Source organism: Rhizobium anhuiense bv. trifolii (genome assembly GCF_024346605.1).
Lineage (GTDB): Bacteria > Pseudomonadota > Alphaproteobacteria > Rhizobiales > Rhizobiaceae > Rhizobium > Rhizobium anhuiense.
Genome location: NZ_CP098801.1, coordinates 1311840 through 1426125, shown reverse-complemented (window position 1 = coordinate 1426125; position 114286 = coordinate 1311840). Strand labels below are relative to the sequence as shown.

At 62.3% G+C, this 114286-nt stretch carries 105 protein-coding genes and 3 pseudogenes (2 of these 108 only partly in view); 51 read left to right on the top strand and 57 right to left on the bottom strand.

The window, feature by feature from the left end; translation table 11 throughout:
- The 7 genes from ppk2 to NE851_RS06820 form a co-directional block, all read right to left on the bottom strand.
- Positions 1-83, bottom strand: the start of a protein-coding gene (gene ppk2 / locus NE851_RS06850) for a polyphosphate kinase 2 (RefSeq protein ID WP_028756039.1). Its footprint begins 832 nt before the window's first position; the window shows 83 of its 915 coding nt (coding positions 1-83); it begins with the start codon at positions 81-83; its stop codon lies beyond the left edge, outside the window.
- 142 nt (positions 84-225) lie between these two features.
- Positions 226-1878, bottom strand: a complete 1653-nt coding sequence (locus NE851_RS06845) for a GMC oxidoreductase (protein ID WP_254955531.1) — start codon at positions 1876-1878, stop codon at positions 226-228.
- Between the two features lie 84 nt (positions 1879-1962).
- A complete protein-coding gene (locus tag NE851_RS06840; RefSeq protein ID WP_028756033.1) occupies positions 1963-3045 on the bottom strand; it encodes an ABC transporter ATP-binding protein in 1083 nt (360 codons plus the stop codon).
- A gap of 7 nt (positions 3046-3052) precedes the next feature.
- On the bottom strand, positions 3053-3937 hold the full coding sequence (locus NE851_RS06835; protein ID WP_028756034.1) for a carbohydrate ABC transporter permease: 885 nt from the start codon (positions 3935-3937) through the stop codon (positions 3053-3055).
- Entirely contained in the window at positions 3937-4824 is an 888-nt protein-coding gene (locus tag NE851_RS06830; RefSeq protein ID WP_254955530.1) for a carbohydrate ABC transporter permease, read from the bottom strand. The genes NE851_RS06835 and NE851_RS06830 overlap by 1 nt, the downstream gene beginning before the upstream one ends.
- Before the next feature lie 102 nt (positions 4825-4926).
- Complete coding sequence (locus NE851_RS06825) at positions 4927-6159, bottom strand: ABC transporter substrate-binding protein (RefSeq protein ID WP_028758237.1); 1233 nt, start codon at positions 6157-6159, stop codon at positions 4927-4929.
- Between the two features lie 58 nt (positions 6160-6217).
- Positions 6218-7171, bottom strand: coding sequence for a sugar phosphate isomerase/epimerase family protein (locus NE851_RS06820; RefSeq protein ID WP_028756038.1), 954 nt, complete (start codon positions 7169-7171; stop codon positions 6218-6220).
- A gap of 222 nt (positions 7172-7393) precedes the next feature.
- Here NE851_RS06820 and NE851_RS06815 point away from each other — a divergent pair, with 222 nt between their 5' ends.
- From NE851_RS06815 to NE851_RS06780, 8 genes are all read left to right on the top strand, one after another.
- A complete protein-coding gene (locus tag NE851_RS06815; RefSeq protein WP_254955529.1) occupies positions 7394-8464 on the top strand; it encodes a LacI family DNA-binding transcriptional regulator in 1071 nt (356 codons plus the stop codon).
- Between the two features lie 171 nt (positions 8465-8635).
- Positions 8636-9067 (top strand): acetyl-CoA carboxylase biotin carboxyl carrier protein, encoded by a 432-nt coding sequence (locus NE851_RS06810; RefSeq protein WP_097542524.1) that lies wholly within the window; start codon positions 8636-8638, stop codon positions 9065-9067.
- Positions 9067-10452 carry an acetyl-CoA carboxylase biotin carboxylase subunit gene (locus tag NE851_RS06805; protein WP_254955528.1) on the top strand — a complete coding sequence of 462 codons (1386 nt, stop codon included), beginning with the start codon at positions 9067-9069 and terminating at the stop codon, positions 10450-10452. Before NE851_RS06810 ends, NE851_RS06805 begins: the two co-directional genes overlap by 1 nt.
- Entirely contained in the window at positions 10449-10874 is a 426-nt protein-coding gene (locus tag NE851_RS06800) for an acetyl-CoA carboxylase biotin carboxyl carrier protein (RefSeq protein ID WP_047613396.1), read from the top strand. The genes NE851_RS06805 and NE851_RS06800 overlap by 4 nt, the downstream gene beginning before the upstream one ends.
- Positions 10871-11578, top strand: coding sequence for a 5-oxoprolinase subunit PxpB (gene pxpB, locus NE851_RS06795; protein ID WP_183905649.1), 708 nt, complete (start codon positions 10871-10873; stop codon positions 11576-11578). The genes NE851_RS06800 and pxpB overlap by 4 nt, the downstream gene beginning before the upstream one ends.
- Positions 11575-12570 (top strand): 5-oxoprolinase subunit C family protein, encoded by a 996-nt coding sequence (locus NE851_RS06790; protein ID WP_254955527.1) that lies wholly within the window; start codon positions 11575-11577, stop codon positions 12568-12570. Before pxpB ends, NE851_RS06790 begins: the two co-directional genes overlap by 4 nt.
- 37 nt (positions 12571-12607) lie before the next feature.
- Positions 12608-13375, top strand: a complete 768-nt coding sequence (locus NE851_RS06785; RefSeq protein ID WP_028758231.1) for a 5-oxoprolinase subunit PxpA — start codon at positions 12608-12610, stop codon at positions 13373-13375.
- Positions 13376-13436: 61 nt separating this feature from the next.
- Complete coding sequence (locus tag NE851_RS06780; RefSeq protein WP_254955526.1) at positions 13437-14639, top strand: pyridoxal phosphate-dependent aminotransferase; 1203 nt, start codon at positions 13437-13439, stop codon at positions 14637-14639.
- Positions 14640-14650: 11 nt separating this feature from the next.
- On the opposite strand, the gene nac is transcribed toward NE851_RS06780, so the two are convergent.
- Complete coding sequence (nac, locus tag NE851_RS06775; RefSeq protein ID WP_254955525.1) at positions 14651-15610, bottom strand: nitrogen assimilation transcriptional regulator NAC; 960 nt, start codon at positions 15608-15610, stop codon at positions 14651-14653.
- Between the two features lie 182 nt (positions 15611-15792).
- Here nac and NE851_RS06770 point away from each other — a divergent pair, with 182 nt between their 5' ends.
- The 6 genes from NE851_RS06770 to NE851_RS06745 all read left to right on the top strand — a co-directional run bounded on the left by NE851_RS06770 (position 15793) and on the right by NE851_RS06745 (position 20419).
- On the top strand, positions 15793-16572 hold the full coding sequence (locus tag NE851_RS06770) for an SDR family oxidoreductase (protein ID WP_254955524.1): 780 nt from the start codon (positions 15793-15795) through the stop codon (positions 16570-16572).
- On the top strand, positions 16569-17276 hold the full coding sequence (locus tag NE851_RS06765; protein ID WP_254955523.1) for an amino acid ABC transporter permease: 708 nt from the start codon (positions 16569-16571) through the stop codon (positions 17274-17276). Before NE851_RS06770 ends, NE851_RS06765 begins: the two co-directional genes overlap by 4 nt.
- A complete protein-coding gene (locus tag NE851_RS06760; RefSeq protein ID WP_028755771.1) occupies positions 17273-18031 on the top strand; it encodes an amino acid ABC transporter permease in 759 nt (252 codons plus the stop codon). The genes NE851_RS06765 and NE851_RS06760 overlap by 4 nt, the downstream gene beginning before the upstream one ends.
- Positions 18028-18792 carry an amino acid ABC transporter ATP-binding protein gene (locus NE851_RS06755; RefSeq protein ID WP_028755772.1) on the top strand — a complete coding sequence of 255 codons (765 nt, stop codon included), beginning with the start codon at positions 18028-18030 and terminating at the stop codon, positions 18790-18792. Before NE851_RS06760 ends, NE851_RS06755 begins: the two co-directional genes overlap by 4 nt.
- A gap of 31 nt (positions 18793-18823) precedes the next feature.
- Positions 18824-19660, top strand: coding sequence for an ABC transporter substrate-binding protein (locus tag NE851_RS06750; protein WP_028755773.1), 837 nt, complete (start codon positions 18824-18826; stop codon positions 19658-19660).
- 84 nt (positions 19661-19744) lie between these two features.
- On the top strand, positions 19745-20419 hold the full coding sequence (locus NE851_RS06745; RefSeq protein WP_028755774.1) for a 4-carboxy-4-hydroxy-2-oxoadipate aldolase/oxaloacetate decarboxylase: 675 nt from the start codon (positions 19745-19747) through the stop codon (positions 20417-20419).
- An 86-nt stretch (positions 20420-20505) separates the two neighbouring features.
- Here NE851_RS06745 and NE851_RS06740 read toward each other — a convergent pair whose 3' ends face one another.
- A complete protein-coding gene (locus NE851_RS06740) occupies positions 20506-21543 on the bottom strand; it encodes a LacI family DNA-binding transcriptional regulator (protein ID WP_082849751.1) in 1038 nt (345 codons plus the stop codon).
- A 163-nt stretch (positions 21544-21706) separates the two neighbouring features.
- Here NE851_RS06740 and NE851_RS06735 point away from each other — a divergent pair, with 163 nt between their 5' ends.
- The 8 genes from NE851_RS06735 to iolD all read left to right on the top strand — a co-directional run bounded on the left by NE851_RS06735 (position 21707) and on the right by iolD (position 31791).
- Complete coding sequence (locus tag NE851_RS06735) at positions 21707-22681, top strand: substrate-binding domain-containing protein (protein WP_018449061.1); 975 nt, start codon at positions 21707-21709, stop codon at positions 22679-22681.
- A gap of 112 nt (positions 22682-22793) precedes the next feature.
- On the top strand, positions 22794-23792 hold the full coding sequence (locus tag NE851_RS06730; protein ID WP_028755777.1) for an ABC transporter permease: 999 nt from the start codon (positions 22794-22796) through the stop codon (positions 23790-23792).
- 10 nt (positions 23793-23802) lie between these two features.
- A complete protein-coding gene (locus NE851_RS06725; protein WP_028755778.1) occupies positions 23803-24615 on the top strand; it encodes an ATP-binding cassette domain-containing protein in 813 nt (270 codons plus the stop codon).
- A 92-nt stretch (positions 24616-24707) separates the two neighbouring features.
- The gene (locus NE851_RS06720) at positions 24708-25613 is read left to right on the top strand and encodes a sugar phosphate isomerase/epimerase family protein (RefSeq protein WP_028755779.1); all 906 of its coding nucleotides are present in this window, start codon (positions 24708-24710) and stop codon (positions 25611-25613) included.
- Positions 25614-25732: 119 nt separating this feature from the next.
- On the top strand, positions 25733-26905 hold the full coding sequence (locus NE851_RS06715) for a Gfo/Idh/MocA family protein (RefSeq protein WP_028755780.1): 1173 nt from the start codon (positions 25733-25735) through the stop codon (positions 26903-26905).
- Positions 26906-26983: 78 nt separating this feature from the next.
- Complete coding sequence (locus NE851_RS06710; RefSeq protein ID WP_028755781.1) at positions 26984-27925, top strand: sugar phosphate isomerase/epimerase family protein; 942 nt, start codon at positions 26984-26986, stop codon at positions 27923-27925.
- A 120-nt stretch (positions 27926-28045) separates the two neighbouring features.
- Positions 28046-29959, top strand: a complete 1914-nt coding sequence (locus NE851_RS06705; RefSeq protein WP_028755782.1) for a bifunctional 5-dehydro-2-deoxygluconokinase/5-dehydro-2-deoxyphosphogluconate aldolase — start codon at positions 28046-28048, stop codon at positions 29957-29959.
- The gene (iolD, locus tag NE851_RS06700; protein WP_028755783.1) at positions 29956-31791 is read left to right on the top strand and encodes a 3D-(3,5/4)-trihydroxycyclohexane-1,2-dione acylhydrolase (decyclizing); all 1836 of its coding nucleotides are present in this window, start codon (positions 29956-29958) and stop codon (positions 31789-31791) included. Before NE851_RS06705 ends, iolD begins: the two co-directional genes overlap by 4 nt.
- A 6-nt stretch (positions 31792-31797) precedes the next feature.
- On the opposite strand, the gene NE851_RS06695 is transcribed toward iolD, so the two are convergent.
- Complete coding sequence (locus NE851_RS06695) at positions 31798-32721, bottom strand: LysR family transcriptional regulator (protein ID WP_028755784.1); 924 nt, start codon at positions 32719-32721, stop codon at positions 31798-31800.
- Between the two features lie 130 nt (positions 32722-32851).
- Between NE851_RS06695 and NE851_RS06690 the strand changes: the two genes are divergently transcribed.
- The 4 genes from NE851_RS06690 to NE851_RS06675 all read left to right on the top strand — a co-directional run bounded on the left by NE851_RS06690 (position 32852) and on the right by NE851_RS06675 (position 35820).
- A complete protein-coding gene (locus tag NE851_RS06690; RefSeq protein WP_028755785.1) occupies positions 32852-33700 on the top strand; it encodes a DODA-type extradiol aromatic ring-opening family dioxygenase in 849 nt (282 codons plus the stop codon).
- Positions 33697-34071: a glutathione S-transferase N-terminal domain-containing protein gene (locus NE851_RS06685; RefSeq protein WP_028755786.1), complete on the top strand. Its 375-nt coding sequence runs from the start codon at positions 33697-33699 to the stop codon at positions 34069-34071. Before NE851_RS06690 ends, NE851_RS06685 begins: the two co-directional genes overlap by 4 nt.
- Positions 34072-34102: 31 nt before the next feature.
- Complete coding sequence (locus NE851_RS06680) at positions 34103-34510, top strand: DoxX family protein (protein ID WP_028755787.1); 408 nt, start codon at positions 34103-34105, stop codon at positions 34508-34510.
- A 125-nt stretch (positions 34511-34635) separates the two neighbouring features.
- Entirely contained in the window at positions 34636-35820 is a 1185-nt protein-coding gene (locus NE851_RS06675; RefSeq protein ID WP_028755788.1) for a hypothetical protein, read from the top strand.
- A gap of 15 nt (positions 35821-35835) precedes the next feature.
- Here NE851_RS06675 and NE851_RS06670 read toward each other — a convergent pair whose 3' ends face one another.
- The 8 genes from NE851_RS06670 to NE851_RS06635 are packed head-to-tail and all read right to left on the bottom strand — an operon-like array spanning position 35836 to position 44043.
- Entirely contained in the window at positions 35836-36849 is a 1014-nt protein-coding gene (locus NE851_RS06670; RefSeq protein WP_254955522.1) for a succinylglutamate desuccinylase/aspartoacylase family protein, read from the bottom strand.
- Positions 36850-36880: 31 nt separating this feature from the next.
- A complete protein-coding gene (locus NE851_RS06665; RefSeq protein ID WP_028755790.1) occupies positions 36881-37225 on the bottom strand; it encodes a RidA family protein in 345 nt (114 codons plus the stop codon).
- Between the two features lie 38 nt (positions 37226-37263).
- Entirely contained in the window at positions 37264-38574 is a 1311-nt protein-coding gene (locus NE851_RS06660; RefSeq protein ID WP_254955521.1) for an alanine racemase, read from the bottom strand.
- Entirely contained in the window at positions 38567-39520 is a 954-nt protein-coding gene (locus tag NE851_RS06655) for an amidohydrolase family protein (RefSeq protein ID WP_028755792.1), read from the bottom strand. Before NE851_RS06655 ends, NE851_RS06660 begins: the two co-directional genes overlap by 8 nt.
- Positions 39517-40458 (bottom strand): ABC transporter permease, encoded by a 942-nt coding sequence (locus tag NE851_RS06650; RefSeq protein WP_028755793.1) that lies wholly within the window; start codon positions 40456-40458, stop codon positions 39517-39519. The genes NE851_RS06655 and NE851_RS06650 overlap by 4 nt, the downstream gene beginning before the upstream one ends.
- A complete protein-coding gene (locus tag NE851_RS06645; protein ID WP_028755794.1) occupies positions 40455-41417 on the bottom strand; it encodes an ABC transporter permease in 963 nt (320 codons plus the stop codon). The genes NE851_RS06650 and NE851_RS06645 overlap by 4 nt, the downstream gene beginning before the upstream one ends.
- A complete protein-coding gene (locus NE851_RS06640; RefSeq protein WP_254955520.1) occupies positions 41414-42928 on the bottom strand; it encodes a sugar ABC transporter ATP-binding protein in 1515 nt (504 codons plus the stop codon). The genes NE851_RS06645 and NE851_RS06640 overlap by 4 nt, the downstream gene beginning before the upstream one ends.
- A gap of 47 nt (positions 42929-42975) precedes the next feature.
- The gene (locus tag NE851_RS06635) at positions 42976-44043 is read right to left on the bottom strand and encodes an ABC transporter substrate-binding protein (RefSeq protein ID WP_028755796.1); all 1068 of its coding nucleotides are present in this window, start codon (positions 44041-44043) and stop codon (positions 42976-42978) included.
- Between the two features lie 217 nt (positions 44044-44260).
- Here NE851_RS06635 and NE851_RS06630 point away from each other — a divergent pair, with 217 nt between their 5' ends.
- The 5 genes from NE851_RS06630 (at position 44261) to NE851_RS06610 (ending at position 49397) form a co-directional block, all read left to right on the top strand.
- The gene (locus NE851_RS06630) at positions 44261-45046 is read left to right on the top strand and encodes an IclR family transcriptional regulator (protein ID WP_028755797.1); all 786 of its coding nucleotides are present in this window, start codon (positions 44261-44263) and stop codon (positions 45044-45046) included.
- Between the two features lie 333 nt (positions 45047-45379).
- Positions 45380-46732: an LLM class flavin-dependent oxidoreductase gene (locus tag NE851_RS06625; RefSeq protein WP_028755798.1), complete on the top strand. Its 1353-nt coding sequence runs from the start codon at positions 45380-45382 to the stop codon at positions 46730-46732.
- Positions 46733-46741: 9 nt separating this feature from the next.
- A complete protein-coding gene (locus NE851_RS06620) occupies positions 46742-47593 on the top strand; it encodes an ABC transporter permease (protein ID WP_028755799.1) in 852 nt (283 codons plus the stop codon).
- A gap of 40 nt (positions 47594-47633) precedes the next feature.
- Positions 47634-48617 carry an ABC transporter substrate-binding protein gene (locus NE851_RS06615; RefSeq protein ID WP_028755800.1) on the top strand — a complete coding sequence of 328 codons (984 nt, stop codon included), beginning with the start codon at positions 47634-47636 and terminating at the stop codon, positions 48615-48617.
- A 9-nt stretch (positions 48618-48626) separates the two neighbouring features.
- Positions 48627-49397: an ABC transporter ATP-binding protein gene (locus NE851_RS06610; protein WP_028755801.1), complete on the top strand. Its 771-nt coding sequence runs from the start codon at positions 48627-48629 to the stop codon at positions 49395-49397.
- Positions 49398-49487: 90 nt separating this feature from the next.
- Here the strand turns inward: NE851_RS06610 and NE851_RS06605 are convergent, their stop codons facing one another.
- Positions 49488-51302, bottom strand: a complete 1815-nt coding sequence (locus NE851_RS06605) for a chloride channel protein (protein WP_028755802.1) — start codon at positions 51300-51302, stop codon at positions 49488-49490.
- Positions 51303-51499: 197 nt separating this feature from the next.
- Here NE851_RS06605 and NE851_RS06600 point away from each other — a divergent pair, with 197 nt between their 5' ends.
- Complete coding sequence (locus NE851_RS06600; RefSeq protein WP_028757039.1) at positions 51500-51934, top strand: MarR family winged helix-turn-helix transcriptional regulator; 435 nt, start codon at positions 51500-51502, stop codon at positions 51932-51934.
- Between the two features lie 30 nt (positions 51935-51964).
- Here the strand turns inward: NE851_RS06600 and NE851_RS06595 are convergent, their stop codons facing one another.
- The 5 genes from NE851_RS06595 to NE851_RS06575 all read right to left on the bottom strand — a co-directional run bounded on the left by NE851_RS06595 (position 51965) and on the right by NE851_RS06575 (position 56034).
- The gene (locus tag NE851_RS06595; protein WP_028756213.1) at positions 51965-52873 is read right to left on the bottom strand and encodes a homocysteine S-methyltransferase family protein; all 909 of its coding nucleotides are present in this window, start codon (positions 52871-52873) and stop codon (positions 51965-51967) included.
- A 120-nt stretch (positions 52874-52993) separates the two neighbouring features.
- The gene (locus NE851_RS06590; protein WP_028756212.1) at positions 52994-53683 is read right to left on the bottom strand and encodes an ABC transporter permease; all 690 of its coding nucleotides are present in this window, start codon (positions 53681-53683) and stop codon (positions 52994-52996) included.
- Between the two features lie 12 nt (positions 53684-53695).
- Positions 53696-54421, bottom strand: a complete 726-nt coding sequence (locus tag NE851_RS06585; protein ID WP_028756211.1) for an ABC transporter permease — start codon at positions 54419-54421, stop codon at positions 53696-53698.
- A gap of 12 nt (positions 54422-54433) precedes the next feature.
- Complete coding sequence (locus tag NE851_RS06580) at positions 54434-55207, bottom strand: transporter substrate-binding domain-containing protein (protein ID WP_028756210.1); 774 nt, start codon at positions 55205-55207, stop codon at positions 54434-54436.
- 47 nt (positions 55208-55254) lie between these two features.
- The gene (locus NE851_RS06575) at positions 55255-56034 is read right to left on the bottom strand and encodes an ABC transporter ATP-binding protein (protein ID WP_028756209.1); all 780 of its coding nucleotides are present in this window, start codon (positions 56032-56034) and stop codon (positions 55255-55257) included.
- A 162-nt stretch (positions 56035-56196) separates the two neighbouring features.
- Between NE851_RS06575 and NE851_RS06570 the strand changes: the two are divergent.
- The 5 genes and pseudogenes from NE851_RS06570 (at position 56197) to mctP (ending at position 60707) form a co-directional block, all read left to right on the top strand.
- A pseudogene (locus NE851_RS06570) lies at positions 56197-56656 on the top strand (Lrp/AsnC family transcriptional regulator).
- A gap of 87 nt (positions 56657-56743) precedes the next feature.
- Positions 56744-58129, top strand: a complete 1386-nt coding sequence (gene mctS / locus NE851_RS06565; protein WP_028756208.1) for a two-component system sensor histidine kinase MctS — start codon at positions 56744-56746, stop codon at positions 58127-58129.
- Complete coding sequence (gene mctR / locus NE851_RS06560; RefSeq protein WP_028756207.1) at positions 58126-58797, top strand: two-component system response regulator MctR; 672 nt, start codon at positions 58126-58128, stop codon at positions 58795-58797. The genes mctS and mctR overlap by 4 nt, the downstream gene beginning before the upstream one ends.
- A gap of 247 nt (positions 58798-59044) precedes the next feature.
- On the top strand, positions 59045-59242 hold the full coding sequence (locus tag NE851_RS06555; RefSeq protein ID WP_028756206.1) for a DUF3311 domain-containing protein: 198 nt from the start codon (positions 59045-59047) through the stop codon (positions 59240-59242).
- Positions 59232-60707 (top strand): monocarboxylate uptake permease MctP, encoded by a 1476-nt coding sequence (gene mctP / locus NE851_RS06550; RefSeq protein ID WP_028756205.1) that lies wholly within the window; start codon positions 59232-59234, stop codon positions 60705-60707. The genes NE851_RS06555 and mctP overlap by 11 nt, the downstream gene beginning before the upstream one ends.
- Positions 60708-60788: 81 nt before the next feature.
- On the opposite strand, the gene NE851_RS06545 is transcribed toward mctP, so the two are convergent.
- Positions 60789-62750, bottom strand: coding sequence for a HAMP domain-containing methyl-accepting chemotaxis protein (locus tag NE851_RS06545; RefSeq protein WP_028757171.1), 1962 nt, complete (start codon positions 62748-62750; stop codon positions 60789-60791).
- An 806-nt stretch (positions 62751-63556) separates the two neighbouring features.
- Between NE851_RS06545 and NE851_RS06540 the strand changes: the two genes are divergently transcribed.
- The gene (locus NE851_RS06540; protein WP_245433202.1) at positions 63557-63751 is read left to right on the top strand and encodes a diguanylate cyclase domain-containing protein; all 195 of its coding nucleotides are present in this window, start codon (positions 63557-63559) and stop codon (positions 63749-63751) included.
- Here NE851_RS06540 and NE851_RS06535 read toward each other — a convergent pair.
- The 12 genes from NE851_RS06535 to NE851_RS06480 all read right to left on the bottom strand — a co-directional run bounded on the left by NE851_RS06535 (position 63724) and on the right by NE851_RS06480 (position 75715).
- Positions 63724-64794, bottom strand: a complete 1071-nt coding sequence (locus NE851_RS06535; protein ID WP_028757170.1) for an LLM class flavin-dependent oxidoreductase — start codon at positions 64792-64794, stop codon at positions 63724-63726. The two genes, NE851_RS06540 and NE851_RS06535, sit on opposite strands and share 28 nt — an antisense overlap.
- Before the next feature lie 57 nt (positions 64795-64851).
- The gene (locus NE851_RS06530; protein WP_028757169.1) at positions 64852-66225 is read right to left on the bottom strand and encodes an LLM class flavin-dependent oxidoreductase; all 1374 of its coding nucleotides are present in this window, start codon (positions 66223-66225) and stop codon (positions 64852-64854) included.
- Between the two features lie 37 nt (positions 66226-66262).
- Positions 66263-67012, bottom strand: coding sequence for an ABC transporter ATP-binding protein (locus NE851_RS06525; RefSeq protein WP_028757168.1), 750 nt, complete (start codon positions 67010-67012; stop codon positions 66263-66265).
- Entirely contained in the window at positions 66988-67887 is a 900-nt protein-coding gene (locus tag NE851_RS06520) for an ABC transporter permease (protein ID WP_028757167.1), read from the bottom strand. The genes NE851_RS06525 and NE851_RS06520 overlap by 25 nt, the downstream gene beginning before the upstream one ends.
- Before the next feature lie 34 nt (positions 67888-67921).
- A complete protein-coding gene (locus NE851_RS06515) occupies positions 67922-68947 on the bottom strand; it encodes an ABC transporter substrate-binding protein (RefSeq protein WP_028757166.1) in 1026 nt (341 codons plus the stop codon).
- 309 nt (positions 68948-69256) lie between these two features.
- Positions 69257-69589 carry a hypothetical protein gene (locus NE851_RS06510; protein ID WP_097542531.1) on the bottom strand — a complete coding sequence of 111 codons (333 nt, stop codon included), beginning with the start codon at positions 69587-69589 and terminating at the stop codon, positions 69257-69259.
- A gap of 95 nt (positions 69590-69684) precedes the next feature.
- Positions 69685-70782: an ABC transporter substrate-binding protein gene (locus NE851_RS06505; protein WP_047612187.1), complete on the bottom strand. Its 1098-nt coding sequence runs from the start codon at positions 70780-70782 to the stop codon at positions 69685-69687.
- Positions 70783-70833: 51 nt separating this feature from the next.
- Positions 70834-71874: an ABC transporter permease gene (locus tag NE851_RS06500; protein WP_028757289.1), complete on the bottom strand. Its 1041-nt coding sequence runs from the start codon at positions 71872-71874 to the stop codon at positions 70834-70836.
- Positions 71875-71892: 18 nt separating this feature from the next.
- Positions 71893-73389 (bottom strand): sugar ABC transporter ATP-binding protein, encoded by a 1497-nt coding sequence (locus tag NE851_RS06495; protein ID WP_097542532.1) that lies wholly within the window; start codon positions 73387-73389, stop codon positions 71893-71895.
- 107 nt (positions 73390-73496) lie between these two features.
- Entirely contained in the window at positions 73497-74390 is an 894-nt protein-coding gene (locus NE851_RS06490; protein WP_097542533.1) for an NAD(P)-dependent oxidoreductase, read from the bottom strand.
- Position 74391: 1 nt separating this feature from the next.
- Entirely contained in the window at positions 74392-74937 is a 546-nt protein-coding gene (locus NE851_RS06485) for a gluconokinase (protein WP_127429892.1), read from the bottom strand.
- Positions 74938-74950: 13 nt separating this feature from the next.
- On the bottom strand, positions 74951-75715 hold the full coding sequence (locus tag NE851_RS06480; protein ID WP_047612176.1) for an SDR family oxidoreductase: 765 nt from the start codon (positions 75713-75715) through the stop codon (positions 74951-74953).
- Between the two features lie 134 nt (positions 75716-75849).
- On the opposite strand from NE851_RS06480, the gene NE851_RS06475 reads away from it, so the two are divergent.
- Both NE851_RS06475 and NE851_RS06470 read left to right on the top strand, forming a co-directional pair.
- Positions 75850-76791, top strand: a complete 942-nt coding sequence (locus NE851_RS06475) for a 2-hydroxyacid dehydrogenase (protein WP_254955519.1) — start codon at positions 75850-75852, stop codon at positions 76789-76791.
- A 10-nt stretch (positions 76792-76801) separates the two neighbouring features.
- A complete protein-coding gene (locus tag NE851_RS06470; protein ID WP_063475786.1) occupies positions 76802-77833 on the top strand; it encodes an L-idonate 5-dehydrogenase in 1032 nt (343 codons plus the stop codon).
- A 105-nt stretch (positions 77834-77938) separates the two neighbouring features.
- Here the strand turns inward: NE851_RS06470 and NE851_RS06465 are convergent, their stop codons facing one another.
- Positions 77939-79015, bottom strand: coding sequence for a LacI family DNA-binding transcriptional regulator (locus NE851_RS06465; RefSeq protein WP_047612170.1), 1077 nt, complete (start codon positions 79013-79015; stop codon positions 77939-77941).
- Positions 79016-79218: 203 nt separating this feature from the next.
- On the opposite strand from NE851_RS06465, the gene NE851_RS06460 reads away from it, so the two are divergent.
- Positions 79219-80145 (top strand): SMP-30/gluconolactonase/LRE family protein, encoded by a 927-nt coding sequence (locus NE851_RS06460; RefSeq protein WP_254955518.1) that lies wholly within the window; start codon positions 79219-79221, stop codon positions 80143-80145.
- 63 nt (positions 80146-80208) lie between these two features.
- On the opposite strand, the gene NE851_RS06455 is transcribed toward NE851_RS06460, so the two are convergent.
- Positions 80209-82338: a vWA domain-containing protein gene (locus tag NE851_RS06455; protein ID WP_063475784.1), complete on the bottom strand. Its 2130-nt coding sequence runs from the start codon at positions 82336-82338 to the stop codon at positions 80209-80211.
- Positions 82335-82861, bottom strand: a pseudogene (locus NE851_RS06450) (RNA polymerase sigma factor). The gene NE851_RS06455 and the pseudogene NE851_RS06450 overlap by 4 nt, the downstream one beginning before the upstream one ends.
- Positions 82862-83085: 224 nt before the next feature.
- Between NE851_RS06450 and NE851_RS06445 the strand changes: the two are divergent.
- Positions 83086-83997 carry an alpha/beta hydrolase gene (locus NE851_RS06445; protein WP_047612163.1) on the top strand — a complete coding sequence of 304 codons (912 nt, stop codon included), beginning with the start codon at positions 83086-83088 and terminating at the stop codon, positions 83995-83997.
- A gap of 3 nt (positions 83998-84000) precedes the next feature.
- Here the strand turns inward: NE851_RS06445 and NE851_RS06440 are convergent, their stop codons facing one another.
- The 10 genes from NE851_RS06440 to bcoG all read right to left on the bottom strand — a co-directional run bounded on the left by NE851_RS06440 (position 84001) and on the right by bcoG (position 97747).
- A complete protein-coding gene (locus tag NE851_RS06440) occupies positions 84001-86004 on the bottom strand; it encodes a CocE/NonD family hydrolase (protein WP_047613383.1) in 2004 nt (667 codons plus the stop codon).
- A 65-nt stretch (positions 86005-86069) separates the two neighbouring features.
- Positions 86070-87701: an ABC transporter ATP-binding protein gene (locus NE851_RS06435; RefSeq protein ID WP_063475783.1), complete on the bottom strand. Its 1632-nt coding sequence runs from the start codon at positions 87699-87701 to the stop codon at positions 86070-86072.
- Positions 87694-88521 carry an ABC transporter permease gene (locus NE851_RS06430; protein WP_047612159.1) on the bottom strand — a complete coding sequence of 276 codons (828 nt, stop codon included), beginning with the start codon at positions 88519-88521 and terminating at the stop codon, positions 87694-87696. The genes NE851_RS06435 and NE851_RS06430 overlap by 8 nt, the downstream gene beginning before the upstream one ends.
- The gene (locus tag NE851_RS06425) at positions 88518-89522 is read right to left on the bottom strand and encodes an ABC transporter permease (protein ID WP_063475782.1); all 1005 of its coding nucleotides are present in this window, start codon (positions 89520-89522) and stop codon (positions 88518-88520) included. The genes NE851_RS06430 and NE851_RS06425 overlap by 4 nt, the downstream gene beginning before the upstream one ends.
- A gap of 97 nt (positions 89523-89619) precedes the next feature.
- Positions 89620-91209: an ABC transporter substrate-binding protein gene (locus NE851_RS06420; RefSeq protein WP_047612155.1), complete on the bottom strand. Its 1590-nt coding sequence runs from the start codon at positions 91207-91209 to the stop codon at positions 89620-89622.
- Positions 91210-91327: 118 nt separating this feature from the next.
- Complete coding sequence (locus NE851_RS06415) at positions 91328-92110, bottom strand: carnitinyl-CoA dehydratase (RefSeq protein ID WP_063475781.1); 783 nt, start codon at positions 92108-92110, stop codon at positions 91328-91330.
- 6 nt (positions 92111-92116) lie between these two features.
- A complete protein-coding gene (locus NE851_RS06410) occupies positions 92117-94171 on the bottom strand; it encodes an acetate--CoA ligase family protein (protein ID WP_063475780.1) in 2055 nt (684 codons plus the stop codon).
- Between the two features lie 4 nt (positions 94172-94175).
- The gene (locus NE851_RS06405; RefSeq protein ID WP_063475779.1) at positions 94176-95336 is read right to left on the bottom strand and encodes an acyl-CoA dehydrogenase family protein; all 1161 of its coding nucleotides are present in this window, start codon (positions 95334-95336) and stop codon (positions 94176-94178) included.
- 10 nt (positions 95337-95346) lie between these two features.
- Complete coding sequence (locus NE851_RS06400) at positions 95347-96837, bottom strand: carnitine 3-dehydrogenase (protein ID WP_254955517.1); 1491 nt, start codon at positions 96835-96837, stop codon at positions 95347-95349.
- Positions 96838-96844: 7 nt separating this feature from the next.
- A complete protein-coding gene (bcoG, locus tag NE851_RS06395) occupies positions 96845-97747 on the bottom strand; it encodes a 3-dehydrocarnitine:acetyl-CoA trimethylamine transferase BcoG (RefSeq protein ID WP_063475777.1) in 903 nt (300 codons plus the stop codon).
- Positions 97748-97823: 76 nt separating this feature from the next.
- Here bcoG and NE851_RS06390 point away from each other — a divergent pair, with 76 nt between their 5' ends.
- A complete protein-coding gene (locus tag NE851_RS06390) occupies positions 97824-98834 on the top strand; it encodes a GlxA family transcriptional regulator (protein WP_245294602.1) in 1011 nt (336 codons plus the stop codon).
- Here NE851_RS06390 and NE851_RS06385 read toward each other — a convergent pair.
- Positions 98821-99684 carry a LysR substrate-binding domain-containing protein gene (locus NE851_RS06385; RefSeq protein ID WP_063475775.1) on the bottom strand — a complete coding sequence of 288 codons (864 nt, stop codon included), beginning with the start codon at positions 99682-99684 and terminating at the stop codon, positions 98821-98823. The genes NE851_RS06390 and NE851_RS06385 overlap by 14 nt on opposite strands.
- A gap of 113 nt (positions 99685-99797) precedes the next feature.
- Between NE851_RS06385 and NE851_RS06380 the strand changes: the two genes are divergently transcribed.
- Both NE851_RS06380 and fdhA read left to right on the top strand, forming a co-directional pair.
- Positions 99798-100703 carry a DMT family transporter gene (locus NE851_RS06380; RefSeq protein WP_047612141.1) on the top strand — a complete coding sequence of 302 codons (906 nt, stop codon included), beginning with the start codon at positions 99798-99800 and terminating at the stop codon, positions 100701-100703.
- Positions 100704-101275: 572 nt separating this feature from the next.
- On the top strand, positions 101276-102466 hold the full coding sequence (gene fdhA / locus NE851_RS06375; protein ID WP_028757431.1) for a formaldehyde dehydrogenase, glutathione-independent: 1191 nt from the start codon (positions 101276-101278) through the stop codon (positions 102464-102466).
- Between the two features lie 89 nt (positions 102467-102555).
- Here fdhA and NE851_RS06370 read toward each other — a convergent pair whose 3' ends face one another.
- Positions 102556-103356 carry an ABC transporter substrate-binding protein gene (locus tag NE851_RS06370; RefSeq protein WP_047612136.1) on the bottom strand — a complete coding sequence of 267 codons (801 nt, stop codon included), beginning with the start codon at positions 103354-103356 and terminating at the stop codon, positions 102556-102558.
- Positions 103357-103459: 103 nt separating this feature from the next.
- Here NE851_RS06370 and NE851_RS06365 point away from each other — a divergent pair, with 103 nt between their 5' ends.
- Both NE851_RS06365 and NE851_RS06360 read left to right on the top strand, forming a co-directional pair.
- Entirely contained in the window at positions 103460-105823 is a 2364-nt protein-coding gene (locus NE851_RS06365) for a putative bifunctional diguanylate cyclase/phosphodiesterase (RefSeq protein ID WP_028757429.1), read from the top strand.
- 74 nt (positions 105824-105897) lie between these two features.
- Positions 105898-106482 carry a cysteine hydrolase family protein gene (locus NE851_RS06360; RefSeq protein WP_028757428.1) on the top strand — a complete coding sequence of 195 codons (585 nt, stop codon included), beginning with the start codon at positions 105898-105900 and terminating at the stop codon, positions 106480-106482.
- 68 nt (positions 106483-106550) lie between these two features.
- Here the strand turns inward: NE851_RS06360 and NE851_RS06355 are convergent, their stop codons facing one another.
- Genes NE851_RS06355 through NE851_RS06335 form a run of 5 tightly spaced genes read right to left on the bottom strand, consistent with a single transcriptional unit; the run spans position 106551 to position 111104 of the window.
- On the bottom strand, positions 106551-107408 hold the full coding sequence (locus tag NE851_RS06355) for a transporter substrate-binding domain-containing protein (RefSeq protein ID WP_028757427.1): 858 nt from the start codon (positions 107406-107408) through the stop codon (positions 106551-106553).
- Positions 107409-107444: 36 nt separating this feature from the next.
- Positions 107445-108227, bottom strand: coding sequence for an ABC transporter ATP-binding protein (locus NE851_RS06350; protein ID WP_028757426.1), 783 nt, complete (start codon positions 108225-108227; stop codon positions 107445-107447).
- Positions 108224-108964 carry an ABC transporter permease gene (locus tag NE851_RS06345; protein WP_254955516.1) on the bottom strand — a complete coding sequence of 247 codons (741 nt, stop codon included), beginning with the start codon at positions 108962-108964 and terminating at the stop codon, positions 108224-108226. The genes NE851_RS06350 and NE851_RS06345 overlap by 4 nt, the downstream gene beginning before the upstream one ends.
- Positions 108964-109683 carry an ABC transporter permease gene (locus NE851_RS06340; protein ID WP_028757250.1) on the bottom strand — a complete coding sequence of 240 codons (720 nt, stop codon included), beginning with the start codon at positions 109681-109683 and terminating at the stop codon, positions 108964-108966. The genes NE851_RS06345 and NE851_RS06340 overlap by 1 nt, the downstream gene beginning before the upstream one ends.
- Positions 109680-111104 carry a M20 family metallopeptidase gene (locus tag NE851_RS06335; protein ID WP_254955515.1) on the bottom strand — a complete coding sequence of 475 codons (1425 nt, stop codon included), beginning with the start codon at positions 111102-111104 and terminating at the stop codon, positions 109680-109682. Before NE851_RS06335 ends, NE851_RS06340 begins: the two co-directional genes overlap by 4 nt.
- Positions 111105-111280: 176 nt before the next feature.
- On the opposite strand from NE851_RS06335, the gene NE851_RS06330 reads away from it, so the two are divergent.
- The 4 genes and pseudogenes from NE851_RS06330 to NE851_RS06315 all read left to right on the top strand — a co-directional run.
- The gene (locus NE851_RS06330) at positions 111281-111916 is read left to right on the top strand and encodes a GntR family transcriptional regulator (protein WP_127429880.1); all 636 of its coding nucleotides are present in this window, start codon (positions 111281-111283) and stop codon (positions 111914-111916) included.
- A gap of 291 nt (positions 111917-112207) precedes the next feature.
- Positions 112208-112924: pseudogene (cysC, locus tag NE851_RS06325) on the top strand (adenylyl-sulfate kinase); the annotation flags it as partial.
- Positions 112921-113658 (top strand): sulfotransferase, encoded by a 738-nt coding sequence (locus tag NE851_RS06320; RefSeq protein WP_127429878.1) that lies wholly within the window; start codon positions 112921-112923, stop codon positions 113656-113658. The pseudogene cysC and the gene NE851_RS06320, both read left to right, overlap by 4 nt.
- A gap of 303 nt (positions 113659-113961) precedes the next feature.
- Positions 113962-114286, top strand: the beginning of a protein-coding gene (locus NE851_RS06315; protein WP_127429877.1) for a LacI family DNA-binding transcriptional regulator. 686 nt of this gene lie beyond the right edge of the window; the window shows 325 of its 1011 coding nt (coding positions 1-325); its start codon is at positions 113962-113964; the stop codon falls past the right edge of the window.

Below are 114286 nucleotides of genomic sequence, written 5' to 3'. Positions count from 1 at the left end.
ATCTGCATTTCCAGCTCCTCATCGAAGCTGTCGGCGATTTCGGCCTTGATCCGGTTGAGCTGGTCCTGATGTGATTGCGACATGGCCTTTTCCTTTTGCTTCTTTTGACAGGAGCATGTCAGTGCGAAGCTTGTGTGACGACCACTTCGCGAAGACCAAAACGGCTACTTGCCTCTCTCGTTCCACGCACTCGACAGAAACAGGTGCCGAGTGGGATCAGTGCGTCTACAGCTGCCCTGCTCGGTACTGGTCGACAAGGTTCCGGCAGGCGCGGATCGTCAGGGCCATGACGGTGAGCGTCGTGCCGGCGATGCCGCTGCCGGGAAAGGCGCTGGCATCGGTGACGATCAGGTTCGGCGCATCCCACACCTGGTTGTAGGGATTGAGCACCGAAGCCTCCGGGGTTTCGCCCATGCGCGCGCCGCCCGTCTCATGAATGGCCGCGCCCATGCACATGGTCTTGCGGAACCATGTGCGGAACATGAAACGGCTGAAGGCATCGGCTTCGGGAAAGGCGCCTTTGCCCATCTCCTTGAGGCCGGTGGGCGAACCAATGAATTCGAGGTCGCCGCCGACCTCCTTGATCATGGCAATCAGCGTTTCTTCCTGCCTTTTGAGCAGCGCCTGCTCCTCCTCCTGCATGACGCAGCGGATATGCGGCACGGGAATGTTCCAGGCATCCCTGCGCTTGGCGTCGAGCGTGATGCGATTGTCGGCATAGGGCAGCATTCGGCCGAAACCAAAGAAGGCGAGACGCGCATCTGCGTCCGCGGAGACCGGCGCCCGGCCGACGCTTCCCTGGTAGTCGAAATCGCCGCGGGCGGCGTCGCCCTCGCCGAAGCGGGGAATGAAGATCCCGCCCGACGGATTGTAGAACGGGTCGGTCGGCGCGGACTCGTCCGTCGCCCAACCCTTGGCCTTCGAAAAGGAGCCGAACGCGAGACACGGAAGCTGATCCATGAAATAGCGGCCGAGGGCGCCCGAACCGTTGCCAAGCCCGCCCGGATGTTTCGCCGAAGCCGAATTCAACAGCAATCGCACGCTCTCTATCGGCGAGGCCGAAAGCACAACCATCGCAGCCCGCGCGGTCGATACTTCGCCCGTATTGCGATCGATGAACTCCGCGCCGGTGGCGCGGCCCGTCTTCTCATCCGTGGTGATGCGACGAACGACGGCGTCGTAGCGGACGCTCAGCTGGCCGGTCGCCTTTGCTTCGCGCAGCGGTCGCGGCATGCGGTCGGCATCGGGCGCGATATAACGCCAGGAGACGACGTTCCGCTCCGGCCAGCGGCTTTCCACCGCCTGCTTAAAGGTCTGTTCGGCCGGCGTCAGGCTGGCCGGCTTCGCATAGACGCCGTCCGGCAGTGTCGCCACATTGTCCTTGTTGCCGTAGAGCCCGAGATAGCCCTCAACCTCGTCGTAGAAAGGCGTCAGCTCTTCATAGGAGACCGGCCAGTCGATGCCCTTTCCCGTGCGCGAGCGGAGCTTGAAATCGTCGTCGGTCCAGCGCAGCAGCACCCGGCCGAAACTGTGGAGGCGCCCGCCGCCCTGGCGGCCGCGGATCCACAGGAAGGGCGCGCCCTTCGGCGTCGTATAGGGGTTCTTGCGGTCGTTGACGAAGAAATGGCTGAAACGCTCGGTGAAAAACGCCGCACGCGCCTGGATCGGCTGGCCCTTGAGAGTGGCGCGCGCGCGCTCCCAGATATTGATGCTGCTTGCCGGCGCCTTCTTGCGGGCGGGATCGAAATCCTTCGGCCCGACGGCGGGACCGGCCTCGAGCAGCAGCACCGACAGTCCTTGGGCCGTCAGTTCTTCGACCGCAAATGAACCCGCGGCGCCGGAGCCGATCACCAGCGCATCATAGACGATCTCAGCCATGTCTTTTCAAATCCTGTCCTGGAGGCAATCCTCAAAACGGCGCGAAACGCGCCCGGAATTGCGGGAAAACAAAGGGACGGCACATCACAGCCGCGATCCATCGGCGCCGAAGAGGGACGCCTTGGCGATATCGAGCCCGGGAGCCAGAGCATCACCGGGCTCAAGGGTCACGTCGCCCATCAGCCGGAGCGAGAGGCTTTGGTCTGCCCAGTCGAACCAGACAACAGCATCCGGGCCCATCGGCTCGACCACAGAAACGCGGCCGGGAATGGTGGGCAGGCCACTGGTGAACCCATCGAGCACAAGGTGTTCCGGGCGAAAGCCGAGTGTAGCCGGGCCGTCCGCCGCGACGGCACGGAAAGAATAACCGGAAAGATCGATGGTCAGCCCGTTACCCCGGAAGACCGGCGCCCCGACGCTGCGCTCGATCCGGCCCTCGATAAAATTCATCGCCGGAGCGCCGATGAAACCGGCAACGAACAGATTGGCCGGGCGGCGGTAGATCTCGGCCGGGGAGGCGAGCTGCTGGATCACGCCATCGCGCATGATGGCGATGCGGTCGGCAAGCGTCAGGGCCTCGACCTGGTCATGGGTGACATAGATCATCGTGTTGCCGAGGCGCTGATGCAGCTTCTTGATTTCGACGCGCAATTCGTTGCGCAGTTTGGCGTCGAGGTTCGACAGCGGTTCGTCGAACAGGAAAACATCGACTTCGCGCACCAGCGCCCGGCCGATGGCGACGCGCTGGCGCTGGCCGCCCGAAAGCGCGGCCGGGCGCCGGTCGAGCAGCTTGTCGAGGTGGAGAAGGGCGGCGGTGCGGGCAACACGCGCCTCGATCTCGGATTTCGGCAGGCCGGCGACGCGAAGTCCGAAGGAGAGGTTTTTGCGCACCGACATGCGGGGATAGAGCGCGTAGGACTGGAAGACCATGCCGATGCCGCGATCCTTCGGCTCCTCCCAGCTGACGTTCTTGCCGGAGATCCAGACCTCACCTGATGTAATCTCCTGAAGGCCGGCAATGGCGTTCAGAAGCGTGGACTTGCCGCAGCCGGAAGGGCCGAGCAGCACCAGGAACTCTCGTGGCGCGATGTCGATCGACATCTTCTCGATCACCGTATGGTCGCCATAGGCGATCTTCAGATCCTTGACGGAGACGGCAGATTGCATGGAAGCGTTACCCCTTGACGGCGCCGGCCGCGATGCCGCGCACGAACCAGCGGCCGGACAGGAAATAGATGGCGAGCGGAACAATGGCGGTGAGGATGGTCGCCGCCATGTTCACGTTGTAGGTGCGCTCGCCCATCGTGGTGTTGACGATATTGTTGAGCTGCACGGTCATCGGCAGGTTGTCGCGCCCGGCAAAGACGAGACCGAGCAGGAAGTCGTTCCAGATGCCGGTGAACTGCAGCATGGAGACCACGACGACCATCGGTACGGCAATCGGCAGCATGATCTCGAAAAAGATGCGCCAGAAGCCCGCGCCGTCGACGCGCGCCGCCTTGCAGAGCTCTTCCGGCACGCTGACGAAATAGTTGCGGAAGAGCAGCGTCACCAACGGCAGGCCGAAGATGACATGCACGAGGATGATACCCGCCAGCGAATTGTAGAGATCGATATTCGCCATCGCCCGGACCATCGGATAGAGGAAGATCTGGTAGGGGATGAGGCCGCCGGCCATCAGCAGACCGAAGAGCAGGTTTGCCCCGCGCGGCCGCCAAAGCGACAGCGCATAACCGTTGACGGCGCCGATGAAGACCGAGAGCGCGACGGAGGGAAGGGTGATCGCCACCGAATTCCAGAAGCCGCTGCGAATGCCGACGCAGACGGTTCCCATGCAGGCGCCCGACCAGGCGGTCATCCAGGCAGAGAAATCGAGCGTCGCCGGCAGGGAAAAGATCTGCCCGAGCCGGATTTCGTCCATGGACTTCAAGGAGGTGACGACCATGGTATAGAGCGGCAGAAGGAAGAACAGTGCGGCGACGACGAGGAAGGCATAGAGGCCGATGCGCCCGGCGGTGATCCGTGCCGGTTTCGGCCCGTTCGGATGAGGATCGGCCATCACGCGGCTCCCTTCGCTTTGTCGCGCATGTGCACGATGTAGCGGATTGGGGCGACGGCGATGATCACGCCGAGGACAAGCACCGTCGCGCCGGCTGTGGCGAGGCCGAGGTTCTGGCGTCCGAACAGATTGTCCATGATGAATTTCGCAGGCACCTCGGTCGCATTGCCGGGGCCGCCATTGGTCATGGCGACGACTATGTCATAGGTCTTGATCACGCCCATGGCGAGCAGCATGCCGGCGGCGGCCAGCGCCGGCCCGAGCTGCGGCAGGATGATCGAGACATAGATCCGCCAGACGGGAATGCCGTCGATCCGCGCCGCCTTCCACTGCTCGGCCTCGATGCCGCGCATGCCGGCGAGCGCAATGACCATGACCAGCCCCGCGCCCTGCCAGACGCCGGCAAGCACCAGCGCATAGATCGCCATGTCGCGGTTGACCACCCAGTCGAGGACGAAGCTTTCCCAGCCGAGCGAGCGCACGCTTGCCTGGATGCCGAGCGTCGGATTGAGCATCCATTGCCAGATCAGTCCCGTCACCACGAAGGACATGGCGTAGGGATAGAGGAATATGGTCCTGAAGGCGCTTTCGAAACGGATCTTGCGGTCCAGTGCTGCGGCCAGCAGGAAGCCGAGCAGCAGACAGCCTGCGACGTAAAGGACGCCGAAGATCAACACGTTTTGCAGCGATGCCAGCCATTTGGCGGAAGAGAAGAGCTTCGAATATTGGGCGAAGCCGACATAGCTCGAGGACGGAAAGAGCGTCGAATTGGTAAAGGACAGCCGGATCGACCAGGCCATGGTGCCGATGAAGACCACGACCGCAACGAACCATGTCGGCAGCAGCGCGATGGTGGCGGAAAGATTGGGCTTGCGTTTGACGGACATCGGCCAGCTCGTTGACGGAATGGAAAGCAGGGCTGGCGCCGCCGCGCGAGGCGGCGCCCGGCAGCTGTGGCGTCGGGTCAGACCGACGCCACAGTCACTATCCTACTCGAAGATGGCGAAGAAGTTTTCGGCCGCAGCGCCTGCATCGTTCGAGCCGCCGCTCCAATATTCGTCGACGAAATCGTCGAGCGCACCGACCTGCTGGGGCGTCAGCACGATCGCCTGATCCGGCACGATGGCGCCGGCGCTCATCAGCTCGACGCCCTTCTGGGCGCAGGCGTCCAGCTTCGACTTGTCGACGTCGGCGCGCATCGGAACCGAGCCCTTCTTGAGAGCAAATTCGACCTGGATGGTCGGGTCCATGACGACTTCGGCGAGCAGTTTCTGGGCCTTGTCGGTTTCGGCCTTGCCTGTTTTGGGGAACCAGAGGGCGTCGGCGATGTAGACCATGCCCTTCGACTCAGGAACGATCATGCAGCCGTAGTCCTTGCCCGGCTCCTTGCCGGCGACGGTGAATTCGCCTTTGGCCCAGTCGCCCATGAACTGCACGCCGGCTTTGGCGGTGATCAGCATGGCGGTCGCGTCGTTCCAGTTGCGGCCGGCGGCACCCGCGTCGACATAGCCGCGCAGCTTGCCGAGGATTGCAAGGGTCTTTTTCACGCCCTCGACCGATGCCGGGCTCTTGTCCTTGTCGACATAAATCTTCAGGAATCCGTCGATGCCGACCTGCGAGAGCAGGATCATGTTGAAGACCTTGGTCTGCTGCCAGGGCTGGCCGCCCCAGGCGACCGGAACCATACCGGCAGCCTTCAGCTTGTCGAGATCGGCAAAGAGCTCGTCCCAAGTCTTGGGCTCTTGCGCGATGCCGGCCTTGCCGAAGGCTTCCTTGGAATAAAAGAGCCAGCTTTCGCCATGGGCACCGGTCGGCGCAAGGTAGACCTTGCCGTCATAGGAGATGAGATCATGGATCGATTTCGGCAGGGCGTCGGCCCATTTGCCGCCGGCGGCCACGTCGTCGATCGGATTGAACAGGCCCTGGTTGATGAAATCGGCGGCAGCCAGCCCGATGACGCCCTGCTTGGCGCCGGGCGCGTCACCGGCGACGATGCGGTTCTGGAAGGCGGCATCGGCGGCGCCGAAGCCGGCGATCGAGGAATCCTTCCAGACGCCGCCGCGTTTTTCGAACTCGGTCTTGATGACGTTGAGGGCCGCCGCTTCGCCGCCCGACGTCCAGGACGACATGATCTCGATCGTCGGCTTGTCCTCGGCATGCGCCGAGGTCATGAGACCGGCGAATGCCACGCCGGCAAGAAAAAGCTTCATCATGGTCTTCATAGTTCCACCTCTTGAAAATGCCCTCTTTGCGGGGCGTTTGTTGTCGTCGGAATTGTTGTCAGCGATAGATCGGCAGGAGCGCCTGCCGGACGAGCGTGAGCCCGTTGGCGATGTCGCGGACGGGATCCGGCGCGGCATCGAGTTCGAGGATCGCCCAGCCTTCATAGGCCCGGTCGCGCAGCAGCCGGATCCAGGCCGGCCAGTCGACCCGTCCGAGGCCGAAGCTGCAGAAATAGGGCTGGTGGCGTTCATGGATATGCTTGTCGATCGGCGTGTCGGCGGGCATCGGGCCGATCGCATCCTTCCAGTGGGCGATGATCATGCGCTCGTGATGGCGATCGACGAGTTGGACGGGATCGGAGCCGGCAACGATGATGTGGGCGGTGTCCGGACACATGTGCACATAGGCCGGGTCGGTCAAAAGCATCATCAGATCGACGTCGCGCGCGGCGGCAAAGATCGAGTGCGCCTCGGTGTGCAGCGCCAGCCGTACGCCCCTGGCATGGAGGGTCGCGCCGAGCCGGTTCAGAAAATCGGCGATCACTTTGGCGCGGTCGAAATCATGGAACTGCACCGGCTGGGCGCCGAGCGTCTGGCGTAAGGGCGCGCCGATCACCATGATGTCGCTGCCGCAGGCTTTCAGGAAGTCGGCATAGCGTTCCGCCTTGTCGATCAGCGCGCGCTGGGCCGCGGGCTCGGCGAAGTCGCCGGCCGCCTCAAGTTCCGCAAAGAAACCGCTGCACAGCGTCAGACCGCGTGTTGACAGCTCGGCTGCGAAAGCATCGACGGAACCATAGGTCTTGATCGCGTCCTGCCAGTTGAAGGGAGAAAAGGTCAGCTCGACGCCGGTAACGCCGGAGGCCTGGACACTGTCGAGGATCTTGTCCCAGAAGGCCCGCGGCTCGGCGCGTGCATGGTCGACGATCGCATCGTGGCTGTCGACGCCCCAGAAGCCGGGATGGAAGAATGTCACGAGATCGACGCCGAAGCGCAGCCTATCGCCAGAAGCCATAACCTATCCATTTCTCGAGGCATGACCTACCCGCGTGCGGAAGGAGAGTTCCGCATCCAATAAGCCATGGATTTTCAACGCATTAAGAAATGGCAATCGTTTGCCATGACTAGATAATAGCCAAGCCGGTTTTTTAAGCAAGCGGTTTTTGGCAAACGTTTGCTAAAAACCGTCGCCTGTCCTAGAGTTGCAAATCGAAGCATCCGGGAGAATGAAATAAACATGAACAAAAACAAGGATGTGGTCGGAGAGGAACCATCGGGCGCTTTGATGGCCGATGTTGCCAGGCTCGCCGGTGTGGCGATATCGACGGTCAGCCGGGCGCTCGCCAATCCCGGACGGGTCAACGAGAAGACGCGCGCCAAGATCAATGCCGCAGCCAGGCAACTCGGCTACACCCCGAATGCGATGGCGCGCGGCCTCAGGGTCGGCAAATCCAACATCATCATGATCATCCTGCCGGGATCGCTCTATTACGGCGTCTCGCAGATCATTCCGCAGGTGCTGCAGAGCATCAACAAGTCGCTGATCCAGGGCGGCTATAACCTGATGATCGCCAACCTCGATCGCGACGAGATTTCCGAACGGCATATTCTCGACCTGGCATTCGGCGGCAGCGTGCGCGGCGCCATCATCCTGTCGTCGAAGCTTCCAGAGGTGGACGGGCGTTCGCTGGCGAATTCCGGCCTGCCGATCGTGTCGATGCTGCTCGACATGAGCGATGCCGGCCTGCAGAGCGTGGTCACCAACGACCGCGAGGCAGTGCGCGACGTCACGGCCGAACTGATCCGGCTGGGCCATCGACGGTTCTTCTATCTCGCCGGGCCTGAAGGCAATTATCACGATGTCGAGCGTTATGCCGGCGTGCTCGAGGCGCTCGAGGCGGCTGGCCTGTCCGACGAGCTGGTGCGCCGCTCGGGTGGTCATCTTGATTATCAACACGGCTTCGATATTGGAGTGCAGGCAGCGGACGATTTCGCGCAACTGACCGAGAAGCCGACAGCGGTGATCGCCACCAGCGACGACATGGCCATCTCATTTGTCAGCTGCATCCAGCGGGGGGGCTTGCGCATTCCCGATGATCTGTCCGTCGTCTCCTTCGACGGCTCGCCCGTCTGCGAATTCTCCTCACCGCCGCTCTCGACGATCGAGCAGCCGGTGGAAGAGATGGGACGCGCGGCGGTCGATCTGCTGCTCGACGCCATTGACCAGCGGCAAAAGACGGCGGAGGTCCGCACCGTCATCCGCAGCAGGCTTATCCTGCGGGAGAGCGTCGCCGCCCCGAAGAGCTGATGATGACGAAACCGGCCTCGCTGGCGAGATGCCCTATCGGGCGCTGATTGCACTCCATCAAAACTTCGTCTGACCCCATCAGTCTGCACGTCGTGCTACGAAAAATCACAACACCGAGCGACTTGCGATGTCAGGTCCGCGCGGTGGAATTCTGAAATTCCGAGCACGCACATGGACCTCTCGAAGATCAAGACGCTGATCGACTTTGTCGGACGATCGAACATTAGCGAGCTGACCGTGACTGAAAAGGACGTGACGGTGCGGATTTTCCGCACGTCGCCGGGTCAGGAGGCTGTTGCCGAGCCCTCGAAGGAGCCGGAATCGACGACAAATCCCGTCTCCCAAGCGCCTTCGAGCGTCAAGAAAACCTCCTATGCGGTAAAGGCGCCCGTCTTCGGCGTTCTGCACAAGGCCCCGGCGCCCGGGGAGCCGCCATTTGTCGCGATCGGTGACGCGGTGGAGGAGGGGCAGACGCTCTTCATCATCGAAGCGATGAAGGTCTTCAACACGATCGCCGCGCCGCGGTCCGGGCGCATCACGCACCTAACCCATATCGACAATGGCGAGGTCGAGACCGGCGACCTGCTTGCGGAGATTGGCTGATGCCGGAAACGCCTGAACAATCTGCGGCCGGCCGCTTCGATACCGTTCTGATCGCCAATCGCGGCGAGATCGCCGCCCGGATCCAGCGCGCCTGCCGCGAGCTCGGCCTCAAGACGGTCGCCATCTGTTCCGAGGCGGATAGGCAAGCGCCTTACGGCAGTACCGCCGACAGCTTTCTCTGCATCGGCCCGTCGAGCGCCGCCAAGAGCTATCTCAATCAGGACGCCATCCTTCTGGCGGCGCGTCTTGCCGGTGCGGGCGCCATCCATCCGGGTTACGGTTTTCTGTCGGAAAACGCCGCCTTCGCCGACGCCGTCGACAAGGCCGGGCTGATTTTCATCGGTCCGACCGCGTCATCGATTGCGATCATGGGCGATAAGATCTCGGCAAAGCGGGCGATGATGGCGGCCGGCGTACCCTGCGTTCCCGGCCCGGACACGGCGCTGCCCGACGACCCTGCCACCATCGAGCGCACAGCGCTGGAGATCGGATATCCCGTTATCATCAAGGCAGCCGGCGGTGGCGGCGGACGCGGCATGCGCGTCGTGCCAAAGGCCGATATGTTGCATGAAGCAATCGCGTTGACGCGGGAAGAGGCTCGCAAGGCCTTCGGCTCCCCCGCCCTCTACATGGAGAAATTCTTAGAGCATCCGCGCCATATCGAGATCCAGGTCATTTGCGACGATCACGGCAATGCCGTGTGGCTCGGACACCGGGATTGCTCGATGCAGCGCCGCCATCAGAAAGTGGTGGAGGAGGCGCCGGCGCCGGGGATCGCACCCGACATCATCCAGCCGGTCGGCCTGGCCTGCGTGCAGGCCTGCCTTCAGATCGGCTACCGAGGGGTCGGAACTTTCGAATTCCTCTACGAGGACGGCGCCTTCTATTTCATCGAGATGAACACCCGACTTCAGGTCGAACATCCTGTCACCGAGATGACGAGCGGTGTCGATATCGTCCAGGCTCAAATCAGCGCGGCTCAGGGTCACGTTCTGGATCTCATCCAAGGCGATGTGACATGCGAAGGCCATTCCTTCGAATGCCGCATCAACGCCGAGGATCCGGAAACCTTCCTGCCGTCGGCGGGTGTCGTCACCCGTCTGGCTTTGCCCGAGGGACCAGGCATCCGTGTCGATACGCATATTCATGCCGGCTACAAGGTTTCGCCCTATTACGATTCGCTGATCGCCAAGCTGATCGTCCATGCGCCGACGCGGACCGAAGCGATGGCAAGAATGCGCGAAGCGCTTGCCGGCACCGAGGTCGAAGGGATTTCCACCAATATCCCCTTCCTGCGCGTTTTATTCGAGGACGACGCATTCGCGCGCGGTGAGACCGACATTCACTATCTCGAACAATGGCTGAAGCTGCGGAGGGCGGCATGAGCGCGATCGATTTCAGCGATCCGGCGACCATCGCATTGCTCACCGAGGCGCTGACGGCCGCCGGCGTGGACGGCCTTGAAATCTCCCGGCCGGGCGGACAGCTTCGTATCGTCGTCGCCGGAAAAGGCGGCGCCCGTGTCAGCTCGAGCGAAGCGACGCCACGCGCTCCCGGCTCAGCATCCGCCGTCGTAAAGGCGCCGATGGCGGGCCGCTTCTGCGTCGAGCATCCGGCCGCCTCCGCCGCGCCGCAAAAACTGCCGCGCTCCGTATCCGATGCGGATATCGTCGGCTTCATTGGGGTAGGGCATATCCTGCTTCCCCTTCGCGCCGGCCGCTCCGGTGTTTTGACCAGGCTGCTCGCAGAACCCGGCGCGCCGGTCGGCTTCGGTGATCCTCTGTTCGAAATCGAGCTCCAGCCATGATCGTCACGACGAACAGACATGCATCGCAACGTGAGATCGTTCCGGCCACCAACAGCCGGGCGCGAGTTTCCTCGATCGGCGCCAGATCCTTCCTGCTCGAGGCACCAGGCGATTTCGACCTCGTTGCGCAGCGACGGATCTGGGCTCTGTCCCAGACGGTGAAGAGCTGGCCGGACCTTGCGGAAAACATTCCCGGCATGACCAACCTGCTGGTGATCTTCAAGGAGACGCCCGAAGTTCCCGATACGGTGGTCGCCCGGCTGCTGGAGGCATGGGAGAATGCGCGCAGCATCGATCTCAACGGCAAGACCATCGAGATCCCCGTCCATTACGGCGGCGAACATGCGACCGATCTTGCAGCCCTTTGCGATCTCTCGGGGCTCAGCGACCGCGAGGTCGTGCGCATCCATCATGAAGCGACCTACCGTGTCTTCGCCTTGGGCAGCGCTCCCGGTTTCGGTTATCTGCATGGCCTCGATCCGCGTATCTACATGCCGCGGAAGACCGTTCCCTCGTTGAAGATGCCGAAGGGCTGCGTGACCATCGGCGGCATGCAGACCGGCGTCGCCATGCTCACGGGTCCGAATGGCTGGAATTCCATCGGCTTTGCCACGCTTGAGATGTTCGACCCCACCTCGCCGAGCCCTGCCATGATGGCGCCGGGCGATACGGTGCGCTTCCTGCCGGCGAGGATCGAATTATGATCGAGATTTTGGAAAGCGGCCCGTTCAACACGGTGCAGGATCTTGGCCGCCCCGGCTATCGCGACATCGGCGTGTCGGCGAGCGGCGCCATGGATCCGCTGGCGGTCCGGATCGGCAACATTCTCGTCGGCAATGACGACAATGCGGCTGTGATCGAGGTGCAGACCTTTCCGTTCAGCCTGCGTTTCGAACAGCGCACGGTCTTTGCCGTGACCGGTGCCGACGGCAGTCTTCATCTCAACGGATCGGAACTGCTTGCCTGGTGCGCCTATACGGCAGAGCCCGGAGAGGTTCTCGAACTGAAACAGCCGCCGCGGCTCGCACGTGCCTATATTTCGCTCGGAGGCGGGCTGGATATTCCCGTTGTCATGGGTTCGCGCAGCACGTCGCTGCGCGGCGGTTTCGGTGGCAATGCCGGCCGGCCTCTGGCGAAGGGCGATCGGATCGCCGTCGGCGAGGATGCCGAGATCACCATGCTGCCGGCCTCGGGTCTCGCCGTCGTCGAACCGGCCGTGGCACTGCGCGATGTCTTCCCCGCACCTGTCGACGGCGCATTGCCGATCCGCGCGCTACCGGCCGGCGAGCATGATCTTTTCGCCGGAGATGGCGAAGCCTTCTGGAGCCAGACCTGGAGGATTTCCTCTCGCAGCGACCGGACGGGCTATCGCCTGTCCGGGGAACCGATCAAGCCGACGGCGTCCATCGAGATGCGCTCCCACGGCGTCGTGCCCGGCGTGATCCAGGTTCCGCCGGGTGGCGAACCGATCGTGCAGATGAGCGATGCGAACACCGCCGGCGGCTATCCGAAGATCGCCGGCGTGATCGAATGCGATCTCTGGCGGCTCGGCCAAGCCCGCATCGGGGCCCGCCTGAGCTTCGTTCGCTCGACGCATGCGGAGGCGTGCAGGGTGGAACAGGCAGTCGCCCGCTATGTCGAGGATGTCAGGCAGACATGCCGGATGGTCAAGCGCGCCCTGAAGGCGATGGCCTAATGGGTGTCTCCCAAAAGGCCGTCAAAAGGAGGAACCGATGAAGATCGATCTGAATTCCGACATGGGCGAAGGATTTGGCCCCTACCGGCTGTGCGACGACGAAGCGATGATGAAACTCGTCTCGTCGGCCAACATCGCCTGCGGTTTCCACGGCGGCGACCCCGAGATCATGGGGCGCATGGTCCGGCTCGCGAAGCTGAACGGCGTCGGCATCGGCGCGCATCCCGGCCTGCCTGATCGGCTCGGCTTCGGCCGGCGCGAAATACCGTTTCCGGCAGACGAGCTTCGCCAGCAGATGCTCTATCAGCTCGGCGCACTGATGGCGATCGCCAAAGCCGAGGGTGTCACGGTCTCCCATATCAGCTTCCACGCGGCGATGGGCAATATGGTCAATCGCGATCCTGTGCTAGCCGACCTGATGATGGATGCAATCGCCACGGTCGATGCCGGTCTCGTCGTCTTCGTCACCCATGGCAGCGAGATTCAGCGGGCGGCGAAACGCGCGCGTTTGAAGACGCTGGCGCTTTTCCTCGCCGACCGGGCCTATGACGCCGGCGGGAAACTCGTCGCGCGCGGGCTGCCTGGGGCCGTCATTAAGGATGAAGCCGCCGTACGTGCGCGTGTCCGACAATTCCTGCTCGACGGAACCGTTCAGACGATCGACGGAGCCGTAATCGCCATGCCGGCCCGCTCCATTCTCGTCCACAGCGACACGCCGGGCGCCCTGGAACTTGCCGGCATCGTGCGCGGCGAGATCGAAGCCACGGGTGCCGCGCTCGCGCCCGCCGCCGAACTCGCCGACTGACGCAATCCCGATCGCCTGCGGGCGGTCTCCCGTTCCCATCTCTCATCGAAGGACCATGTCGATGTCCGTCATCGCTGACCGCCTGAAAAACGTCTCCATCTCCGCATCCGCCGCCATGACCCAGCGCGCCAGGGAACTTGCCGCCAAGGGCATCAAGGTCGTCAGCCTGTCATCCGGCGAGCCGGATTTCCCCACCCCGGCGCACGCAATCGAAGCGGCCCATGCGGCAGCTCTTGCCGGCGATACGAAATATCCGCCGATGGACGGCACGCCGGCTCTGAAGGCCGCCATCATCCGGAAGTTCAAACGCGACAATAATCTCGACTACGATGCCAGCCAGATCGTCGTCTCCGGCGGCGGCAAGCAGGTGATCTTCAATGCCATGCTGGCCACCTGCAATCCGGGCGACGAGGTCGTTATTCCCACGCCCTCCTGGGTCAGCTATGCCGATATCGTCAAATTCGCCGGCGGCGTCCCGGTTCCGGTCCCCTGCTACGAGCAGGCCGGCTTCAAGCTGCGTCCGGAGGATCTGGAGGCGGCGATCACGCCGCGCACCAAATGGCTCTTCCTGAATTTCCCGAACAATCCCACCGGCGCGGCCTGCTCCCGGGCGGAGATGGCCGCCATCGCCGAGGTCATGCTGCGCCATCCCAACGTCTGGATCATGACCGACGACATCTACGAACACCTGGTCTATGACGACTTCCAGTTCTGCACGATCGCCGAAGTCGAGCCCAGGCTCTATCAGCGCGTTTTAACGATGAACGGCGTCTCCAAGGCTTACGCGATGACAGGCTGGCGGCTCGGCTTCTGCGCCGGGCCGAAAGACCTGATCTCCGCCGTCAGCAACGTCAACGGCCAGAATGGCGGCGGTATCGCGACGCTGACGCAGGCCGCGGCGACCGCGGCGCTTGATGGTCCTCAGGATCTCTTGAAGGAGCGTGCCGCGATCTACAAGGAAAGACGCGACTTCGTCCTCGACAGATTGTCTGAGGTGGAAGGGCTGCGGTGCCATCGGCCCGAAGGCGCCTTCTACATCTACCCCAATATCTCCGGGCTGATCGGCAAGACCAGCAAGGGCGGGCGAAAGATCGAGACCGACGTCGATTTCGTCATGGCACTCGTCGAAGAGCATCATGTCGCGACCGTGCAAGGGGCGGCTTACGGAATGAGCCCCTTCTTCCGTATTTCCTATGCGACCAGCATGGAAAAGCTCGGCGAAGGCTGCGAGCGCATAGCTCAGTTCTGCAGGGATATGCGCTGAGCGTAGCCTCCTCAGACTTTCAGCCGTGCCGTCAGCTCGAGAAGGATGTCGCGGACGGCAAGGGCCGGTTCCGACAGGGGATTCTGGTCGGAAACGCATAGCGACAGAGTTTCCTCGATCCGTGGTGAGACGAGCCGGCAGATCAGCGGCTCGCTCGATTCCGACACGATACGATCGGCAATGGCTTTAGGCATGATCGTCGCGCCGAGGCCGCTGCCGACCGCGCGGGCCAGCGTGCGGACGATTTCGACTTCGGCCACGACCTTTAGATTGGTGCGGGTGCGCGTGAAGGCGGTGTCGACGGCGCGGCGGACGAAATTATAGGCCGGCGGCAACAGCAGCGGTATTCCGTCGAGCGCATTGACCGGAACGGGTTTCGCATCCGCTTCGATGGCAAAGTCGCGATGCACGACAAGAAAAAACTCTTCGCTGAGGATCGGTTCGAACCGGACGCCCTTGATCGGTCCGGTTCCGTGGAGAAGCGCCATCTCCAGCCGGCCGTTCATGATCATCTGGCTATAGGTCTGCCCGACGCTTTCGGTCAGATGCAGCAGGATGCCGGGATGGCGTTTACGGGTCTCCGCCAGGAGGTCGACCGATAGCGTGGCGGCACTGCTGAACGGCACGAGACCGACGGAGACGCGCCCGGCAAGCGAATTGCCGGCTGCCGACGCATCCGCTTGCGCCTGCTCCATCTGCCGAAGGATGATCTGCGCATGGCGATACACCGCATGCCCCGCATCGGTCATGCTGACGCCCTGCTGGCTGCGGATCAGCAGCTTGTGGCCGAAATGTTCCTCCAGTGCCGCAAGCTGCTGGCTGAGAGCGGGTTGGGCAATGTGCAAAAGATCCGCCGCTCGCGTGATGCTGCCGCTGTCGACGATCACGATGAAAGATTTGAGGCGTCTGATGTCCATGAGGATCGGGGTACCGTTCTGATGTGCGCGGCTTACATGTTTGCAGACGCGCAATGCTTTTGCAACGCGACACGGTCGCTGACAGCCCGAGGGACCGGTGATGCCGACATCACCTGTTTCTCTTCTTCGGCAGCCGTCTCGCCTCCATAACCGTTGCTTATTGCTCCAGAGATAATCGGTCTTAGGCAAGGGGTTAAAGCTTCGCTACTGTCTCGATCAACAACAAGGGAACGACAATGCCATTCTCCGACTACAAGACCGCACTGGTGACCGGCGCATCCTCCGGTATCGGCGCAGCCGTGGTTGAGCGGCTCCGCCGGGAGAACATTGAGGTCCATGCCATTGCCCGCAGCGCCGACGCGCTGCAGCAGCTGGCCGCACGCACGGGCTGCATCGCCCATGTCATCGATGTGACCGACCGTCAGGCCATGGCCGAGCTCACCCGCCGGGTGGAGTTCGATATTCTCGTCAACAATGCCGGCGTCGATCGGCCGAAGAAGTTCCTGGAAGCCGAAGAGGGCGATATCGATCTCATCGTCGACGTCAATCTCCGCGCAGTCCTGCATCTCTGCCGCCTGATCGTGCCCGGCATGGTGGCGCGGGATCGCGGGCATGTCATCAACATCTCGTCGATCGCCGGCGCCTATAATTTCGGTGGCAACTCGTCCTATCACGCCACCAAGGCAGGGGTGAGCATGCTGTCTAACCAGCTGCGCATCGACGCCTTCGGCAAGCGGGTGCGGGTCACGGAAATCTGCCCCGGCCGGGTCGCCACGGATATTTTCAATCACGTCCACGGCGATGACCCGAGCATCCGTGAACGGTTCATCGACGGCTTCGAACTGCCGCAGGCAGCCGATATAGCAGACGCGATTGCCTTCGCCATCGCAGCCCCCGTCGCCGTCAACATCGGACATATGGAGATCACGCCGACACTGCAGGTCATGGGTGGTCTGCAGACGGCAAAGCCCCAGACTCCGGCAAAGGCGGCTCAATCCGGGGAGCCAAACCCGTGAGCGGTTTCGACCTTTCGGCAATACTGGCAAATCCGGAATATACCGCCATGCTGCTGCATGGCATCGAGATGACCTTCATCATCTATGCCGGTTCCTGGTCGATGGCGATGGTGCTGGCGCTTCTGCTGCTGGCTTTGCGTTTGTCGCCCTTTCGCTTTGGCGATCCGTTAGTCGCCGCTTACGTCTCCTATCACCGGAACGTCCCCACCCTGGTTCAGCTGATGCTGTGGTATTTCGGGATTTTCACCCTGATGCCGAGCGGGGTAGCATCGTGGCTCGCCATCCATAATGCCGAGGCCATTTTCGCGGTGATCGGGCTCGGCCTCTGCCAGGCGGCTTATTTCAGCGAGGATCTTCGGTCGGGCGTGCGCTCGGTCAGCCCCGGCCAAATGCAGGCGGCCCGCGCCCTCGGCCACGGTTATATCTCGGCGATGCGTTTCGTCATCATGCCGCAGGGCGTGCGCAACGCATTGCCGCCGCTCATCAATCACAGCGTTTCCCTGTTCAAGAACAGCAGTCTGGCCGTCGTCATCGGGGCCTCGGAACTGACGCATGCCGTCAAGGAAATCGAGAACCTCAGCTTCCGGACCTTCGAGATCTACCTGATCGGCACGGTTCTCTACCTTTTCTTCTCGCTCGTGATCATGAGCATCGGCGCCTATGTATCGATGCGCACCGATCCTGCCAGGAGTGCGCGCGCATGATCCACGACATGATCGCCATCGTCCGGGACTACTGGCTGCTGCTCTTGATCGGCCAATATCCGAACGGACCGCTCGGCGGGCTCGCCAACACGCTGATCCTGTCGGCGCTCAGCATCGCTCTCGCCTTTCCGGTCAGCATCCTCTTCGCATTGGCGCGGCTCTCCAAGTCGGCGCTGCTGCGCTGGCCGGTCACGGCACTCGTCTACTTCACCCGGGGCGTGCCGCTGTTGATGCTCATCCTGTGGAGCTATTTCCTGGTTCCGCTCATGACCGGCGCCGATGTGCCGAGCTTCGTCACGATGTTGACGACGCTGGTTGTCTATCAAAGCGCGTTCCTGAGCGAAGTCGTCCGTGCTGGCATCGTCGCGCTCGGGCCGGGGCAGATGGACGCGGGGCGCGCGCTTGGCCACAGCTATATCGGTGCGATGCGCTTCATCATCCTGCCGCAGGCGCTCTACAACATGATCCCGAGCATCATCTCCACCTTTGTCTCTACGATCAAGGACACGACGCTCGGCTATGTGATCAACGTGCCGGACCTGACCTTTGCCGCAAGCCAGGTCAACAACCAGCTGCTGACGCAGCCTTTCCAGGTCTTCCTCATCCTGGCGATCGTCTACTTCGCCATCTGCTGGACGCTCACCCACTTCGCAAATCGCCTCGAGCGGCGCATCACGCGGCGGCGTGCGGGACTTTCCGGCCTTCCCGCCGCCTCCCTGGTCGCACCGTCGAAAATCATCTCGGAGCAGCTATGACCATGACAGTCCCAGCACAGGAACAGCAGACGATCCGGCTTTCCCAGGTCTGCAAGAGCTACGGCGACTATCCGGTCCTCAAGGATATCGATGCGCAGGTGGCGCGCGGCGAGGTCGTGGTCATCTGCGGACCGTCCGGCTCGGGGAAATCGACGCTGATCCGCACGATCAATCGCCTCGAAGAGATCAACAGCGGCTCGATCACGCTCGACGGGCAAAACATTCACGCCGCCATGCGGGCAAAGGAACTCAACGCGCTGCGCAGCCGGATCGGCTTTGTGTTTCAGAACTTCAACCTGTTTCCGCATCTTTCGGTGGTCGAAAACGTGTCGATGTCGCCGATCCGGGTGAAAGGCGTGGCGCCCGACGTCGCCGAGGAGAAGGCGCTCAAGCTTCTCGATCGGGTCGGTCTTGCCGACAAGGCCCGGGCCTATCCCGGCCAGCTGTCGGGCGGCCAGCAGCAGCGGGTGGCGATCGCTCGCGCCCTTGCCATGGAACCGCCGGTCATGCTGTTCGACGAGCCGACCAGCGCACTCGATCCTGAAATGGTCGGCGAAGTGCTCGCCGTCATGAAGAGCCTGGCGTCCGAAGGCATGACCATGCTCTGCGTCACCCATGAAATGGGTTTCGCGCGCGACGTCGCGGATCGGATCTGGTTCATCGATGCCGGCCAGATCATCGAAATGGCGACACCCGAAGAATTCTTCAACAATCCACGCCATCCCCGGGCTCAGCGTTTTCTCGCTGATCTCCGGCATTGATACCAACCACCAAAAACAAAGGAGAACAGCAATGAACTGGAAATGCCTAACCCTCACCGTCGCATTTGCCGGCATGGCGGCCGCCGTGCCCGCGAAAGCCGATCAGCTCGACAACATCATCTCGGCGAAAACCCTGCGCTGCGCGACATTCGCCGACGTTCCTCCCTTCGCCTCGCCCGATCCGAAGACCCGCGAAATGGCCGGTTTCGACGTCGACCTCTGCGGCGCTATCGCCAAAGAACTGGGCGTCAAGGCTGAAATCAAGCCGGTTTCGGTCGAGGCGCGTGTGCCCGAGGTCAAGCTCGGCCGCGTCGACATCACCGTTGCCAACCTTGCCTATACGCTCAGCCGCGCCGAGCAGATCCAGTTCAGCGATCCCTATTATCTCGCCAAGGAAATGCTGATCGTGCCGGCGGACGATGCCGGCAAGACGAAGGCCGATTTCGCCGGCCAGCGCATCGCTTCGACCAAGGGCTCGACGTCGGAAATGTCGATCAAGCTCAACAAATCCGACCCGCTGACCTTCCAGGATACTGCCTCTGCCTATCTCGCTGTCCAGCAGGGCAAGGCCCGCGGCATGGTGGCCAACACCATGACGACCACCAAATTCGTCAATGAATCGAAGAGCAAGGGCAAGCCAATGCGGATGATCGAGGAGCCGATGCTCTACCAGCCGATCGGCATCGGCATGGCCAAGGATCAGCCGGCGCTGACCGCCAAGATCAACGAGATCCTCCGCAAGCTCGACACATCGGGCGAGATCAACAAGATCTGGGACAAGTGGCTCGGTCCGGATACCGAATACAAGATGAAGCGCACCGACAAGGTCGTATCGCTCTCCGAACTGAAGTTCGACCCGATCCCTTAAGACCTCGGCGTCATCAGATGACGATATCCAAACGAAATCAGACGGCGGGACATGCCCGCCGTCGGCCAACGATGGGAGGCACACATGATCCATATTAAAGATATTGCCGAACGGCCAAGCAAAGCCGATATCGACGCCGTTTCCAAATTTTCGCCCGCAACGATCCACGAAGCCCAAGGACGCCGCGGAGCCCTTTCCTCCCGCCTGAAGCCCGTCGACTACCGCATGAAACTCTGCGGTCCGGCCTTTACGGTAAAATGCGCGCCGCGTGACAACATCATGCTGCAGCTTGCCATCAACTACGCAAAGCCGGGCGATATCATCGTCGTCTCGGCGGGCGAATACGAAGAGGCCGGATCCTTCGGCGATGTCCTCGCCAACGCCTGCCTGGCAAAGGGCATCGGCGGTCTCGTGACCGACACCGGCGTGCGCGACACGCTTCAGCTGAGGGAACTTGGCTTCCCGGTCTTCTCACTCAGCGTCTGCATCAAGGGAACAGTGAAGGAAACCATCGCGGCGGTGAACGACACGATCATCGTCGGCGGCGAAATCATCCATCCCGGCGACATCATCGCCGGCGATGCCGACGGTCTGGTGATCGTGCGTCGCCAGGAAGCGCAGGAAGTCGCCAGGCTGTCACAGGCCCGCGAAGATGCCGAGGCCGGCTATATCGCGGCATATAAGCAGGGTAAATCGGTCATCGAGGTCAGCAATCTCGAACCGGTGCTGAAAGCCAAGGGCCTCGTCGTCGACATCTGACGCCACAGCGCAATAGCTATCAGCCCTGCCACCTTATAGGGCGGCTGGTCTTTTCGGCCAGCCGCCTTATGCAAAACTAGAACGGTTCAAACACTTTCGGGCGTGATTGTTTCAAAGGGAACCACGCGCTGAAGGATGGTTGTACTGTCGCGGTGTTCGAGCGCTGCGATCATCGTGCCAATCAATTCGTCTGATATCTGATCCAAGGGATGGCACAAGGCCGCCATGATCAGGCCTTCCGTCAGGCCCTTGCGCGTTTCCGGGCCGATGTCGCGGCAGACGACCCTGACCTGATCCCGTTTTTCGGCAGGGGCTTCGCGAAGAGCACGCAGCACCCCGGAAATTCCCCCTCCAACGATGAAAATGCCTCTGAGGTCATCGAGTTCGGAAAGCAGCTGGCTCACGATCCGGTAGGCTTCCTGCGGCTCCTCATGTGTCGGTCTGCTGTCATCGACCTGAAGATGGGGCGCGTGCTCGCGCATATAGGATCGAAAGCTCGCATCGGAGACATCCTGGCACTGATAACGATGATTGCCGATGAACACGGCGATCCGGCCGGGCATCGGCGTGGTCTGAGCCAGAAACCATGCAGCGGTCCGCCCGAGTTTCCAATTGTCGGTGCCGACGAAGCCGGCGCGATCTCTGGCGGACTGATCGGTTATATAGGCAACAACCGGCTTTCCCCTCTCCTTGAGGGATTGGATGGTCTGCCCGATTAACGGGTGGTCACCCGCAATGACAGCAACTGCATCACAGCGTTTTCCGAGCGCTTCGAGCCGATCTGCAATATTTTGTGGCTCGAGGACATCGACGAAATCGACCACAGCCACGATTTTCTCGTGCTGGCGTCTCGCGGCGGCTTCCGTGATCTTGGAGCCGAACAGCCGGTAAAGCTCGCGGCTCGACTGCTGGAGAAGAAAGCCGAAACGATAATTCGGCAGGAGCCGCTGCCTGCGGTCCTCGATCACGCCGCGGCCATAAAATCCAATCTCTTCCGCGGCATTTTGCACCCTCTCGATCGTTTCCGCACGCACTGCGCCGGCACCTCCGAGGATGCGGTTGACCGTGGCGATGCTGACGCCGGAGGCCTGGGCAAGATCGGCAATGGTCGGTCTCTTCATGATATATTTTGTTCCATTCTTGGATGAAACGAAATGATATATTAATTTCACAGAAACGCAATAGACATTCCATTTTCAGATGTCAGTTGATACAAATATTCCAGCGAGTTGGGAGCCTTGCTTTGAGGAATTGTTACTCTCGACCGCCTTTTTGGGAGGAAATCACATGAGTTTTTCAATGCGCGCCGTACGCGGGCTGCTGGCTGGCGCTGTTTTCGTTCTTGGCGCTTCTTCCGTCCTGGCCGCGAATATTGCTGTCGTCGGCGGCAAGACCGACGACGAATTCTGGAGCCGCATCAAGAAGGGCGTCGACGACGCCCGGCTCGTCGTCGAGAAGAACGGTGGCTCCGTCAGCTATCTGCAGCTGCAGACCTACGACAATCTCGGGCCTGACGCCGCACAGCTCGTCCGCACGGCCATCAGCCAGGGCGTGACCGGCATCGTGGTGCCCGACTGGGTGCCCGAGGCGGAAGACGAGGCCATCAAGGCTGCCGTCGCTGCGGGCATCAAAGTCATCCTCATGAATGCCGGCAACATCGACAAGGCTCGCGAGCTTGGCGCGATCAACTATGTCGGCTCGGATGAATACACGGCCGGCAAGGCAGGCGGCGAATATTTCGCGTCCAAGGGTGCGAAAAATGTCATTTGCGTCAATACGCTCCCGGGTGCGGCAAACCAGGAGGCCCGTTGCAAGGGTGTCATCGACGGCATCACCGGAAAGGGCGGCACTGGCAAGCAACTGCCGTTGCCGGCGACCAGCTTCGGCGATCAGACGGCGATCGCCGAGGCCGTCAAGGCGACACTGCTCCAGGACGACACCATCGACGGCGTCCTCAATGTTGGGGCTTCCGACGCTGATGCGGCTGCGAGCGGGATCGCTCAGGCGAACAAGGTCGGCAAGGTCGCGCATGGCACCTTCGACCTCAATGCCTCGGGCCTTGCCCGCATCAAGGACGGTTCGCAGACTTTTGCGATCGACCAGCAGCCTTACCTGCAGTCGCTGCTGGGGGTTTCGCTTCTCGCCTCGCATATCGACTACGGCACCAACCTGCCGACCGCACCGGTGCTGACCGGCCCGGGCATCGTCGATGCGGCGAACATCGACGCCACCCTGGCCGGCGTCAAGGAAGGCGCTCGCTGATCGTTCGAAACGGGCTCCGACCCGCGGAAAAATACGCGGGTCGAAGTCTATCGGGCGTGCGGACCACCGCGTCCGCACGCCTGGAGATTCACGCCCAAACTGGGATAGGCATATGAACAATCTTTCATTCGGCAACCTGTTGCGCCGTCCCGAGGCGGGTGCATTCCTCGGACTTGTCGGCGTCCTCCTGTTCTTCGTCGTGTTCGGCAGCACCAAATTCCTGGAGCCCGCCGGCGCCGCAAGTTGGCTCAACGTCGCCGCCAATCTCGGCATTATCGCTCTTCCCATCGGACTTTTGATGATCGCAGGCGATCTCGACATTTCGATCGGCGCGATGATCCCCGCCGGCTCCATGACCGTCGCGGTCCTCTCGGGCTACTACGATCTTCCCATATGGGTCGGAATGTTCGGTGCGCTTGCCTTCGGCCTCATCGTCGGGCTGGTCAACGGCTACCTCGTCGTGCACACGGCCGTGCCTTCGCTGATCGTTACGCTCGGCACCCTCTTTGCGGTACAGGGCCTGATGCTTGGCACCTCGGTTCTCGTCACCGGCACGACGAGCGTGGCACTGACGGCCGACCCTTGGGCAAAGTTCCTTTTCGGGCAATTCCTGGGCGGATCGTTTCAGGTGATCATTCTGTGGTGGGTGGCCATCACCGCGATCTTCATCTTCTTCATTCACTTCTCGCCTTACGGAAACTGGATTTTCGCGATGGGCGGCGACAAGGTCAGTGCCCGCAACGCCGGCATTCCGACGACCCGCCTGACGATGGTTCTCTTCGTCCTCTCGGCGATGAGCGCGTCCTTCGTCGGCATGTGCCAAGCCATCCTGTTCAATTCCGCGCAGGTTTCGGGCGGGATGACATTCATCTTCAACTCGATCATCTCGGTCGTCGTCGGAGGTGTGCTGCTGACCGGAGGCTTCGGGTCCGTGATCGGGATCTTCTTCGGCACGATCACCTTTGCCGTCGTCAACCAAGGCATCTATTTCACGACCTTCGACCGCAATTGGTCGAGCCTGATCATCGGCGTGATGCTGCTCGTGGCCGTCCTGATGAACAATACGTTCCGCCAGATGGCGCTGACCTATTCACCCAAGAAGAAGAAGTGAGAGCTGAGACATGGCTGGCCCAATTCTTGAACTTGAAAACGTCAACAAGTCCTTCGGCCCGATCGATGTGCTCTACGACATCACATTGAGCGTTCATCCCGGTGAAGTGCTTTGCCTGCTGGGTGACAACGGCGCGGGAAAGTCCACCCTGATCAAGACGTTTGCCGGTGTCTACAAGCCGACGAGCGGCACGGTGAAGTTCGAAGGCCGGCCGATCGTCTTCCAGAATCCGCGCGAAGCTGCAGACCTCGGCATCGCAACGGTGCATCAGTTCGGCGGCACCTTTCCGCTGATGAGCATCGGCCGTTCGTTCTTCGTGGGGCGGGAGCTGACCAAGGGCTTCGGCCCGTTCAAGATCTACGACCGCAAAGCCGCAAATGAAATCGCCGTCAAGGCCGTGCGCGAGTTCGGCATCACCCGTATCGACGATGGCGATCGCCTGATCGGCGGTCTGTCGGGCGGGGAGCGGCAATCCCTGGCAATCGCCCGAGCCGTCCACTTCGGCGCCCGAGTGCTGATCCTCGACGAGCCGACCGCGGCTCTCGGCGTCAAGGAGGCGGCGCATGTGCTGCGCATTGTCCTGGAAGCGCGCCGTCGCGGCCTCGCCGTCATTTTCATCACCCACAACGTCATTCACGCCATGACGGTGGGAGACCACTTCGCGGTGCTCATCAAGGGTGCGAAGGCGGCAGATTTCCGCAAGGGCGAAAAGACACGCGAAGAGATCACCGACCTGATGGCAGGAGGCGAGGCCATGGCCGAACTCGAAGCCGAAATCGAAGCGTATTCGACGGCGCACAGCGGACATCCCCCGCCGGTCTGAGCGACCGCCGCAACGGATGAACTCCAGAAACTCTAATGAGCTCGCCTACGCCGGCGGGATGGCCCAGCACAATCATCGGACAGGTAACAGCCATGAAGATAGCAATCGACCCCTTTATGCATCGCCACCTCTCACTCGAAGAATTGCCCTCGAAAGTGGCCGAACTCGGATACGAGTGGATAGAACTCAGCCCGCGGGCCGATTTTCTCGAGTGGTTCAAGGCGCCGCGGGTGTTTCCGGCCCGCGCCAAAGCATTCAAGAAAGCACTTTCCGACGCCAAGGTCGGCATTGCCTCGATCTTGCCGATGTACCGGTGGGCCTCGAACGATGAAAATGAGCGGCAAGCTGCCGTCAAGCACTGGAAGCGCGCCATTGAGATCAGTGTCGAACTCGGCGTCGACACGATGAATTCGGAATTCGGCCGCGGGCCCCACCCGGACAAGGGTTCGTGCTACTGCTGCCATACCGGTTCCATGATCGAGGCCTGCGAAGAAGCCTGGTGGCGTTCGATGGAAGAGTTGGTGCCGATCTTTGAAAAGGAAGGCATAAATCTGCACGTCGAACCGCACCCCGAGGATTGGTGCGAAACCCTGCAGCCAGCACTCGATATCATCAGGACGGTCAACTCGAAGAACGTCAAGTTTCTCTATTGCGCGCCGCATACCTTCTATTTCGGTGACGACACCAAGGCGATGCTCCGGGAAGCAAAGGACGTGCTCGCCCATGTCCATGTCGGCGACACCTTCAATCACAAGGCCTCCTCCGGGCTCCGCTACATCCTCAACCCTCCGGGCACGCAGGCCAGGGTGCACCAGCACCTGAACATCGGCCAGGGCGAGGTTCCCTGGGAGGATTTCTTCAGCACGCTGGCCGAGATCGGGTTCGACGGCATCATGACCGCATGTGTTTTCGCCTGGGAGGACAAGGCCGACCACTCCGGCAAGTTCATGCGCGCCGAAATGCAGCGCTTTGTCGACAAGTACTGGACCGCGAAATAACGCGCGATGCCCCTCCAGCGCTTCGCGATGCAGCCAGGTGATTGGCGCGAGCGACCGCGACCGGGGTTCTGCCCAGAACGCTCAAACATCACAGACATTCATTCCTGGAAGGACAGAAGATGATCAACGGAGAAAGAACCATCGAGCGCCCGCTGCGCTGGGGCATGGTCGGCGGCGGCCGCACCGGGCAGGTGGGCTACAAGCACAGAACCGGCGCCCAGCGCGATGGCACATACCGGCTCGTCTGCGGCGCCTTCGATCTCGACGCCGAGCGCGGGCGCGACTTCGGCACGAAGCTCGGCGTCGCCGCCGACCGGTGCTACGATGACTATAAGGAGTTGCTCGCCAAGGAGGCCGGACGCGAGGACGGTGTCGAGGTTGTCTCGATCGCCACCCCGAACTTCACCCATTACGAGATCACCAAGGCATGCCTCGAAGCCGGCCTTCATGTGATCTGCGAAAAGCCGCTGTTCTTCACCGTCGCCGAATGTGACGAGGTCGCGAGACTCGCCGAAAAGAAGGGCCTGATCGTCGGCGTCACCTACGGCTTCACCGGCCATCCGCTGGTTCATCAGATGGCGGCGATGGTCAAGAAGGGCATGCTCGGCGATATAAGAATTGTCGACATGCAATATACCCACGGCTTCAACGCGGGCGACGATATCGGCGCCGGCGAAGCCGTGAAGTGGCGCACCAATCCCAAGACCGCCGGTCCGACCTTCGTTCTCGGCGATATCGGCACGCACCTCTACTATCTCTCCGAAGTGGTGCTGCCGCATATGAAGATCGAAAAGCTGCTCTGCGACCGCAAGGCCTTCATTCCGACCCGTGCGCCGCTCGAAGACCACGCGACCGTTCTCATGCATTACGACAACGGCGCCCGGGGCCGTCTTTGGGTGTCCTCGGTGAATGCCGGCAATATGGGTTCGCAGCGCTACCGTTTCGTCGGTTCCAAGGCCTCGATCGAATGGTCCGATTCCCATCCCGATCAGCTGATTTACGAAGTGCAGGGCGAACCGAACCGCACCCTGCACCACGGCATGCCCTACCTCGAAGAGGAAAGCCTCGCCTGCGATCGCATGGGCGCGCTGCATACCGAGGGCCTCGGTGACAGCTGGGCGAACATCTACCTCTGGATCGCCCAGGCGATCGACGCAAAACGCCGCGGCGACGAGGCCTTCCTCAAGAACCATCATTATCCCGGCATCGAAGCCGGCACCGAAGGTGTGCGCTGGCTTGAAAACTGCGTCCGCTCGGCAGACGCAGGTTCGGCTTGGGTCGAGTTCAATTGATCAACCAGGGGACGTGCCGGATCTCCTCCATCCTCCTCCCAGGCGCGTCCCCAACCCCGCTTTTAGAAAGACAATGACATGAAACTATCGATCTGCACCGACGTGATGGGCGACCTTTCCTTCACCGACATGCTCGACAAATGCGTCAAACTGGGTGTCGAAGGCATCGAGATGACCGGCGGCGGCTGGTCTCGTGCGCCGCATTTCCGCGCCGACGAGCTGCTTGCCGACAAGGGTCTCTTGAAGACGAAGCTCAAGGAAATTGAAGCGCGGGGCCTGGAAATCGCTGCCCTCAATTGCTCGGCCAACCCGCTCGATCCGGGTGACATGGGCAAGCGCCACCGCAAGGAGATGGAGCAGACGATCCGTCTCGCCGGTGAAATCGGCGTGAAGACCATCGTCACCATGTCCGGACTGCCGGAAGCCGCACCCGGCGACATGGTTCCGAACTGGCTGGTCTACACGAAAAGCTGGCCGGAGGAGATGCCCGAGCGCGATCGCTACCAGTGGGAGGACCGCGCATTCCCACTCTGGCATGATCTCGTGAAGCTTGCCAAGGAAGTGGGCGTCGAGAAGTATGCGCTGGAAAACTTCTCGGCCATGCTCGTCTGGAACCCCGAGACTCTGTTCCGTCTGCGCAACGAGGTCGGCCCGACCGTCGGCATGAACCTCGACCCCAGTCACCTGTTCTGGAAGGGTGCCGACCCGATCGCCTCCGCCCGGGCGCTTGGAAACGCAATCCACCATTGCCATGGCAAGGACACGCGCATCGAACGCGGGCTTGCCGATGTCAACGGTCTCCTTGAACTCAAGGACGTCACTGATGTCGCCAACCGCACCTGGAACTACGTTGCCGTCGGTGCCGGACATGATCTGCAGTGGTGGAAGGAATTCTTCTCCGTCGTCCGCATGGTCGGTTACAACGGTTGGGTCAGCCTGGAAATGGAAGACTTCACCATGTCGACCGAGGCCGGCATCCAGTCCTCCATCGATGCGCTGCAGGCAACGATCAGCCGCTGATGGGCAGGCGCGGGCGACATTCGCCCGCGCCCCCCTGCATTCGTCGTTTGCTGCGAAGAGGCCGGCGATGCCCAAACCGATCACCAAGACAGATTTCAATAGGACTGCGAGGAAACCGACATGACCAAGACATTGGACGTGATCACGATCGGGCGAGCCGGCGTCGACCTCTATGGCGCACAGGTCGGAGGACGGCTGGAGGATATGGGATCGTTCGAAAAATATATCGGCGGCAGTCCGACCAACATCGCCTGCGGCACGGCGCGACTGGGCCTCAACTCGGCGCTGATCTCCCGGGTGGGCGATGAGCATATGGGCCGGTTCATCCGCGAGGAGCTTGCCCGACATGGTGTCGACGGTAGGGGTGTGGTGACCGATCCCGAGCGCCTGACGGCACTCGTCATCCTCGGCATCCGCGACGAGGAACGGTTCCCGCTGATATTCTACCGGGAAAACTGCGCCGACATGGCGCTTTGCGAGGAGGATATCGACGAGGCCTTCGTTGCCAGCGCCCGCTCGGTGTTGGTGACGGGAACACATCTGTCGCATCCGCGCACGGAAGCCGCCGTGCTGAAGGCGCTCGCCTTTGCTCGCAAGCATGGCGCCCGGACGGCTCTCGACATCGACTATCGTCCGAACCTTTGGGGTGTGGCCGGTCATGGCGAGGGGGAAAGCCGCTATGTGGCAAGTGGGCAGGTGACCGAAAAACTGCAGGCGACGCTTCATCTGTTCGATTTGATCGTCGGAACCGAGGAAGAATTCCACATCGCCGGCGGGACGACCGATACCGTGGCGGCGCTCAGGACCGTGCGCGCCGTCACCGCGGCGACGCTCGTCTGCAAACGCGGCGCCAAGGGGGCGGTCGCATTCGAAGATGCGATACCGGATAATCTCGACGACGGCATTTCGGGCGAGGGTTTCCCGGTCGAAGTCTTCAACGTTCTCGGCGCCGGAGACGGCTTTTTCGCCGGGCTGCTGAAAGGCTGGCTTGACGGCGAGGATTGGCCGACCGCGCTCCGATACGCCAATGCCTGCGGCGCTTTTGCCGTCTCCCGTCACGGCTGCACGCCGGCCTATCCGTCACTTCAGGAGCTGAATTTCTTCCTTAAGCGCGGCATGATGCGCCCCGACCTGCGCAATGATGCCGCACTGGAGCAGATGCACTGGTCGACCAACCGGCATGGCGACTGGTCCGAGATGCGCGTCTTCGCCTTCGATCACCGGATGCAGCTCGAAAGCATGACGGGTTACACGCCGTCGAAGGGCGGCGCCTTCAAGGAGCTCTGCCTTCAGGCCGCCCTGGCAGTGCAGAAGGGGCGATCCGGCTACGGGGTCCTCTGCGACGACCGGATCGGCCGGCGCGCGCTCCATACCGCCTCCGGCACCGGCCTGTGGATCGGCAGACCCTGCGAATGGCCGGGGTCGCGGCCTCTGACCTTGGAGCCGTCCCTCGGTCCCGATTGCGGCGGGCTGTCGGAATGGGCGCGCGAGAACGTCGTCAAGGTGCTCTGCTTCTGCCACCCTGATGACGACGATTCGACCTGGGACCGGCAACTGGCGGAAGTGCGTCGGCTTTACGTGGCGTCGCGCCGCAACAGGTTGGAATTCCTGCTCGAGGTCATCCCGTCCAAGGTCGCAAGCGTCACCACGGATACGACCGCGACACTGATCCGCCGCTTCTATGCCGAAGGCATTTATCCCGATTGGTGGAAGCTCGAGCCGCTGGACGAACCCGAAGCATGGGCGCGGGTCTGCGCCGCCATCGAGGAAAACGATCGTCATACCAGAGGGATCGTCGTCCTCGGCCTGGATGCGCCGGAGGACCTCTTGAAGGCGAGCTTCGAAGTTGCCGCGCGCTTCCCGCTCGTCAAGGGATTTGCCGTCGGCCGGACGATCTTCGGCTCGGTCGCCCGCGGCTGGTTCGAAGGCACGATCGGTGACGAAGAGGCCGTCGAGGAGATGGCGATACGATACTCCAGGCTCTGCGCGGTCTGGGACGGCGCACGGGCGCGCGTACGGGAGGCAGCAGAATGAGAACGATACGACTGACCGCGGCGCAGGCTATGGTGAAATGGCTTTCGGTGCAGATGACGGAGGATGGCGAGCGCTTCATCGAAGGCGTCTGGGCGATCTTCGGTCACGGCAACGTCGCCGGTATCGGAGAGGCCCTGCATGGGATCGGCGATGCCCTTCCCACTTGGCGCGGCCAGAACGAACAGACCATGGCGCATGCGGCGATCGCTTATTCGAAGACGCTGAAGCGCCGGCGCGCCCAGGCGGTGACGTCCTCGATCGGCCCGGGCGCCACCAATCTGATCACGGCCTGCGCGCTTGCCCATGTCAACAGACTGCCCGTGCTGTTCATACCCGGCGACATCTTTGCCAACCGCCGCCCCGAGCCGGTGCTGCAACAGATCGAGGACATGAACGACGGAACCGTCAGCGCCAATGATTGCTTCCGGCCGGTCTCGGCCTATTTCGACCGGATCGCCCGTCCCGAGCATCTCCTGACCTGCCTGCCGCGCGCCCTGGCGGTCATGACCGATCCGGGCAGTTGCGGCCCGGTCACGCTGGCATTCTGCCAGGATGTGCAGGCAGAACTCTACGACTACCCGGAAGCGTTTTTCGAACCGAAAGCTTGGCGCATCCGCCGTCCCGAACCGGACCCGCGGGAGGTCGAAGATCTTGCCGACGCCATCCGGGCCGCGCGCAGGCCGGTCATCATATCAGGCGGCGGCGTCATCTATTCTGAGGCCGAGGCCGAGCTCGCCGCATTCGCGGAGAAGCACCATATCCCCTTTGTCGAAACGCAAGCCGGGAAGGGCGCCAACAGCTGGGAGCACCCGCTGAATTTCGGGTCGCCTGGCGTGACCGGATCGGCGTCGGCCAACGCCCTTTGCGCCGAGGCGGATCTCGTGATCGGCATCGGCACGCGTTTCCAGGATTTCACCACCGGCAGCTGGGCGCTTTTCCGCAATCCCACGCGGCGGCTCGCCTCGATCAACCTTGCCGGATACGATGCCACCAAGCATTCGGCATTGCCCTGCGTCGGCGATGCCAGGATCACGCTCACGCGCCTTTCCGCAGCACTCAAGGCCTATCGCGGGCCTGAGGTCGATGCCGGGATCAGGACCGATTGGCATAGAACGGTCGAGCGCGTGACGGCGGCACCGGAAACGGACGGGCCGGGACACCTGCCCACCGACGCACAGGTCATCGGCGCCGTGCAGCGGGCGGCGACGGAAATCTCCGTGGTCATGTGCGCGGCCGGCACCATGCCGGGCGCACTGCAGGTGCTGTGGCAGTCCGCCAAGGGCGGATACCACATGGAATATGGTTTCTCCTGCATGGGTTACGAAGTGGCAGGCGCCATGGGCATCAAGCTCGCGCGCCCCGACAAGGACGTCATCTGCTTCGTCGGCGATGGTTCCTACATGATGGCCAATTCGGAACTCGCCACCGCCGTCATGCGGCGGGTGCCGTTCACCGTCGTGTTGACCGACAATTGCGGCTACGGCTGCATCAACCGTCTCCAGATCGAGTGCGGCGGCGCCGAGTTCAACAACATGTACAAGGACTGCAATGTCGATGTGCAGCCCGAGATCGACTTTGTCGCGCACGCCGCCTCGATGGGCGCCCATGCCGAAAAGATAGGGTCGATCGCCGAACTCGAGGCACGCATCGCCGCCGCGCGGGGGCGGAACATTCCGAGCGTTCTGGTGATCGACACCGATGCGGTTCCTGGAAGCGACGCAGGCGGCCATTGGTGGGATGTCGCCGTTCCGCAGGTCGGCGGCCCGGAGCGGCTCGAGCGAGCCCGCGCGCGTTACACCGAGAATGCCGCCAATCAACGCGTGTTCGATTGATGCAGGTCAGCCTGTCGGCCGGTTCTCGCCGGTCTCAGAGCAGAGGTTCTTTCGTGAAGCCAGGAAGTCGATGAAGGTGCGGACCTTGGCGGACAGATATTTCCTGCTGGGATAGACGGCGTGCAGGGTCGTGCTGAACATCACCTCTTCGGGGAGCACCACTTCCAGCCGGCCCTCGGCGATATCGGTCTGCGTCATCCACGCCGGCAGGAAGACCAGACCCATGCCCTCCAACGCGGCCAGGTGCAGCATGATCTCGTTTTCGCTCAGCATGACGGGGCGGAACTTCATCGTCGTCTGGCCCTTCGGTCCGTCGAGGGTCATGCTGCCGCTGGGATTCATGCCTTTGTAGAGCAAGATCGAATGCCCGTTGAGATCGCCGACTTTCGATGGCCGGCCGGTGCGCGTGAGATAGGCAGGGGACGCGACAAGATGAAAGGGGACGTCCATCACCGGCCGCGCGATGAGGCCGGGATCGAGCCGGTCGGGCGACGTGGCGCGGAGTGCCAGGTCAAAGCCCTCGTCGACGAGATTGACCAGCCGGCCGCTGAAATCCATGTCGAAGCACACGTCGGGATAGCGCTGATGATATTCCGCGATCACGCGGGCAATCGGCGTGTTCGCAAACCACATCGGGACACTTAGCCTCAAGGTCCCGCGCGGCGTCACCGTGACATTGCTGACGGCGTCTTCCACCTCGTCCAGGCCGTCGAGCAACAGCCTGGCCTGGTTGAAATAGAGCGTGCCGGTCTCGGTCATGCTGACAGAGCGGCTGGTACGGTTGAGCAACCGGCTTCCCAGCCGTTTCTCCAAGTGCATCACATGTTTGCTTGCCATCGCCGGCGAGAGACCGAGACGATCGGCGGCGGCCGTGAAGTTCTTCAATTCCGCCACAGTGCAGAAGACGCGCAGGCTCGTTAACGTATCCATCGATCATCAACATAGAGGAAACGTTCGCTCAATGAAAGCGTGATTGATCAATTGCTACGAAACGACGAATTTGGCTGCCGGAACCAAACTTCCTGTTCCAAGCCAGTATCGCTTCGAAAGAATGCAATCCGTGACCAGTCTTCGTCTTCCCACCTATTTCGTCAGTCATGGCGGCGGCCCCTGGCCCTATATGAGCGGCGAGTTCCGTCGCAACTTCGACAAGCTCGAGCAGTCGCTGATCGAGATGCGGGCCGAACTCGGCGATGCGCCCAAGGCGATCCTCATGGTCTCGGCGCATTGGGAGGAGCAGGGCTTTGCCGTCTCCTCCGGCGAAAGACCGGGGATGCTCTACGACTTTTACGGCTTCCCGGAATATCTGTACCACGTCAAGTACGGCGCTCCGGGCTCTCCCGAACTCGCGCGGCATGTCCGGGAATTGCTGAAGGCCGGCGGCATCGACGCCTGGCTCGATCCCGCCCGCGGCTTCGATCACGGCACCTACGGCATCATGCAGCCGCTCTACCCCGAAGAAGACATGCCCGTGGTCCAGCTCTCCATCCATGCCAGCTACGATCCCGCCGTCCACCTTAAGGTCGGGCGGGCGCTGGCGCCGTTGCGCGACGAGGGCGTGCTGATCATCGGCGGCGGTCTCAGCTATCACAATCTGAGGGCTTTCCAGGATGGCAGCGGACGCGAGCCATCCCGGCAATTCGATGCCTGGCTCCAGCAGACGCTGCTGCGTTCGCCGCCCGAAGAACGTGCCGAGCGGTTGTTGAACTGGGAGCGGGCGCCGCTCGCCCGCGCCGCGCATCCAAGAGAAGATCATCTCATCCCGCTGATGGTCGCGGTCGGCGCCGCAGGGAGCGAACCGGGCGCCGTCACCTATCACCAGACCGATTTTGCCGGCGGGCTCACCGCATCCAGCTTCCGTTTCGGCGCAACACCACGGCCCATCCTTTCCAAGGGAGACCTGCAATGACCGACAATACCCTGAAACCGATCCTCTACTTCAAGCAGAACTGCCCGTTCTGCTTCAAGGTCCGGCTGTTCCTGCTCGAAGCAGGCTTGAACGAAGACGTCGAGATCCGCGAATTTGTCTCCGGATCGCCAGCCGAGGACGACATTCGAGCCGAGCTCAGCCCGCACTTGGACAAGGTGAGTTTCCCCGCCGCCCGGCTCGAACCTGGCCGTTACATTGCCGAGTCGGATGACATCGTCGCCTTCCTAGCGGCAAAGGCCGGCCGCGAACCGGCTTCCATGCCGGCATTCACCAACTATGTCGAAGGCCCTCTGAAGCTCGTGATGAACCTCTGGAAAGAGAACATCGAGCTCAAGGCGGCGGCCGCTTGAACATCAAAACCATCATTCAGGAGAAATACCGATGCCAGACACGACCAAGTGGACGCCTTATATCCTCGCCATTTTGCGGATCGTCACCGCGCTGCTGTTCCTTGAACATGCCACGATGAAATTCTTTCAATTCCCGGCCGCCATCCCGGGCATACCGTCGCCTTTGCCCACGATGATCCTCGTCGCCGGTGCAATCGAGGTCATCACTGGCCTGCTGATGACGGTCGGCTACTACACCCGCGTCGCCGCCTTCATCGCTTCGGGCGAAATGGCCGCCGCTTACTGGATGGCGCATGCGCCGCAAAGCTTCTGGCCGGCGCTCAACATGGGCGAGTCCGCCATCTTGTTCTGCTTCGTTTTCCTTTATCTCGCCTTTGCCGGCCCTGGCCGCCTGGCAATCGACAATGCAGCGAAGCAGACGTCGCTCGCGAGAGCCTAAGCCCTCGACCTCCGCACTCCCGCTGTGCAGCGGGAGTGCCTTCAGATGACTGCGCGCAAAGATCCATCTGGACACTATTATGGACACATGTTCTATAAAGTGGACAGATTTGACGGGAGCGGGCGATGCATCTTTCCATGTGGACTTATCCCTGGGACATCCAGGATCAGGGGCTTGGTGCGTTTGCCGCCGAGCTTGACGGCCGCGCGGGCCTGAACACGGTCAGCCTGGCGACCTCCTATCATGCCGGCCGTTTCCTTCAGCCGCGCAGCCCGCAGCAGAAGGCCTATTTTCCCGAGGACGGAACGGTCTATTTCCGGCCGGATGAAAATCTCTGGCAGGACAAGCTGATCCGGCCGCTGATGGCCGGGAATGTCACTGAGCGCGGCGACATGCTGGATGCGCTCGTCAGGGCGCGCGATGCGACGGGCCTCAAGGTCTCCTGCTGGACGGTCTGCCTGCACAATAGCCGCCTCGGCATGCTGCATCCCGATCATGTGACGCGAAACGCCTTCGGCAATGCCAACTACTACAATCTCTGCCCCTCCAGCCCGGCGGCGCGGGACTATGCCGTCACCCTCGTGCGCGACATCACGACGAACTACTGGCCCGACATGGTGGAACTCGAGAGCCCGAACTTCATGGGCTTCGCGCATGAATACCACCACGAAAAAGACGGCGTCGGCCTGAATGCCGAAGACGATTTCCTGCTGTCGCTCTGCTTCTGCGACCATTGCACGGCGCGCGCCGAAAAGGCCGGCGTGCCGGTCGAAGGCGCGCGCCGCTCGGTCGCGCGCTTCATCGCCGAGCTCTGCGAAAGGGCTGTCCCGGAACCGCAGTTCCCGGACTTCCCGGCAGCCGGCATCGATGCCTTCCGCGACCATCCCGACCTGCATGCCTATCTCACCTGGCGCAGCGAGCCGGTGACCAGCCTGATCGGCGAAATCAAGGCGGCCGCCGACCCGGCGACACGCGTCGTGCTGATCGACCTGAAGGACGGCTGGCTCGGCGGCGTCGATCTCGCAGCCGCCGGCAAGCTCTGCGACGGGGCGATCCTATGCTGCTACGACATGGCGCCTGATGCCATCGGCGATGTCATCCGGACCGGCCGGGCGGCAATCGGGCCGGACAAATTTCTCGGGGTGGGCCTGCGCGTCTTCTATCCCGAGGTGAGCGCGGCTGCGGTGCTGGCAGCGCGTGCCAGGGCCGCCGTCGATGCCGGCGCTGACGGCGTGAACTTCTACAATTACGGCCTGATCCCGGCCAAACGTCTCGACTGGGTCAAGGCGGCAGTCGACGCCATCACTTGAGCAGATCGGCGCTCTTCAGGATGTGATGGGTTCGGCGACCTGGATCAGGCAGTCGCCGGCCTGGCTGTCGCAATGCAGCCTGTGGGAAATGACGATGCCGCTCTCGGCAAAACGCAACTCTTCCTCCGGCTGCTCCAGCCGTTCGAGATCATGATACCATCCGGCCAGATCGCCGGCGGCAACGGTGGCGCCGAGGGCAACAGCCGGCTCGAACCAGCCTCGGCGGTGCGCATAGATGCCTTGGCTGTGCCGCGATAGCGACAGCAACTGTAACGGCCCGGGCTCGGCGAGCGGTACGCGCGACAGGACCGGACGCTCGATAATGCCGAGTGTGACGAGCAGCCGGTCGATCGCCACCGCCGTGAAAGCCATTGTCTCAGGCGTCACGGTGCCGCCGCCGCCGAACTCGCCGGAAAGACCGACGGTTCCGGCCCTTGCCGCAGCGCCCATCGATGTCGGCGCCGTCGGCCCGTTATCGGCGACGAAGGCATGCGACGCACCCATTGCACGCATCAGCGAAACGGACCGCTCGAAGCGGGCGGCATCGGCCTGCCGCTCGATCAGCGTGCAGGGAAGGTGCGCCATGGAGGTGCCGCCCGAATGCAGGTCGAGCACGGCGTCATGACGCGGAAAGAGTTCATGTTCGAGGAAATGCGCCATCCGCGCCGTCGGCGAACCGGTTGGATCACCGGGAAAGGCCCGATTGAGGTTGCCGCCGTCGAAGGGCGAACAGCGCTTGGCCGCCATCACCGCCGGCAGGTTCGCCATCGGCAGGATGGTGACGGCGCCGCGGATTTCGGCGGCATCCAACAGCCGCATCAACCGTCCGAGCTGCAGTTCACCCTCATACTCGTCGCCATGATTGCCCGCCATCAGCAGCAAGGACGGCCCCTCGCCATTTTTGAGGCGAAGGACCGGAATGCGGATCTGATAATAGGGCGAACGGTCGACCGAATAGGGAATGGCGAGGTGACCGGCCTGCCGGCCCTCGCACGAAAAGTCGATCGGATTGACGAGGCCGCTATGCATGATCTCTCCAGTGCGGACGGTTGCGATGCCGTTACAGCGCGGCGATCGCGGTCATTTCAACACGCAGATCGGGATCGGCGAGACGAGCTTCGGTGCAGGCGCGGGCCGGCGGATTTTCGATGTCGATCCAGCTATCATAGACGCTGTTCATCGCCTCGAAATCGACGATCGCCGGCAGGAAGACGTTGACGGCGATGAGGCGCGAACGGTCGATCCCAGCCTCCTTCAACAGGGCGTCGATCTTGCCGAGCACATCGCGGGTCTGGTCCTCAATGCCCGCCTTGCGATTTTCCGCGACCTGGCCGGCAATATAGACGAGACCGCCGTAGCTGACGGCTTGGCTCATACGCGAACCTTTCTGATAACGCTGGATCATAAGCGGGTTTTCCTTTTCTTGCTTTTTGGAGGGAGAGTTCAGCCGAAGCTGGTCAGATAGGCCGCCGTCACCGAATGGTCCGGATCGAGCCCGTAAAGGATGGCATGCCGGTCAAGGCAGGTGCAGGGATGCGAGATGCCGTACTCGATGACGTCGCCGACCGAAACGTCGCTGCCATCGGCAAGTGCCACGAAGGCGTGCTGATCGTTAAGGCGAAACACTTCGGCGCCTTCGAGATCGGCAAGATGCGCACCATTGCGGTAGAGCGCCAGCGGCCGCGGCAGGCCCTGGTCCATCGCCACGTCGCGCATGCCCATGCCGCAGATTGCAAGCCGCGGCTCCGGCCGCGACAGCACCTCGGCCCAAACCCGCAGCGCCGGACGGAAACCCGCAGCCGCGGAAATCATCTCGCCGCCGATGCGCAAGCCGCCGCGTGCATCGAGGCCGGCAAGGCCGCGCTCGTAGATGCCGTGATCGTGGAAGAAGATCGCGCCGCTGCGCAGCACCAGCCGACAGGCCGGATCGGCCGCAACGGCGGCTGAAAGCCTGGCAACCACAAGGTCGAAAAACACCGAGCCGCCTGCCGTCATGAGGAGCGGCCGCTCGTCGCCGATGCAGGCGCGCAGCTTCGGCAGGAAATCGGATGTCACCGCCATCAGCGAGTCGATGCGACGCATCGTCTCTTGCGCATCGGCGGTCGCCGCCGCGCCCTCATAGGCGGCGATGCCGGTCAGCCGGAAGGTCGGAGTCTCCACGGCAAGGATCGCCTCGAGAATTGCCTCGGCGGCGTCGGCGCTTCGGGCACCGGCGCGGCCGGCGCCGAACTCCACCAGCAGGCCGAGAGGCGGCAGATCGGCACGTTCCCGCCATGCGGCGCAAAGAGCCTCGACGAGCGCCGTCGAATCCACGAAAATATGCAGTTCCGCATCGGGATATTGGCCGAGCAGGGCCGCCAGCCGTCGGGCGGCGGCAGCTCCACCGATCTCGTTGGCGAGGATCAGCCGACGCTGTCCGGCCTTGAGCAACACGGCCGCCTGACGGATATCGGCGACCGTCGTGCCCCAGGCGCCTGCGGCCAGAAGCGCCGTCGACAGCGCCGTCGACATGGGCGTCTTGGCGTGCGGGGCGATTTCGGCGCCATGGCTCTTCACATAGATCATCATCAGTTCGGCATTGTCGGAGAAAGCCTGCTGGTCGAGCGAGATCAGCGGCAGGGCCATCCTGCCGTCATAGGGCTTCCATCCTTGCTTGCCGATGGCATCCAGCGGGAGCGGCGGATTGCCTGGCGGAAAGCCGCGCACCTGCTCGTCGATCAGTAGGTTTTCGGTCGTGGTATGAAGGTCAGACATGGCAGTCCCTGATCTCGGCCGGATCGGCGATGCCGAGGCGATAGGTGTCATTGGCGGTGGCAAAGAACAAAGCGCGCTGCTCGTCGTAAGAGAGCTGCGCGGCGACCGTGCGGAAAACCTGATAGACCTCGTCGAAAGAGGCGTGCAGGCCGGCGACCGGAAAGTCGCTTGCGAACATGGCGCGTGTCGGGCCGAAACAATCGAGACAATGCTCGATCACCGGCCGCAGGCTTTCGAGCGTCCATTGGTTGTCGTAGGCGACGAGGTCGGAGATCTTCAGGCGCACGTTCGGCTCGCTGCCGAGCGCCCGCAGGCCACCGCGCCAGAGCGTCATGCCATCCGCCGTCCGGTCGGTGGGGCTACCGCCGTGATTGAGCACGAAAAGCGTTTGCGGAAAGGCGCGCACCAGGTCGAGCGCCTCGCTCATCTGCCAGGGATAGAGCATCAGGTCGAAGACCAGCCCGAGCCGCGTGGCGTGCGCCAGGCCCGCCCGCCAGGCGGGATCGCTCATGCAGTTGGCGCGCGACGCAAAACTCTTCGCCACATCGGGATGCCAGCTCAAAATATCGCGGATGCCGACGACGTTGGGATTTGCCGCTTCCGCCTCGAGCAGGCGCATGGCGTCCGGCCCGTCGAGGGGAACGCGCGCGATATAACGGTGCGCCACGCCGGAACTGCGGTCGAGGCCATCCAGCCAGCGGCTCTCTTCCAGCGGATACGCAACGGACCAGCCGGCCTCGACATGCACCGTGGCAACCACATTCTGGCGGGCAGCATCGGCGCGATAATCGTCGATGCCGTAGTTGCGCAGGATCGGCGCCAGGCTTCCGAAAACCATCTCTTCGCCTGATGCCCGCGCCTTCTGAAGCCAGGGATGACGTTCCATCCTAAGGTCCCAGAGGTGATGGTGCGCGTCGATCACCGGCCCGTGATAGAGTTCCGTCATCGGCGCGCCTCCCGGCCGGAAACCAGCAGAAGGGCGAGGATCAACGTGCCGAACATGATCGACCGCCAGCCGGGCGAGGCATTGACGACCGTGATCAGCGCCGTCGTCGTCACAAGCAGGATCGCCCCCGGAACGGTCCCGGCATAGGTGCCGCGGCCGCCGAGGATGGAGGTGCCGCCGAGCACGACGGCGGCGATCGAGGTCAAGAGATAGGGGTCGCCGATGCCGACATAGCCCTGCCGGTTCATGCCGAGGACGAGAATGCCGGCAAGACCGGCGAAAAAGCCCGACAGGGTATGGCCGACCAGCGTGTTGCGCGTGACGCTGACGCCGGAAAGCCGGGCCGCCAGCGGGTTCGCCCCAAGCGCCAGGAAACGGGCGCCGATCGGCATGCGGTGGACGAGCAGCAGGACGACGATCGAAACGACGAGCCACAGGATGATGCCCGAGGGGATGCCGAGCGGCCGCGCCTGCCCGAGCAGGATGACCGCCGGATTGCTGACAGTGACGGCGCTGCCGCCGGCGATGATGACGAGCAGGCCCTGCAGGAAGGTCGCCATGGCAAGCGTCATGATGATCGGCGGCACGCGAAGATAGGCAGCACCGGCGCCGTTCATCAGGCCGATGCCGGTGGCGATGGCAAGGGCCGCCACGATGCCGGCAAGGCCGGTCGGGTCCCAGGCCGGCGAAATCAGCGGCAGCAGGATCGCCGTGACGGTGATGACCGCTCCGACGGAGAGATCGATGCCGCCCATCAGGATGACGAGCGTCTGCCCGGCGGCGGCAATGCCGATCACCGCGGCGAGTTCGAGCAGGTAGCGCAGGTGGCCATAGGCGCCGAAACCACGCAGCGAGAGGCTTGCGACGATCCAGACGAGTGCGACCAGAAGCAGGGTCAGGAGCGGCGGATTGCGGAACGCGGATCGGATCATGTTCATCGCCTTGCCCTCCATACCCCAAGAAGTTCCGGAACAGCGACCGCCCCAACGATGATCAGCCCTTGCGCGACATATTGCGCGACCGGCGGGAAACCCAGGAAGAACATGACGTTGATCATGACCGAGAGCAGCAGGCTGCCGCAGATCGCGCCGCGCATCGTGCCCTTGCCGCCGAGGAAACCGACGCCGCCGAGCACGGCGGCGGCGATCGAGTTCAGCGTGAAGGGCGTGCCGATCACCGGATCACCCGAGCCGGTCTGCGCGGCGACGAACAAACCGGTCAGCGTTGCAAGCAGACCGGACAGCGCGAAGGCTGCGACCTTCACCCGCTCGACCGGGACGCCGGAGCGGAATGCGCCGACCGGATTGTCGCCGGCCGCGTAGATGCCGAGGCCGAGCGGGGTTGCGAGAAAGACCTTCCAGAGCACGAGGATCACGATGAGCAGCAGGAAAGCGACGGGCGTGTGGCCGGCCAGCGTGGTCGACAGCCAGTCGGGAATGAACCCGCCCGGCCGCGGCAGCAGGATGAGTGCCACACCGCCGATGATGAAGGAGCCGGCAAGCGTGACGATGATCGCCGGCAGCCTCAGATACGTGACGATGGCGCCGATGACGGCGCCGATCGAAAGACCGGCGAGCGAGACCGCGAGAATGCCGCCCGGCACGCCGAGCGCTCCTTCCATCGTCGTCGCGGCGATCACCGCTCCAAGGCTGACGAGCGGGCCGATCGCCAGCGTGATGCCGCCGTTCAGCATGAGCAGCGCCTGCGCCATGGTGACGAGCGCCAGCGGGAACCAGTTCTGCGTGAACTTGGAGAAGCCGCCGATGGAAAGGATGCCGGGAAAGAGCAGCGCATAGAGGATGAGAAAGGCGGCGACGACCAGATAGAGACCGGCAAGGCCGCGGTTGCGGCGGAGCTGGATCGAGCCGTAGAGCCGGGATGATGAAATTGTGCTCATGCCGCCTCTCCCTGCGTCGCGGTCGCGATGCCCATGGCCGCGCCGACGATCGCCCCTTCGCTGATCGCATCCTGCGACAGCACCGCCGCGACGCGCCCCTCGCGCAGAACCACGACACGGTCGCAAAGATGCACGAGCTCCGGCGTATCGGAACTGGCCAGGATGACGAGCCGCCCCTCGGCGGCGAAAGCGCGGAGCATGAGGTAAATTTCCCGCTTGGTCTCGATGTCGACGCCGCGCGTCGGATCGTTGAGCAGCAGAACGAAAGGATCGAGCGGCAGCCATTTGGCGAGCGCCACTTTCTGCTGGTTGCCGCCGGAAAGCGCCTGCACCGGGCGGGCCGTGTCGCCCTTGATCGTCAGCCTGCGCGCGAGATCGGCGACCAGGCCGTTTTCCGCCGGCCGGTCGCGTAAGCCGTTGCGAGCGAGCCGTCCGAGCGAGGGCAGGATGAGATTGGATGCGATGGAGTGGGGCAGCACCAGCCCCTCATGCTTGCGGTCGGCAGGGACATAGACGATGCCCGCCGCATTCGCCTCGCCGACATCGGCGGGCAGGGCGGGTTTGCCGGATACTTCCGCGCGAGCGGCTGAGGCTGGAATCGCGCCGTAAAGGCCGAGCAGCAGGTCTTCCTGCCCTTGTCCGACGAGCCCGCCAATGCCGACGATCTCGCCGGCGCGGGCGGAGAAGCCGACGTCACGCACCATGCCGGCGGAGAAACCTTCGACGCTGATGCGTGTTTCGCCGGACTTGGTGGCGGCGCGCGGCGGGAACAGGTCGCCGGTCTCGCGGCCGACCATGAGGCGCACCAGGCCCTCGCCGTCGATGCCGGAGAGCGACTGGTCGGCGGTGACCAGGCCGTCCTTCAGCACCGTGACATGCGAGCAGAGCGCCTGCACCTCATTGAGGCGGTGGGAAATATAAAGAAGTGCCGTGCCGCGGTCCTTGAGCGTCTCGATCAGACGGGCAAGGATGCCGGCTTCGTGGGCGGAGAGCGACGAAGTCGGCTCGTCCAGGATCAGCACGCGCGGCTTGCGGAACAGCGCCTTGGCGATCTCGACCATCTGACGGCGGCCGAGCGCGAGATCGGCGACCGGCATGTCGAGCGCTTCGGTAAGCCCGACCATGTCGCAGACATCCGACACGCCGCGATGAAGCGCTTTGTAATCGATCAGACCGAAGCGGCGCGGAAATGCACCGAGCCCGATGTTTTCGGCAATCGACAGACTGGCCGTCAGGCTCAGCTCCTGCTGAACGACGGCGATACCTGCCGCGCGCGCCGCCGCCGGGCTGAAGCGCCCGACGGGCTTGCCATCGACGAGGATGGAACCGCTGTCCGGCTGGAGAGCACCGGACAGGAGGTTGATCAATGTGGATTTGCCGGCGCCGTTTTCGCCGAGCAGGGCGTGAACCCTGCCCGGCAGAAGGGCGATATCGACGCCCTTCAAAACGGGATTGCCGAAAAATCCCCTGAACACCTGCCGGGCTTCCAGCAGGGGTCGTTCTTCCGTCATGACGGCTTTCCTCAACCCGAGTTACTTGGTCGGATTATTTGGGCGGATTACTTGGCGAGCAGCTTGTCGAAGAGCGCCTGGTCGTAATCGGAGTAGATATAGCCGTCAGCCGGGAACTTGTCGGCCCGGGCGAGGTAGCTGCCGATCGTGCTGTCGTCGATGACGGGCAGCGGCACCTTGACGAAGGCCGGGACATCCTTGCCTTGCAGCGCCTGCACGGCGGTATAGACGGAAAGCGCGCCGAGCCAGTTGGGCTGCATCGTCGCCCAGCCCTTCAGGCCCTTCTCCTTCCAGAGTTCCAGGAACTGCCGGGCGTTTTCACCGGTCGTCGGCACCTGCTCGCGGCCCTGACGCTCGAAGGCAAGGACCGAGCCGGCCGACAGCGCGCCACCGAGCGACAGCACGCCGTCGATTTCGGGATTGGCAAAGAGCAGGCTGGTCATCGCTTCCTGCGCCGGCGCGACGTTATATTCCGTATTCGTCTCGGTGATCACCTGGAGACCCGGATTGGCATCGAGGACCGGCTGGGCGCCTTTGCGGCGGTCGTCGCTCACCGAAATGCCGGCCGGGCCGTTCATGATGATGATCTTGCCCTTGCCGCCGAGCTGGCTGACCATCCACTTGGCAGCGGTCGCGCCCCATTCGTTGGAATCGGTGTTGATCTTGGCGGTCACCTTGTCGGTATTGACAAGGCTGTCGAAATTCACGACGGCGATGCCCTTGTCGCAGGCATCCGATATGACGCGGTCGAGCGCATTGGAGGAACCGGCGATCACGACGATGGCGTCGACATTGGCGTCGATCATCGACTGAATATGCTGGATCTGCGTCTGGGCGTTGCCCTGCGCGTCCGTGATCATCAGGTCCTTCACCAGGCCCGCCTTCTTCAGCTCCTCCACTTCAGCCGTGATGGTGCCTTCGGTCTGCTTCATCCAGGTCGGCACCGAATAGATGTTCGCCCAGCCGATCGTATAGGGCGCCTTCCTGTCACCTTTGATGCAATTGGCGGCGGCCGAGGCCGTGCCTGTGGAAAAGACGAGGAGGGCCGCCGCGGCGGCAGCGCCCGCAAGAAGGCGGCGCAGCGAAGCAGAAATGCTGTTTTCAAAATTCTTCATGTCGATCCCCTTTTTTGTGAGCGGCAGCGTTGACGGCTTGCCATCTTTGTCCAATATATTGTACATATGATCTATATACCGGACGAGGTGATCTTATGCTGATTTTTCTACCCCGCAAGAGGGGTGGAAAAATTTCATCCGCGATGAATGACCGGATCGATTGACAGATGCGGCAGAGGGCTTGAAAAGCTTGGCCGGACAAAAAAGGATCGAAAGAATGGATGCAGTTCAGGACGAAGCAGCCGGCAAGCGCGCCCGAGGGCTCGACCGCGCCTTCGAGATCCTCGATTTCCTGCGCCAGAAGCGGCAGGCCTTGAAGCCAAACGAAATTGCCGCGCAGATCGGCGCGCCGCGTTCATCGGTTTACGAACTCGTCAACCTGCTGCTGAGCAACGGCATTCTGGAATTCACCGGCGGCGAGGGGCGTGTCTATCTCGGCCGCAAGCTCTATTTCCTCGGCGCAGCCTATGAGAACCATTTCGATTTCACCCGCGAATGCGAGGCCGCACTGGAACAGCTTGCCGACGAGACGCGGGAAACGGCGCAGTTCTGCATGCTGGATGGAAACAGATATACGGTCGTGCGCATGCGCGAAGGCGCACGCCCCTTCCGCATTTCGACGGATGTCGGCCAATCGGTGCCGATCCCGTGGACGGCGTCAGGCCGCTTGCTCGTCGCGCATCTGTCCGATCAGGACATTCTGAACTTCATTCCGCCGCAGGATTTCCGCCTGCCGAACGGCGAATGGCTGGAGCCGCAAACCTTCATCGCCGAAGTGCGCCAAGCCGAGCGTGAAGGTCTCTTCACTTTCAACAGCATCGTCGACAGCTTCACCCATTGTTTTGCCGTGCCGGTGCGCGGCGAAGAAGGCCATGCCGCCGCAACGCTCTGCCTCGTCACCCCGCGCGACGACGGCATCGCCAACCGCGACCGCTACCTCGACTGCCTGAAGAAGGCCGCCGCCGGACTGGATCATGCTCCGACCCGGCCCAAACGAGGCTGAAGCCTGAGCAAATCAGGATATTGATATCCGGCGGCACGGACATTCGTGCGAGGGAACGCCGGATGATCTCCTTATCACCGCCCCAGGCGGCTCTTTGTCACGCCTGTAGAATGCCGCCTGTCGGCCTGCCCTATAATTCGAGGGGCGGCGGCCTCGATCGTTCAATTTCGAGTTTCAAGCCGATCCCGGAAATCTATTCACGCTTCCTCCGAAACTATGAAATTAAGTTTCTCTATAAAATTTATGGAGAACGTATCTTAGTGGTCCAACAGCGCATTTATACTTGGCCTTGGGGAAGGCCAGACTGTTGACGGCAACCGGAGAGGACGCGACATGACACGGAAAATCAGGCTTGGGGCATTTCTTCCCGGTGGCGGACAGCATGTTGCCTCATGGCGGCATCCCGACCAGCCGGCCGACGGCGCGACCAGTTTCGAGTTCCACAAACGCCTCGCTTTGACGGCCGAGCGCGGGCTCTTCGATGCCTATTTCCTCGCCGACGGACTGGCCGTCGGTTTCGGCGGGGCGCGTGAAGGCGGCAATGCCCGCGTCGCCGGCTTCGAACCGGTGACCCTGTTTTCCGCCCTTGCGCCTTTCACCACCCATCTCGGCTTTATCGCCACGTCCTCGACGACCTACGAGGAGCCTTACACGACCGCCCGCAAATTCGCCTCGCTGGATCTGATCTCGGAAGGCCGCGCCGGCTGGAACGTCGTCACCACGACGGGCGACCTGACGGCGCAGAACTTCAACCGCGACACCCAGCTTCCGCATGCCGACCGATATCGCCGTGCCGCCGAGCATGTCGACGTCGTCCGCAAACTCTGGGAAAGCTTCGAAGACGACGCCTTCATCCGGGACAAGGATACCGGCGTATTCTTCGACCCGTCGAAGCTGCACGACACCGACCACCGCGGCGAACATTTCAGCGTGCGCGGTCCGCTCAACGTCTCGCGGTCGCCGCAGGGGCATCCCGTCATCGTCCAGGCCGGCCAATCCGAAGACGGACGCGGACTCGCCGCGGCAACGGCCGAGGTCATCTTCACCGCCCACCAGCATATCGAAACCGCCCAGGAGTTCTACCGGGACATCAAGGCCCGCGCCCGCGGTCTCGGCCGAAACCCGGATCACATCCTGGTCATGCCCGGCGTATCCGCTTTCGTCGGCAGGACCGAGGCGGAGGCACGCGAGAAATACGACCGCCTGACCTCGCTCATCGTCGAAGAGGACGGGATCGGCCTCCTCAATGGCCTGACCGGCGGCACGCTCGATCTGCACGGTTATGACCTCGACGGGCCTCTGCCGCCGGCGCCGCCGACCGAAGGCATGAAGAGCCGCCAGGCGCTCATCCGCCAGATCGCCGATGAAAACAACTTCACCATTCGCCAGCTCTATCAGTGGATCGCATCCGCCCGCGGTCACTACACCATCGTCGGAACGCCCGAGCAGATCGCCGATACGCTGCAGAACTGGTTCGAGAACGAAGCCGCCGACGGCTTCAACATTCTGCCGCCCTGGCTGCCGACGGCGCTCGACGATTTCGTCGATCTGGTCATCCCGGAACTGCAGCGCCGCGGCCTGTTCCGCACCGCCTATGAGGGCAAGACGCTGCGGGAGAACCTCGGCCTGCCTTTCCCGACCAATCGGTGGACTGCAGGACATGCAGCTCTCCAGGCGGCAGAGTGAGGAGCGGCCATGACCTATGAAATCAACCAGACTCTCCCGAGAAGCTTTGGCCGCCTGAAAAACAGCGAAAGCCATATTTCCATTCTCGCCTCCCGCCTGCGCGGAGTGCTCGCATCGCTTTTGCCGCGCTACGGCCTTCTCATCGGCTTCCTCCTGTTCTGGCAGGTGTCGAGCACCAGGGGCTGGGTCAATCCCGCCGTCTTCCCGCCCTTGAACGTGATCCTGTCGGCCCTTTGGACCAATCTGGCCAACGGCGCGCTGCTCGATGACATCGCCATCAGTCTGCAGCGATCGGGAACCGCTTTTGCCTTTGCCGTCGCAATCGGCATTCCGCTCGGCCTGTTCATGGGCCAGTTTCGCTTGGTCGAACAGGCGCTCGATCCGATCCTGCAGCTCTTCCGCCAGACCTCGGCGCTGGCGCTCTACCCGGTCTTCATCCTGCTGCTCGGCCTCGGCGAAACATCGAAGATCTTCGTGATCTTCTGGGCGACGCTGTTTCCGGTCCTGCTCGCCACGATCGGCGGCGTCAAGGAAGTGGACAAGAAGCTGATCGAGATGGCGCGGACCTACGGCGCCGGGCCGCTGACCATCTTCCGCCGCGTCATCCTGCCGGCCTCGGTGCCTGCAATCTTCGTCGGCCTGCGCCTTTCGGCGACGACTGCGCTTCTGCTGTTGATTGCCGCCGAGATGATCGGCGCCAACAAGGGCATCGGTTTCCAGGTCATGAACGCCCAGTACAATTTCCAGATTCCGCTGATGTTTGCGGCGATCCTTCTGCTCGCCTTCCTCGGGCTTGCCGCCAATGCCTTGCTCGTTCTCCTGCAGCGCCGCCTCTGCCGCTGGTCTCAGCCGGGCCGTTGACTGCTTCCACCGATTTTCCTCTTCCGAAAAGGACCACCACATGACATTCCATCCCCGCAACCTCCTTCTGCCGGCCGTGATCGCTCTCGGCCTTGCCACACCGGCCGCAGCCACCGACACGGTGAAGCTGCGCTACCTCGCCAGCCAGGGCGGCCTTGCCGCCCATGAACTCGCCGCCGAGCTCGGCTATTTCGAAGGCACGGGCATCACGCTGGAAAATGTCGGCTATGCCCAGGGCGGCCCGGCCTCCCTCATCGCTCTGGCATCCGGTGACGTCGAGATTGGCAGCGCTGCAACCTCCGCCGTCCTGAACTCGATCATCGGCGGCAATGATTTCGTCGCCGCCTATCCTTCGAACGGCATCAACGACGAGGTGCAGTCGACCTTCTACGTGCTGGAAGACAGCCCGATCAAAGGCATCAAGGACATTGCCGGCAAGAGCATCGCGGTCAATACGCTCGGCGCCCATCTCGACTATACCATCCGCGAGGCCTTGCATTCCGTCGACCTGCCGACCGACGTCGCCAATCAGGTCGTCGTCCCCGGGCCGCAGCTCGAGCAGGTGCTGCGTTCCAAGCAGGTCGATATCGCCGCCTTCGGCTATTGGCAGACGACCTTCGAGGGTGCAGCGCTGAAGAACGGCGGTCTGCGGGCGATTTTCGACGATACCGACGTGCTTGGAGACATTGCCGGCGGCTTTGTGGTACTGCGCCGCGATTTCATTCAGCAGCATCCGGAGGCTTCGAAGATTTTCGTCGAGCAGTCGGCCCGCGCCCTCGACTATGCCCGCGAGCATCCTGAGGAAACCAAGAAGATCCTGGCCAAGGCGCTCAGCGAGCGTGGCGAGAACGCGGATATCGCACAGTATTTCCGCGGCTACGGCGTGCGCGCCGGCGGCCTGCCGGTCGAGCGCGACATCCAGTTCTGGATCGACGTCCTGGTTCGCGAAGGCAAGCTGAAGCAAGGCCAGCTGGCGGCCAAGGACATCCTCTTTGCCGCCGACGCCAAGCCGGCAAGCAACTGAGGAACCGTGATGAGCATCGCTGAGGACACGAGCCGCGGAGAGGTAACGATCCGTCACCTCTCCAAATCCTACAAGTTGAACGGGACACAGCTAGAGGTTCTCAAGGATATCAACCTCCACATCCGCTCCGGCGAAAGCCTCGCCATTGTCGGCGCCAGCGGCTCGGGCAAGACGACCCTGCTCAGGGTTCTGGCAGGTCTTGAGGATTCCGACACGGGAGAGGTTCTCGTCGACGGCAAGGCGGTGTGCGGCGTCGGCGCGGAGCGCGCCGTCATCTTCCAGGAACCGCGGCTGCTTCCCTGGCTTGATGTGCTCGACAATGTCTCCTTCGGGCTGGAAACAAGAGGTCTGTCACGTGAGCAGGCGAGGGCGCGGGCGCGCCATTATGTCAAGCTCGTCGGCCTGCAGCAATTCGAGGCGGCCTATCCCCGGCAGCTCTCCGGCGGCATGGCCCAACGCGTCGGGATCGCCCGGGCGCTTGCCGTCCAGCCGGAGATCCTGCTGCTCGACGAACCGCTCGGCGCGCTCGACGCAATGACCAAGATCGGCATGCAGCAGGAGCTAGCACGGATCTGGCGCGATGAGGATGTCACCACCATTCTCGTGACCCACGATCTCGAGGAAGCGATTTATCTCGCCGACCGGATCCTGATCCTGCCACGGGAAAAAGGCAGCGAGCCGCGCCTGATCGAAATCGATCTGCCCCGTCCTCGCGACCGCAGCGCCCCGGAATTCGTCCGACACCGCGAAGAGTTGCTGAACCTGTTCGGACTGCACTGACATCTTCAGTCGTCAGCGCGCGCCACATGGAACCTGTTCCATGTGGCGCGCCGCAGTAGCAGGAGCGAGGGAGAGAACATCAGCGGACCGCTATTGCGCCCTGCTCTTTGAGCCGGCGGTGAGATACGGCCGCCGATCCAGTTCCGCCGACCGGTAGGAACTGCGCAGCCGCAGGAGATCCTTGCGGGCGATCAGGCCGCACAATTTCCCTGAGGTCGGATCGACGATCGGAATGCGTCCGTCGCCGGTCGACAGCATCAGGTCGGCGATGAATGCGACCGTATCATCCGGATGCCCGACAGGAACGGACGCGTCTGTCACATTTTCCGCAAGCGTCTGTCCGGCGAGGTCCAAATTCCCCTGCCAGAGCAGGGCGTCAGCCCTCGATACGATGCCTGCCAATTTGCCTCCTGCATCGACCACCGGATAGATCCGGTGCGTTTTCTCCAGCGAGGCAAAGAAGTCGCACGCCTCTCCCACCGTCATGGTGACCGGAAGCGTATCGACATCGCTGATCATGATCTCCCTTGCCCGCGATAGCTCGAACGGATCGACGCCATATTCGCGGGTGATATGCTGGCCGCGGCGTGCGATCTTCTCGGTGAGGATCGAGCGGCGCAGCAGCAAAACCGTGACGGCATAGGCCGTAACCGTTGCGGCAAGCAGCGGAACGAGCGTGCTGATGTCGCCGGTGATCTCCATCGCGAAGAAGGTTCCCGTCAGCGGCGCGCGCATGGTTCCGCCCATCATCGCCGCCATGCCGAGCAGCGCCCAGAAGCCGGGATCGTTGCCCGGCATAACAAGCCCGACCAGCCATCCGAGAGCGCCGCCGAAAATCAGAAGCGGTGCAAGCACGCCGCCCGAGGTGCCCGACGACAGGGCAAACAGCCAGATGACCGTCTTCACCAGCAGGATCGACATCACAGCCGGCGCGAGCAGCCGGTTGTTGAGCAAGCCATCGATGATGTCGTAGCCGACGCCCATTGCTCGCGGTTCAATCAGGCCGCCGAGGCCGATGACGAGACCGCCGAGCATCGGCCACCACATCCAGTGGATCGGCAAGGCCTCGAACAGATCCTCGATCCGGTAGAGCAGTGTCGTCAGCAATCCCGATTGCAGGCCTGAGATGATGCCCATCGCCGCACAGGCGAAAATCCCCCACCAGGGCAAGTCTGGCTGAAAGTGGGTCGGGAACAGCGGACCGGTACCGAACAGCAGCGGACGCCAGCAGATCGATACGCAAGCGGCGACGGCGACCGGAATGAAGCTGCGCGGCTTCCATTCGAACAATAAGAGTTCGACCGCCAGCATGACCGCGGCGATCGGCGAGCCGAAGATCGCCGTCATGCCTGCGGCGGCACCCGCGACGAGCAGCGTCTTCCGCTCTGCGGCACTCATGTGGAAGAATTGGGCGAACAGCGAGCCGATCGCACCGCCGGTCATGATGATCGGCCCCTCGGCGCCGAACGGACCGCCGGTTCCGATGGAGATTGCCGATGACAGCGGCTTGAGGATCGCGACCTTCGGTGACATCCGGCTGCCGCCGATCAGGATGGCCTCGATCGCCTCCGGAATGCCGTGGCCGCGTATCTTCTCCGACCCGAAGCGGGCCATGAGCCCGATGACCAGTCCGCCGAGCGGCGGAACCAGAACCACCCATAGCGAGCGCGGCACCGCAGCCAGAGAGGCGGGCCGGATGCCGATCTGCCCGAACCAGATGGCATTCGTCACCAGCGCGATGAGGCTGACGAGACACCAGGCGGCAAACGCGCCTGCCGTGCCGACAATGATGGACATGCCAACCAGCAGGAGGACCCGCCGGTCGGTGGTGAAATCTCCGGCCTCACGCCGGGAAAGACCGCCGGTGAAATCGTGCGGCCGGTTGCTTGGTTGATGCTGCGCCATGGAAGCCTCTGCTACGCGGAACGGATACGCTTGAGGGGCGTCAATATATCGTGATACGATATAAATCAAGGGACGAAAACATGAAGACGATCATGTCTCATAAGATGCCTCCCTTGACCGGCTGGCGACTGCCCCTCTATTCGAGATGGCCGAATGGCTTCCAACCTGGGCAGCCGCTGCGGCAAAGGAGAATGGCTTTGAAGAAGACCGCGCCGCCGCTCAGACAGGAAGATTACCAGGCTCTCGCCGACCTCCGGTTCGCGCTTCGCCAGTTCATGGACTTCAGCGCCTCCGCCGCCCAGTCGGAAGGACTGCCGACGCAACAGCATCAGGCGCTGCTGGCGATCAAGGGACAACGCGGCGGTGCCGTAACCATCGGCATGTTGGCCGAGCGGCTGATCATCGCGCCGCATACGGCGACCGAACTTGTCGGGCGGCTGTCGGATGCCGGATTGGTCGAACGTCATGCCGATCCGGCCGACAGGCGCCGCCAGACGATTCTGCTGACCGACAAGGCGGACGCGCTGCTGACGCGGCTGAGCGCCGTCCATCTTTCAGAAATACGGGAGATGGCGCCGAAGCTGATCAAGCTCCTCCTCGAACTGCAGAAAACGGCGCCGAAAGCTGAATAACAGTCGCCGCGGCGCGGCCTACGTGCCGCGTCAACTCAAGAGCGTCTTCTTGAGCCGATGGATATGGGCGGCGCCGATCCCGCAGCAGCCGCCGATGATCGTCGCGCCGGCTTCGGCCCAGGAGCAGGCGTAACGCGAATAGGCATCGTCATTCAGATCGTTGCGGGTTTCATGCAGCCCTTCATTGGCGGCCGCTTCGCCTGTTTCCCCTTCGAAGGCGTTGGCATAGACGCCGATCTCGATGGAAGCGTCCATTGTCCGGAAGACGCGCGCCGCCGTCTCCACGGCCGCCTGCATGACCTCGGGCTTGCTGCAATTGAACAGGAAGGCTTCAGCGCCCGATGACACCGCCCAGGACGCCGCGTCAGCGACGGTTTCGCCGGAGCGAAGCTTCGGTTCGCCGCCTCCGATGGCTGCCTCGTCATCCGCCAATGTGAAGGAAATCCAGAACGGCTTGCCTGATGCCGCCACCGCGTTGCGGACGGCCTCCGCCTCGGCGATCAGGCTCAGCGTCTCGCCGAGCCATATATCGACGAAGGGGCCGAGGTTTTCGACGAGCACCTCGAGATAGTCCTGCACCCGCGACGGCTGAAAGTTCTGTGGCTCGTATGAGCCGAAGATCGGTGGCAGCGAGCCGGCGACCAGCACCTTGCGATGCGAGACGGCATCTGCCGCCTCGCGGGCTAACCGACCGGCGAGACGGATCAACGCCGGCCCTTCCTTCCAAAACCGATCCTCGCCGATGTGAAAGGGCACCAGCGCATAACTGTTCGTCGTCACGACCTCGGAGCCGGCGGCAATGAATTCCTGGTGGACCTTGCGAACGATATCAGGCGCGTTGATCAGCGCCAATGCCGACCATTCCGGCTGTTTCAGTTCGGCGCCCAGCCGCAGCAGCTCGCGGCTCATGCCGCCATCGAGAATTCGCGTCGTGCTCATGAAGAGGTCTCCATTCAGGCCGTCGCGCCGTGGCCGGCGGCGGGCTTTTCATAACAAAGTGGGCGAGATGCACGTGGTTCGTGCGCGAGGTAGTTCATGGGCCAGTCCCTTTCCGTCCGCCTAACGGCGAACCGGCACCTGCGCTTCGAGACCTCGGAAGACGCGGGCGACCACTGCGGTCAAGGCGAGATAAAAGAGGGTGACGACCAGCAGCGGTTCATAGACGAGCAGCGTGTCCTGCCGGACCTTGTTCGCCACGGCATAGAGATCCATCACTGTCACCGTAAAGGCGAGCGGCGTCGCCTTGAGCTGCATGACGATCTCTCCGGCAATGGTCGGCAGGGCGATGCGAATGGCGCGCGGCAGCCAGATGCGGCGGGTCAGCATCCAGGGCGACAGGCCGAAGGCCCGGCCGGCTTCGAGCTCACCCTTGGGAACGGCGAGCAGCGCGCCGCGCAATACCTCCGCCTCATAGGCCGCATAGTTCAGGGTGAAACTGACGGCGGCGAAGAAGAAGCCCTCGCGCAGGATCGGCCAGAACAGGCTCTGGCGGATACCGGGGATCATCGGCAGCAGCGATCCCACCCCATAGTAGAGAAGCCACAGCTGTATCAGCAGCGGCGTGCCGCGGAAGAAGGTGCAGTAGCCCCGCGCCAGTAGCCGCGTCAGCCTGCCGCCGCTGACTTGCGCGAAGGCGAGGCCGATGGCGAGGGCAAAGCCGAACACCACAGAGATCACCAGCAGGCAAATGGTCTGCCAGGCGCCCGTCAGAAGCAGCGGCCAATAGGAAGAGATCCAGGTGAAACTCATGGGGCGCTTTCTTCAGGCAAGGCGCGGCTGCCCCCGCCGTACCCGCCCCTCGATCAGTTTGAAGACGAGGTTGGAAACGAGCGTGATAGCGAGGTAGAGAAGGGCCGAAGCAAGGAAAAAGACGAAGTAGTGTTTTGTGCTTGCCCCGGCAAGACGGGTGGCGAGCGCCAATTCCTGATAGCCGACGACGGCGACCAGCGCGCTGTCCTTGGTGACCGACATCCACAGATTGGCAAGACCCGGCAGGGCGTTCGGCAAGAGCGCCGGCAGCAGGACGCGGCGAAACCGCAGCACCGGCCCCATGCCGAAGGCCTTGGCAGCTTCGATCTGGCCGACGGGAATGGCGAGGATCGCGCCGCGCAGCACCTCCGTCATGTAGGCGCCCTGCACGAAGCCCAGCACCGCAACGGCCGCGACGAAACCATTCACATTGACCGGCGGCAGGTCGAACACGGCGAGCAGCCGGTTGAGGCCGTCGGTGCCGGCATAATAGAGCCCGACGATCAGGATCAGTTCGGGAACGGCGCGGATCAGCGTGGTATAGAGATCGAGCAGCAGGCGGAGCAGGCGATTGCCCGAAAGCTTCCCCAGCGCGCCGCCCGTGCCGAGCAGGAGGCCGATCGCGAAAGCGCAAGCCGAGATGGCGACCGTGGAGACCGCACCTGCCAAGAGAACGCCGCCCCATCCCGGAGGATAGGGAGACAGCAGGTCCAGAATACCTTGTTGCGCGGTCGCCATTATCGGGATTGCTTACTTCGCGCCGTAGATGTCGAAATCGAAGTATTTCTTGGTGATGGCGTCATACTGGCCGTTGGCACGGACTGCAGCGATGGCCGCGTTCAGCTTGGCCTTCAGCTCCGTGTCTTCCTTGCGCAGGCCGCCCGAAACGCCGGCGCCGAGGATCTCCTTGTCGTCGGCGACGTCGCCCGCCTTTGCGCAGCAATCCTTGCCGCCATCGCTTTTCAGGAAAGCGTCAAGCGCCAGTGAATCGCCGAAGACATAGTCGATACGGCCGGAGGCGAGGTCCTGAAAAGCCTCGTCGAGCGTCTGGTAGGTCTTTTCCTCGGCAGCGCCGGCGAAATACTTCTTGTAATATTCCGACTGGATCGTCGACACCTGGATGCCGATGGTCTTGCCCTTCACGTCCTCGGCGGTGGCGCCCGGCTTCTGGTCCTTGGGACCGATCAGGGTGCTTGGCGTGTTGTAATATTTGTCGGTGAAGTCGATCACCTTCGAGCGTTCCGCGGTGTTCGACATCGACGACCAGATCACGTCGAACTTCTTGCTCTGGAGCGCCGGAATGAGACCGTCCCAGGAAATGTCGACGATCGAGCATTTCTCCTTCATCTCTTCGCAGACGGCATTCATCAGGTCGATTTCCCATCCCTGCCATTGGCCCGACGCGTCCTTGGCGAAGAAGGGCGGATAGGATTCGTTCATGACGCCGAAGCGGACTTCGGCCTGTGCGGTGACGGCGGAAAGCACGAGTGCCGCGCCGGCGAAAAGCGTGGGGAGCAGTTTCATTCGCAGGATTCTCCTGGTTTGTGTTGTCGATGAGAGAGCGGTCGGCATCAGTGGGCGCTGAGACCGGTGAATTCCCGGCAGCGGGCGCTGACCGGCGCCCCGAATATCTGCTCCGGCGGACCTTCCTCCTCGATCCGTCCTTGATGCAGGAAGAGAACACGGCTCGAGACATCGCGGGCAAAGCGCATTTCATGCGTGACGATCAGCATGGTCCGGCCTTCTTCCGCGAGATCGCGGATGACTTTCAGGACCTCGCCGACCAGCTCCGGATCAAGCGCCGATGTCGGTTCGTCGAACAGCATGACATCGGGATCGACGCAGAGGGCTCTGGCAATCGCCGCGCGCTGCTGCTGGCCGCCCGAGAGGAAAGCCGGATAGGCGTGACGCTTGTCGAAGAGCCCGACCTTGTGGAGCAGGGCCTCGGCTTTTTCGACGGCCTCGCGCCGGGAAATGCCCATCACGTGCACCGGCGCCTCGATGACGTTTTCCAGCACCGTCCGATGAGCCCAGAGATTGAAGCTCTGGAAGACCATTCCGAGCCCGGTCCGGAGCCGTTCGATCTGCCGCCAGCTGCGCGGCTGCAGCCGGCCGTCCCGCCCCATCTTCAGCGCGATCTCCTCGCCGTTCACGGCGATGCGGCCACGATCCGGCGTTTCCAGGAAATTAATGCATCGGAGAAAGGTGCTCTTGCCGGAGCCCGACGAGCCGATGATCGAAATCACATCAGACTTGTGGGCTTGCGCCGAAATACCCTTGAGAACCTCTTGCGAGCCGAAGCTTTTATGAAGATCTTCGACGCGAAGAGCAGGAAAGGGTTGATCCGACATGCATGGTTCCGGCTGGACTGGATTTGCGAAGGATAATGATAAAATAACGCGGTTTTTTCGCGCAATTTTTGTCTCTTCTGCATAATTTGTGCAAAATAATCTTCCTCACGCGGCGAATGCGGCAGAAACCGCGAAGTGCCGCAGCGAGAATTGGACTGAACAATGGAACAACTGGATCGTTTTGAACGTTCTCGATATCGTTCAGCGCGACTGCCAGCTGAAAGCCGAAACGATCGCCGAACGGATCGGGCTGTCGGTCTCGGCCGTGCAAAGACGGTTGAAGCGGCTGCGCGAGGAGGGGATCATCAAGGCGGAGGTGGCCGTCGTCGACCGCAAGGCGACGGGAACGGCGATGGTGTTCATCGTCGGGATGGAGATCGAGCGGGACAATTACGACGCGCTGGCGAAGTTCCGCCTGTGGGCGGAGAAGCAGGATCACATACAGCAGGTCTATTACGTCACGGGCGCGGTCGATCTGATCGCGATCGTCACCGCCCGCGACGTCGAACATTATGACGATATCGCTGCGCTGATCATGGCAGACAATCCGCAGATCCGCCGCATGCACACGAATGTCGTGCTGCGCGACGTCAAGCTCGGTCTGTTCGTGCCGCTGGAATAGCGCTGGCGCGGCCGCGCGGACAAGCCGCTGGACTCGCATTCGGCAAAGGGCATAATTCCGGGCACACATTCTCGGGAGGAATGATCGTTGACGCTACGACACCAGATCATCGCATTGGCGATCGTCCCGCTCGTCATTTCGATCCTTGCGATCACCACCTTCATCACATGGCAATCGGCAAACCTCGCCAAGAACAGCATCGATACGTTCGAGCAGAACATGCTGAAGACCAAGGAAGCCGAAATCCTCAATCTGACCAACCTTGCCCTGTCCGCCATCCAGACGATCTACGACAAGGCCGGCGCCGACGACGAGGCTGCCAAGCAGCAGGTGGCGGCGATTCTGACCTCGCTCGACTACGGCAAGGACGGATATTTCTTCGTCTACGACTATGACGGCAACAATATCGTCCATCCGCGCCAGACGTTCCGGCACGGGCACAATTGGCTCGACCTGACCGATCCGGATGGCGACAAGGTCATTGCCGAACTGATCGCCACGGCAAAAGCGGGCGGCGGCCTGCATCAGTACAAATGGCAGAAACCATCGACCGGACAGATCGCCGACAAGCTCTCCTTCGTCGTCAGTCTCGACAAGTGGCACTGGGTGGTCGGCACCGGCGTTTACCTCGACGATGTCTTTGCCCAGAGTGCCGCCGCCAATGCCGACATGCGCGCCAACATCAGACGGACCTTCATCATCGTCGCGCTGATCGCCGTGCCTTCGGTGCTCGTCGTTTTCACCACCTGCATGCTGCTGACTTTCCACGAGCGCCGCATGGCCGACAGCCGGCTCAAGGCGCTGACGCAGCGGGTCATCGACACCCAGGAAGAAGAGCGCGCGCGGCTTGCGCGCGAGCTGCATGACGGCATTTCCCAGAATCTCGTCGGCGTGCGCTATGCGATGGACCTTGCCGGCCGCAAGGTCAGGACCAATGTCGACGATGCCGCTCTTACCATCGACCGCGGCGTCGAGGCGCTGAACGGCGCCATCAAGGAGATCAGGCGGCTGTCGCACGATCTGCGGCCGCGTGTGCTCGACGATCTCGGCCTGACGGCGGCGTTAGAGGCGCTGTGTTATCATTTCGCCGAGCGGACGGGGATCGAGACGAAGATCGATGCTTCGGGCTTCACCGACACGCTGAAGGCCGAGGCGAGCACCGCGCTCTATCGCGTCGCCCAGGAAGCCTTCAACAATGTCGAACGCCACTCGGGCGCCTCCAAACTCTCGGTCAAGCTCTGGAGCGACGGCGGCCGCGCCCGCATGACCGTCACCGACAACGGCACCGGCTTCGACGGCGCCAGGGGCGACTTATCCGGCAGATCGGGTCTTGGCCTGCGCAACATGCAGGAACGGATGGCCCACTTCCGCGGTCTGTTGCTGATCAACAGCAGCGAGACCGGCACGACGCTGACGGCGATGCTGCCGAAATCGGCCAATCGTCCCGCCGATCGGCAGGCGGAAGCCGCATGACGGAACGCCTGAAAATCAGGGTGCTGTTGATCGACAACCACCCGCTGGTGCTGGACGGGTTGAAGGCAGTGCTCGAAACATTCGACCATATCGAAGTCGCCGGCACGGCGGGGCTCGCACAAACGGGGCTCGACATCGGCCGGCAGGTTCTGCCGCAGGTCGTGCTGATGGACATCAACATGCCGAAGCTGAGCGGCATCGATGCGATCGAATTGTTCCGGAACGAACTGCCCCAGGCGCGGGTGGTGATGCTCTCCATGCATGACAGCCGCGAATATATTTCCTCCTCGGTCATGCATGGCGCAGCCGGCTATATCCTGAAGGACGTTTCTACCGACGAGATCGTCTCGGCCATCGAGACCGTCGCAGGCGGTGGCACCTATTTCTCCTCCGGCGTCTTCGACGCGCTGATGGGCGAGCGGGTGGAGGAGGGGAGCGATCCCCTGACACCGCGCGAACGCGACATTCTCGGGCTGATCGTTGCCGGCAGGAGCAACCGGGAGATCGCCGAGGCGCTCGGGATAAGCTCCGCCACGGCGGAAACCCATCGCAAGAATCTCAAGAAAAAGCTCGGCATCGCAACCACGGCGGGCCTCATCCGCTATGCGCTCGACCACGGCATCGTTGCAAAAGTCGACGTGAATTCGCGCCTACCCACTTCTGGGTAGGCCCCGGCATTTCACCCTTGCACCCATCTTGTGGGGATGAAACCAGCGTCCTAGGACTCCCCTCACGGCTGGCCGAGTGCGAGCCGTTGGGAGGAATTCACATGCGTTACATCAGCTTCCGATCGACCGGAAAACCGCAAGCGACCCGAACCGGGCCTGCCGCGGCCGCCGGCTGACAGACCTGCCTTCCACGCCGACAACTGGAACATGGCGACCGCCGCCCGCGGCGCCTGAAAGGGATCCCGACATGGAAAAACCACGTAGCAAGGCAGCGCTCTGGCTGCTTGTCATTCCGTTTATAGGTCTGCTCTGGCCGCCATTCTACAATCTCCGCGAGCCGGCTCTTTTCGGCTTTCCGTTCTTCTACTGGTATCAGCTTCTCTGGGTGCCGATCACCGCGACGCTGACCTGGATCGCCTATCGGAGCACCCGCCATGACGACTGACATCAACGGCACGGCGCTTGCCGTCTTCATCTTCTTTTTCGCGCTCGTCACCGTCATGGGCTTCGTCGCCAGCCGCTGGCGCAAGCCGGAGACACTCGCCCATATCGATGAATGGGGCCTTGGCGGACGCAACTTCGGCACCTGGATCACCTGGTTCCTCGTCGGCGGTGATTTCTATACCGCCTACACCGTGATCGCCGTCCCGGCGCTGGTCTATACCGTCGGCGCCTACGGCTTCTTCGCGCTGCCCTATACCATCGTCGTCTATCCCTTCGTCTTCATGGTCATGCCGGTTTTGTGGAAACGCGCCAAGGATTTCGGTTATGTGACGGCGGCCGACGTCGTTCACGGTCAATACGGATCGCGCAGTCTCGAACTCGCGGTGGCGGCAACCGGCGTCATCGCCACCATGCCCTACATCGCCCTGCAGCTCGTCGGCATGACGGCGGTGCTGAAGGCACTCGGGCTGCATGGCGAACTGCCGCTGGCGATCGCCTTCATCGTGCTGGCGCTCTACACCTATTCAGCGGGTCTGCGCGCGCCGGCTCTGATCGCCTTCGTCAAGGACATCATGATCTATATCGTCGTGATCGCAGCCGTCGCATTGATCCCGTCGAAGCTCGGAGGCTACGCCAATGTCTTTGCCTCGGCTGACGCGGCCTTCCAGGCCAAGGGTTCCGGCAGCCTGCTGCTCGGCGGCAACCAGTATGTCGCCTATGCCACGCTCGCTTTGGGTTCGGCGCTCGCGGCTTTCATGTATCCGCATACGCTGACGGGCATCTTTGCCTCCAACAGCGGCAAGACGATCCGCAAGAATGCGATCATGCTGCCCGCCTATACGCTGCTGCTCGGCCTTCTGGCGCTGCTCGGCTATATGGGCCACGCCGCCAACCTGAAGCTCGACAGCGCCAATGACGTCGTTCCCACGCTGTTCAAGACGCTGTTTTCGGGCTGGTTCTCCGGCTTCGCCTTTGCGGCGATCGCCATCGGCGCGCTGGTGCCGGCAGCGGTGATGAGCATCGGCGCCGCCAATCTCTTCACCCGCAATTTCTGGAAAGCCTATGTCGATCCCAAAGTCAGCGATGCGGGTGAGGCCAAGGTCGCCAAGGTGACGTCGCTGGTGGTGAAGGTCGGCGCGCTTCTCGTCATCATCTTCCTGCCGACGCAATTCGCCCTCGACCTGCAGCTGCTCGGCGGCATCTGGATCCTGCAGACACTTCCGGCCCTGGTGTTCGGTCTCTATACCAACTGGTTCCGCGCACCCGGCCTGCTTGCCGGCTGGTTCGTCGGCTTCTGCGGCGGCACCTTCCTCGTCTGGGATGCCGGTTGGAAACCTCTGCACCTGATCAGCCTCGGCGGCGAACCCTTCACCGTCTACACGGGACTGCTGGCGCTTGCGGCAAACATCGGTGTTGCGGTCGTGGTCAACGCCCTGCTTCCGGCCAAGGTTCCGGCTCGGGCCTAGGATGAAAATACGAAGGGCAGCAAACGCTGCCCTTCGTAACCATTTGCTTTCCAGCACAAGCTGGAGGGGGATCAGCTCGACTTAAAACTCTTCCCAATCGCCGGCCAGCGCCGCATTGCCATTCGCCTGGAGCGACTTGCCCACCTTGGCAATCATCTGGCGCGCCGGCGAGGCCACCGGTTGAGCATGCTGTGCCACGGCGGCGGGCTGCGATATGCGCTTTGGTGCCACCGCTCCGCCGATGTTGAACTGGCCCAGCAACTGGAACAGCGCGTCGGCTTCCTTGGCGAGGCTATGGGCGGCGGCTGTCGCTTCTTCCACCATGGCGGCGTTCTGCTGGGTGCCCTGATCCATCTTGTTGACGGCGGCATTGATCTCCTTCAACCCCGTCGCCTGCTCCTGCGAAGCGCCGACGATCGCCACGACATTGCCGTCGACCTGCTGTACCTGCACTGCAATTTCCTGCAGGGCTTTTCCGGTCTCGCCAACCAGGGCGACACCGCTTTTCACATGGCCATTCGACGCGTTGATCAGTTCCTTGATTTCCTTGGCCGCCTTGGCCGAACGCTGCGCCAACTCGCGCACTTCCTGGGCGACGACGGCAAAGCCCTTGCCTGCTTCGCCGGCGCGCGCCGCTTCGACGCCGGCATTCAGCGCCAGCAGGTTCGTCTGGAAGGCGATTTCATCGATGACGCCGATGATGCTGCCGATTTCGGTGGCGGAGGATTCGATCTTGCCCATGGCGTCGACCGCATCGCGAACGACGCTGCCCGAGCGTTCCGCATTTTCCTTCGTCTTACGAACGAGCTGGCCGGCTTCCTGAGCCCGGTTGCTCGAGTCGGCGACGGTGGTGGTGATCTCCTCCAGCGCAGCCGCCGTTTCCTCGACGGATGCAGCCTGCTGTTCGGTCCGCTTGGCGAGATCATCCGAGGCGGAGCGGATCTCCTGCGCGCCGCCGGCGATGGCGCTGGCGTTCTGGGCAACCTTCTGCATGGCGGCGCGGAGCTTTTCGACCGCGGAATTGAAGTCGGCTCTGAGCTTTTCCAGAGACGGAATGAACGGCGTGTCGATCTGCTGCGTGAGGTCACCGTCGGCCAGCGCCTGCAATGCGGTGCCCAGCCGGCCGACAGCCTGGTCCGTCTGCTCGGCCAGGGTGCGGCGTTCGCCGGCATCCTGCTCGAGCCGGTGCCGTTCCGCTACCGACCTCTTGGCTTCCGCATCGGCTTCCCGTTCGGCCTTTGCCGAAATGGCGTCGCGCAAGCCGGCCACGGCCCGTGCGAGCCTGCCGATCTCGTCGCCACGCGCTTCGAGGCGACGGTCGCCGTCGAGATTGCCCTCGGCCATAGCCTTCAGCGAAAGCTGAAGTTTTGCCAGCGGGCCGACGATCGTGCGTGCGGTGATGGCAGCGGCAATGATGGACAGAACAGCCGCAATGCCGAGCGCAGTCATCGCTATCGGCTTGAAGCCGCTCGCCGCGCTGCGAACCTCGCCGCCGATCGATTTGTTCAGCGCTTCCTGATAGTCGATGAATTTGTTGATGGCGCCAAGCCAGGCAACGAAGGCCGGCCTCGCCTGTTCGAGCAGGATCTTGCGGGCTGCCTCGCCGTCGCCCTTCTCCTGCAGCGCAATGATCTGGGCGACCAGCGGATTGGTCTTCGCCTGGATGTCGGCGATTTCGCTGAGAATGGTCTTTTCCTGTTCCGTCGCACCTGCCGGCGATGCAACCATCTCCGCCATGCGCTTTTCATTCTCGGCGTAAGACGCGGCCAGCTTTTCGATCAATGCCTCGGCAGTCTTCCGCTCATCGGCAGAGGTCACCAGAGTGACGTCACGGATCGCGATCGCCCGATCGTGCACGCTGCCGCGGTAGTTGATGGCAAAGCGCTGCTTGACGCTGTTGACGTCGTTGATCGTTTCAAGATTGTCGTTGATCTCAGCGACCTTGACCGCCGAATAGATGGTCAGGCCGGCCATCAGCAGAACCAGGAAACTGAAGCCAAGGGTGAGACGCACCGCGATCCCGAAACTCTTAATGCTCTTCATTCGCACTCTCCATCGTGTGGGCGAGGTTTGTTGAAACGTGTCTGGTCGCCAGGGTCGCGCGTGATATCTCGTTCAAATGCGAGGCCCTCGATCTGTCCCCGAATGCGCCGAAAGGCGCGTTTGCGCGCCGGAACGATGCCATTTGCATGCCCTTGCGCGTTTACCCTGTGAGTGCGCGGAGCCATCGCGCCCAAGATGCGAGGCGGTGTGTCAAAGTAACAACGTCGATATTATGCGAGATTTCGGGGCCTGGTGCGCCATCATGGCATAGGTGACGATCCTGAGACCGTCGCTCCGACATCAAAAAATTTAGGCGAATATATTTTATAGAGTGTAAACGGAGCCGACAGGGCGCCATTCTGCAGCGCTTTTCGTATATTTTCGCGGAAATTTGCGCATTCGCTGGGCATATGCCCGCATCAAGAGAATATGATAAGTTGTCCGGCAGAATTTGCACAGATCTTATGTTGTAAGATTAGACCGTAGCACTTTTCTTGCGCCCGATTCGAGCGACGATCTCGGCGAATGACCAACAATAATTACGAGTCTTTCCGGTTGTATTAGGACAGCGAGTCGATGCCGATCAGCGGAGTTCGCCGGTTGTTAAGCCCAACACTTTGAGAATTGTTAGAGGTTCTCATGGACGATGCGGCGTGGAAAGAAATGGGGCGGAGGTGGCACGCCGGGCTTCTTCCGAGTCAAAGCATGACGAGAACCCGGCAGCGAGCTGGCGGGAACTGCTCGACAGCGCCGTGCGCCTGGATTGGGAATGCCGCACTCGGACTGGGTCGGTTCCAGCCTGACCCATGCCGCCCTGTTATCGGTCGACATCGACCATTTCAAAAGCATCAACGACATCTTTTCATTCCATCGGCGATATCGTTCTGCGCCACGTTGCCGGCTTGCTGGGCGATGCCGGGAGGGAAGGTAGCCTGGCAATCCGCATGGGCGGCGAGGAATTCCTGCTTCTGCCTCAGCCGCGTAGCAGCGGCAGGAGCTGATCGCCCTGCCGCCTGATCTCGGAGAGATAGGGCGTGTCGGACAGCACGAAGTGGGTGATGCCGAGATCCTGGTATTTGCGCAGCGAGCGGGCGACATCCGCCGCCGAGCCGACCAGCCAGGTGGTGCCGGCACCGCCGCCGCCGAACTTGCCCGGCGCCGTATAGAGGTTGTCGTCGAGCACGTCGCCGCGCTCATGCAGCTCGAGAAGCCGCTGCTGGCCGACGGCGAGCACACGCTGGTGATCGTGCCAGCCGGTACCTTTGTTTCTCGCCATCTCGGCGACCTTCGCCTCGGCGTCGGCCCAGGCCTGTTCCGTGGTGTCGCGGACCAGCGTAGTGATCCGCAGGCCGAATTCCAGCGGCGGGAGGTCGCGGCCCAGCTCCCGGCTCAGCGCCTTGAGCCGGTCGATCCGCTCGCGGACACCATCCAACGGCTCACCCCAGAAAAGCTGGACATCGGCCTCGGCCGCGGCCACCCGCTCGGCCGCCTCCGAGGCGCCGCCGAAATAGAACTTGGGGTGCCGACGGTCGCCACGAACCTCTATACGTGGCGCGACGGTGGATTCGGCGACCCGGAAGTGCTCGCCCGCCGAGGTGACGTTTTCTTCCGTCCACAATCGGCGGACCAGACGCATGAACTCCCTGGTCCTGCTATAACGATGCGCCTGATCGCCCTCGCTGTCGCCGTAGGCGGCTAAGTTGTCCTTGCCCGACACAATGTTGATCCGCACGCGGCCGCCTGTGAGGTGGTCCAGTGTCGCCGCCGCGGATGCGAAATTCGCCGGTCGCCAATAGCCAGGGCGGATCGCGATGAGCGGTTCGAAGGTGGTGGTCCGTGCGGCGAGCGAGGCCGCGACGGTGAACGTGTCGGGGCGGCCCCAACCGGTGCCAATGAGCGCCCCCTTCCAGCCATGCTCTTCGAGCGCCCGCGCATGGCTGGTCAGCGTATCCAGGCTGTTGTGGTTCTCGACGGCGGAATCGCCGCGATGACCGGGTCTGACGTCGTTGGGAATATACCAGAGAAATTCGGAATGATTGCTCATGCGATGCTGCAGTTCTGTCGGTGATCGGAACACGGAAACCGGGAAGCCCCCGGGAGATCATACGGCGGCCTGCGCCTTTTGCTGCTGCACCTGAAGTGCGAAGCCATTCGGCGGGCGCTGGAGGCCGAGGTTCTCCCGCAGCGTCGTGCCTTCATATTCGTGCCGGAACAGGCCGCGCTTGCGCAGGATGGGGACGACCTGATCGACGAAATCGGTCAGCGCCGTGGGCAGCACCGGCGGCATGATGTTGAAGGCGTCGGCGGCTCCGTTCTCGAACCATGTCTGCATCGCATCGGCGATCTGCTCGGGTGTTCCGACAACCGTCCGGTGGCCGCGAGCGGTGGCGACCGCCAGATAGAACTGGCGCAGTGTCAGATTGTTGCGCGACACCAGGTCGGAAACCAGCTTGAGGCGGCTTTTGTTAAGTTCGGTATTATCGGGCAGGGGCGGGGCGGGGTCGTCAAGCGAGTAGCCGGAAAGATCGACGCCCCTGTAGTGGCGGGCGAGGATATTCCAGGCAATGGAGGGATGAACCAGGGATTGGATATAGTCGTAATTCGCCTGGGCTTCGGCTTCCGTGCCGCCGAGAACGGGGAATATCCCGGGACTGATCAGCAGTTCGTCCGGCCGGCGGCCGTAGCGGGCGAGCCGGCCTTTGACGTCGGAGTAGAATTCCTGCGCATCCTCGAGAGTCTGGTTGGCGGTAAAGATCATCTCGGCCGTGCGGGCGGCAAGCTCGCGTCCCGGTTCGGATGCGCCGGCCTGCACGATGACAGGATAGCCCTGAACCGGACGGCCGACGTTGAGCGGACCGGCCACCGAGAAGAACTTGCCCTTGTGATCGACGAGATGCACCTTGTCGGGATCGAGATAGACGCCGCTCTCCTTATCGCGGATGAAGGCGTCGTCTTCATAGGAATCCCACAGGCCCTTCACCAGGTCGACGAATTCCTCGGCCCGCTCATAACGATCGGCATGGGCGGGATGGCCGGCGATCGAAAAATTCTTCGAAACATCCGCGCCCGTCGTGACGACGTTCCAGGCCGCACGGCCCTTGGAGATGTAGTCCAGCGACGCAAACCTGCGGGCGAGAAGATAGGGATCCTCATAGGTCGTCGATGCGGTCGCGACGAAGCCGATATGCTTGGTGACCTGCGAGAGGGCGGCCCAGAGGGTCAGGGGCTCGAAATGCGCGCCCTGGGCGGTGCGACGAAGCGCTTCCGGGTCCTTGGCGCGGTCCCATCCCGCAGGACTATCGGCGACGAAGACGAGATCGAACTTGCCGCGCTCGGCGGTTTGGGCGAGCTCCCGGTAGTGATCGATATTGAGGCCGGCATCGGCCTGCGCCTCCGGATGGCGCCAGGCGGCGATATGATGGCCGGTCGCCATGATGAACGCGCCAAGCCGCATTTGCCGTTTCGATGTGCTCATTGGCTTATCTCCAGATCAAATTGAGCTGCTGCCCGTTTCAGGCAGCCTTGCGGCCCGGGAGGTCGACCCCGAGCCGGCTGAGGAGGTGGGCGCGGAATTGTGCAAAGCGCGGATCGCCATGATCGCGCGGCGTCGGCAGATCGATCTTGAGATCCTCGATGAGACGGCCTTCGTCGAGGACCAGTATCCGGTCGGCCAGCGAAATCGCCTCGTCGACATCGTGGGTGACGAGCAGCACCGCAGGACGGTGCCTTGCACACAATTCCCGCAGCAGATCGTGCATCTTCAGCCGGGTCAGCGCGTCGAGCGCGCCGAACGGCTCATCGGCGAGAAGTAGGGCCGGCTCCCGCACCAGCGAACGGGCAAGGGCGACCCTCTGCTGCTCGCCGCCCGAAAGCTGGTTCGGCCACGCCGTTTCCCGCCCTTCAAGTCCCACTTCCGCCAAAGCCTTCCTTCCGGCTTCCTGACCGGTGGTGCCGGCCAGGCCGAGCGTGACGTTTTGGATCACGCTGCGCCACGGCAGCAGGCGGGCATCCTGGAAAACCACCGAAAGGCTTTCCGGCGTCTCGAGGGTGCCGGTGCCCTCGACATCGTGATCGAGACCGGCAAGAGCCCTCAAAAACGTGCTTTTGCCGGAGCCGCTTCGGCCGAGCAGGGCGACGAATTCGCCTTCCTCGATGTCGAGATCGACGCCGTCAAGGATGGTCTTTTTCGCAAACCGGCGTACGAGGTTCCGCACGTGGACGGCCTTGGTCGCGGGCTTCAGTTTGCCAGGGTGCGGCGCCATGAGAGGACCCTCCGTTCGAGCAGACGGACGAGACCGTCCGAAATGAGACCCAGCAGCACATAGACCACCAGGCCGACGAGAATGACGTCGGTCTGCCCGTAATTGCGGGCAAGATCGATCATGTAGCCGAGCCCGCTGGTGGCGTTGATCTGCTCGACCACGACGAGAGAGACCCAGCAGAGGGTAACGGCAAACCGCAGGCCTAAGAGGAAACCCGGCAAGGCGCCCGGCAGCACCACCTGAAGGATGAAGTCCTTCTGGCTCATGCGCAGCGTCTCGGCCAGTTCGACATAACGGCTGTCGATGCTGCGGAGCGCATTATGGGTGTGGATGTAAATCGGCACGATGACGGCAAGCACGATGGTGGTGACCTTCATGCCCTCGCCGATGCCGAACCACAGGATCAGCAAGGGGATCAGGGCCAGCGTCGGTATCGCGCGTTTGATCTGGACCGGACCATCGATCAGGGCTTCGCCGATCCGGGACAGGCCGGCGACAACCGCCAGGAGCGTACCGATCAGCAATCCGATGCTCAGGCCGAGCAGGGCGCGCGTCGCCGACGTCACGAAATTGTCCTGCAGGCGGCCCTGCTCTATCAGCCTTGCGAAAGCCTCGATGACCGTCCACGGCGCCGACAGGATGCGCGGGTCGATCCATCCGAGCGCCGAGCCGACGACCCAGGTCAGGACAAGCAATGCCGGCCCGATCTGCAGCCCGAAAGGGATTGCGGGTCCTGGACCCAGCCTACGACGGGCGCGAGGGCCGGCGGAGCCAGTCGAGCCGGCCGGCCTTGCCGTTCGTGAAACTCGATGCGCAACTCTCCCGCCTGATGTCAGGGATAGTTTCGCCTCATCTGCATCCCAAGTGGTTGCCATGCTTCAGGTCTCCTCTCCGAAGGGACGTCGAACGTTACTGGCTCTTGGCGAGAGCCGCGGCACCGAGCTTTTCGAAACGGTTGTCGAAAATCGTTTCCACATCGAAAGATTGGTAGCCGAGCTCGTCCGCCAGCAGGTTGATGGTTTCCTGGTGGCGCTTCTTCACTTCGCTCCAATCGGCGGGAACGATCTGTTCGCCGGTCAGCTTGACGAGAAATTCCCCATCCTCCTGGCTGAGGCCCTGCTGACCGACATAATATTCCTTGATCCAGAGGTCCGGATTGCGGTTCACCCATTCGGTGGCGCGTGCCCACAGGCCAACATATTCGGAGAGAGCTGCCGCCTTGGCGGGATCATCGAGAACCCATTGCGGCGCATAAAGATGGCTCGGATCGTCCCGCAGGCCATGCTCCACGAGGGTCGCTCCGTCCGATCCATATTGGCTGATGTACCGCCTGATATAGACACCGCCGAGCGGCGCGATATCGACTTGCTTGCTCGCCAATGCCTTCGGATAGACGTCGCCGGTGCTCGGCAGTTCCACCAGGGTGACGTCGCTGCTCTTCAGACCTGCCGCATGCAGCGCCCGAAGGACGAGCGTGCCCTGGGCCTGGCCCGGGCTGAAGGCGATGCGTTTGCCGCGGAAATCGGCCAGCGTCTTGACGGCTGCGCCGGGTGCGATACCGAAGCGGTAGATGGGATTGGCGATTGGGTCACGACGTTCGCGATAGGCGATATTGCGGACGGGCAGGTTGTTCCAGTTGGCGAAGATCGAGGGGATCTCGGCCACCGATCCGACATCAAGCGCATGGGCGCGAAAAGCTTCCGACGTCTGCGGCCCGCCGCTGATATTGGCCCATTTCACTTCAAAACTGAGCTCTTTGTCGAGGCCGGACACTTCGAGAGCTTTCTGGGTGACCGGATCGCCGATCGTCAGCACCGTGCCTGGCGGCACTTTGGCAAGCAGGGGGGCATCTGCCTGGGCCGCCGCCGGACCATGAACGGCACTGAGACCAAGCAGACTGAACAACGCAATTTTGAATGTCTTTGCCAATGTCATCGTCGATCTTCCCGTTTCGGATTGTTGTTTGCAGGAACGATGCACGGTAAAATGGCGGATAATCTACTAAATCGGTAGACTATTTAGTTTAATAAAAGCGTCGCTGGTGGAAAATTGTCCCCAAAAGTCGAGCATCCGGAACGATCGCATCCGGCACCTTCGCAGGATGATCGGGGTGAGCAGGCGTAAAAAAAGCGCCTGGGACATCGTCCGCGGCGCTTAATAGGTCTCTTCTGTTGATAAGAGCAGGCGACGGCCGGAGTAATCGACCTTCGCCCGAACCGGCGTCGACGTCAAACTCGCCTGATGTCAGGCCGGTGCGTATTCGTTGGCCGAGAATACGTGGTGATGCACCTTGCCGGTGAAGAGTTGCAGGAGTTCGCCGGTGACTTCGCGGCTCTCGGACCGCACACCGGAAAGCAGTGCCGCCTTCACCGCATCCATATCGGGATAACGAATGGCGAGCGCCATGGCATAGATCGGGGCGCCTTCGTCTCGTTCCATTCCGTCCAGTACCCGGATTTCCTCGGCGCCCGGAAACTTCGTCCAGAGAGGGACGAGCCGCTGCCGCACGAATGCGCGGAATTCCGCTTCTCTGCCGGGATGGATTTCGCCTTCAAACAAAGCATAACGAATGATCATAGGGTCTCTTTTCCAAAACTCGCCGGAGCTGGATCGATGGTGGTGTGTTGTCGGAATATCAGGGCGTATCGGTCGATACGCCCTGACTGAAAGGCTTATTTGCCCCAGATTTTCTTGTATTGATCGCGGTAACCGTTGTCGGGATCGAAGCTGTTCTTCGGTCCGCCGTCAAACTCGACGTTTGCGCTCGTTACCACATGCAGCGGCGAGACGTAGCCCGACCAGGGAGCGCCGGCAAAGGCGCGGTTCAATTCGTCGACGAGTTGCCAGCCCTGAAGGTTGAGCGGCTCGGCGACCGTGACGGCCTGAAACTGCTTGGCGCGGATCCGCTGATAGGCGCTCTCCGAACCGTCGCCGGCGGCGACGTTCACCGGTTTTCCGTCGCCTGCAATACCGGCTGAGGCGAGCGAAGGTCCCATGAAGTCGTAGTAGAGGTCGTTGATCGCCAGGGAATGCGTCCACTTCGCGCCATATTTCTGCAGAAGCGAGGTGGTGAGCTGCGGCATGCGCTGAGAGGTTTCGGCAATCGGCGTGTCGACATATTCGAGCACCGTGCCGCCGAGATCCTCGATCTCCTTCTTCATGCGATCGGCCTTGGCGATCGCGATCGCATAGGTGGAGTCGGTGAAGATGATGACGCCGGGCTTGCCGCCGGCATCGGCAAAGGCCCAATCCGCCGCGGACTTCGACACTTCCATCGCATCGGTGGTGACGTTTGCGAAGACACCGACTTCGGGAACCGGACCGACAGCCGACGCCGCATGCCAGGAAACCATCGGAATGCCGGCAGCCTTGGCCGCTTCCATCGCCGGCTTCTGCTCGACCGCGTCGAAGCCGTTGATGATGATACCATCCGGCTTCAGCGCCATGGCCTGGCCGAAGGCGGCGGTCCGCCCGCCGATCGAACCGGCGCCGTCGAGCGCCTTCACCGTCCAGCCCAGCGCGCCTGCCGCTTCCTGAACGCCATTGACCACGCCGAGGATGCCGCCGTTCTTCATATCGGCGGCAAGAATGACGATGTTCTTTCCGGTCGCGCCCTTGGGGCCGCTCGTCGGGCCATCCCAGGCGCTTACCTTGGAAGCATACTTGTCGACCACGGCCTTGGCGTCGGCCATGGAATCGGCCAATGCCGGGATGCTCAGCATAACGGCGACGGTTGCGACCGTTGCCTGCAATAACATTCTGCGCTTCATGTTCACTCCTCCATTTTGTTTGTTGTGAAATGCCGGGATGAGCCGGCATCCTCATTTGGATGCGGGTGTGATCCTCCTCACAGCTCCGCGTTTGCGCTGGGCGTAACCTGCTATGCCGATGGCAATCAGCAGGGTGACGCCGTTGAACAGCGGTTCGACGAAGAACGATCCGCCGAATTGCTGAATTCCGGAAATTCCGACCGCCAGGATGATGACGCCGATCAAGGTGCCCCAGACGTTCACCCGTCCGGGCTTGATCGTCGTCGATCCGAGAAATGCGCCAACAAGCGCCGGCAGCAGATATTCGAGGCCGACGCTTGCCTGGCCGATCCGCAGCTTCGAGGCGAGCAGGACCCCGGTCAGGGCCGCCAGCAGCCCCGAGGTGACGAAGGCGCCGATCACGAATTTGCGGACCGGAATGCCATTGAGGGCGGCGGCCTTCGGATTGGCGCCGATGGCGTAGAGATACCGGCCGATCGGCAGGTATTCGAGCACGATCCACATGCAGATGGCGATCAGCAGCACGTAGAAGCCGGTGATCGGCAGGCCGAACAGCATGGTGCCGTTCAGCGCATAGAAACCTTCCGGCAGGACGCCGACCACCTGTCGCCCACCGGTGTGCCAGAGGGCAAGCGCGTAAAGAACCGTTCCTGTGCCGAGCGTCGCGATGAAGCTGTCGATCTTCGCGACCTCCACCAGCAGGCCGTTTATGAAGCCGGTGAAGACGCCGAGTGCGAGAACGATGAGGACTGCGACCGGCCAGGGCAGGCCGTAGGCCGTCTGCAGGCTGATGGCGAGAATGTGCCAGAGCACGATGCCATAACCGACGGTGAGATCGATGCGGCCCGACGCCATCGGGATCATCGCGGCGAGCGACAGAAGCGCAATGATTGCCTTGTCGGAAACGATCGAGCGGATGTTCAACACGGTCGGGAACGTATCGGGCAGCAGGATCGAGAAGATCACGATCAGGCCGACGGTCAGGATCACCAGCCCGTAAACCGGGATCAGGCGTCCGATCTTCTGGCCTGTGGACAGGCCGGCCATTTCGCTCTTGGTCGGCTCCAACGCCGTGGATTCAATGGATTGCATGGCTGTTCTCCCGATGGCTCAAGCGGCTTCCGATGCGGATGCGGCTGTGATGACCGCCTCCGTCGTCAGGGCGCTTCCAATCAGTTCACTGACGATTTTGCCGCGCGAGAAGACCAGCGCGCGGTGGCAGATATGGGCGATTTCCTCGAAATCCGTCGACACCACGACAACCGCGAGACCGGCCTCGAGTGCCTGCGTGATCAGACGGTAGATCTCCGCACGCGCGCCGATGTCGACGCCGGCGGTCGGATCTTCGGCAATCAGCAGCTTGCGGCCGGTCGCCAGCCAGCGGCCGACGACCACCTTCTGCTGGTTGCCGCCCGACAGGGCCTCCACCGGCAAATCCGGGTCGTTCGGCCGCAGGCCGACGGAATGGCCGATCTTATGGGCAAGATCGGCTTCGCCGCGCGGCGACAGGAAGGACAAAAGCCCACGTCCGACGGCGCCCGGATTGAGATAGGTATTTTCCCGAATGGAAAGCGACAGCGCCACGGATTCCTCCGTCCGGTCACGGGCAATCAAGCCGATGCCCGACGCCATGGCCCGCAGCGGGCTCGAAAGGTCCGGGGCCTCGCCATGCAGCAGAACCGAGCCGTTGAAGGGCTCGCAACCGAACAGCGCGCGGCCGATCCTTTCCTGCCCGGCGCCACGCAATCCAGCAAGGCCCAGAAGCTCGCCCTCTCTTATATCGAAGGATATCGGGCTCGTGCCGGCGCAAACGAGATCGCGAACCTCGACGATTGCCTTGCCGGGCCTGATCTCCGTCTTGGAAAAGAGGCTGTCGCCGCTGCGGCCGATGATCATCGTCACCAGGTCGTCGGGTGTCGTCTGGCTGACGGGCTTCTGTCCCACCATACAGCCGTCGCGCAGAACGGCGACCCGATCGGCGATGCGGAAAATCTCGTCGAGCCTGTGGGAGACGTAGATCATGCCGACGCCGCGGTCCTTCAGCGGGCGGATCGCATTGAACAGCCGATCGACTTCATCGGCGGGAAGGCTCGCCGTCGGCTCGTCGAGCACCAGAACGTCGGCTTCGACGGCAAGCGCACGGGCAATGGCGACAAGCGATTTTTCGGTGCGCGACAGCGCCGAGACCCGCGTGGTGGGATCAAAATCGCAGCCGACCAGTTTCAAGGCTTCCTTGGCACGCGCCTGCGTCCTGTTCCAATCGATCAGGCCGCGACGCATCGAGAAGCCCTGCGACAGGCCCATGTTCTCGCCGACCGTCATCCACTCGATCAGACCGAGATCCTGGTGGATGAAGGCAACCGGCTGCCGCTCGTTCGGCTTCGGAGGGCGGTGATGATAGCTCTGGCCGCGAAACAGGATGTCGCCGCTATCAGGCTTGTAGATGCCGGCAAGTGTCTTGATGAGCGTCGATTTGCCGGCGCCGTTTTCTCCCAGCAGCGCGAGGATTTCGCCCTCGCGCAGGTCGATCGAGACGTCCCGCAGCGCCTGCGTGCCGCCGAAGCTCTTGGTGATCGACTGGAACTCCAGCAGTCTCTTGGCTTCCACTGTGGCTCCTCCCAAAGCTGCAGTTGTCATTGACTGTATGTTATCGATAACATTTACGGATGGTCAAGCGGAAAGATGACGATCGCGAATTTCTCGAGGAATTGACGTCAGCCGGCCTGAAATCCGTCGAGAAGCCGCATCATCTCGGCCGAGTCCTTCGGCCCGAGGCCGGCAGAGCAGAGCAGGCGGTGGATCTCGACCACCGCGCCGGTCATCGGCAATGGCGTCTTCGTCTTCAGCGCAAAGGCCTGAAGCGAATCCAAGTCCTTCAACATATTGTCTATCCTGCCTGTTGGCGAGAAATCCCGGGCGGCGAATTTCGCCATGAATTCCTGCAATATGCGACTATCCGCCCTGCCGCCGGCAAGGGCTGCCGGAATGGCAGCCGGATCGACGCCGCCGGCTTCAGCGAGCTTGACCGCCTCGGCGACGGCCTGGAACAGAACGGCGCAAAACAGCTGATTGATCAGCTTCGTGGTCTGCCCGGCGCCCGATGCGCCCATCAGCGTGTAATTGGCGGCAAGATGCCGCATCACCACGCGCGCCCGCTCGAAATCCTCGGGGCTGCCGCCGGCCATGATCGTCAGGCGTCCGCTCAGCGCACCCGGCACGCCGCCGGACAATGGGCAATCCACCCATGCCATGCCGGTTTCCCGGCGCAACCGTGTCGCCATGTCGGCCGTTTCGGCCGGGTCGATCGAGGACATGTCGATCAGCACCTTGTCGGCATTGGCAGCCGCCGAAACACCTTTTTCGCCGAAGACGACGGCCCGGACGATATTTGCGTGATTGAGGCTGAGCACACAAAACGCCGACCGTGAGACCGCATCCTCCACGGAGCCTGCCGCATAGGCACCCTTGGCCTGCAAAGCCGCGACTTTTTCGGCGTCCAGGTCGAAGACCGAGACCTTGTGCCCGGTTTCGATCAATCGGCTGACGATTGCCGTTCCCATGATGCCGGCGCCGATGACGGCGACATCTGCCCTGTGATCATCCTGCATGCTAATCTCCTCCCTTGACGGCCATGCCGCTCAATCCCTTGCAAGCCAGCGCTACAATATCATCCAAGGCATTATCGATCGCCACCGTCACCACACCAGGCTCACCGGCCGGCGGCTCCAGCGTCTGCAACTGGCTGTCGAGGAGGGACGCCGGCATGAAGTGGCCTTGACGCGCCTGCATCCGCGACAGCAGCAGATCGCGGGACCCCTCCAGGAAAACAAAGGCCAGGCGCCCGCCCGCCGCCTGCCGCAACCTGTCCCGATAGCTTCTCTTCAACGCCGAACAGGAAATCACCAATCCTTGCGATGCGTCCAGCGCGGTGCTGATTTCCGCGCCGATCCGGTCGAGCCAGGGCAGGCGGTCGTCGTCGGTCAGCGGTATGCCCTGCGCCATCTTCTCGACGTTTTGAGGCGGGTGGAGCTGGTCGCCCTCTAGAAACGCCATGCCGTTTTGGGCAGCAATGCGTTCTCCGACCGAGGATTTGCCGCAGCCGCTGACGCCCATGACGACAACGGCCAGAGGCGGTGCCATTTTCTCGCGCTTCATCGTCCCGTCTCTGTCAGAGGCAGGTCGTGATGCCGCCGTCGACATAAAGCGTGTGCCCGTTGATGAAGGACGAGCCGCGGCCCGAGAGGAAGACGGCAGCGCCGACCAGTTCCTCGACATTGCCCCATCGTCCGGCCGGCGTCCGCTTCTCGAGCCATGAAGAGAATTCCGGATTGTCGACGAGCGCCTGGTTGAGCGGCGTCTTGAAATAGCCCGGCGCAATCGCGTTGATCTGCAGGCCGTACTTGGCCCAGTCGGCGCACATGCCGCGGGTCAGATTGCGCACCGCGCCCTTGGTCGCCGTGTAGGGAGCAATGCCGGGGCGCGCCAGTTCGCTTTGCACGGAGGCAATGTTGATGATCTTGCCCTGGCCGCGGGCGATCATGGGTTTGGCCGCCGCCTGGCCGACGTAAAACACGCTCGAAATATTGGTGGTCAGCAGCAGCTCCCATTTGTCCGCCGGGAAGTCTTCCAGCGGCGTGCGAAACTGCATGCCGGCATTGTTGATCAGGATGTCGAGCGGCCCGATATCGGCTTCGATCGCATCTATGCCTTCTTTGGCGGCGTCCTTGCTGGTGACGTCGAAGATCGCAGCATGGGCCGACAGGCCTTGATCCTTGAGGCTCGCGACCGCGCGTTTGACGCTTTCGGGCGTGCGGCCGTTGATGATGACCTCGGCGCCATGCTGCGCCAGCCCTTCGGCCAGGGCATAACCGATCCCCTGGCTCGAGCCGGTGATCAGGGCAAGGCGTCCGGTAAGATCAAACAAGTTCTTCATCTCATAACTCCTCCGGTCTCGCCGCGGGCGACGGCTGACGCTGCCGCTGGCGGTGAAACTCACTTGACATCCCTTTTTCGAATTATATGTTATCGATAACATAATCAACTGTCAAAATGCGGGATGGAAACGGAATGCCTGAGATGGAAATCTTGATGGCCGGAGCTTATCCGGAATGGGACATGGTGGATCTGGAGGCGAACTACCGCATCCATCGCCTGTGGGAAGCAACCGACCGGCAGGAACTGATTGCAAGAGTCGGCAAGGATATCCGCGCCATAGCGACGCGCGGCGAACTCGGCGCGTCCGCAGAGCTGATGGCGCAATTGCCGAAGCTGGAGATCGTCTCCTGTTATGGCGTCGGCACCGACGCTATCGACCTGTCCTATGCCCGCGCCAACGGCATTCGCGTCACCAACACGCCTGACGTGCTGACCGAAGATGTCGCCGATATCGCCATCGGACTGCTGATTGCCACGGCAAGGCAGATCCCGCAGGCCGACGTTCTCGTCCGCTCCGGCCAGTGGGGCAGCGTCGCCATGCCGCTGGTGACGAGGGTCTCCGGCAAGAAAGTCGGGGTCGCCGGCATGGGGCGGATCGGCAAGGCGATCGCCAAGCGGGCCGCCGCTTTCGGCTGTGAGATCTCCTACTTCGCCCGCAACGAGCACAAGGATGTTGCCCATGCCTACCAGCCGGACTTGGTCGCACTTGCCGATTGGGCCGATTTTCTGATCGTCATCGTCCCCGGCGGGCAGGCGACCATGAAGATCATCAACGCCGATGTGCTCAAAGCGCTCGGTCCCAACGGCATGTTGATCAATGTTTCGCGCGGAACGACCGTCGACGAAGAGGCGCTGATCGCAGCCCTTCGGGATGGCACGATCAAGGCCGCCGGCCTTGATGTCTTCCTGAACGAACCGAGGATCGACGCGCGTTTCCTGACGCTCCAAAACGTGGTGTTGCAGCCCCATCATGGCTCGGGTACCGTCGAGACACGTAAGGCCATGGGCCAGTTGGTCAGAGACAATCTCGCCGCGCATTTTGCCGGCAACCCGCTTCCAACTCCCGTCGTGTGAGGGTCCCGATATGAAAGCCATCGTCATCCATGCCGCCAAGGATCTGAGGATCGAGGAGCGCGAGCCGGAGGTTGCGGGCGTCGGGCAGGTGGAGATTGCCATCGAAGCTGGCGGTATCTGCGGTTCCGACCTGCATTATTACAATCATGGCGGTTTCGGCACCGTTCGCCTGCGCGAACCGATGATCCTCGGCCATGAGATCGCCGGCACGGTCAAGGCGCTGGGCGCCGGCGTCGCCGACCTTGCCGTCGGAGACCGCGTTGCGGTTTCGCCGAGCCGGCCGTGCAACCATTGCCAATATTGCCTGAAGGGACAACAGAACCACTGCCTCAACATGCGGTTTTACGGCAGTGCCATGCCGATGCCGCATATTCAGGGCGGCTTTCGCCAGCGGCTGGTGGCGGAACGTTGGCAATGCCACAAGGTCGCCGATGGCATTTCCATCCACGAGGCCGCCTTTGCCGAACCCTTTGCCGTGACGCTGCATGCGGCAAACCGCGCCGGATCGCTGCTGGGCAAACGGGTGCTCGTCACCGGGTGCGGCCCCATCGGCATGCTGGCGATCGTTGCAGCCCGCGTTCTCGGCGCCCGCGAGATCGTCGCGACCGACGTGACCGACAGCGTACTGGCGATTGCCCGCACCAGCGGCGCCGACAGAACGATCAACGTTGCCACGCATGCCGCCGACCTCGCCGCTTATAGCGCCGACAAGGGATATTTCGACGTCATGTTCGAGGCGTCAGGCAATGAACGGGCGGTGCGCGCGGGCCTGGAGACGCTCAGGCCCCGCGCGGTTCTCGTTCAGCTCGGCCTTGGCGGCGATGTCTCGATTCCGCAGAACATGATCGTTGCGAAAGAGATCGAGATGCGCGGGACATTCCGTTTTCACGAGGAATTTGCGCTCGCCGTCGAACTGATCAACGCGCGTCGCGTCGATCTGAAGCCGCTGCTGACAGGTGTCTTCGGAATCGACGAGGCCGTCGCCGCTTTCGAATTGGCCGGCGATCGCAGCAAGTCGATGAAAGTCCAGATCGCCTTCTGAACCTGCTGGATCATTCCTTAAATCGGAATCGATTCAGAAATAGATGTTCAAAAATTCAAACTGTTGCGACGCCCCGCATCTGAAAGAGGCGCGGTGTTGTGGTGCTCAAGCTGTCGGCGTGCCGTTCCTGTCCGTGCTTTCGCGCAGGACAACCCTATAGCCGGTTAATGTGATCTCATCGCCGGTCGCCTCGCCACTTTGCAGGGCGTGCAGCAGGCGACCGGCCGCCTGGCGACCGATGCCATAACAGTCCACATTGATGGTGGTGATGCGCGGATGACAGATGGAGGAGATCTCATAATCGCCGAAACCGGCAACGGCGATGTCCCGAGGAACCTTCATTCCCCTGCGCGTGCATTCCATGATGGCGCCGAAGGCGGATAGGTCGGAAACGCAGAGAACCACTTCCGTGTCCGGCCAGCGCTCCAGCAGGCTGACGATTGCCTGGCCGCCCTGTTCCATGGTGATGGGCGGAACGCCGAAGGAAATCATCCGTCCCGGTCCGAGGCCGAGTTCTTCAACCGTCTTCTGGAAACCGCTGCGCCGCTGGCTGCCGCGCGTATCGCGCGCCGTCGTTCCGCCGATATAACCGAACTTCCGATATCCCTGGCCGGCAAGCGTCCGCACCAGCAAGGACATCGCCTCGCTGTTGGAGAAGCCGACGACCTGATTGATCGGATCTTCCGGAAGTTCCCACGTCTCGACAACGGGAATGCCGGCTTTTGCGAGCATCCGCCGTGCGCGCGCCGTGTGCGAACCACCGGTCAGGATGATGCCTTCCGGGCGGCGGCGCAGCATCGCTTCGATCAGCTCTTCTTCTTTCTCCGCCGAATAGTCGGTATAGCCGAGAAGAAGCTGAAGGCCGGTATTTTCCAGCGCATCGGTAATGCCGCGTGCGGTGTCGGAAAAATTCGAATTGTTGATCGACGGCACCAGGGCGGCGATGAAGCCGCTGCGCCGCGACGACAGGCTGCCGGCCGACAGATCGAGCACGTAGCCGAGCGCATCGACGGCTTCCATGATGCGCTTGCGGGTCTCCTCGGAAACACTCGCATCCTGGCGAAAGGCACGCGAAACGGTCATGGCGGAGACGCCGACATATTTGGCGACCTCCGCCATCGTCAGCTTTTGAGCCTCTCCCGGCTTGAGACGCTTGTCTTTCGGCACATCCTCGTTCTTCACTGGTCTCCGCTTTCACAAAGCTTCCGAGTTGGGCAATTCAACACAGGATAAAGTTATCGCTATCATCGCACAATCGATTTTATTGCAGTGATGCACCGTTCCGCAGTCGAAAAACCAGGATTCTCGGCGCATCGATACCTGTACGACAGCTTCAAAACACGACAATATGATATCGATAACAATTGATGAAACGGAGGAGCATCATGTTCGGGCAAATTGACGGTACGGGGTTCGAGGTTCTCGACCCGCGTTTCGAAAGCTGCTTCGTCGGCCACGCCCGCGTCGAGCGGCTTTGGACGGGTGGTCGCTGGCTGGAGGGACCGGCCTGGTTTGCCGCCGGGCGGTATCTGGTTTTCTCGGATATCCCCAACAACCGGATGATGCGCTACGACGATACCAGTGGGCATACGTCGGTCTTCCGCGCGCCCAGCAACAACTCGAACGGCAACACGGTCGACAATCAGGGCCGGCTCATCACCTGCGAGCACCTGACGCGCCGTGTCACCCGCACCGAATTCGACGGCAGGATTACCGTCCTGGCCGATCGGATTGCAGGCAAACGGCTGAATTCCCCGAACGACGTCGCCGTCAAATTCGATGGGACCGTCTGGTTCACCGACCCGAGCTACGGTATTCTTCACGACTACGAGGGCGACTACGGCGAGGAGGAAATCGGCGGATGCCACGTCTACCGGCATGACCCGGCAACAGGCACGACCGATCAGGTCACTTCCGATTTCGTCAAGCCGAACGGACTGGCTTTTTCCCCGGATGAGAGCGTGCTCTACGTCGCCGATACCGGGGCAACGCACCGGCCCGGCGGCCCGCGTCACATCCGGACGCTCGCAGTCTCGAATGAGGGACGACTGAGCGATCTCGGCGTTTTCGCGGAATGTACCTCAGGCCTGTTCGATGGTTTTCGCGTGGACCGGAAAGGCCGGATATGGACGAGCGCCGGCGATGGCGTCCACGCCTATGACGCGGATGGAACGTTGATCGGCAAGATCCATATTCCCGAGGGCGTCTCCAACGTCACCTTCGGCGGAGAGAAATTGAACCGTCTCTTCATCACCGCAAGCACGTCCCTTTATGCTGTCTATCTCGCTGCCAACGGGTCGAGACCGGGGTAATCACTAAGCCGAGGCCGCCCTTTTGGGACGGCCTCTCGTTTGGGACGGCATTTACGTCTTACCTCACCGCTGGCTGAGGCCGTCCGCCAGCCGGACCAGGCCGAGGAAATCCGACCTGTAGCCGAAGCTATCCGTTCCCCGCGATGCCGCGGCGAGATCGGCAATCGCCTGATAGGAATAGGAATCGAGGGCGGCGATGCGGCTCAGTTTCTGGCCGAAGGCGGCGACGGCCACGGAGAAACGGACATCCTGCGGCGCGGCATCGACGGCGGCGACCGCGTTGCTGTCATTGACAGGCGTGGTGATGAGAGCACTCTTGTCCTCGCCCGGCCTTTTGTAGCGCATCTTGACGAAGGCAAGCTCGTCTTCACGCGCGGCATCGGCGGTCTCGGCCGGCGCCTTGTCGCCATAACGCAGGTCGTCATTCATGACCGCGGGGCTTCCCTTGGGCGTAATTTCGTAAATCGCCGTGACGCTGTGGCCGGAGCCGATATCGCCGGCATCGACACGATCGTTGTTGAAATCTTCGCGATTCAGTGCCCGCGTCTCGTAGCCGATCAAGCGGTATTCGGCGATCCTTTCCGGGTTGAACTCGACCTGGAACTTGACGTCGCTGGCGATCGGAAACAGCGTCGATCCGGCCTCTTCGACCAGCGTCTTCTGTGCCTCCGCCAAGGTGTCGATATAGGCCGCACTGCCATTGCCGTTCTGGGCCAGCGTTTGCATCAGGGAATCGTTGAGATTGCCCCGCCCGAAGCCGAGAACGGTCAGGAAGATGCCGTCCTTGCGCTTCTCTTCGATGATGCGCTTCAAGTCCTCGTCGCTCGACGGGCCGACATTGAAATCGCCGTCCGTCGCCAGCATCACCCGGTTGACGCCGTCCTTGACGAAGGCCTGTTTGGCAAGGTCATAGGCGGCCTCGATACCTTCGGCGCCGCCGGTCGAGCCGCCGGGCTCCAGACCGTCGATCGCCGACAGGATCTTCGATTTCTCCGCCACCCGCGTCGGCGCCAGCACGGTGCCGGCATTGCCGGCATAGGTGACGATCGAGACGGTGTCGTCGGCCTTCAGCCGGTTGACCAGAAGACGGAAAGCGCTCTTGAGAAGCGGCAGCTTGTCCGGCTCGTCCATCGAGCCCGAGACGTCGATCAGGAAGACCAGATTGGCACGCGGCGTGGTTGCCGGTGCGATGTCATAGCCCTTGATCGCCACATGCATCAATTCCGTGTCGCGGTTCCACGGGGTCGGCATGACAGTCACCGTCGCCTTGAACGGCTGGTCGGCATTGTCGGGACCCGGCCAGTCATAGGGGAAATAATTGATCATCTCCTCGACGCGAACCGATTGCGGATCGGGCATCGCCCCACCCGTCAACGACCGGCGGACGAAGGAATAGGAGGCGCTGTCGACATCGGCGGAGAAGGTCGAAACCGGATCCGTCGCGACACTCTTGATCGGATTTGCCGCGGCATTGGCAAACCGCTCGCGGCCGGGATCGCGCTGGATCTGGATAGGTCCGTCCGCCGGCGGCGCAGGCGAGGGGGCGACGGCCATCGGTTCGGCCAGTTGCTGTTGGGGGGCGATGCCGGGTGCGGCCGGCGCGGAGCGTTTGGCCGCCCCGAGGGCCGCGGCAGAACTCTCCGACTTGTTCGTAAGGGCGGCGATGTCGTCGGCATCGAATTCGGACGTCCGTCCCGCATCGGGCTTTGCGAGGTTTTGAGACTCCTTGTCCTGCAGGCCTTGCGCGTCAGCGACTGATTGCTCAGTCAGGGGGCCGTTCTCGGCCGGTGCTTGCGGCGGAATCTCCGGCGTCACCGTGACGGGTTGGCCCGCAGTTGCGACCGGTTGTTTCGACGCCTCACCTCGCGACAGGTTGCCGGCGATCTCGGTCTGGTCGACGATCGGCGATCCGTTGCGGGTCAGCTCGATCGTGAGATAACCGGCAGCCGGAATGACGAGCAGCGTCGCAAGGGCTGAACCGGCGAGGAATTTCTTGTTCATGGCAGGGCTCCATATCCAGTTGATGATGGAGCTTTGACGCCAGCCTTTCGCATTTCCTTGGGGCGCCTGCACATTATTTTCGGCGGTGTCGAAGGCCTGCATCGCTGCGGCAAGCGCACGCGCGCGCGCCTCCGGATCGGGTGCCGGCGGTGTGAGGCGGGAGAGCTTTTCCAGTTCCTTGTCCACGGTCATACCTCTTCCTTGCCGAGCACGGTTTTCAGCCTCTTACGCGCCTCGTGGACCTGCCAGGACACGGTCGCCTCCGAGCAGCCCATGACATCGGCGGCAGCAGAATGGCTGAGGCCTTCGCCATAGACGAGCAGCACGGCGTCGCATTGCCTTTCCGGCAAGGCGCGCACGGCGGCCCATAATTCGCCCGATAGCTCGTCGTCATTTCCATCAGGCGCATCCGGCTGCGGTTCGGCGGCATAAGCGCGGAATGTCTGCTCCTCTCGGGCAAGCTTGCGTCTGTGGTCGCGGGCGGCGTTGAGCGTCAGCGTATAGAGCCAGGTTCTGAAGCGACTGGCGCGCCGCGAAAGCTGCCGATGGCCGCGCCGAGCTTGACGCAGACCTCCTGTGCGATGTCGTCGGCATCCGTGGAACTGCCCGACCAGCGCCACGCCGTCGCGTGGACGAAATCATAATGACGCGAGACCAGTTGCCCGAAGGCCTCCCGGTCGCCGCCCTGCGCTCGTTCTATGAGCTCCGCATCCAATTCCGCACCTACCCCAAACCGACCAGCAAGATGCTATTTCGAGATTGAGACGTTTCTCGGATGGCTTTCCTTGGGTCGGCGCTGAAAAAATTATCGCGAATTTTGAAAGTCGCGACATTCATGGGTCGCGGCCAGACAGATCGGCTCGGTCACAAAGGCGCATGATGAGGATAAAGTCGGCCAGGGACATGATCTGTCATGCCCCAAATCGCGAAAGGACCTCCATGTCCGCTCAACCGCCTGTCCCCACCGAAAAGGGCATCCTGCAGTTTCTGGCGATTTGCGATTCCTTCTATCCGCCGGACGCCGTTCAAGCATCGATCGAGCAGCAACGCCATTGGTACGATGCTCTTTGCGCGCGTTTCGACCGGCCGCTGCCCCCGGAGATGATCTTTGCCGATGGCATGCTGCAGCGCATACCGATCCGGCGCTACCGTCCGCGCAAAATCAGCACGCGCACCATTCTGCTCTATCTTCATGGCGGCGGCTTCGTCGTCGGTTCGCTCGAAAGCCATCATGCCATCTGCGCCGAGATCGCCGATTTCGCCGGAGCGGAACTCGTTTCCGTCGATTACCGGCTGGCGCCTGAGTATCGCTGGCCGGCACAGACGGATGACGGCTTTGCAGTGTTGAAGCATCTGCTGTCCGCCAACAGCAAGGTCGTGCTGATCGGGGACAGCGCCGGCGCCAATCTTGCCGCCGGTCTTGCATTGCGGGCGCGCGACGAGGGCCTGTCCGGTGTCGTCGGCCAGGTCCTGATCTACCCGGCGCTCGGTGGCGATCTTGCCGCAGGCTCCTATATCGAAATGGCCGCAGCCCCCGGCCTGACGACGGCGGATGTCGCCTATTACCGCGAGATCCTGCAGGCGCCGGCAGGCAATGAGATCGCCGAGCCGCTGCAGGCAGCTTCGCTTGCAGGGCTGCCGCCGGCCTTCATCACGGTCGCGCATTTCGATCCGCTTCGGGACGACGGCCGGCACTATGCCGCCCGGCTCACCGAAGAGGGCGTCGACGTCTGGTTCCGGGAGGAGCCGCAGATGGTGCATGCATGGCTGCGCGCCCGCCACATGAGCGATGGCGCCCGCGACGGCTTCCGTGCCGTCTGCGAGGCCACAAGGCGTTTTGCGCAGACCTGACGATCACATCAGGTCACGCGCGATCCGCTTTTCCGCAAAGACCTTTTCGAAGACCTGTACGTCGTCCTCGAACGCGGTGACGACGGCGCTGATGATCCACTCGGTCCGGGTGCAGGCAATATGCGCGGTCGCGACCGTCCGGACGAACCAGCCGGGGCGGCGCATGTCGCAGGTCCAGGTCGACATCCCGGTCATCGACTGGGGATTATCGGGTGAAATCGACCAGACTTCCTCCCGCAGTTGCCGGGTCGAGAGACCTGTCCCCGGGTGTTCGGTGAGCCCGGTATCCTCGTGGATGTGATACTCCGTCCGGTTGGCCGAGAGATCGCGGACGACCTGCCGCTTCGTCGCGGCCGCCGCGTGCTCGATGTATTTCGGCAGCGGATCGGGATTGGCCGGTTCCTTGATGTCGATCCTCTGATGCTCGCCGAGCATCGGCAACCCCAGACCGAGTGCCGCGATGTCGACCTCGATGCCCTCGTCATCAGGCGGCGGCAGGATCATCGGCCAATAGGCGGTGGAAAGCGAAAGGCGGATGCGATGTCCCTTGCGGAAGCGATAACCGCAGGCATCGAGCACGAGCCGGATCGACACCCTTTCGCCTGGCACCAGCGGCTTGGGATCTGCATTGCCGTCGCGGTGGGTGAGGTTGACGACGCCGAAGGCGACACGCGTTGCCGTGCCATCCGGATGGACATCGACGAGCCGGGCGCAGAGATTTCCGCCCGTCGCCCGGGAGCGCAGTGCAAGCGTCAGCACGGGCCGGCCGAGATAGTCGCAATCGCCGGCAAGCGGCATCGTATCGAAGACCAGCGAGCCGGCATCGTCCGAACGCTGATCGATCGCCATTTCGGCGTCGGGTTTCAGCGTAAAATATTCGCCGGATGCCGTCCCGGTGTCGAGCGGAGAGCGGAGATAGACGGGATGCTCGGGCGCGTGCGGGATCGGCATGCCTTCCGTCAGCTTGCCGAATTGCTCGACATAAAAACACTGCATCCGCGGCGGCGACCAGACGTCCTTGGCAACCCAGAAACCCGGATCGCTGTCACGTCGCGGGGCAGGGCGGATGGCATCGAGAATATAGGCGCGGGCCTGCGGCAGCCCGTCGATCCCGTTATCGTCGCCGCGCAGCCATTTGTTCCACCAGCCAATCGCCTCGCCGTGGAAATCCGTGCGCGGCTTCGGCCAGGCGAAATGCGGATACTTGTGCACCCACGGCCCGATCAGCGCCTTCGCTTTGCGGCCCAAACCTTCAATCGCCATCAGAGGCGTATTGCGGTAGCCGTCCGCCCAGCCGGCGATGACAAGTGCCGGAATCTCCACGCTCGAAAAATCCTCTGAGATCGAGCCGTGACGCCAGAAATCGTCGCGCCGCTGGTGGGCCAGCCACGCCTCCATGAAGAAGGGTTCGCCTGCCAGGCGTTCCAGCCACATCTGCTTCCAGTGCTCGCCGACCAGTGCCGGATCGGGCGGGCGCGACTGGTAGCCGAGCATCGTCGCCGCCCATGAGAGCTGGGCGGAGAGATGGCAACCGTTCTTGTAATGGATGTCGTCATTGTAGCGGTCGACGGTCGAGGCGATCGATATGACGGCCTTCAGCGCCGGCGGACGCAATGCCGCGACCTGCAGGCTGTTGAAGCCGCCCCAGGAGATGCCCATCATGCCGACGGCGCCGTTCGACCATGGCTGCGCGGCAATCCAGGCAATCAGCTCGCAGGCATTGGCAAGCTCGCATTCTGTATATTCGCCATCGATGACACCATCGGATTCGCCGGAGCCGCGGATATCGACGCGCACGCCGGCAATACCGGCCGCAGCAAAGACCGGGTAGGTCGACTCGTCCCTGAGGCAGGTTCCGTCCCGCTTGCGGTAGGGCAGGAATTCGAAGACGGCGGGAACGGGATCTTCGTCCGCGCCGTCCGGCATCCAGATGCGCGCGGCAAGCCGCGTCCCATCCTTCAGCATGATCCATTCATTCTCGATGGTGGTAAAGCCGCGCGAGGTCATGCTCATTCCTTGATGCACATTGCATGCGACGAGGGTTCCGCCCCTCGTCAAGTCACCTAGTCAAGTCAGTTACCGGCGCTCTCCATGCGACGCGTGGCGAGCACCCGTTCCAGCCAGCCGATTTCCATTTCCGGTACGGATTTCAACAGCAGATCGGTGTAATCGTCAAAGGGCGGCGACAGCGCCGTCGATTTCGGGCCGAACCGCACCAGCTTGCCGCGATGCATCACCGCCACGCTGTCGGCGATCGCCCGGACGATCGCGATATCGTGGGTGATGAAGACATAGGACAACTGCTCTTCTTCCTGCAGGCGCAGGAGCAGCTTGAGGATACCCTCCGCCACCAGCGGATCGAGCGCCGAGGTCGGCTCGTCGCAGAGGATGAGTTCGGGCTTGGCGGCCAGCGCTCTGGCGATCGCCACGCGTTGCTTCTGGCCGCCGGAGAGTTCGGCGGGGTAGCGATCGACGAAGCCCTTGCCCATTTCGATCTGGTCGAGCAGTTCCTTGACCCGGGCGGTCTTCTCGGCACCTCTGAGGCCATAATAGAAGGTCAGCGGCCGGCCGATGATGTCGCGGACCGTCTGCCGCGGGTTCATCGCCGTATCGGCCATCTGGTAGATCAGCTGGATGCGCCTCAGGTCGTCGTTCGGCCGGCTCTTGAGGCCTGGCATCAGCGGTTTGCCGTCAAAGACGATGCGTCCGCTGCTCGGCGGCAACAGGCCGGTGATGACGCGCGCCAGGGTCGACTTGCCCGAGCCGGACTCGCCGACGACCGCGAGTGTCTGGCCCTTCGGCACGTGCAGCGAGACATCGTGCAGCACCTTGAAGCCGTTGGAATATTCGGCGCTGACATTTTCCACCTTGAGGAGTGCCGTGGACTGATCGGCGGCTTCCTCGCGATAGGCCTGTCTGACATTGACGAGGGCGCGCGTATAATCCTCCCGCGGTGCCTCGATGATCTGCTGGACGCTGCCATATTCCACTTGCTTGCCATAGCGCAGAACCATGATGTCGTCCGAGATCTGGGCGACGACGGCGAGATCGTGGGTGATGTAGAGGGCGGCGGTATGCGTTTCCTCGATCGCATGCTTGATCGCCGCCAGCACGTCGATCTGCGTGGTGACGTCGAGCGCCGTGGTCGGCTCGTCGAAGACGATCAGTTCGGGGTTGGAGCAGAGCGCCATCGCCGTCATCGCCCGCTGCAACTGGCCGCCGGAGACCTGATGGGGAAAGCGCTCGCCGAAGGTTTGGGGATTGGGCAGGCCGAGAACCCCGAACAGATAAAGCGCACGCTTGCGCGCCTCGTCCTTCGTCATCAAACCATGCTTGACAGAGGCTTCAATCACCTGGTCGCCGAGCCGATGGGCGGGATTGAAGGCAGCGGCCGCAGACTGCGCCACATAGCAGACCCGCGCCCCGCGGATTTGACGGATGCCGTTCTTGCCGAGCGCCAGGATATTGGCACCGTCGAGCAAGACCTCGCCTCCGGTGATTTCCGCGCCACCCCGGCCATAGGCGAGTGCGGAAAGGCCGATCGTCGACTTGCCGGCGCCCGATTCCCCGATGAGGCCGAGAACCTTGCCCTTTTGCAGATCGAAGGAAACGCCGTCGACGATCGTCACCCGCCTGGGCGGTTCGCCCGGCGGGTAGCTGGTTGCTTCGATCTTCAGATTGCGAACGGAAAGAAGCTCAGGCATCGCCGCGCCCTCCCTTGAGGCTGGATGTGCGTTTCAGGAGCCAGTCGACGACGAGGTTGACACAGACGGCAAGCACGGCGATCGCCGTGCCCGGCACCAATGCTGCCGATATGCCGAAGATGATGCCGTCCTTGTTGTCCTTGACCATGCCGCCCCAATCGGCCGCCGGCGGCTGAATGCCGAGGCCGAGGAAGGAAAGCGTCGAGAGGAACAGGATCGAGAAGGCGAAGCGCAACCCGAACTCGGCCAGCAGCGGCGACAGCGTGTTCGGCAGAATTTCGCGGAAGATGATCCAGAGCTTGCCTTCGCCGCGCAGCTTGGCCGCCTCGACGAATTCCATCACCGCGACATCGAGCGCCACAGCGCGGCCGAGACGGTAGACGCGGGTGGAATCGAGGATCGCCATGACAAGGATCAGCACGACGATATTTTGCGGCAGGACCGCCAGAACGACCAGCGCGAAGATCAGCGTCGGGATCGACATCATCAGATCGTTGAAGCGGGAAAACACTGTGTCGATGATGCCGCGCGAGACGGCAGCGGTGAAGCTCAGGATAATGCCGAGCGAGAAGGAGATGACGGTGGCGGCGGACGAGACCAGCAGCGTCGTGCGCGCGCCGTAGATCAGGCGCGAGAGGATATCGCGGCCGAGATTGTCGAGGCCGAAGATATATTGATTATCCGGCAGCTGCCAGACGTCGCCGACGACCTGCGTCTCGCCATAGGGGGCCAGCCAGGGTGCAAAGATAGCGAAGATGAAGGCGATGGCGATACCGGCCATGCCGATCCAGGCGGTGATGGGGATGTCTCTCAATCTCATCGCGGATGCCTCAGCCGGGGGTTGGCGATAATCGCAAGGATATCGGCCGTCATGTTGAGGAAGATGTAGACGGCCGCGAAGATGAGCCCGCAGGCCTGCACGACGGGCATATCGCGCACGGTGACCGCATCGACCATATATTGCCCCATGCCGGGATAGACGAAGACCACTTCGACAACGACGACGCCGACCACGAGATAGGCAAGGTTCAGCGCGATGACATTGATGATCGGGGCGAGCGCATTGGGAGCGGCGTGCTTGACGATCGCGCGGAAGGCGCTGAGGCCCTTCAGCTCTGCCGTCTCCATATAGGCCGACGACATGACGGAGAGGATCGCCGCCCGCGTCATGCGCATCATGTGCGCAAGCACGACGAGCACGAGCGTCGCCGTCGGCAGCGCGATCGCCTTCAACCGCTCGCCGAAACCCATGCTGTCATAGACCGTCGCCGGGAAGGTCGCCATGCCAAGGTTCACCGCGAAGAAGAGGATCAGCAGGTAGCCGATGAAGAATTCCGGCAGCGAGATCGCCGCAAGCGAGATCACGTTGATGATCTTATCTGGCAGCCGATTGCGGAAATGCACCGACAGCATGCCAAGGCCGACGGCGAGCGGCACCGAGATCACCGCTGCGAAACCCGCCAGGAAAAGCGAATTGCCAAGGCGTTTGCCGATCTGCTCGCTCACCGAATTCTTGCTGGCCCAGGAGGTGCCGAAGTCTCCCTGGACGGCATTGCCGAGCCACTCGACGTAGCGCGTCGTGACCGGACGGTTCAGCCCGAGATCCTGACGAATATTGGCAACCGCCTGCGGCGTCGCCGACTGGCCGAGATAGGTGGTGGCAAAATCGCCGGGCAGGGCTTCCAGGCCGCCGAAGATCAGGATGGAAACGGCAAAAAGCAGGACGAGACTGAGCACGAAGCGCTCGAGGATGAGGGCCAGCAGCGGAAAACGCTGCCGCAACCCGAGGCCGGGCAAGATGCTGGGGGCAGGATTGGTCATGGCGAGGACCTCGCGCTAAAACGGCGGGAGGACCGCGGGTTTCATCCCACGGTCCCGGCTTCGTTGGAGATCGGAGGGGGCAAACGCCCCTTTATCCTCAGGCGTCCAGCCAGACGCGGGTTGCGACGTAGCCGTTCGACATGTCGTTGCCGATGTCGTGGACATAACCCTTCACCTGCTTGGTGGAGGCGTTCACGAAATCGTTGAACATCGGCAGGATCACCCCGCCCTCGTCGCGCACCATCATCGCCATGGTGCGGTACATGTCCTTGCGCTTGGCTTCGTCCAATTCGGAGCGGGCCTGCAGCAGCAGCTTGTCGAAGTCAGGACGCTTGAACTTGGTGTCGTTCCAATCCGCCGTCGAGAGATAGGCGGTGGAATACATCTGGTCCTGCGTCGGACGGCCACCCCAATAGGAGGTCGAGAAGGGCTGGACGTTCCAGACGTTGGTCCAGTAGCCGTCGCCCGGCTCGCGCTTGACCTCGATCTCGATGCCGGCCTTCTTGCAGCTTTCCTGATAGAGGACGGCCGCGTCGACGGCGCCGGGGAAGGCGACTTCGGAGGTGCGCAGGAGGACCGAGCCGCTATGGCCGGACTTCTTGTAGTGGAAGGCGGCCTTGTCGGGATCGTAAACGCGCTGCTCGATGCCCTCGGGGAACAGCGCATAGGTGCTGTTGATCGGGAAGTCGTTGCCGACCTTGCCGTAGCCGCCGAGGATCTTCTGCACCATGGTCTCGCGGTCCATGGCGTATTTGAGAGCCAGGCGCAGGTCGTTATTGTCGAACGGCGCCTTGTCGCAATGCATGATGAAGACATAATGGCCACGGCCGGCGGTCGAGAGGATCTCGACATTCGGCGCGCGCTTCAGCAGGTTGACGGTCTTCGGGTCGACGCGGTTGATGTAGTGCACCTGACCGGACGAAAGCGCCGCGATGCGGGCAGTGGCATCGTTCATGCCGATGATTTCGATCGAATCGACATAACCCCGGTCGGTGCGCCAGTCGTCCTTGTTCCTTTCGAAGGTGGCGCGGACGCCGGGCTCGAAGCTCGTCATCTTGTAGGGGCCGGTGCCGATCGAGGCCAGCGGATCGTCGACGCCGCCGTTCGGCTGGATGACCAGGTGGTAGTCCGACAGCAGAAGCGGCATGTCGGCATTGCCTTCGCTGAGCGTCAGCACGAGATTGCCGCCGTCGGCCTTGATCTCCTTGATCGAGCCGAGAACACCGAGCGCACCGGATTCCGACTTTGCGTCGGTGTGGCGCTTCAGCGTCGCAACGACGTCGTCGATCGTCAGTTCCTTGCCATCGTGGAACTTGACACCCTTGCGGATCTTGAAGGTCCAGGTGACAGCGTCCTTCGAGGGCTCCCAGGATTCGGCAAGCGAGGGCACGGCGGCACCCGTCAGCGGGTCGGACTCGACCAGCATGTCGCCCCAGCAGCGGCCGATACAGAACATGACCTGCGACAGGAACTTTGCCGGATCCTTCGAATCGGTGGCGGCACCTCCTTCGAGGCCGAGCTTCAAGTGGCCACCGCGTTTCGGTTCGGCGGCTTGCGCACTTTCGGTGAAGAGCTTGTCGGCGACGGCAAGTGTGATGCCCGCCGCCATGGCGCGTCCCATGAATTCGCGGCGGCTGAGCCCGCCGGCGGTGACACGGCTTGCGAGATATTTGGTGTAGTCGTTCATTCCCCAGTTCCTTCTTTATGGTGCGTTGACAGAACTTCCGGGCAGATCCGCAGGCGGTTTCCTCTCCACCTCCGTCGCCCGCATCATGCGGGAAAATAGTGCGGTTGCTGCCGCCTGGTCATTTTCCTTTCCAAATGGGGCTTCGCTTCTCGGCGAAGGCCCGCGCGCCTTCCAATTGGTCCTCGCTCGAATAGAGTTTGTCGACCGTCGCAAACTGCCGCTTGGTGACCTTGTTCATGGCAGTCTGGAACGTCGAACCCTCCGCTTCGCGCACGATTTCCTTGATGGCGGCATAGACGAGCGTCGGCCCGCTTTCGAGCAGCCGGGCAAGCTCCCATGCTCTCTCCATCAGCCTGTCGGCCGGCAGGACCTCGTTGACGAAACCCCAGCGATGCGCCTCGTGAACGTCGAGCCAGCGCCCCGTCAAAAGCATGTCCATGGCGATGTGGTAGGGGATGCGCTTCGGCAGCTTGATCGAAGCCGCATCGGCAACCGTGCCCGAGCGGATTTCCGGCAGGGCGAAGGTCGCATGCTCGGCGGCGAGGATCAGGTCGGCAGAAAGCGCGATCTCCAGCCCGCCGCCGCAACAGATCCCATTGACCGCACAAATGACCGGCTTGTTGAGGTCACGCAGCTCCTGCAGCCCGCCGAAGCCGCCGACACCGTAATCCCCGTCCACCGCATCGCCCGATGCCGCCGCCTTGAGATCCCATCCGGCGCAGAAAAACTTCTCGCCCGCACCCGAGACGATGGCGACACGTAGCGTTGGATCATCGCGGAAATCCCGGAAGATCAACCCCAGGGCGCGGCTGGTCGAAAGGTCGATGGCGTTCGCCTTCGGCCGGTCGATGACGACTTCGAGGACACCGCTGTCCTGTCGTGTGCGAATGGGATCGCTCAACTTATGCTACCTCCTCCGCCGTATCAGGGCATCGACTGCGACAACGCCGCCCCCTTCGGGAAGAACCATCAACGGATTAATGTCCAGTTCCTCCAGGCGTGCCGCGTTCATTACGACATAATCTGCCGCTGCTGAGACAGCATCGACAACAGCCTCGAGGTCGCCTTTTGGTCTCCCGCGATAGCCATAGATCAATTTTGCAAGTTTAAGACGCGAAATCGCCGCGCGAATCTCGATTTTCGTCACTGGAAGCGGCAAAATGATCGAATCTTCAAGCAATTCAACGAAGATTCCCCCCGCTCCAAGGGTCAGCGACAATCCGAAGACGGGATCGCGGATGGCGCCGACAATGAGCTCGGCAACCGGCGGATTGATCATCTTCTCGACGAGATAACCTGAATTCGGCGGCATGGCCGCCGCCGCATCCGACACTGCCTCACTATCCCTAAGGTTGAGTGCGATGGCCCCGGCGTCGGTCTTGTGGGCAATACCGAGCGCTTTCAGCACAACGGGGAAACCGAGCCGCTCGGCCTGCTCGGCAGCTTCCCGGGACGAAAAAGCCTGCAGCCCCCGAGGAACAGGGAGGCCGCAGGCAGCAAGTTCCGTCTTTGCATCGGCTTCCGTCAGCGTTTCGATCTCGCCGCCCATGGACGGCACGTCGAGCAGCGGCAAGGGAGGCGGCGCTTCCCAGACCTTGCCAATACCGGCGGCGATTTCCGCCGCAATGATGGTTTCGTCGATGCCCGAGAAGGCGACGATGCCATTCGCCATCAGCCGATCTGCAATCGGCTCGGGCATGTTTTCCGGAAGGGTCGCCAGCACGCCGGCCAGCGCACCCGTGGTGGCGGCGGCCGCAATGACCGCATCCGCCGTCATCGCCCATTCGGAGGCATCGCAGCGGTCGCCACGCGGGAAGTCGAGGACGACGAGATTGAGGGCATAGCCGCCTTCGAACATGGCGCCGAAGGCTTCGGTCTGGCGTGCGAGATCGCCCCAGACGAAGGTGTGGTAGTCGAGCGGATTGGAAAGCGTCACCATCTCGCCCAGCACCCGCCGCAGACGCGGTAGCTGTTGCGGCTGCAGCGCCGGGAATTCCACCTTGCGACCGACGGCGGCATCCGCCATCAGCGAGGCTTCGCCCCCCGAGCAGCTCATCGACGAGATCGAATGGCTTGCAAGCGGGCCGGCGACATGCAGCAGCTTCAGGGTTTCGAGCAGTGCCGGCAAGGTCTGGACACGGCCAAGGCCGAGACGGGCCAGTACGGCATCGGCGACGGCATCGCTGCCGGCAAGCGAGGCGGTATGCGACACCGCCGCGCGTTTTGCCTGTTCCGATCTGCCGACCTTCAGGACGACGACCGGCTTCCTCGACCGCCGGGCGATGGCGGCCAGACGTTCGAGGGCAGCGAGATCACCGAAACCTTCGACATGAAGGCCGACAGCCGTGACGCGTGGGTCGTCGATCAATGCGCAGGCGACATCGGCAAGCGATGTCTGCGCCTGGTTGCCGGCCGTGACCACATAGGCGATCGGCAGCCCACGGGTCTGCATGGTCAGGTTGATGGCGATATTGGAGGACTGCGTGAGGATCGCGACACCGCGCTCGATGCGCTGCATGCCATGCTGATCGGGCCAGAGCAGCGCGCCGTCGAGGCCGTTGATCAGCCCGTAGCAATTCGGCCCGAGGATCGGCATATCGCCAGCCGCCTCCAAAAGGGCCCGCTGCAGCTCGGCGCCATCCTCAAGTTCACCCGTCGCCTCGCTGAAACCCGATGCATAACAGACCGCCCCGCCGGCACCGGCTTCAGAAAGGCTGCGGACGATCTCGACGGTCAGCGTCCGGTTGACGCCGACGAAGGCGGCATCCGGCGCTGACGGCAGATCCGAGACCGAGCGATAGCAGCGCCGTCCGAGCACCTCGTCGAGCTTCGGATGGACAGGCCAGATCTCGCCGGCAAAACCCATGCGATCGCACTGCTCGATCACCCTGCGCGCCTCGCGGCCACCGAAGACGGCGATCGTTTGCGGTCTGAGCAGGCGGTCGAGCGGGCGAGATGTCATCGGCTCACGCTCCCAAAGGTCTAAGCAGGTCGCGGCTGATGATATGCCGCTGGATTTCGGAGGTGCCGTCCCAGATGCGCTCGACGCGCGCATCGCGCCAGAAGCGGGCGAGCGGCAGGTCGTCCATCAGGCCCATGCCGCCGAAGATCTGGATCGCCTCATCGGTGACCCGGGCGAGCATTTCCGAGGAGTAAAGCTTGGCCGAGGCGATTTGCCGGTCTGCAGGCAGCCCGGCATCAAGCCGCCAGGCGGCGGCAAGTGTCAGCCAATCGGCTGCGTCGATCTCGGTGATCATATCGGCGAGCTTGAACGACACACCCTGATTTGCGCCGATCGGCTTGCCGAACTGCTTGCGCTCGGCGGCATAGGGCAGCGTCATGTCGAAGACGCGCCGTGCCCGGCCGACGCAGGTGGCGGCAACCGTCAGCCGCGTGCCGTAGAGCCATTGATTGGCGATATCGAAGCCGCGATGCACCTCGCCCAGCACCTGGGCTTCGGGTATCCGGCAATCTTCGAAGCTGAGCGTCGAGTTGTGGTAGCCACGATGCGAAACGGAATCGTAGCCCTTGCGGATTTCGAAGCCCGGCGTGCCGCGATCCACCAGGAAGGCGGTGATCTTCTTCTTGATGCCTTTCGGCGTTTCTTCCTCACCCGTCGCGGCAAAGACAATGACGAAATCGGCGACATCGGCATGCGAAATAAAGTGTTTCGTGCCATTGAGGACGAAGTCGCCGCCGTCGCGGCGGGCGGCGCATTTCATCCCGCGCATATCGGAACCGGCGTCCGGCTCGGTGATCGCAAGCGCGTCGATCTTCTCGCCGCGCACGGCGGGCAGGAGGTAGCGCTCTCGCTGCTCGCCCTCGCAAGCCATCAGGATGCCGGAGGGCCGGCCGAAGAAAACCGTCAGCCCGAGGGAACCGCGCCCGAGCTCCCGCTCGACCAGCGTGAAGGTGACGTGATCGAGACCGGCGCCGCCGACCTCCTCCGGGAAATTGCAGGCGTAGAAGCCGAGATCGATGCATTTGCGCCGGATCTCGTCTCCGAGCTCCGGCGGGACGATGCCTGTGCGCTCGACCTCGTTTTCGTGCGGATAAATTTCGGTCTCGACGAAGGCGCGGACCGTCTCGACGATCATTTCCTGTTCTTCGCTCAATCCGAAATCCATGCCGATCCTCCTACCGTTTCTGGCCGACGTGACGGCCGACGCCTTCAGGCGCGGCCAAAATCGCATGCGCTTCGGCGATCGCCTTGACCTTGTCGACAATGACGGCCGGCGCCGGCGTGGCCTTGCCGGCCTTGCTGTCGACATGCAGCAACATGTGCTCGGCGGTGGCAATGGCCTCGCCCGTCGTCGTATCGTGCAACGTATGGAAGACATGCAGCCGCTTGTCGTCGACGGAGAGGATCCGGCAGGTCGAATGGATCGTCTGGCCGAGCTTTGCCTCGCCGAGATGGCGGATGTGGGTTTCCACCGTATAGTAGCTGTGTCCCGCCTCGACATAGGCGACGTCGACGCCGATGAGGCGCAGCAGCGCATCCGAAGTATCGCCGAAAACCTGAAGGTAGCGGTGTTCGGTCATATGGCCGTTATAGTCGACCCAGGCAGGGCTGACTTTCGTCTCGACGAGCCTCAGCGGTTTCGACGGGTCGACAGACGCAGTCGTCCCGCCGCCTTGTGCCCAGAGCGATTGCTCGAAGTCCTTCAAGAGCTTGCCGGCGCCCCAGCCCTTGCCGCCATCGCCGCCCTTGAGGGCCTGCAGGATGCCGACGAGGTTTTCGTCGCGGATGCGTTCAAGCTCGCGGATCGACACGCCGGCCGCCTGATCGTCGGATTGCCGGCCGATCTTTTCGATCAGCGCATCGTCGAGATCGACGACATCGGTGAGCTTGGTCCAGGGCCAGGCGAGGCAGGGACCGAACTGGGCGAGGAAGTGGCGCATGCCGGCCTCGCCGCCGGCGATGCGGTAGGTCTGGAACAGGCCCATCTGCGCCCAACGCAGGCCGAAAGAGTAGCGGATGACGTCATCGAGCGTCTCGACGGTGCAGATATCGTCGTGGATCAGCCACAAGGCCTCGCGCCAGAGCGATTCGAGCAGCCGGTCGCCGACGAAGGCCTCGATCTCCTTGGCGATGTGGACGCCCTTCATGCCGATCGGCGCCAGTCTTTCCATTGCCGCCTGGATGGTCGCCGCCGAGGTCTTTTCGCCGCCGACGATTTCGACGAGCGGCAAGAGATAGACGGGGTTATAGGGATGGGCGACGAAGAGGCGCTCGGGATGCTTCATGTCGCGCTGCAGATCGGTCGGCAGCAGGCCCGAGGTGGAAGAGCCGATCAGGGCGTCCGGGCGCGCCGCGGCATCGATCTCGGTCAGGACGCCGCGCTTGAGGTCGAGCCGTTCCGGCACGCTTTCCTGAATCCAGTCGGCGCCGGCGACGGCTTCGGCGAGCGTCGTGCAGAAGGTCAGCCTGCCGCGCGGCGGCAGGGGCGCGCCGGTCAGCATGGCATAGGCTTTTTCGGCGTTGGCGAGCACCTCGCCGACGATGCGGTTCGCCTCCGGATGCGGGTCGAACACATCGACGTCGATGCCGGCCAGCAGGAAACGCGCGATCCATCCGCCGCCGATGACGCCGCCGCCGATACAGGCCGCCTTGTTGATCCGTGTCATGCCGTCCTCAGCGCTTCGTCAGTTTGAGTTTCTTGCGAACGTCTTCCGGACCGATGATCCGGGCACCCATGCCTTCGACCACCTGCACGGCCTTTTCGACGAGCTGCGCATTGGTGGCGAGCTGGCCCTTGCCGACGAAAAGGTTGTCCTCCAGGCCGACGCGCACGTTGCCGCCGGCGAGAACCGCGGCCGCCGGATAGGCCATGGCGTTACGGCCGATCGAAAAGGCCGAGAAGGTCCAACTCTGCGGAACGTTGTTGACCATCGCCATGAAGGTATTGAGATCGTCCGGCGCGCCCCAGGGAATGCCCATGCAGAGCTGGATCAGCACCGGGTCTTCGATCAGGCCTTCCTCGGCAAGCTGCTTGGCAAACCAGAGATGGCCGGTGTCGAAGGCCTCGATCTCCGGCCGCACGCCGAGATCGGTCATCTTCTTCGCCATCGCCCGCAGCATGGCCGGCGTATTGGTCATGACATAGTCGCCGAGGTTGAAGTTCATCGTGCCGCAGTCGAGCGTGCAGATCTCAGGCAGGCATTCGGCGACATGGCTGACGCGCTCGGTGGCGCCGGCCATATCGGTGCCCTTCGGATTGAGGGGAAGGGGGCTTTCGACATCGCCGAAGATCAGGTCCCCGCCCATGCCGGCGGTGAGGTTGAGGACGACGTCGATATCGGCCGAGCGGATGCGGTCGGTGACTTCCCTGTAGAGGTCGTTGCGGCGGCTGGCGGCACCCGTGTCCGGATCCCGGACATGGCAGTGGACCACCGCAGCCCCGGCCTTTGCCGCGTCGATGGCGGACTCGGCGATCTGCTTGGGCGTGATCGGCACGTGGCTGGATTTGGAAACCGTATCGCCGGCGCCGGTGACGGCACAGGTGATGAAAACATCGCGGTTCATCGCAAGAGGCATGTTTTTGTTCTCCCTCGTCTTGTCCGCATTACGCGACAGGATGGATGGCGATGCGTTGCACTTTCGGAAGTAATCGATACATTATCGGAACTCGACGGAGGCGACCTTGCTGCAGCGATCGACGGAACGGCTCGACATTGACCTTCTCGTCCTGCCGGACGCGAATTTGATCCTGATCGCCTCGGTCATCGAGCCGCTGCGCGGCGCCAACCGTATTTCCGGCAGCGAGCTCTATCGCTGGCGGCTGCTGACGCCGGATGGAGCACCGGTCCCGACCACCAGCGATATTGCCGTGCCCGCCCAAGGCGCTTTCAAGGCGACGACCGAGGATACGCCGCTTTTCGTGCTTGCCAGCTACAACTGGCGCCGAAGTGCTACGCCGGCGCTGAAGATGCAGCTCTCCCAGGCTGCCCGCTACCGTACGGTGATTGCCGGCATCGAATCCGGCACATGGCTGCTGGCGGAAGCAAGCCTGCTCGACGGACTGCCGGCGACCGTTCATTGGGAGGACTACGAGGATTTTGCGCTGGCCTATCCGCAAGTGCGAGCGGTCAAGGATCGCTTCGTCATCGACGGCAAGCGGCTGACGACCTCAGGTTCGCTTCCAACCGTCGATCTGATGCTGGAGGTGATCCGGCAGCGGCAGGGTTATTCGCTGGCGCTCGAAGTCAGCCGGCTGTTCCGCTACGAGCAGCCGTCCTTCCATGCCGATGAGCCGCTTTCGGCAGCCTCGGCGGGATTGCGCATGCACGATCCCCGCGTGGCGCAGGCAGTAAAGCTCATGGAGGAGCATATCGAGCAGCCTCTGATTCTCACGCGGCTCGCCCGCAGGGTGGGCATCAGCGCCCGGCATCTGCAGGATCTCTTCCAGCAGAACATCGGCGCGCCGCCGCATGTGCATTATCTCGCGCTGCGTCTGAACGCGGCGCGCCGCAAGGTGATCGAGACGACCGCCTCCTTCGCCGACATCGCGGCGGCGACCGGCTTCAACTCGGCCTCGGCATTTGCGAGAAGCTACCGCGCGAGTTTTTCAGAAAGCCCGTCCGAGACCCGGCGCCGTCTGCGCCGCCGCATCATCCCGACGTAGGCTGGAAGGCGTCTCGTAACATATCCGCGAGTTCGCGAACTGCCTCACTGGATCGGTAGGGATTGCGCCGGAGCACGACTTTCGAGGAATCGACCGGCGGAAAACCGTCTTCGGCAGTCAACTCGCGGCAGCCGGGCGGAATGTTGCTGCGACACAGCGTGGTGACGGCAAGGCCCGCGGTCACGGCATTCTTCAGCCCTGAGCCGGTATCGGCGATGAAGGCGATCCGGTAATGGCGGCCGATCTGCTCCAGCGACCGGAGCGCATAATCGCGCGACCAGGTGGAGTTACGATAGGTCGCAATCGGCAGGGGATCGATATCGTGCAGCCGGTGAACCATGGATGTGACCCAGACGGTCGGGTCGATACAGAGGACCTCGCCTTTCGTCTGGTCGCTCCAGTCGAAGACCACGGCCAGATCGAGTTCGTCCCGCTCGAGGGCGGCGAGGTTGCGGACGGTATAGTCACAGGACACCGTGACCTCGACGGCCGGATGGCGTACGGCGAAAGCCGCAAGGGCCGCCGGCAGCACCGTCTGGCTGTATTCCTCGGGAATTCCGATACGCACCGGCCCATCCAGCGGTTTGCTGCGGATCGTCGCGGCGGCCTCGCTTAGGAGGTCGATGATCCGGCGGGCATAGGGTACGAGTTGTATGCCCTGGCGTGTAAGCAGCACACCGCGGGCGCCGCGCTCGAACAGAGCTTCGCCGATCGTCTGCTCGAGCCTCTTGATCTGGGTGCTGACAGCCGACTGCGTCCGCCCGATGCGCTGGGCAGCCGCGGAGAAATTCGAGGTCTCGGCGACGACAAGAAAGGTCCTCAGCAGGTCGCTCTCAATCGGCTCGTGCATGGGAATAGCCATAGAAAAAATCGATGATAGCTATCTCTACTATTCGTTTGTCTAATGTCAATTCTTGAGGCAGAAAAGAGCCGCGTTCGACTTCCTTCTTTGAGAATATCCGCGTGACCATTGAAAATCCGGCCAGACACCTCGCAGGCAGCGAGCACGAGAAGGGTGTGCTTCTCATCATTGCCGCGACGCTTGCCTGGAGCGCGAGCGGCGTCTATTCGCGGCTGCTCACCACTGACGTATGGACGGCGATCGCCTGGCGGTCGTTGTTCGGCGGCCTGTTCCTGCTGATCCCCTGCCTTTTCCTCGAGGGGGGTATTTCACGGCAGCAATGGCGTTCCGTCTTCCATCCGTCCGGACTTGCGATGATCGCATGCCAGACCTTCAGTCAGGGATGCTTCATCGGGTCGCTTTACATGACCACCGTCGCCAATGTGACGATGATCTATGCGACCGCGCCCTTCATCGCGGCTCTGCTCGGCTGGCTCATCCTCAAGGAGAGGGTCGCCAGGCGGACGCTGATTGCCGGCGGCGTCTCGCTGCTCGGCGTCGCGGTCATCGTCGCCTCGTCGATCGGGGGCGGGACGGGGTGGGGCGATCTGCTGGCGCTCGGCATGACGGCGTCCTTCGCGCTCGTCATCATCATTCCGCGTATCAGTCCCGAGGTGCCGAGCCTGCCGCCAACCGTGGTCAGCGCTTTCCTGACCCTCGTTCTCTTCGCGCCGTTCGGTTCGGTCGGCTCGCTCGACCTGCACAACTGGATCGTCCTTGCCGCCTTCGGCGCGACCAATTTTTCCCTGGCGCTGGTGCTCTTTCTTGCCGGGGCAAAGCGGATGCCGCCGGCAGAAGCGGCGCTGATCGGCACGATGGAAATCGTGCTCACGCCCTTCTGGGTCTGGCTGCTGTTTTCCGAAGAGCCGCCCGTCGCCACCTTTTTCGGCGGTGCGATCATCCTCGGCGCCGTGCTCTGGCATACGGCCATCGACGTCAACCGCAGTCGGCGGCCACATCGCGCCTAAGTCTCCCATATCAAATCTTCCCCGACGATCCGGAAAACCGCCGTATTCGCGGGATCAATTATTTCCGCTACGCAGCGAGCCATTGCGACCTTGCCGACTGTCGTCTTTGAGTTGCGCCCATGTCGTTTTCTTGATCGCTGTTTTCCGTCAGTCGTGGTTTGCTTGTGGTGTTCAAAGCGCTATCTCGCAAACTGGCGAAATGGACCTTGGGACACCGGCCTGACGCCGGCGCTGTTCCGCAGCGGTAGAAGAACTGAAATCCTCAAGGAAATCGCCGGATAGAGGTCCGGAGAGATATCGAGACGGATCGAAAGGAGATTCTGGAGCCGGAAACCAGCTCTTGGCACAGCAAATCGACGGATTGCGGCGGGCGATCGCGAGCAGAACGACAGGCAAAACCCGGGCGTTCACTTCTCTTCTCCATCCAATCTGTTTTTGCAAAATCCGAATATCGCCCGATGCGGCGGTATCCTGTGTTGTAGACCGGGCTGCAGAGGAGGCAGGCCGGAGGGAAGGTTGCCATCGGCTGCATCGGTTGCAGATCGAGGCATTCAAACAAGTGGGAGGAATCCATGAGCAAGAATAGAGGCGTCGTCTATCTCCGGCCGGGCAAGGTCGAAGTTCGCGACATCGACGACCCGAAGCTGGAAGCGCCCGATGGCCGCCGCATCGAGCACGGCGTGATCCTGAAGGTGATCTCGACCAATATCTGCGGCTCCGACCAGCACATGGTCCGCGGCCGCACGACGGCAATGCCAGGCCTGGTCCTCGGTCATGAAATCACCGGCGAAATCATCGAGAAAGGCATCGACGTCGAGATGCTCGACGTCGGCGATATCGTCTCGGTGCCGTTCAATGTCGCCTGCGGCCGTTGCCGCTGCTGCAAGTCTCAAGACACCGGTGTCTGCCTGACGGTGAACCCGGCTCGCGCCGGCGGTGCTTACGGTTATGTCGACATGGGCGGCTGGATCGGCGGGCAGGCACGCTACGTCACCATTCCCTACGCGGATTTCAACCTGCTGAAAATCCCCGATCGGGACAAGGCGATGGCGAAGATCCGCGATCTCACCATGCTCTCCGACATTCTGCCCACCGGCTTCCATGGCGCCGTGCGGGCAGGCGTCGGTGTCGGCTCGACCGTCTATGTCGCAGGCGCCGGCCCTGTCGGCCTTGCGGCTGCAGCTTCGGCTCGCATTCTCGGCGCTGCTGTCGTGATGATCGGCGATTTCAACAAGGATCGTCTGGCGCATGCGGCCAAGGTCGGTTTCGAGCCGATCGACCTGTCGAAGAGCGACCGTCTTGGCGATATGATCGCGCAGGTCGTCGGCACCAACGAGGTGGACAGCGCCATTGATGCGGTCGGCTTCGAGGCCCGCGGCCACTCGGGCGGCGAACAGCCGGCGATCGTGCTCAACCAGATGATGGAGATTACCCGCGCCGCAGGTTCGATCGGTATTCCCGGCCTCTACGTCACTGAAGACCCGGGCGCCGTCGACAATGCCGCCAAACACGGCAATCTGTCGCTGCGTTTCGGTCTCGGATGGGCCAAGGCGCAGTCGTTCCACACCGGCCAGACCCCGGTGCTCAAGTACAATCGCCAGCTCATGCAGGCGATCCTCCATGACCGGCTGCCGATTGCCGATATCGTCAACGCCAAGGTCATCCCGCTCGACGATGCCGCCAGTGGATATGAGAGCTTCGACCAGGGCGCGGCGACGAAATATGTCCTCGATCCGCACGGCGAGGTCGCGAAAGCCGCCTAGCGATTGCGACCGAGGAACTTTACCTGACAGGGATGGCCGGCGGAAAACCGGCCATTCCGCATTTGTCACATGACAATTTGAGTGACGAACTACTGAATGCTGAACGGAAAATATTTTGCGTTGATCATGTCGTAGGTCCCGTCCGCCTTGATGCTCTTCAACGCTTCGTTCAGGCGCGCAAGGCGCTCCTTGTCATCGAGGCGCAGCGCGATCCCGGCACCTTCGCCAAAATAGGTGATATCGACCAGATCCGGCCCCTTGAACTCGCAGCAGCTTCCCGCCTTCGTGTTCGCAATCCAGTCGTAGATGGCGAGCTTATCCTCGAGAATAATGTCCACGCTCCCATCCGCCAGGCCTTTGTATAATTCCGGCGAAGACCGAAACACCGTCTTTTTCATGTCCGGATAAAGATGGTTGGCATAGGATTCCTGCGCCGTCGACGACGTCACGCCAAGAATTTTGTCGCTGAGAGCGGCGGGGCTGACATCGCTGATTGCGGAATCCTTCCGGGCAATAAATACCGACGGACTGTTGTAGTATTTTTCAGTGAAGGCAACCTTTTGACGCCGCTCAAGGCTCATCGACATGGATGAGATGATCGAGTCGTATTTCCCGGCAACGAGATTGGGAATGATGTCGTCCCACTTCTCGATGATGAATTCGCATTCGAACTTGCCGACCTCGCAGAGGGCATTGGCTATATCGATGTCGAAGCCTTGCAGCTTGTTATTCGCATCGAGATAATTGAAGGGCGGAAATGCACCTTCGACGGCAATTCTCATCGGCATGCGATCTTGCGCAGCCACCTCGAGCGGCGAGATCGCCAGAAAGACACCCACCGCGCCCGTCATCAGCGCGCCGCGCACGATAGTCTGAATGGATATGCGCATCGTCGGGAGCTCCTTGGGGCGTATCGATCTCGCCCATAGTGCGCCGCAGCTTTTAATTCTACGTGAACGCTTCTTTGTTAGCCTCGGCCAATGCGCCCGTGTCGTGGTGTTCAGGGGTCCAGGCTTGCACATCGTTCTTCCTTCCAGCTCCAACACGTTTCAGCAGTCCTGGATTGCTTCGGGGAGAATTCTGTTTCTGATTGCCGTCAGCGGGCTTGGAGCGATCGGACTGGTCGTGCTGTCGGCACTGTGGGCGGGAACCGAGAGCGATGCTGCCGCCCTTGATCGACAGCGCCACCTTGTCAATGCCCGCTTGCGCGAACAGGTCGATCAAGTCGCGCATGTCATCGGCCAGTTTGGCAACGGCTATCTCACCCGTGTTTATCCCGCCGCCCGTTCGGCCGGAGGTTCCTCCAGCCTCGATGCGGTTCTGACGGCGGCGGCCGGCAGCGCGATCAGCCAGACCGCGATGTCCGCCTTCGGTTATGATCAGGCCTTCGTCGTCGACGAGAAGGCGCAGCTGCTCATGCTGGCGGACGCCCAAACGGAAAAGCGTTATCGCTGGATGAAGCCTCTGTTTTTGCCGCTGCTTCAGGATGCCCGCCTTGGGTTGAGACAAGGCACCGTTTCCAACGAGAGAACACCGTCCTCAATGGAAAGCCGCCTTGCAAGCACTGGCAGCTCCAACCCAGCGCTCGCCAATCTGATGCGGCTGGAAGGTCGGCCGACGATCGTCGGCGTCGTCGCCATCAACGAACCCGATGAGGGGCAACGGCAGACGATGCGGCAATTCCTGATCGTCGTGCGGTTTATCGACGGTGCGGCGCTGGACGAATTGAGCCGGCAACAGGGCCTCAACGGCGCGCGCTTCGCGCGCACGGCCGACGCAGACGAAAACGAAGTTGCCTTCCAGATCGACGCCACGGCAAACGGCGAGCCGATCGGCTTCATCGTATGGCGGCCCGATCTTCCGGGTTCGAGGGTGATCGGCCGGTTGATGCCGGCGCTTTCGATTGCCGCCCTGGTGATCGCGATCCTGTTCTCGGTCCTGCTGGTGCGCCTGCGAAGCAGTCTTGGCGAGTTGAAGAAAAGCGAGCTGCACGCAAGGCAGCTCGCCTTGCATGATGTGCTGACCAACCTTCCCAATCGCGCCTTGTTCGCGATGCGGTTTGAGGAGTGCCTGGCCGAGACGCAGAATTCGACCGAGCGCTCGGCGGTCGCACTTCTCGACCTCGACCGCTTCAAGGCCGTGAACGACACGTTCGGCCATGCCGCCGGCGATGAACTCATCAGGATGGCTGCGGAACGGATTCGCGCCCTGCTTCGTCCGGGCGACACGCTTGCCCGGCTCGGAGGGGACGAGTTCGCCCTGCTTCTGCGTGATATCAAGGATGATGATCAGGTTTTGCCGGCAATATGCGACGCGATCGTTGCCGAACTCGGCAAGCCCTTCCCGCTTTTGCGGGGCGAGGCCGTCGCACGGGTCGGCGGCTCGATCGGCGTGACCGTCGTGCCGGACGCCGGGCGGAATGCCGATGACATCATGCGCTACGCCGATGTCGCGCTATACGAGGCAAAGATGGGCGGGAGAGGCCAGTGGCGCATCTATTCCCCATCCATGGACGGCGGCAGGAATGCGCGCGACATTCTCAAGAACGAATTGCGGGACGTTCTGGCCAAAAGTGCGGCCTCCTCCGCGGACGGTTCACCATCCGAACCGCTTGCGAACAGGCCGGACTACGGATCGCTCGAGGTCTACTACCAGACGGTACATCGTGCAGAGCCGGGATATACGGCGTCTGGCGCGGAGGCTCTGGTGCGCTGGCGTCACAGTCAGCGCGGATTGTTGACGCCTGCGAGCTTCATCCCTGTCGCCGAGGAAGGCGGCCTCATCGACGCCCTCGGTTTCTGGGTATTGCGCGAAGCCTGCAGGGCTGCCCGCAAATGGCCGGAGGGCACATTTGTTGCGGTCAACGTGTCTCCCGCCCAGTTGAGAAGGCCGAATTTTGCCGAGGAAGTCTTCGCCGTGCTGCAGGAGAGCGGCCTGCCGCCGTCCCGGCTCGAGTTGGAGCTCACCGAGTCCTCGCTCATCGAGGATAATTCGGATGTCTATACCGTGCTGAGGTCGCTGCGCAGCCGAGGTGTTCAGATTTCGCTGGATGATTTCGGAACCGGCTTTTCCTGCCTCAGCCATCTGGTGCGTTTCGATATCGACCGTATCAAGATCGATCGATCCTTCGTCTCGCAACTCGGCACAAAAGCCAACGGAGCGGCCATCATCGGCGCCATCGTCGCGCTCAGCCGCAACCTCGGGATCTCGACGACGGCGGAAGGCGTCGAAACCGAATATCAACGCGACTTTCTAGCCGCCCTCGGCTGCACCGATCTCCAAGGCTATTTCTTCTCCAAACCGGTTCCTGTTGGCGACCTCGATTGTTTTCGCAAAGCCGAGAGCGCCGTCGCCTGAGAGGCTTTTGATCTTCCGCCAGGAACTTTCGCCGCGCACGGCGGTTGACGCCCGAAGACCGGATGGAGGATCTGATGGGCGAGGTCGGGGAGTGGCGGCACCTTTGCGTCGACATGCAGCGGATGTTTGCCGAGGACACGCCGTGGCACGTTCCCTGGATGGTGCGGATCTCTCCGCAGATCGAAGAACTGGCCGGGCGGCATCCGTCCCGAACGATCTTCACCCGCTTCCTGCCACCCGAGCGCGCCGACGACATGCCGGGGAAATGGCGGGATTATTACCGCAAATGGTGGATGATGACGGGCGAACATCTTCCCCGCGGCTTCATCGATCTGGCCTCGTCGCTGGCAGCACTGGTTCCGCCGGCAAGGCACTTCGACAAACGCACCTATTCCCCCTGGATCGACGGCCGCCTGCATCCGATCCTTCAATCGGAGCAAGTCGACACGCTTGTCATAACAGGCGGTGAAACCGATGTCTGCGTGCTGGCCACGACGCTCGGTGCGATCGATCTCGCCTATCGTGTCATCGTGCTGAAGGACGCCGTCTGCAGCGGCGCCGACGATACGCATGACGCGTCACTGGAACTCCTGCACGATCGGTTTTCCGTGCAGCTCGAACTCATGGAGACCGAAGAATTTTTGGGGGTCGTTACATAGGGCGCTTGGGCGCCCACGGTTGCCCGGCGAGGCTGTTCGCCGGGCTTGAGGTTTGAAGGATCAGCCGTTCACTTCGGTGTCACGTCGAAGCCGAACCACTTTTCCGACAGCGTCTTGATCGTGCCGTCGGCCTTTGCCGCGCCAATCGCGTCGTTGAACATCGCCTTCAGCTTGGTGTCGTCCTTGCGCAGGCCGACGGAGCTGCCGCGGCCGAGGAAACCACCCTGGAAGCGCGGACCGGCCGTCGTCATGTCTTCATTGCCCGGCTTCTGCGAAGCGGTGGTGAGATAGGCCATGGATGCCATCACCAGATCGACGCGGCCGGCCTTGAGGTCGAGGTCGTGCTCCTCGGTCGTCTTGTATTCGCGCACCTCAAGCACACCCTTGAGATATTTATCGACGAAGGCGGCGCCGGTGGAGGCGGTCTGCACGCCGATCGTCTTGCCCTGCAGCATCGGCTTGATCTTGTCGATCTCGGCGATCGCCCCGGCTTCGTTGCTGCCAAGCGAAAAGACCTCGCCCTTTTCCGGCAGGTTGACAAGGTCGCTTTCCCTGGAGGTTGCGAAGGCCTGGCCGGTGGAGCCGTAGGAATCGCTGAAGGCGATCACTTCCTCGCGCTTGGCCGTTGCCGACATGCCGGAGATGATGGCATCGAACTTGCCGGCATTGAGCGCCGGGATCATACCGTCGAAGTTCTGCACGACGATCTTGCACTCGACCTTCATATGGTCGCAAAGATATTTCGTCAGCTCGATCTCGTAACCGTCGAGCGTGCCGTCCGGCTTGGTGAAGTTGTAGGGCTTGAAGGCGCCTTCGGTGGCGATCGTCACCGTCTTCCAGGTCTTGTCTTCCGCATGCGCCGTGCCTGACAGGGCCAGTACCGCGGTAGCCGACAGGGCGGTCAGAACCCGTGAAATGAATGTCATGTTTTGCTCCCCTTTTCTTCGTTTGAGCTGATGGAATTATTGGCTGATGAACTGCCGGAAACGATCCGACTGCGAATGGGCGAAGACATCCTGCGGCCTGCCGTCTTCCTCGACGACGCCTTTGTGCAGAAAGACGACGCGGCTGGAGACATCGCGGGCAAAGCCCATTTCATGGGTGACGACCAGCATGGTGCGGCCTTCTTCTGCCAGCGCGCGCATGACCCGCAGCACTTCGCCGACGAGCTCCGGATCCAGCGCCGAGGTCGGTTCGTCGAACAGCATCACCTTCGGCCGCATCGCCAGGGCGCGGGCGATTGCAGCGCGCTGTTGCTGGCCGCCGGAAAGATGCGAGGGATAGAAATTGCGCTTCTCGGCAATGCCCACCTTGGCAAGCAGGGCTTCCGCCTCTTCGATGCATTCGCTCCGGGAGCGGCCGAGCACATGAACCGGCGCCTCGACGACATTTTCGAGCACGGTCTTGTGGGACCAGAGATTGAAGCTCTGGAAGACCATGCCGAGCTGCGAACGGATGCGGTCCACCTGTCTGCGGTCGGCCGGCCGACTGCCGCCTCTCGCGTCGGGAAGCATGCGGATCGTTTCGCCGGCGACGGTGACTTCCCCGGAATTCGGTGTCTCCAGCAGGTTGATGCAGCGCAGGAAAGTGGATTTTCCCGAACCCGAGGAGCCGAGGATCGACACCACATCGCCTTCACGAGCGTCGAGCGAGATGCCCTTGAGGACTTCGACCGGGCCGAAGCTCTTGTGCAGATCCTTGACGCTGAGCGCGATCGGGGAAGGGGAAGCATTCGCCGCTGTCATCGGGCGTTTCCTTCAAGTGGAGATACGGATGTCGCAACCGGATGGTATGGAGCGGGCTGGCGCAAATGCGGGCTCAGCCAATATTCGGCGAGATGGACGAGACGCGTCAGCAGGAAATTGATCGTGAGATAGATGGCGCCAGCGACGATGAACACTTCGATCGCCCGATAGCTTTCCGAAATGATCCTGGCGGCGACACCGGTGACTTCCATCAGCGTGATGATCGAGGCGAGCGAGGTGGCCTTTACCATGGCGATCATTTCGTTGCTGTAGCCCGGCAGTGCCTGGCGGATGGCAAGTGGCAGGACGATGCGCCGGAACTGCATCAATCGCGGCATGCCGCAGGCGCGCGCGGCTTCGATCTGGCCGAAGGGCACCGACAAAAGCCCGCCGCGGATGATCTCGCCGGCATAGGCGGCGGTATTCAGGGTGAGCGCCAGGACCGCGCACCAGTAGGGCTCGCGCAGGAATGGCCAGAGGAAACTGTGGCGCACCTCCGGAAACTGGCCAAGCCCGTAATAGATCAGGAAGATCTGGACGAGCAGCGGTGTTCCGCGGAACACGAAGACATAGGCACGGGCGAACCATTCGAGCACGATGATGCCGGAAAGCCGGCAGAGGGCGAGGCTAAGCGCCAGAACGGCGCCGAGCGTAATCGAGGTGGCGGCAAGTTCCAGCGTCAGCGGAATGGCGGAGATGAGGCTTACGAAGGTTTCGAACAGGAATTGCCAGTCCATCAGCCCCTCCTGACGCCGCGCGAGAAGTGCCTTTCGGCGCGCCTGAGAAAGAGGCCGGAACCGGTGGAGATCATCAGATAGATCGCTCCGGCAATGACGTAGAAGTCGAAGGGAAGGCCCGTCGAGCCGGCCGCCACCTGCGTCTGCCGCAGCAGCTCGGCAACGCCGGTGATCGAGACGAGGGCGGATTCCTTCAGCACCACCTGCCAGACATTGCCCATCCCCGGCAGTGCGTGGCGAAGCGTCAACGGCGCAATGATGCGACGAAAGCGCAGCAACCGGCCCATGCCGCAGGCAATCGCCGCCTCGATCTCACCCGCATGCACGGCCTTGAAGGCGCCGCGAAAGATTTCGGTGAACTGCGCGCCCGAGGTGACGCCGACGGCGAGCGACCCGGCAAGAAAACCCGGAAAACCGAGGAAGCCCTCGGCGCCCAACAGCCGGCCGACAGCCGTGACGACGGCGCTGCCGCCGAAATAGAAGAGGTAGATGACCAGGAGATCGGGGATGCCGCGCAGTACCGTCGTATAGGCATCGGCGGCGATCCGAAGGCTGCGACCGCCCGAAATTTTCGCCCAGGCGCCGAATGAGCCGATCACGGCGCCGATCGTATAGCCGGCCAGAGCAATCAGTATCGTCATCCACGCGCCGGCAAGCAGCGCCTTGCCCCAACCATCGGAGCCGAAGCTGATGAGCTCGAGGATGCCGGGCTGGCTCATGGCGCCTGCCTTTCCGGCAGCGGCGGTTGGACATCGTCCGGGATCGGATTGACGAAGGGCATGCCGTCGAGGCGCTCCTTGAGATCGGCCTTGGCGGCCTCGATGAGACCGGGATTGCAAATCAGCTCTATGGCCGTGCTTGCCATGACCTTGGCCGCATGTTCGGTGCCCTTGTGCGCCGCCGGAAGTTTGCCCTGGGCAACCAGCTGCCAGGAGTGGCCGGAGGTGCCGATGGCATAGGTCGCGCCACGCATCTGCACGGTCGGCACGACCCAGCTGACGCTGCCGACATCGGTCGAGCCTACGATCGTGCTGTCACCGGCATAGAGCGGGAAGATCTCTTCGCAGAGCGGTTGATCCTTCTTCCGCCTCAGGCCGAAGCGCGCATAGGAAGAGGCGATGTCTTCAGCGCTCATCGTCGCCTGAAACTGGCGGGCGGTGGCGCGGTCGGCGTCGTCGAAAACAGGGGGGCCGAGGCGCTGAAGGTTGGCAAACATCAGTTCTTCGAGCGGTGCGTTGCCGACCAGATTTGCATCGCCGCTGATGACTTCGCTGCGCACTGACGTCTCGGTCATCAGCGCAGCGCCTTCGGCGACCTTCTTCACGCGGGAAACGAGCGACAGCAATTCCGGCAGGTTGCGCGCACGGATGAGATACCGGACGGTGGCGCGCGCCTGCACGACATTCGGCGCCGAACCGCCGGTGTCGGTGACGGCATAGTGGATGCGGGCGGTCGACGGCATATGCTCGCGCATATAGTTCACGCCGACATTCATCAGTTCGACGGCATCGAGCGCGCTGCGGCCAAGATGAGGTGTCGCCGAAGCATGCGAGGCGCGCCCGGTGAAATGGAAATTGAGCTCGTTGCAGGCGAGCGAAACCGGATTGTTGACGCCGGCAAAGGCCGCCGGATGCCAGGAAATGGCAATGTCGACATCGTCGAAAACGCCTGATCGAACCATGAAGCCCTTCGAGGAGCCGCCTTCTTCCGCCGGGCAACCGTAATAACGAATGCGGCCCTTCAGGCCGTTTGCTGCCAGGAAATCCTTGACCGCGGCTGCCGCCAACATCGAGCCGGCGCCGAGCATATTGTGTCCGCAGCCATGGCCATTGCCATTCGCCGTGACTTCGCGCTTTTCCGCGACACCCGCCTCCTGGCTCAAGCCCGGCAGGGCATCGAATTCCCCGAGGATGGCGATAACAGGACCGCCTTCGCCGGCTTCACCCATGACGGCGGTCGGCAGGCCGGCAATACCGCGCTCGACGCGAAAACCTTCGGCTTCGAGCTGGCGCGCATGCTCCGCGACGGAGCGATATTCCTCGTAATTCGTCTCCGGCATGTCCCAGATCCGGTCGCTCAGCGCAAAGAAGGCCTCGCGCTTTGCCTCGACGATATCCCAGACGGCTTCGGTGTTTTTCATGGCTTTCAAAACGACTTCGATTCACATAGTATCCAAAATTGGCGCCAATTTAGGCTACAAAATTTTTCTGCGCAATCCGTATGCATGAATAAATTTTGGACATTTTTCTAAGGCGTTCGACAGCCTACAGAAATTCGATCGGGCGTGTTAACGGTATGCGAAACAGGGGATTTGGAATGGCAGACGTCGTGATGGACCAGCAGCAGGCGGCTTCCGACACGCGCGATGTGACGGACCTTGTCCTTCAGGACATTCTGGCCGGCGTGCTGTTGCCGGGAACCTGGCTGAAGCAGATCGATCTGGAGCGGCGCTACAAATGCACCCGCCCGGAAGTGCGCCGCGCGCTCGATCGCCTCGCACAAAAGCGGCTGGTCGAACATGTGCCGAACCGTGGCTACCATGTCTACGAGCCGGATGGCCGCCGCGCCCGCGAGGTCAGCGAGATCCGCATCATCCTCGAAACGGCCATTGCCGGAACGATCGTGCAGAATGCCTTGCCCGAGGACATCGACACGCTCAGGACGCTTGCCGAGCATTTCGACCAGATGGTGCTGAACGGCACGATGTTGGAGCTCTACGAGGCAAACCTCGCCTTCCACCGCCACCTGCTTGTCCTCGGCGGCAATCTGGAACTGGTCGACCTGATCACCGAAATCCGCCAGCGCACCTCCTCTGCCCCGGTATCCCAATGGCGCACCCGCGCCCGCATCGAGCAATCCGGCCGCCAACATCACATGATGATCGACGCCATCGCCGCCGGCGAAGCCGAGCGGTTACAGGAACTCGTCCGGCAACATATCCTTCAGCATTGAAAGGGCTTTTCTGACTGCTGCAGAGAACGGTTTACCGGGGTCGAAAATCGACGCCGTGGTACACAATGGGCCTCCCTCCCTTACGCCCCGCGCTACCAAAGATCGCTATTGCAACTGGGTAGCTTCTTATTTATAGTACCTAAGGGTTCTGTAATGCGTTCACACCTCCCTTATCCATCATAGAGGAGCGCCCGTGATCACAAGCACGTCAACATCCGCCGCCACGTCATATCTTTGGTCGTCCATCTCATTTCGTCTTGAACACCGGATCGAGGGCGGAAGCTGCAGCGTGAACGCCATAATGGCAAACGTAACGCCTGCAATTTCATTCTGATCGACCCGATGGCCAATCTGACTGTCGGCGCCGCTATGATCGATCTTTCCCTGTGTCGAACGGAAAATATTCGTTGGCAGGCGCTTGAGGTTAGCCGCAAGTCGCGTGCGGCCCTGCTGAATCAGCGACCGGCCGTCGTTTGGCTTACCGGGCTTTCAGGATCCGGCAAGTCGACCATTGCCAATAGTGTCGAGAAGCTGCTCCACGGCAAAGGGCGCTCGACTTATGTGCTGGATGGCGACAATATTCGCCACGGTCTCAACCGCGACCTTGGCTTCACCAATGAGGACCGTATCGAAAACATCCGCCGCGTTGCGGAAGTGGCCAAGCTGATGGCCGATGCAGGCCTCATTGTGCTCGTCTCCTTCATCTCGCCGTTCCGTGCAGAACGGCAGCTTGCCCGCGAGATGATGGAAAAAGGCGAGTTCTTCGAAGTGTTCATCGACACACCGATAGAGGAATGCGCCAAGCGCGATCCGAAGGGACTCTACAAGCGCGCGATCGCCGGCGAGATCAGGCACTTCACCGGAATCAGCTCCCCCTATGAGCCGCCAGAGAATCCGGAGCTCTGTCTTCGCACGGTGGGTTCCGATCCCGATCAGCTTGCCATCCAGATCGAGACATTGCTCGACGCCCGCCCTCAGCGGAGCGATTGCACAGGAGATGCTTTTTGAACAATTTATTAGCAAGGCATATTGCTGAAGCTCGAAGCGCCCTTGCATCCCGACGGAGTTTCAACAAGGTATTCGGGATAGGCGGTCACAAGACCGGGACGACGACTCTGGCCGACGTTTTTACGCTCTGCGGCCTGAGAGTCGGAAATCAGGTTGAGGGCGAGTTGACAAGCTACTCTGCTCGCCGGGGAGATTACAGTAAGCTCATTGCTTATGTGCAAAATGCCGATGCTTTTCAGGACAGTCCGTTTGCCGAAAGCGAAGTTTTCATCGCCCTCGACGCGCTCTTCCCCAATTCGCGTTTCATCCTGACGGTCCGAGATCCGGAAGACTGGTTTCGCTCCCAAATGCGGTTTACGGCCAAGCGTTTTGGCCTCGCCGACGGCAACCAGATAACCAAGGAACATATTCAGCAAGACCAATATATTTTTAGGGGCTACTGTGCGGAAGCTCATGCCTACGCCTTCCTGATGCGTACGCCGGACTACAAGTTTCATTCATCATTCGACGTCGGCGAGGATGCGATTGAATGGGAAAAACTCTTCAATAAAGACGAATATATCCGGGCCTATTTGACCAGAAACGAGTCGATCAGACGGTTTTTTCGCGGCCGGCCACATCAACTGCTTGAAATTGACATGACCACGGCCGAGACCATCGAAAATATTGCCGAGTTCCTGGGGCTTCCGGAAAGTCTGTCCAAGGTGCCGATGCCACATGCAAACAAGACGTGACATTCCCGAGATGTAAACGCTGCGTGGCAGAGAGGAAGCGGCGACACGTTTTGATGTGCGTTGTGGGGCAAATGCCAGGCAAATGACTGACAAAGCCCTGCCTCGCCGACCGCTATTCGTTCCTTTGTCGTTCACGGCGTCGCCAACTGCGCCACTGCAAGCAGCGTGTCGGCGCTGATTGTCGAGGAGATCGGTAAGGATTGATGTCGACAGATAGGTGTTCGGAACGCCGAGCGTGCGCATTAAAGCCGCTTGACAAAAGATGTCCGCTGCCACTATTGGGTAATCGATCACCCAAGGAGGATGGTGAGGATCGTGGCAGTATCGCTTTCTGACATCGCGGAACGTGCGGGCGTCTCGGTGAAGACGGTTTCCGGCGCATTGCACGGCGGCTCCGCCCGCATGTCGGACGATACGCGCCAGAAGATCAAGGCCATCGCGGAAGAACTCGGCTACGTGACCAACTTTGCGGCGCGTGGCGTGCGTCAGGGCTGGCTGCCGCTGGTCGGCGTCGTCTCCGACGGCCTCATCACTTCGCCCTTCGCCACCGAGATCGTGCGCGGCCTCGACGGAGCGGCCCGCGGCGCCGGCATGGCGGTCTTTGCAGTCAACCACAGCAGCGGCCAGT

Bases quoted from the DNA above. Each gene is read 5' to 3' on its own strand.
- NE851_RS06845 (WP_254955531.1), bottom strand. From the start codon at position 1,878: ATGGCTGAGATCGTCTATGATGCGCTGGTGATCGGCTCCGGCGCCGCG.
- NE851_RS06840 (WP_028756033.1), bottom strand. From the start codon at position 3,045: ATGCAATCTGCCGTCTCCGTCAAGGATCTGAAGATCGCCTATGGCGAC.
- NE851_RS06835 (WP_028756034.1), bottom strand. From the start codon at position 3,937: ATGGCCGATCCTCATCCGAACGGGCCGAAACCGGCACGGATCACCGCC.
- NE851_RS06830 (WP_254955530.1), bottom strand. From the start codon at position 4,824: ATGTCCGTCAAACGCAAGCCCAATCTTTCCGCCACCATCGCGCTGCTG.
- NE851_RS06825 (WP_028758237.1), bottom strand. From the start codon at position 6,159: ATGAAGACCATGATGAAGCTTTTTCTTGCCGGCGTGGCATTCGCCGGT.
- NE851_RS06820 (WP_028756038.1), bottom strand. From the start codon at position 7,171: ATGGCTTCTGGCGATAGGCTGCGCTTCGGCGTCGATCTCGTGACATTC.
- NE851_RS06815 (WP_254955529.1), top strand. From the start codon at position 7,394: ATGAACAAAAACAAGGATGTGGTCGGAGAGGAACCATCGGGCGCTTTG.
- NE851_RS06810 (WP_097542524.1), top strand. From the start codon at position 8,636: ATGGACCTCTCGAAGATCAAGACGCTGATCGACTTTGTCGGACGATCG.
- NE851_RS06805 (WP_254955528.1), top strand. From the start codon at position 9,067: ATGCCGGAAACGCCTGAACAATCTGCGGCCGGCCGCTTCGATACCGTT.
- NE851_RS06800 (WP_047613396.1), top strand. From the start codon at position 10,449: ATGAGCGCGATCGATTTCAGCGATCCGGCGACCATCGCATTGCTCACC.
- pxpB (WP_183905649.1), top strand. From the start codon at position 10,871: ATGATCGTCACGACGAACAGACATGCATCGCAACGTGAGATCGTTCCG.
- NE851_RS06790 (WP_254955527.1), top strand. From the start codon at position 11,575: ATGATCGAGATTTTGGAAAGCGGCCCGTTCAACACGGTGCAGGATCTT.
- NE851_RS06785 (WP_028758231.1), top strand. From the start codon at position 12,608: ATGAAGATCGATCTGAATTCCGACATGGGCGAAGGATTTGGCCCCTAC.
- NE851_RS06780 (WP_254955526.1), top strand. From the start codon at position 13,437: ATGTCCGTCATCGCTGACCGCCTGAAAAACGTCTCCATCTCCGCATCC.
- NE851_RS06770 (WP_254955524.1), top strand. From the start codon at position 15,793: ATGCCATTCTCCGACTACAAGACCGCACTGGTGACCGGCGCATCCTCC.
- NE851_RS06760 (WP_028755771.1), top strand. From the start codon at position 17,273: ATGATCCACGACATGATCGCCATCGTCCGGGACTACTGGCTGCTGCTC.
- NE851_RS06755 (WP_028755772.1), top strand. From the start codon at position 18,028: ATGACCATGACAGTCCCAGCACAGGAACAGCAGACGATCCGGCTTTCC.
- NE851_RS06750 (WP_028755773.1), top strand. From the start codon at position 18,824: ATGAACTGGAAATGCCTAACCCTCACCGTCGCATTTGCCGGCATGGCG.
- NE851_RS06745 (WP_028755774.1), top strand. From the start codon at position 19,745: ATGATCCATATTAAAGATATTGCCGAACGGCCAAGCAAAGCCGATATC.
- NE851_RS06735 (WP_018449061.1), top strand. From the start codon at position 21,707: ATGAGTTTTTCAATGCGCGCCGTACGCGGGCTGCTGGCTGGCGCTGTT.
- NE851_RS06730 (WP_028755777.1), top strand. From the start codon at position 22,794: ATGAACAATCTTTCATTCGGCAACCTGTTGCGCCGTCCCGAGGCGGGT.
- NE851_RS06725 (WP_028755778.1), top strand. From the start codon at position 23,803: ATGGCTGGCCCAATTCTTGAACTTGAAAACGTCAACAAGTCCTTCGGC.
- NE851_RS06720 (WP_028755779.1), top strand. From the start codon at position 24,708: ATGAAGATAGCAATCGACCCCTTTATGCATCGCCACCTCTCACTCGAA.
- NE851_RS06715 (WP_028755780.1), top strand. From the start codon at position 25,733: ATGATCAACGGAGAAAGAACCATCGAGCGCCCGCTGCGCTGGGGCATG.
- NE851_RS06710 (WP_028755781.1), top strand. From the start codon at position 26,984: ATGAAACTATCGATCTGCACCGACGTGATGGGCGACCTTTCCTTCACC.
- NE851_RS06705 (WP_028755782.1), top strand. From the start codon at position 28,046: ATGACCAAGACATTGGACGTGATCACGATCGGGCGAGCCGGCGTCGAC.
- iolD (WP_028755783.1), top strand. From the start codon at position 29,956: ATGAGAACGATACGACTGACCGCGGCGCAGGCTATGGTGAAATGGCTT.
- NE851_RS06695 (WP_028755784.1), bottom strand. From the start codon at position 32,721: ATGGATACGTTAACGAGCCTGCGCGTCTTCTGCACTGTGGCGGAATTG.
- NE851_RS06685 (WP_028755786.1), top strand. From the start codon at position 33,697: ATGACCGACAATACCCTGAAACCGATCCTCTACTTCAAGCAGAACTGC.
- NE851_RS06680 (WP_028755787.1), top strand. From the start codon at position 34,103: ATGCCAGACACGACCAAGTGGACGCCTTATATCCTCGCCATTTTGCGG.
- NE851_RS06675 (WP_028755788.1), top strand. From the start codon at position 34,636: ATGCATCTTTCCATGTGGACTTATCCCTGGGACATCCAGGATCAGGGG.
- NE851_RS06670 (WP_254955522.1), bottom strand. From the start codon at position 36,849: ATGCATAGCGGCCTCGTCAATCCGATCGACTTTTCGTGCGAGGGCCGG.
- NE851_RS06665 (WP_028755790.1), bottom strand. From the start codon at position 37,225: ATGATCCAGCGTTATCAGAAAGGTTCGCGTATGAGCCAAGCCGTCAGC.
- NE851_RS06660 (WP_254955521.1), bottom strand. From the start codon at position 38,574: ATGTCTGACCTTCATACCACGACCGAAAACCTACTGATCGACGAGCAG.
- NE851_RS06655 (WP_028755792.1), bottom strand. From the start codon at position 39,520: ATGACGGAACTCTATCACGGGCCGGTGATCGACGCGCACCATCACCTC.
- NE851_RS06650 (WP_028755793.1), bottom strand. From the start codon at position 40,458: ATGAACATGATCCGATCCGCGTTCCGCAATCCGCCGCTCCTGACCCTG.
- NE851_RS06645 (WP_028755794.1), bottom strand. From the start codon at position 41,417: ATGAGCACAATTTCATCATCCCGGCTCTACGGCTCGATCCAGCTCCGC.
- NE851_RS06640 (WP_254955520.1), bottom strand. From the start codon at position 42,928: ATGACGGAAGAACGACCCCTGCTGGAAGCCCGGCAGGTGTTCAGGGGA.
- NE851_RS06635 (WP_028755796.1), bottom strand. From the start codon at position 44,043: ATGAAGAATTTTGAAAACAGCATTTCTGCTTCGCTGCGCCGCCTTCTT.
- NE851_RS06630 (WP_028755797.1), top strand. From the start codon at position 44,261: ATGGATGCAGTTCAGGACGAAGCAGCCGGCAAGCGCGCCCGAGGGCTC.
- NE851_RS06625 (WP_028755798.1), top strand. From the start codon at position 45,380: ATGACACGGAAAATCAGGCTTGGGGCATTTCTTCCCGGTGGCGGACAG.
- NE851_RS06620 (WP_028755799.1), top strand. From the start codon at position 46,742: ATGACCTATGAAATCAACCAGACTCTCCCGAGAAGCTTTGGCCGCCTG.
- NE851_RS06615 (WP_028755800.1), top strand. From the start codon at position 47,634: ATGACATTCCATCCCCGCAACCTCCTTCTGCCGGCCGTGATCGCTCTC.
- NE851_RS06610 (WP_028755801.1), top strand. From the start codon at position 48,627: ATGAGCATCGCTGAGGACACGAGCCGCGGAGAGGTAACGATCCGTCAC.
- NE851_RS06605 (WP_028755802.1), bottom strand. From the start codon at position 51,302: ATGGCGCAGCATCAACCAAGCAACCGGCCGCACGATTTCACCGGCGGT.
- NE851_RS06595 (WP_028756213.1), bottom strand. From the start codon at position 52,873: ATGAGCACGACGCGAATTCTCGATGGCGGCATGAGCCGCGAGCTGCTG.
- NE851_RS06590 (WP_028756212.1), bottom strand. From the start codon at position 53,683: ATGAGTTTCACCTGGATCTCTTCCTATTGGCCGCTGCTTCTGACGGGC.
- NE851_RS06585 (WP_028756211.1), bottom strand. From the start codon at position 54,421: ATGGCGACCGCGCAACAAGGTATTCTGGACCTGCTGTCTCCCTATCCT.
- NE851_RS06580 (WP_028756210.1), bottom strand. From the start codon at position 55,207: ATGAAACTGCTCCCCACGCTTTTCGCCGGCGCGGCACTCGTGCTTTCC.
- NE851_RS06575 (WP_028756209.1), bottom strand. From the start codon at position 56,034: ATGTCGGATCAACCCTTTCCTGCTCTTCGCGTCGAAGATCTTCATAAA.
- mctR (WP_028756207.1), top strand. From the start codon at position 58,126: ATGACGGAACGCCTGAAAATCAGGGTGCTGTTGATCGACAACCACCCG.
- NE851_RS06555 (WP_028756206.1), top strand. From the start codon at position 59,045: ATGGAAAAACCACGTAGCAAGGCAGCGCTCTGGCTGCTTGTCATTCCG.
- mctP (WP_028756205.1), top strand. From the start codon at position 59,232: ATGACGACTGACATCAACGGCACGGCGCTTGCCGTCTTCATCTTCTTT.
- NE851_RS06545 (WP_028757171.1), bottom strand. From the start codon at position 62,750: ATGAAGAGCATTAAGAGTTTCGGGATCGCGGTGCGTCTCACCCTTGGC.
- NE851_RS06540 (WP_245433202.1), top strand. From the start codon at position 63,557: ATGCCGCCCTGTTATCGGTCGACATCGACCATTTCAAAAGCATCAACG.
- NE851_RS06535 (WP_028757170.1), bottom strand. From the start codon at position 64,794: ATGAGCAATCATTCCGAATTTCTCTGGTATATTCCCAACGACGTCAGA.
- NE851_RS06530 (WP_028757169.1), bottom strand. From the start codon at position 66,225: ATGAGCACATCGAAACGGCAAATGCGGCTTGGCGCGTTCATCATGGCG.
- NE851_RS06525 (WP_028757168.1), bottom strand. From the start codon at position 67,012: ATGGCGCCGCACCCTGGCAAACTGAAGCCCGCGACCAAGGCCGTCCAC.
- NE851_RS06520 (WP_028757167.1), bottom strand. From the start codon at position 67,887: ATGGCAACCACTTGGGATGCAGATGAGGCGAAACTATCCCTGACATCA.
- NE851_RS06515 (WP_028757166.1), bottom strand. From the start codon at position 68,947: ATGACATTGGCAAAGACATTCAAAATTGCGTTGTTCAGTCTGCTTGGT.
- NE851_RS06510 (WP_097542531.1), bottom strand. From the start codon at position 69,589: ATGATCATTCGTTATGCTTTGTTTGAAGGCGAAATCCATCCCGGCAGA.
- NE851_RS06505 (WP_047612187.1), bottom strand. From the start codon at position 70,782: ATGAAGCGCAGAATGTTATTGCAGGCAACGGTCGCAACCGTCGCCGTT.
- NE851_RS06500 (WP_028757289.1), bottom strand. From the start codon at position 71,874: ATGCAATCCATTGAATCCACGGCGTTGGAGCCGACCAAGAGCGAAATG.
- NE851_RS06490 (WP_097542533.1), bottom strand. From the start codon at position 74,390: ATGCAGGATGATCACAGGGCAGATGTCGCCGTCATCGGCGCCGGCATC.
- NE851_RS06485 (WP_127429892.1), bottom strand. From the start codon at position 74,937: ATGAAGCGCGAGAAAATGGCACCGCCTCTGGCCGTTGTCGTCATGGGC.
- NE851_RS06480 (WP_047612176.1), bottom strand. From the start codon at position 75,715: ATGAAGAACTTGTTTGATCTTACCGGACGCCTTGCCCTGATCACCGGC.
- NE851_RS06475 (WP_254955519.1), top strand. From the start codon at position 75,850: ATGCCTGAGATGGAAATCTTGATGGCCGGAGCTTATCCGGAATGGGAC.
- NE851_RS06470 (WP_063475786.1), top strand. From the start codon at position 76,802: ATGAAAGCCATCGTCATCCATGCCGCCAAGGATCTGAGGATCGAGGAG.
- NE851_RS06460 (WP_254955518.1), top strand. From the start codon at position 79,219: ATGTTCGGGCAAATTGACGGTACGGGGTTCGAGGTTCTCGACCCGCGT.
- NE851_RS06455 (WP_063475784.1), bottom strand. From the start codon at position 82,338: ATGACCGTGGACAAGGAACTGGAAAAGCTCTCCCGCCTCACACCGCCG.
- NE851_RS06445 (WP_047612163.1), top strand. From the start codon at position 83,086: ATGTCCGCTCAACCGCCTGTCCCCACCGAAAAGGGCATCCTGCAGTTT.
- NE851_RS06440 (WP_047613383.1), bottom strand. From the start codon at position 86,004: ATGACCTCGCGCGGCTTTACCACCATCGAGAATGAATGGATCATGCTG.
- NE851_RS06435 (WP_063475783.1), bottom strand. From the start codon at position 87,701: ATGCCTGAGCTTCTTTCCGTTCGCAATCTGAAGATCGAAGCAACCAGC.
- NE851_RS06430 (WP_047612159.1), bottom strand. From the start codon at position 88,521: ATGAGATTGAGAGACATCCCCATCACCGCCTGGATCGGCATGGCCGGT.
- NE851_RS06425 (WP_063475782.1), bottom strand. From the start codon at position 89,522: ATGACCAATCCTGCCCCCAGCATCTTGCCCGGCCTCGGGTTGCGGCAG.
- NE851_RS06420 (WP_047612155.1), bottom strand. From the start codon at position 91,209: ATGAACGACTACACCAAATATCTCGCAAGCCGTGTCACCGCCGGCGGG.
- NE851_RS06410 (WP_063475780.1), bottom strand. From the start codon at position 94,171: ATGACATCTCGCCCGCTCGACCGCCTGCTCAGACCGCAAACGATCGCC.
- NE851_RS06405 (WP_063475779.1), bottom strand. From the start codon at position 95,336: ATGGATTTCGGATTGAGCGAAGAACAGGAAATGATCGTCGAGACGGTC.
- NE851_RS06400 (WP_254955517.1), bottom strand. From the start codon at position 96,837: ATGACACGGATCAACAAGGCGGCCTGTATCGGCGGCGGCGTCATCGGC.
- bcoG (WP_063475777.1), bottom strand. From the start codon at position 97,747: ATGCCTCTTGCGATGAACCGCGATGTTTTCATCACCTGTGCCGTCACC.
- NE851_RS06385 (WP_063475775.1), bottom strand. From the start codon at position 99,684: ATGCACGAGCCGATTGAGAGCGACCTGCTGAGGACCTTTCTTGTCGTC.
- fdhA (WP_028757431.1), top strand. From the start codon at position 101,276: ATGAGCAAGAATAGAGGCGTCGTCTATCTCCGGCCGGGCAAGGTCGAA.
- NE851_RS06370 (WP_047612136.1), bottom strand. From the start codon at position 103,356: ATGCGCATATCCATTCAGACTATCGTGCGCGGCGCGCTGATGACGGGC.
- NE851_RS06360 (WP_028757428.1), top strand. From the start codon at position 105,898: ATGGGCGAGGTCGGGGAGTGGCGGCACCTTTGCGTCGACATGCAGCGG.
- NE851_RS06355 (WP_028757427.1), bottom strand. From the start codon at position 107,408: ATGACATTCATTTCACGGGTTCTGACCGCCCTGTCGGCTACCGCGGTA.
- NE851_RS06350 (WP_028757426.1), bottom strand. From the start codon at position 108,227: ATGACAGCGGCGAATGCTTCCCCTTCCCCGATCGCGCTCAGCGTCAAG.
- NE851_RS06345 (WP_254955516.1), bottom strand. From the start codon at position 108,964: ATGGACTGGCAATTCCTGTTCGAAACCTTCGTAAGCCTCATCTCCGCC.
- NE851_RS06340 (WP_028757250.1), bottom strand. From the start codon at position 109,683: ATGAGCCAGCCCGGCATCCTCGAGCTCATCAGCTTCGGCTCCGATGGT.
- NE851_RS06335 (WP_254955515.1), bottom strand. From the start codon at position 111,104: ATGAAAAACACCGAAGCCGTCTGGGATATCGTCGAGGCAAAGCGCGAG.
- NE851_RS06330 (WP_127429880.1), top strand. From the start codon at position 111,281: ATGGCAGACGTCGTGATGGACCAGCAGCAGGCGGCTTCCGACACGCGC.